The following is a 113,034-nucleotide window of genomic DNA, read 5'->3' on the forward strand; positions in this document are numbered from 1 at the left end:
CGGTGCGGCTGCCAATCTCTCCCCCTGAGGGGGAGATGGCCGGCAGGCCAGAGGGGGGTGTTCACGCGCCACCCTTCGCACGGTCGGCCGCCTGCGCCGCCAGTATCTTCCTTACCTCGCCAACCAGATCGCTTTCCGCCACGGTCACCTGAGCCGGCCGCGCGGAGCGCCATTCGGCGTTGTCCACAATCTCCGCCGACATCCGGGCGCCCTCGATCAGGTCCTTGATCTGCACCTCGCCTTTCGCCCGCTCGTCGCCGCCCTGGATGATGGCGACCGGGCTGCCGCGGCGGTCGGCATATTTGAGCTGCGCCTTCATGCCGGCGCCGCCGAGATACATTTCGGAACGGATGCCGGCGGCGCGCAGCTCGGCCACCATTTTCTGGTAGCGGCCGAGACTTTCCGTGTCCTTGTCCATGGTGAGCACGACGACCGGCGCGATCACGTCTGATGTATCGAGCTTGCCGAGGTTCTTCAGCGCCGTCATCAGCCTGGAGACGCCGATGGAAAAACCGGTCGCCGGCACCGGCTCGCCACGAAAGCGCGAGACCAGCCCGTCATAACGGCCGCCACCGCCGACCGAGCCGAAGCGCACGATTTTTCCCTCTTCGTTGGGAATTTCGGCCAGCAGTTCGGCTTCGTAGACCGGGCCGGTGTAATATTCGAGGCCGCGGACGACGGAAGGGTCGATGCGGATGCGGTCCGGACCATAGCCGGCAGCTAGGACAAGCGCTTCAATCTCTTTGAGTTCAGAAAATCCTGCTTCGGCGGTGGGGTTGGCCTCAAGTGCCCTGTTCCATTTTCCTACATCGTTTTTGAGCCCAGCCTCGACGTGTTGGTTGTGAAGAACGACGGCGACAACGAACGCTGCTTGAACTTCGTCTAGCCCAGCCCCCTTTGTGAAATCCCCCTCGCCCTCTTTACCGCCGTCCCAGCGACCTTTGCCCAGCAAAAGCTTGACGCCTTCCGGTCCAAACTTGTCCAGCTTATCGATTGCCCGCAGCACGGACAGCCGGCGTCCGATATTCTCGTCGCCGCCAAGGCCGATCGCCTCCAACACGCCGTCGAGCACCTTGCGATTGTTGACCCTAATGACGTAGTCGCCGCGCTTGATGCCGAGCGCTTCCATCACGTCGGCCATCATCATCGCCATTTCGGCGTCCGCCGCGACGCCCGGCGTCCCGATCGTGTCGGCGTCGAACTGCATGAACTGGCGGAAGCGGCCAGGGCCGGGCTTCTCGTTGCGGAACACCCAGCCGGAGCGGTAGCTGCGATAGGGTTTCGGCAGGCGCTCAAAGTTCTCGGCTACGAAGCGCGCCATCGGCGCGGTCAGGTCGTAGCGCAGCGACAGCCACTGGTCGTCATCGTCCTGGAAGGAGAACACGCCTTCGTTCGGCCGGTCCTGGTCGGGCAGGAATTTGCCCAGCGCATCGGTGTATTCGATCAGCGGCTGGTCGACCGGCTCGAAGCCGTAAAGCTCATAGACCGAGCGGATCGTCGCCATCATCTTCTCGACGGCACGGATATCCTCGGCGCCGCGGTCGACAAGCCCGCGCGGCAGCCGCGCTTTCATCTTTTCCGATTTGTCGGCCATGGCATGGGTCTTTTTGCTAGGTAAAAGCTGACTTGTTTCGAGTGGGCGTGTCCTAACCGATGGGACTTGGCGCGGCAAGGGTTTGCTCCTTGCCTTCTCCCCGTGTGGGAGAAGGCAAGGAGCTGAAACAATTCCGCCATAAGCGCGGCATCGTGCCGACACAATCGCAGCCGATAAAGCGCGCCGAAACAAGGGGTTCGGGCCATGACCTTGGCGCGGGAATTCGACATCATCGACAGCCGCACCAGCGAGCTGCCCGCCCAGTTGCGGCCGGCCGATCATCATGCACCGGGACCTGCAGCCCAAATGGCGGGACCGTTCGAGGTTACCTCGGACAAGCGTACAGGGCCGACCATGCGCGATGCGCTGCTGACCAGCCTGCTCGTGATCTATCCGGCATTTGCCACGATAGCGGCTATCGTGGCCGGGCTCTTACTGGCGGGCGCCGGCGGCGCTTGAGTTTTTGAGCGTCCCCTTGCCTTCTCCCCGTGCGGGAGTAAGGCAAGGGGGAGCTACTTCGGCCTTTTGAAAGCCTTCCGCTCCGCCTCGACCTGCTCGCGGCAGACGCAGCCCTCGAGGTGGTCGTTGACCAGCCCCATGGCCTGCATGAAGGCGTAGACGGTGGTCGGGCCGACAAAGCTCCAGCCGCGCTTCTTCAGCTCCTTCGAAATCCGCACCGAGACTACCGTGGTCGGATTGGCGCGCAGATGGGCGAGATCGACGATTTCGGGCCGTTCGTCCGGGCCAGGTTCGAACTTCCAGAACCAGGCCGCCAGCGAGCCGGCCTCGTCGGCCAATTCACGCGCGCGCCTGGCGTTGTTGATGGTCGAGACGACCTTGCCGCGGTGGCGAATGATGCCGGCATTGCCGAGCAGGCGCTCGACATCCTGTTCGGTGAAGGCGGCGATCTTGTCGATATCGAAGCCGGCGAACGCCTCGCGAAAATTCTCGCGCTTGCGCAAAATCGTCAGCCAGGACAGGCCCGACTGAAAGCCTTCGAGGCAGATCTTTTCGAACAGCCTGCGGTCGTCGGCGACCGGCCGGCCCCATTCGTGATCGTGGTAGTGCAAATAGTCCGGCAGATTGCCGTGCCAGAAGCAGCGCGCGATACCATCGGGTCCGGCGAGCAGGCCTGTCTTCTCATCCATGGCGGAATTCCATTGGTTAATGCGCCTCAGCGCTGCCTTTACCGCGGCTTTACCAGATTCCTGAACCGGCCGGTAACCACACCGAAAGCTTTACTGACAATGCAGCATTTTACGCATTCCGATTCATGTTTCGGTTGCTGCTCCGCGCCCAATGTTCGCGACATCGGGGACGCTTGTGCGCCCCGGCGTGTTCGACGATCAAGGTGCGTTCCGATGAAGATATTTTTGTTCCCGCTGCTCGGCGCCGCAGCCGTACTGGCCGCCACTACTCCCTCCAGCGCCAACGACCGTTATGCCGACAGGCCGCCGGTGATGGTGAGCCCCGACCTTTCGGCGCCCTGGGTGCTGCAGCTTGGCCGCGCGCCGGGCATCGTCCGTCAGAACCGGCAAGAGATGCAAAAGCCGCAGCGCCGTTCTCAGCGGCAGGCGCAACCGGCTCAGCTGCACACGGCGGCGGTGCGGGCGCCGTCCAAGAAGCGCATTATCGCGCGCCCGCAGATCAACCCGATCTACCTGCCGCAGGAAGTCGCCTATGACGGCCCGGAGAAGCCGGGCACGATCGTCATCGATACGCGGGAGAATTTCCTCTATCTGGTCGAGAACAACGGCAAGGCGCGGCGCTATGGCGTCGGCACCGGCAAGCCGGGCTTCGAATGGGCCGGCAAGCACAAGATCTCGCAGAAGAAGGTCTGGCCCGAATGGCGACCGCCGGCGCAGATGATCTCGCGCGAGGCCGCCAACGGCCGTTATCTGCCGACCTATGTCGCCGGCGGCGTCGAGAACCCGCTCGGGGCGCGCGCGCTTTATCTCGGCTCGACGCTCTACCGCATCCACGGCACCAACCAGCCATGGACGATCGGCGGCGCCGTGTCGTCGGGCTGCATTCGCATGCGCAACGAGGACGTCGTCGACCTCTATGAGCGGGTCGATGTTGGCACGACGGTTGCGGTGATGTAATCTGCGGTTGATTTTGTTGCCGAGTCTGTCCAGAAGTCTCGGGATCATCGGAATACGGGGGACGGGCCGTGTGGGGATACGGTCAGTCACGAAAGGGCAGCACGGCAAACCGCGCTGCCCTTTCTGTTTCCGGGACGCGATAAGATAGTTTGGCAGGGTCGGGTGGTACGTCGCGCCCGCGGCATGGCGGTTCGCATTCCCGCTGCCATTCTCCTCGGTATTTTGCTATGTCGGCTGCAACGCTTCCAGACAAAGGCCTATCTCAATGTCCCTGTCCGATGACAGCCGCTATCTCCGGGGCGGTCCGGTCGCCCAACGCATCATCGCCTCGGTGCGCGAGGATGCGGCGATCGCCACCGCCGAAGGTTTTCCGGCCAAACTGATATCGATCACCGTCGGCGACACAGCTGCAGTCGATGTCTATGTGCGCAACCAGCGCGCCAAGGCGGCACTGGCCGGTATCGGTTTCGAGGAAAGACGATTTCCCGCCGACATCACCGCCGGCGAACTCGAAGCGGCGATCCACGGCCTCAACGCCGATCCGCGCGTCACCGGCATCATTATCCAGCGGCCGGTGCCGGTGCATATCCCGATCAAGACGCTTCAGGCGGCGGTGCATCCGCTCAAGGACGTCGAGGGCATGCATCCGGCCTCGATCGGCAACATCGTCTACAACCAGCTCGACCTCGCACCCTGCACGGCGGCCGCTTCGGTCGAACTGCTCAAGGAAACCGGTCTCGATCTCAAGGGGCTCGAGGTCGTCATCGTCGGCCACTCCGAGATCGTCGGCAAGCCGATCGCCTTCCTGCTGATGAGCGAAGGCGCGACGGTGACGGTGTGCCACCACATGACGCGCTCGGTGGCAGCGCATGCGCGGCGTGCCGATGCTCTGTTCGTCGCCGTCGGCAAGCCGCGGCTGATCAAGGCCGACATGGTCAAGCCCGGTGCGGCCGTCATCGACATCGGCATCAATGCCGAGATCGGACCGGACGGGGAGAGCCGCATCGTCGGCGACGTCGACGCCGAGAGCGTCAAGGACGTGGCGTCCTGGATCACGCCGGTGCCGGGCGGCGTCGGCCCGATCACCGTGGCGATCCTTTTGCGCAACACGATGGTGGCGCTCAGCCGCCAGCGCGCGCGTTACCAGGCGACCTACGGGGCTCCGGACAAGTTGGCGGCGGAATAAGCCGGCAGCGCTTCACTCCGCTGCAACGGCTGCCCTGCTGTCCGGAACGCCCTCCGGCTGCGGCCCGCCATAGGCCCAGTCGAGCAATTTTATCGTATGCACCACCGGCAGCTTCGCCGCCGAGGCGATCTGGGTGATGCAGCCGATGTTGCCGGTGGCGACGATCTTAGCACCGGTCGCCTCGATATTTCTCACCTTGCGGTCACGCAGTTGAGCCGAAATCTCCGATTGCAAAATGTTGTAGGTGCCGGCCGAACCGCAGCACAAATGCCCCTCGCGCGGCTCGCGCACGACGAAACCGGCCCTTGCCAGAAGCTCCTTCGGCTGGCGGGTGATCTTCTGGCCGTGCTGCATCGAGCAGGCCGAGTGATAGGCGACGATGGTGCCGGGCTGGCGCACCGGCTCGGGCAGCTCGAGTTCCATCAGATATTCGGTGACGTCCTTGGCGAGCGCCGACACGCGCGCCGCCTTTTCGGCATAGGCGGGATCGAGGCGCAGCATGAAACCATAATCCTTGATCGTGGTGCCGCAGCCCGACGCGGTGATGACGATGGCGTCCAGCCCACCCTGGTCGATGGCGCGCGTCCAGGCGTCGACATTGCGCCTGGCCGAGGCAAGGGCTGCCGCCTCGCGGCCCATGTGATGCACCAGCGCGCCGCAGCAGCCCTCGCCCTCGGGAACCACGACCTCGACGCCGAGCCGCGTCAGCAGCGCGATCGTCGTGTCGTTGATGGCGGGATCGAGCACGGACTGCGCGCAGCCTGTGAGAATGGCGACGCGGCCATTTTTGCTCGTGCCCTGCCCGGCATGGATGCCCGGCGAAGCCATTGGCGAGGCCGCGGGAACCGACGCCGGGGCGAGCTTGAGCATCGCACCCAGCGGCTTCAGCGCCGGGAGCTTTTCGAACAGACCGGCGAATGGCTGGCCGAGCCTCGCCAGCTTGAGCGCGGCGCGAAACCGCGAGGGATAAGGCAGGACCAAGGCCAGCACGGCGCGCGTCAGCCGATCGGGCAGCGGGCGCCTGTAGGTTTCCTCGATATGGGCACGTGCGTGGTCGACCAGATGCATGTAATTGACGCCTGACGGGCAGGTTGTCATGCAGGCGAGGCAGGACAGGCAACGGTCGATATGGGTGACGATCTCCTTGTCAGCCGGACGGCCGTTCTCCAGCATGTCCTTGATCAGGTAGATCCGCCCGCGCGGCGAATCCAGCTCGTTGCCAAGCGTCACATAGGTCGGACAGGTGGCCGTGCAGAAGCCGCAATGCACGCATTTGCGCAGGATCTTTTCCGATTCCGCGACATGCGGATCGGCAAGCTGGGCAGCTGAGAAATTGGTCTGCATCTCGTACCTCCTAAGCCATGCGGCCGGGGTTGAGGATCGCCTTCGGATCGAATTCGGCTTTGAGCCTAGCCGACAACGCTGCCAGTTGCGGCGCCTGCGGCTCGAACACCGGCACAGCGGCGCGATGCGAAGGGGCGGCGCGCACCAGCGTCGCATGGCCGCTGCCATACTGCCTCACCAGTGCGCGCAGAAGATCGGCTTCGGGATCGCCATGCTCCATGCGCAGCCAGATCAGTCCACCCTGCCAGTCATAGAAGGCATCGACGGCCGCCTGCATGCGCAGCGCCAGCACCATCTGGTGGCCTTGCGCCGGCGCCATCGACACGCGCCACACTGGTTTTTCCAGGCCGTCGGCAAACGGCGCACAATCGCGGATATCGCGCCAGACCGAATGCGAAGTCTCGCCCGAGATTTCCTCGAGCGGGCCGGCATTTCCGAGCAGATCTTTCAGCGCCGCAATGCGGTAGGCGACCGACGGCCCAAAACCCTCGACGCGCAGCAATGTCGCGGCAGTGCTGCCGAGACTACCGCCGGCGACCCGTGCGGCAACGCGTTCGGGAAGATGGGCAGCACTCGACACTTCCGCGCTGGAGCCGAGCGCCAGCGCCATGGCGGCGGCGGCATGATCGTCGAGCAGGCCGCGCACAGCGAGCGTGACTTCGGTCTCGGCAGCGGGCAGCACCTTGAAAGTGACGTCGGTGAGGACGGCAAGCGTGCCCCAGCTGTTGGCCATGAGCTTGGACAGGTCGTAGCCGGTGACGTTCTTGACCACGCGACCGCCCGACTTGAACGCCTCGCCCCGACCCGAAACCGCTGCTATGCCAAGAATATGGTCGCGCGCCGACCCCGCCTTCAGCCGGCGCGGGCCGCAAAGGTTCGCGGCCAGCACGCCGCCGATCGTGCCTTTTCCCTTTTCACCGCCGAGCAGCGCGCCATAGTCCAGCGGCTCGAAGGCAAGCTGCTGGCAGTTTTCGGCAAGCAGTGTTTCGATGTCTGCGAGCGGCGTTCCGGCTTTCGCCGACAGTACCAGTTCGGCCGGTTCGTAGAGCGTCACGCCCGACAGTTTCGACAGGTCGAGCGTGTGTTCGGTCTGCAGCGGCCGGCCGATGCCGCGCTTGGAACCGTGGCCAAGAATTTCGAGCGGCGTTTCTTCCGCCGCCGCCCAGGCGACGGTGGCGAGGGTTTCGGCTGCGGTGGCGGGGGTGAAGGTGGTCATGGCGACATAACCACCTCGAAGGACGATAAGTCGAGTTCTGTCGCGCCCCCCTCTGTCCTGCCGGACATCTCCCCCACAAGTGGGGAGATTGGCAGCTTCGTGGACGGCACTCTTTCTGCAACGTTGGCGATTGGCGAAACCGAAAATGACAGCCAATCTCCCTCCTTGTGGGGGAGATGTCCGGCAGGACAGAGGGGGGCGCGAAGGAACGCCGACTTAGAGAGACGAGCCCCCATCACTTCAAAACCTCGGAATATCCGGAAACGCCATCTGGCCGCGATGCACGTGCATGCGTCCGAGTTCGGCGCAGCGGCGAAGCTGCGGAAACACCTTGCCTGGGTTGAGCAGATGGTTGGGGTCGAAAGCGCATTTGACCCGCATCTGCTGGTCGAGATCGGTCTGGTTGAACATTTCCGGCATCAGGTCGCGCTTCTCGACGCCGACGCCGTGCTCGCCGGTCAGCACGCCGCCGACCTTGACGCAAAGCCGCAGGATGTCGGCGCCGAAACTTTCCGCCTTGTCGAGCTCGCCCGGCACGTTGGCGTCATAGAGGATCAGCGGATGCAGATTGCCGTCGCCGGCATGGAAGACGTTGGCGACGCCGAGCCGGTATTTTTCGGAAAGTTCACGCATGCCGTGCAGGACGCGCGGCAGTTCCTTGCGCGGGATGGTGCCGTCCATGCAGTAATAGTCTGGCGAAATGCGGCCGACCGCGGGAAAGGCAGCCTTGCGGCCGGCCCAGAAACTCAGCCGCTCCTGCTCCGATTGCGATATGCGGCATGTGGTCGAGCCGTTCCTATAGGCGATTGGCTCAACCAGGCCGATCAAATGATCGACCTCGACGCCCGGCCCGTCGAGCTCGACGATCAGCAGCGCCTCGACATCCAAGGGATAGCCGGCATGGACGAAATCCTCGGCAGCATGGATCGCCGGACGATCCATCATCTCCATGCCGCCCGGGATGATGCCGGCGCCGATGATGTCGGCGACGCATTGGCCGCCCTGCTCGCTGGTCGGGAAGCCGATGAGCAGCGCGCGCGCCGTCTCCGGCTTCTTCAGAATGCGCACGGTGACCTCGGTGACGACGCCGAGCAGGCCTTCGGAACCAGTCATGACCCCGAGCAGGTCGTAGCCTTCCGCGTCGAGATGCTTGCCGCCGAGCCGCACCACCTCGCCGTTCATCAGCACCATCTCGATACCGAGCACATTGTTGGCGGTGAGGCCGTATTTCAGGCAATGCACGCCACCGGAATTCTCCGCGACATTGCCGCCGATCGAGCAGGCGATCTGGGAGGATGGATCGGGGGCGTAATAAAAGCCCTCCTGCTCGACGGCGGTGGTGATGCCGAGATTGGTGACGCCCGGCTGGGCGACGACGATGCGGTTGGGGAAATCGATCTCGATGATGCGGTTGAAGCGGCTCATGACCAAAAGCACGGCGTCTTCGAGCGGCAGCGCGCCGCCTGACAGCGAGGTGCCGGAACCGCGCGGCACGACGCGGATGTTACGGTCGTCGCAATACTTCAGCACACGCGAGACCTGCGCCACCGTTTCGGGCAGCACCACGACCATCGGCAACTGCCGATAGGCGGTAAGGCCGTCGCTCTCGAAGGCGCGCATTGAGTTGGCAGCGTCGACGACGCCCTCGCCCGGCACGATGATGCGCATATCGGCGACGATCTCGTCGCGCCGGCGCATCGTGGCATCGTCTGGCTTCGGCATCAGCAGGCCGGACATCGACAGTCTCCTTCGATCGACTGGTAAAAATCTTTTACCAGCGGCAGGCGCTTGTTGCAAATCCTGCTTTGGCCGAAATCGGCAGCCGACACCGGCACGGTCTTGCGCCGGTCGGCGAGAGGAAGCGCTGACTTTCTCCCCCCTCGAGGGCCCTCGAGGGGGAGATGATCGCGAAGCGGCCAGAGGGGGTCGTCTCACGTAAATCGCCAACGTCGGGTCTCGCCGCGAAACGAGGGGGGCGCTCCATGCCATACGACCCCCTCTGTCGCCTTCGGCGACATCTCCCCCTCAAAGGGGGAGATTGCCTGCCTGCTCGCCTGCCGGCTTAGCGGGTTCGGAGTGCAGGCGGCGCACTCGGCGCACGCCCCACCAAACCAGCAGGATGGCGAGCGGCACCGAGGCGGCGGTGACGACCTCGGGCGCGACGGCATGGCCGAAGATCGAGGCGCCCTTGGCGAGGTAGCCGATGAGCCCGACGACATAATAGGAGACGGCGGCGACCGAGAGACCCTCCACTGTCTGCTGCAGCCGCAATTGCAGGCGGGCGCGGTTGTTCATCGACGCCAGCAGGTCGCGGTTCTGCTTCTCGACCTCGACGTCGACCCAGGTGCGCAACAGCGTGGTGGCGCGGGTGAGCTTGGTCGACAGATTGGCCTGACGCTCCTCGACCGAACGGCAGGTGCGCATGGCTGGGGCGACGCGGCGCTGCAGGAAGCCGCCCCAGGTGTCGTAGCCGGGCACCGCCTCTTCCTCCAGCGCCTCCAGCCGTTCGCGGACGATGCCGTCATAGGCGCGGCTGGCGCCGAAGCGATAGAGGCTGGAGGCTGCATCGGCCTCCAGTTCGGCGGCTAGCTCGGTCAGGTCGGCAAGCAGCGTCTGGTTGTCGCGGGTTTCGGCGACCTTCATTTCCAGCGTGGTCTGCGCCAGCCTGTCTTCGATGCGGCGCGCGCGACCGGACAGCATCAGCGCCAGCGGCAGGCCAAGCATGGCCAGCGTGCGGTAGGTCTCGATATCGATCAGCCGCTGCGCCAGCGCGCCGGTGCGTGCCGGCGTCAGGCCGCGGTCGAGCACCAGCATGCGGGTCATGCCGTCACCGTCCTGGCGAAAATCGGTGACGATGGCGGCGTTGCCGCGCTCGACCAGCGAATAGCACAGGCTGGTCGGGTCGAAGCCGGCGATCAGCCTTTCGCTCGCCTGCGTCCATTTGCGGATTTCGAGCCTGATGCCGGAGATCACCGTTCCCGGCGGCGAAAAGCCGTTGCCGAAAGGCGAACCTTCCTGGCGCTGGCCGCTCTCGGAGAGCGGCCCTTCCCACAGATAGGTGGAGAATTCCGTATGCCGTTCCCAGCGCAGCGAGCCCTTGCCCCACTTCATCGCGTGGTGGCGGGCATGAGGGTCGGGCGCGGCGATGCCGAGGCGCCGCGACAGTTCGGAAAGCACCGCCTGGTCGACGCCGGACCCGGCTTCGGTCATGAACGAAAGCTGCACCAGAACGCGCGGCTTCTCGACCAGCGGATGCGGACGGGCGTGAACCTCGCCGAGCGCGCCAGGCCGTCCCTCATGCGCGGGAAAGCCCATGACGCTGCCCTCGACGCGCGGCTGGAATTTAGGATTGGACGGGTCATCTGCCACGGCTGGTCCCCCGGGCCTGGTGCACTCGCGTCCCTCTAGAGCCAATTGCCGGGGCACGCAAACGACAAATTAGCCGAAAGCGATATGCCGGGACGACGTCGGCCCCGGCCAAGCCGACGAACTGGATAAATAATTTGACCAGTTGCCGACACTGGCTTTATCCTGCGCGACACCGGTTCAATCCCCAGGCCATCCCCGTTGAGCGACATTTTCTCCAGGATCGAGCATTCCCGCACCGCCGACGAGGTGGTGCAGCAGATCGAGAGCCTGATCCTCGAAGGCGTTCTGCGGACCGGCGACAGGCTGCCGGGCGAGCGCGAGCTGGCGCGCCGGTTCGAGGTGTCGCGGCCGATCCTGCGCGACGCGCTGAAGACGCTGGAGGGGCGCGGGCTTTTGACGACCCGGCCCGGCGGCGGCACCCATGTCGCCGACGTCATCGGCCAGCTGTTCACCAAGCCGGTGACGGACCTGATCTCCATGCACCGCAAGGCGGCAACCGACTATCTGGAATACCGCCGCGAGATCGAGGCGGTGGCGGCCGAGTATGCGGCGCGGCGCGCCACATCAGACGATCTGGCGCTGCTCGACCGCATCATGGCGCGCATGGACGAGGCGCACCGGACCGGAAATTTCGACGACGAGGCGGAAATCGACGTGGAGTTCCACCACGCGATCTGCGAATGCGCGCACAACATCATCCTGTTGCACACGCTGCGCTCGTGCTATCGGCTGCTGTCGGACGGCGTGTTCCAGAACCGGCTCCTTGTGTTCAACGTGCCGGGCGCGCGCGAGGCGCTGCTTTCGCAGCACCGGGCGATCTACGCTGCGATCAAGGCCGGCGATCCGGCGGCCGCACGGCAGGCGGCGATGGACCACATCACCCATGTCGAACGCACCATGGCCGAGGCCGAGCGCAGCGGCGACTGGCAACGCGTGTCGCGGCTGAGGCTGATGCAGCGCTCCGAAGCCGGCGACAGCGAGCCGGCACGGAAACGCTCGTGAGGTCCGGCCAAGAATTACGACGAATTAGCGAACCATCAGCGGGAAGCCCATGAGCATGATCCTCACCATCGCCGATCTCAAGGACCTGGCGCGCCGCCGCGTGCCGAAGATGTTCTTCGACTATGCCGATTCCGGTGGATGGACCGAAAGCACCTACCGGGCCAATGAGGAGGATTTCCAAAAGATCAAGTTCCGCCAGCGCGTACTGGTCGACATGAGCAACCGCTCGCTGGAATCGACCATGATAGGCGAGAAGGTGGCGATGCCGGTGGCGCTGGCGCCGACCGGCATGACCGGCATGCAGCACCCCGACGGCGAGATGCTGGCGGCGCAGGCGGCGGAGGAATTCGGCGTGCCGTTCACGCTGTCGACGATGAGCATCTGCTCGATCGAGGATGTCGCATCGGTGACCAGGAAGCCGTTCTGGTTCCAGCTCTATGTGCTGCGCGACAAGGATTTCGTCCTCAGTCTCATCGACAGGGCGAAGGCGGCGAAATGCTCGGCGCTGGTGCTGACGCTCGACCTGCAGATCCTCGGGCAGCGCCACAAGGACATCCGCAACGGGCTGTCGGCGCCGCCGCGCTTCACGCCGAAGCATGTCTGGCAGGTGGCGAGCAGGCCGGGCTGGTGCCTTGGCATGGCGGGCACCAAGCGCCGGACTTTTCGCAACATCGTCGGCCACGCCAAGGGGGTCGGCGACCTCACCTCGCTGTCGTCGTGGACGACGGAGCAATTCGATCCGCATCTGTCGTGGAAGGACGTCGCCTGGATCAAGGAGCGCTGGGGCGGCAAGCTGATCCTGAAGGGCATCCTCGACAAGGAAGACGCGCTGATGGCGGCCAGGACCGGCGCCGACGCGATCATCGTCTCCAATCATGGCGGCCGCCAGCTCGACGGCGCGCCGTCGTCGATCTCGGTGCTGGAAGAAATCGCCGACGCGGTCGGCGACACGATCGAGGTGCATATGGATGGCGGCATCCGCTCTGGCCAGGACGTGCTGAAGGCGCTGTGCCTCGGCGCCAAGGGCACCTATATCGGCCGGCCTTTCCTCTACGGCCTCGGCGCGCTCGGCAAGGATGGGGTCACCAAAGCCTTGGAAATCATCCGCAAGGAGATGGACATAACGCTGGCACTGTGCGGAAAGCGTCTGGTGACCGACATGGGCAAGGATCAGCTTCGGCGTTAGACTCCCGTGACGGCATGATCACGGAGATGGAAGCATTGACTGCCCCCGGCATCCACTTTCTCGACGCGCGCGGACCGGAAGGCATGCGCATCTATGCGATCGGCGACGTGCATGGCCGGCTCGACCTGCTCGCAGCCATGTACCGCCGGATTGCGGCCGAGATCAGCCAGGCGCGGCCGGCCGACTGGCGTGTCGTCCATCTCGGCGACTATGTCGACCGCGGCCCGGACTCCAAGGGCGTCATCGATTTCCTGATCGAAGTACGAAAACGCGACCCGCGCCACCTGATGCTCGCCGGCAACCACGACATCGGCTTCCTCGACTTCCTCGACACTCCCGATGCGGACGGGCTTTTCATGCGCTATGGCGGCATCCAGACCGCGCAATCCTATGGCGTGGCGCTCAATGAAGGCGGCGGCGCGTGGTTTGGCAGGTCCGAGGCGGCACTGCGGCAAGGCCATGCAGCACTTGTCGAGGCCGTGCCGAAGAGCCATGTCGAGTTCCTGCAGTCGCTGCCGTTTTCACTGACCTTCGGCGACTTCTTCTTCTGCCACGCCGGCATCCGGCCAGGCATTGCGCTGGAAAGTCAGAGTGTGCAGGACCTGATCTGGATCCGCGATGTCTTCCACAATCATTCCGGCCTGCATCCAAAAATCGTGGTGCATGGCCACACGCCGGTGCCGGAGGCGCAGGTGATGGTCAACCGCGTCAATATCGACACGCTCGCCTACCAGACGGGAAACCTCAGCGCGCTTGTCGTCGAGGGTGCCGACAAGCGTATCCTGGTGGTGTCAGGCGAGAGGGGTTAAGCGCTTAGCGAAGCGCGGCGGTGACGCCGTAGCCGTCCACGGCGTTGTGGTTGTTGGCTGCGTCGCCGGCATAAGTGCCGAGGCCGCACAAGACGATGGCCGACAACATGACAAAGGACAGAAGCGCTGCTTTCACGGACGTCATCTCTTGTTGAGCTTCCTGCATCTGTGCACGGGGTGGGTTACGAATGGGTTGAAACGGAAAATCCGTCTCAAAGTTTCGACGATTTCGCTGCTTTTAGGCTTGTTCTGTATCGGCGATGTGTCGCGCGAGTGACCCAAAAGGTTCATCGCGTTGCACGGACGATGCAGAGCGGCTGCCTTCTAGGGTGGTGGGCGGGCATAAGCCAAGGACGAAACATGCTGTCCACAGCGGATTTTTGCCGGCGTGCCAAATATGCAACGTCGGTACTGACTGATCAGATCGTCGCCACCCAGGCGCGGGCGATGGCCAGCCCGGCGGCATCGGCATCCGATCCGTGGCGGGCCATTTCGTCGTCGAGCCGATCGATCCAGTCCGGGTGCCGTTCGGCAATGAGCGATGCGAAGGATGCGCTCCAGTCACGGACCATCGGCCGGTCCGCCTCGAAATGGAACTGGAAGCCATAGACGGCGCGGCCGATGCGAAACGCCTGGTTCTCGGCGACTTCGTTGCCGGCGAGCCGCACGGCATTTTCGGGCAAGACAAAAGTGTCGTCATGCCATTCGAAGATGGGGAAATTTTCGGGCAGCGCGGCGAGCACTGGATCGGCCTTCGCCGCCGGAGTGAGCGAGACCTTGTGCCAGCCGAATTCCGAGGCGCCGCCGATCCGGTTCTCGCCGCCGAAGGCGCGCGCGACCAGTTGGCTGCCAAGGCAGATACCGAGCACGGCGCGATCCTTGCCGGCGAAATCGCGCGTCAGGTCGAGCAGTTCAGGAAAATACGGACAAATCTCGTCGTCCAGCGCATTCTGGGCGCCGCCGAGCACGACCATGGCGTCGTGCGCATCGCTGACCTGCGGCAGCATCTCGCCACAATAGGGCCGGCGCAGATCGATATCGGCGCCCGCCTCGACAAGAGCTGCGCCGATCTGGCCAAGGCCCTCGCTGTCGAAATTCTGGACCACCAGCACCCGCATCGAAAAACCTGCTGACATGAAAACGATGCGACGAGCGATATCATGCCGTGATCATTCCAGCCAAGATGCGTATTCGGAGAGATAGCCAATGCCACTGCAGAATCGGGTCGACCCGTTCGGCGTCATCCACGCGGTGCCGGAACGCGGCCTGTTCATGGGCAATCGCGGCATCATCCATGACCCCGAAACGAAGACGTTGCTGAAAAAGCGCTGGGCACTGCAGGCCTGGATTGTCTGCGTCTGCAAATTCCGCGCTGTGCGGCGCGAGCCGATGGGCCGCAACAGGCAAAGCGACGACCAATCGGGGGGCAAAGCCGGCTGGACCGAATTGTTTTTCCTGGACGAGGTGACCGCGCTCTCGGCCGGGCATCGGCCCTGCTTCTTCTGCCGGCGCGAGCGGGCCAAGGATTTCGTCCGGCGCTTCGGCATAGCCTTCGGCATTGCCGAGCCGCGCGCACCGCAGGTCGACAAGCGGCTGCACAAGGAGCGGCTGGCGTCGGGTGGGCGGACACCGATCGTATCCGCGGAAGAGCTTGCCGGGTTGCCTGACGGCGCCATGGTTGCGGACGGCGGCAACGCTTATGCGATGCGTGGCGGCAAGGCGCTGCGCTGGTCGTTCGCAGGCTATGGTGATCCCGTGGGGCGCGATCAGGTCGGGCTCGGCGGTTTTGCCGACCGTCCAATCCGCCTGCTCACGCCGGCAACCACCGTATCCGTGCTGAGGCAAGGCTACGAACCGGTCTGGCATCCCTCGGCCGAGACTTGACGCCAAGAGCCGGCTCGCCCATTGCTCGGCGATGCGCGCCAATTACAAGATGCAGCGGCTGTTCGTGCCGGACGACCTCGGACCGGATATCGAATTCGAGGCGAGCCCGCAGCAGAGCCACTACCTGATGCATGTGCTGAGGCTCGGCGAAGGCGCCGAACTCCTGTTGTTCAACGGTCGCGACGGCGAATGGTCGGCGGCAGTCGCCGCCAAATCCAAAAAGGCGGTGCGGCTGAAGGTGCTGACCATGCAGCGGCCGCAGCCGCCGCTGCCCGATCTCGTCTACTGCTTTGCGCCGCTAAAGCAGGGTCGGCTCGACTATCTGGTGCAGAAGGCGGTCGAGATGGGCGCCGGCGTCCTGCAGCCGGTCATCACCCAGCACACGCAAGTGGCAAAGCCCGGCATCGAACGGCTGCGCGCCAATGTCGTCGAGGCCGCCGAACAATGCGGCATCCTGGCGGTGCCGGAGGTGCGCGAAACGGAAAAATTCGAGCGCCTGCTGGCCGGCTGGGACAAGCAGCGGCGGTTGATCTTCTGCGACGAGGATGCCTCCACCAACAATCCGCTGCCGGCGCTGCAAGCGGTGCGGGAGAAGAAGTTCGGGCTGCTGGTCGGCCCCGAGGGCGGGTTTTCCGACGAGGAACGAAGGATGCTGCGGGCGCTGCCTTTCGTCACGGCCATTCCGCTCGGGCCGCGCATCCTGCGCGCCGATACGGCTGCGGTGGCGGCACTGGCGGTGATACAGGCAACAATCGGGGACTGGTGATCAATCCGGTTGACCTGCGGCTCAGGATTTTTCGCTTGATCGCCTACTGACATTTCGTCCATCTAGCGCCGGCGGTCGTCCGGCCGCCTGCAGCGCCGCGCGTCCTTTCGGGACGCGCATAGGACGTTGTAGCACTTGGTTTGGCGCATGATCCCCAGCGAAAATCGTTGCCGATTTTCGAATCATGCGTCGGAGGGCTGTTCATGGCGCGCGACACAACCGATTTCCGGCCGATCGAAGGCGTCGACGAGCTTGTCGAGCATCTGGCTGAAGGCAACAAGCCGCGCGACAAATGGCGCATCGGCACCGAACACGAGAAATTCCCGTTCTATGTCGACGGCAATGCGCCGGTGCCCTATGGCGGCGAGCACGGCATCCGCGCCATTCTCGAAGGCATGCAGGAAAAACTCGGCTGGGATCCGATCATGGATGCCGGCCGCATCATCGGCCTGGTCGAGCCGACCGGCCGGGGCGCGATCTCGCTGGAGCCCGGCGGCCAATTCGAACTGTCCGGCGCGCCGCTGGAGACGATCCACCAGACCTGCCGCGAGGGCAATGCGCACCTGGCGCAGGTGCGCGAGATCGCCGAACCGATGGGCATCCGCTTCCTCGGCCTCGGCGGCAGCCCGAAATGGTCGCTGGCCGAGACGCCAAAAATGCCAAAATCGCGCTATGAGATCATGACGCGCTACATGCCCAAGGTCGGCAGCAAAGGCCTCGACATGATGTACCGCACCTGCACCATCCAGGTGAATCTCGACTTCGAGAGCGAGGTCGACATGCGCCGCAAGATGCAGGTGTCGCTGAAGCTGCAGCCGCTGTCGACGGCGCTGTTCGCAAACTCGCCGTTCACCGAGGGCCGGCCCAACGGATTTCAGAGCTGGCGCGGCGACATCTGGCGCGACACCGACAACCAGCGCTCGGGCCTGCTCGACTTCTGCTTCTCGCCCGGTTTCGGCTTCGCCGACTATGTCGAATGGGCGCTCGACGTGCCGATGTACTTCGTCATCCGCGACGGCCACTACCACGACATGACGCACGTCACCTTCCGCCAGTTCATGGCGGGTGCGGCCCGCAACGAGATTTCTGACGGGCTGCCGACGATGGGCGATTGGGCGAACCATTTGTCGACGCTGTTCCCCGACGTGCGACTGAAGCGTTTCCTTGAAATGCGCGGCGCCGATGGCGGGCCATGGCGGCGTATCTGCGCGCTGCCGGCCTTCTGGGTCGGGCTGCTCTATGACGCGGCGGCGCTCGACGCGGCCGAGGCGCTGACCTCGAGCTGGAGCTATGAAGAAGTGCTGGCGATGCGCAACGCCGTGCCGGAACAGGGCATTTCGGCGCCGTTCCGCAACACGACACTGCGCGAGATCGCCCGCGACGTGCTCGTCATCTCGCGCATGGGGCTGAAGAACCGCGGCCGCAAGAACCGCGACGGCTATGACGAAACCTCGTTCCTCAGTACGCTGGACGAAGTCGTCGCGCGCGGCACCACCAGCGCCGAGGAGCTGCTCTCCGCCTATCATACGCGCTGGGGCGGCTCGATCGAGCCGGTGTTCATGGAGTATGCGTATTAGCCTTTTGCACTCGGCTTGGCCGACAGCTCAGGAAAAACGCGCTTTCCGAAAATCGATTCCGATTTTTGGGCCGATGCGATAGGCTCTCTCCTACGAGGATTTCCCGGAGGAGAAAACCAATGCCTTCCTTGTTCGACATTCTGGCGCAGGCGCAAAACGGCAGCGGCATGCAGGCCCTGGCCCAACAATTCGGCCTTTCGCAGCAGCAAGCGCAATCGGCGGTCGAGGCGCTGCTGCCGGCCTTTTCACAGGGGCTGAAGCGCAGCACCTCCGACCCCTACGGGCTCGGCGCGTTCATGACGGCAATGGCCAGCGGCCAGCACGCCAAATATTTCGAGGACGCAGGCCGGGCCTTTTCGCCGCAGGGCGTCGATGAAGGCAACGGCATTCTTGGCCATCTGTTCGGCTCAAAAGACCTGTCCCGCGCCGTTGCCAGCCAGGCAGCGCAGGCTAGCGGCGTCAGCCAGCAGATCTTGCAGCAGATGTTGCCGGTCGTGGCTTCGATGATGATGGGCGGCCTGTTCAAGCAGACCACAAATCAGATGCAGGCAGCAGGCGGATTCGGCGGCGGCAGCAATCCGCTCGGCGAGATCATCGAGCAGATGATGCGGCAGGCCGGCGGCGGCGCGCCGGCACCGCAACAGCGCCAGGCACCACAGCCCGGCCCGATGGACAATCCGTTCGGCAAGATGCTGCAGGACATGTTCGGCGGCGCGCAGCAACCGCAGGGTCAGCCGCAGCAGGCGCCCAATCCCTACGGCGACAATCCGCTCGGCAAAGTGCTGCAGGACATGTTCGGCGGCGGCGCGCAGCAGCCGCAGCGCGAAGCGCCGCAGCCACAGACCAATCCGAGCGGCAGGCCACGCAATCCGTTCGACGATTTGTTCGGCAAGATGTTCGAGGCAGGCGCGCAGCAGCGCGACGATTACCAGAAGGGCGTGGAATCCATCTTCGATCAGTTCAAGCGAGGCATGGACCGGCGCTAAACCGACCAGGCGGTCGCAACCTGATCTTGAGCGCCGCCCAAAGAAAATGCCCGGTCCTTGTGAGAACCGGGCAGTGTGCAGGCGGGCCGGCGGGGAAACCGGCAGGGAGTGGGTGCCTGCGAAATCCTGTAGCGCCGTGCGCCCCAGGGCGCGCCACCAGCGCGATCAGGTCACCTTGCGGGCAATACCCTCGATCGTGTCTGTGCGATCGGCCGCGATGGCGCGAAGCCTCTCGGTTGGATCGCGACCGAACGGCACGTCGATGGCGACGTGGAGATCCGCGCGCGTCAAGCCAATGTCGGCAAGTTCGGCGTCCGACATCTCGCCAAGGCGATAGAAGGCGCGGCGGTTTTTCCAGGCGCGATAGACGTTGGAGATGGTGTTGACCACGCGCGTCGCAATAGCCGGACGCGACGTGATGCGCGAAGTCTCGGTGGCGAAATCAAACGTAGCCATGTCAGTCTCCTTCATATTCGAACGGACAGGGACGGGCGATCGGCGCTGGCAACAGCGGCCGTCCCGGTCCCGATTCACATGCCGTCATGTGGACAGTCGTAAATTTGCCATCGTTCGATTGATTAATCCAACGAATGTTTCTAATCTTTAGCATCAACACTAATGATGGATTAGACCGATGAAAGCGCCACTCGATCTCGATCAGTTGCAGACCTTCGTCTCGATCGTCGACACCGGCAGCTTCACCCGCGCGGCGGAAGCGGTGCATCGGACCCAGTCGGCGGTGTCCATGCAGATGCGCCGGCTCGAGGAACGGATCGGCAAGCCGCTGTTCGAAAAGGACGGCCGCACCAACAGGCTGACCGAGGAGGGCGACAGGCTGCTCTCCTACGCAAGACGGCTGCTGTTCCTCAATCGGGAAACGCTGGCCGCCTTCGACGACCGGCGGCTCGAAGGCACGATCCGCATCGGCACGCCGGACGACTATGCCGATCGCTTCCTGCCCGAGATCATGGCCCGCTTCGCCCGTTCCAACCCACGTGTCGAACTGACAGTCATCTGCGAGCCGACGCCGGGGCTGGTCGAGCATATCAAGCGCGGCAATCTCGATCTGGCGCTGGTGACGCACAATGACGCGCACGGCCAGTCGGAAGTGGTGCGGCGCGAACCGCTGCTGTGGGTGACTTCGGCCAACCACGCGACGCATGAGCAGGAAGTTCTGCCGATGGCCTTCGGCCGGCCGAACTGCATCTGGCGGCGGGCCGCGGTCGACGTGCTCGACCGGCAGAACCGCGACTACCGCATCCTGTTCACCAGCTTCTCGGCAACCGTCATCACCGCCGCGGTGCTTTCAGGCCTGGCGATCTCGGTGCTGCCGGAATGCGCGCTGCGCCCCGGCATGCGGGTTCTGGGCGACGCCGACGGGTTCGGCGCCCTGCCCGATTGCCGCATCGGCATCATGCGCGGCCAGACGTCGCGTCCGGAGATCGTCGACGCGCTGGCCCGTCACATTTCGGAAAGCCTCGACAATATTTCCGTGCCGCTCGGCGAAGACACGGGAAGCTTCGACTTCGCAGCCTTTTCGAAGATGAAGCGGGGCAAGCCGAACCAGATCGTGCCGGGCTGGTAAGGATCAGGCGGAAACTGCTGCCGGCGTGCTGTCCTTGCCAGGCAAAAGGCCGGCCAGGCGCAGCAATTGCGCCGGCTCCAGCGGCAGCGACAGCAGGTGGCCTTGAAACTCTCGGCAGCCCATGGCGACGAGCAGCGCTTTTTGCTCTTCGGTCTCCACGCCTTCCGCGGTGACGCCGACGTCAAGAGCGTCGGCTAGATCGACCAGCGCCCTGACGATCGCCGCCGAACTCTCGTCGCGGCCGAGGAGGTTCACGAAGGAGCGGTCGATCTTGAGCTTGTCGATGGCGTGGCGGCGCAGATAGTTCAACGACGAATAGCCGGTGCCGAAATCGTCGAGCACTATGGCGATCCCCGACTGGCGCAAGGCGGCCAGAGCCGCCCTGGTCGTATCGTTGTTGTCCAACAGCACGCCCTCGGTGATCTCGAGCTGCAGGCGCCCTGGCGCCAATCCGGTCTCGGCGAGAACCGCCGCAAGCTGCTCGGCGAAACCGGCGTCGCGCAGTTGCAGCGGCGACACGTTGACAGCCACCCAAGGCAATTCGGTGCCGACAGCGAAGCGGCAAGCCTCTTGCAGCACCCATTTGCCGAGCTGGCCGATCATGCCACGTTCTTCGGCGATGGCGATGAATTGTGCTGGCGGCAAGCCACCATGGACCTCATGTCCCCACCGGATCAGCGCCTCGGCACCGAGGATCGTGCTGCCGTCCGCGGCAAAGATCGGCTGATACGCCAGCTTGATCCCGGTTCCGCCATTCAGGGCATGGCGAAGCTCGCTCTCAACCTGACGCTTGCGCAACAGGAGGTCGTCCATGTCGCCGGCGAAGACCTGGTAGCGGCCGCGGCCGTTCTTCTTGGCTTCGTAAAGCGCGATATCGGCCTTGCGCAGCAAGTCGTCCGCATCGGCATCCGGACCGGTCGACAATGCTATGCCAATGCTGGCGCTGACAAAAACCTGGTCGTCGGCCAGCTTGAACGGCTCCTGCAGCTTTTGAAGCAGACCCTCCGAAACATCTTCGGCGCCTCGGATGTCGTTAACATCAATCAGGATCATGGCGAACTCATCGCCGCCGAGCCGTGCCACCGTGTCGACCTCCCGGATTGCCTGCTGGAGCCTCGCGGCGGTCTGGCGGACAAGCTCGTCGCCGGCAGGATGGCCAAGCGTGTCGTTGACGTGCTTGAAACGGTCGAGGTCGAGATAGAGCAGTGCCACTTTGGCTGTTTCGTGACTGGCCGTGAGCAAAGCGCGCCGGAGCCGGTCCTCGAACAGCGCCCGGTTGGGAAGGCCGGTGAGCGTATCGTGGAAGGCGAGATACTGCGCCTCGGCCTGACTGGTCTGCAGCGCCGACGATGCACGGCGGAGGCGGCGCAGCAGGAACGCCAGGACACCTGCCGCGAGCAGCGCGCCACCGGTCAGGGCCGGGCCTGCCTCGCGCACCAGTGCGCTGCCGGGCCGCTCCTGATCCCAGCCGGCATAAGCCAGGATGACGCCGCGTGAGTCGACCAGCGGAATGGCAGCCTCGCCGACCGGCTGCGACAACGGCAGCAGGCGGGCGCCCGCCAACAGATATTGCCCGGCGATCTTGGCCAGCAGAGCGTCGGTGATGAAGTCCACCGAGATATGAAGGTATTCGCTGCCGGGCGCCTGGATGACGCGGTCGGAACTCGGCACCAGCGGCATGATGCTGAGGATGGCAGGTTTTCCGTCAAGCTCCACCAGATCCCCTGCGGCCAATTTGACCGGACCGCCGGCCAGGTTTTCTTGCGACGGCTCACGGATCAACCGGCGCACCCTTTCGACGGTGGGCAACAGAACCGGTTCATCCTCGCGGTAACGCGCCGGCGCCAGCACGTTTCCTTCATGCATCGCATGGATCGGACGATCGGCGGCATCCAGTACATAGACCCGGTCATGCCCATAGTAGGAATACATCCAGACGCTGATGTTATCGATCATCCAGTCCACGTTGCCGGCCTTGGCATTGATGACGGAATCGTCCCAGACGGCGATGCTTTCCTGCTCGCGATCCACCGCCGCGATCCGGTCCCGCATGCCGTTGGCGAAAAGGATTTTCTGCCGCTCGAGGGAGGCGCTATCCGCCTGCACAGTGGCGTAAAAGCCGAAGCCGACGACCATGGCCAGCGCGAAAATGGCAAGCGCCATCACCGTCAGCGTGACCTGGAACGTTAGTGGGCTGCGTTGAAGGCGACGGCTCATGCGTCCTGGCCACTCTCTTTTCCGCACAGTCATCAGATCGGGTTAAGATCGGGTTATGACGTCAGCTATGAGCGACGGCCTTGACGCCGGCCAACAACCGCCCCCCAATCGGCCAATGAGCGACGCAGCATCCGAATCACGTACCAACGCCACCGAATACACGGTCAGCGAGATTTCCGGCGCGCTGAAGCGCACGGTCGAGGACGTCTTCGGCAATGTGCGGGTGCGCGGCGAAATATCAGGCTATCGCGGGCCGCACTCCTCCGGCCATGCCTATTTCTGCCTCAAGGACGACCGCGCGCGGCTCGACGCCGTGGTCTGGAAGACCACGATGGGCCGGCTGAAATTCCGCCCCGAGGAAGGCATGGAGGTGATCGCCACCGGCCGGCTCACCACCTATCCCGGAAAGTCCACCTACCAGATCGTCATCGACAATCTGGAGCCGGCCGGCGCCGGGGCGCTGATGGCACTGCTGGAAGAGCGCAAGCGCCGGCTGCAGTCCGAAGGCCTGTTCGATGCCGGCCGCAAACGCTTGCTGCCGTTCATGCCGCGTGTCATCGGCGTCGTCACCTCGCCGACAGGCTCTGTCATCCGCGACATCATCCACCGGATCAAGGACCGGTTTCCGCTGCATGTGCTGGTCTGGCCGGTGCGGGTGCAGGGCGAAACGGCAGGCGCCGAAGTGACCGCCGCCGTCAACGGCTTCAACGCACTGGCGCAGGATGGCGCCATACCGCAGCCCGACCTGCTGATCGTGGCGCGCGGCGGCGGCAGCCTGGAGGACCTTTGGGGGTTCAATGACGAGGCGCTGGCCCGCGCCGTCGCCGCCTCCCGCATTCCGGTGATCTCCGCCGTCGGCCATGAAACGGACTGGACGCTGATCGACCTGGCGGCGGATGTGCGGGCGCCGACACCGACGGGTGCCGCCGAAATCGCCGTGCCCGTGCGCGCCGACCTCGAAGTGACGCTTGCCGGCCTTGGCGCACGGCTCAAGGCCGCGGTGTCGCGCAATTTCGAGCGCAAGCGCCAGGCGGTGCGTGCAGCCGCCCGGGCGCTGCCCTCGCCCGACCAGTTGCTGGCATTGCCGCGCCGGCGTTTCGACGAGGCGACGAGCCGGCTTGGCCGGGCACTGTCCGTCAGCGTCCAGCGCAAGCGAGCCAGGCTTCAGGCGCAGCGGCTGACGCCGGCCACCCTGTCGCGACGCATGAACGAGGCCCGCACGCTGGCCGGCCGCGACCTTGGCCGTGCGCAAGCGGCGTTCTTCGCCATCGTGCGCGAGCGGCGAACGCGATTTTCGCGCACCGCGGCGCGGCTGTCGCCGGCGCCGCTCGCAAGGCGGCAGAAATTGCAGGCAGATGCCCTGGCGGCGCTGTGGCGGCGGCAGGACCGGGTGATTTCGGTGCGGCTCGAGCGCTTGCGCGGGAAACTGACCCAGGCCGACCGGCTGCTGGCGACGCTGTCGCACAAGGCGGTGCTGGCGCGCGGCTTCGCCCTGGTGAAAGACGCCGACGGCGCGGTGATCAAGCAAGCGGCGGAAGTGGTGCCGGGGCTGGCACTTTCGCTGGAGTTCGCCGACGGGACCGCCGATGCGATTGCGACCAGCGGCGCGGCGCGGCCGAAAACAACTGCAAAGCCGGCCGCCAAAGCCAAGGAGCCCGGCAATCAGGGCTCGCTGTTTTGAGTGCCCATGATTTCCGGCAATCCACATCACCAGACGACGCCTTCCGGCAAGCCGCGCGCGCGAGCCTTCGGCCTTCGTTTTGACGGCACGCCCGGACCGTTCAACGCCATCACCGATGTGGCTGGCGTTGCGGTCGGTTATTCGACGCTGATTTCGGGCGAAGGTGCGCTGGTGGTCGGCGAGGGGCCGGTGCGCACCGGCGTGACCGCCATCCTGCCCAGACCGCGCGCCGAGCTGGCCACGCCGGTGTTTGCCGGCATTTTCAGCCAGAACGGCAATGGCGAATTGACCGGCTCGCACATCATCGAGGAAACCGGTGCCTTCAATTTTCCGATCACCATCACCAACACGCATTCCTGCGGCGTTTCACGCGACGGAACGCTGCGCTGGATGCAGCGCGTGCTGCCGGCCGCGCTCGACAGCGGCTGGGGCCTGCCGGTGGCGGCGGAAACCTATGACGGCTTCCTGAACGACATCAATGGCCACCATCTCAGGTTTGAGCATGTCGCCGCGGCCCTCGATGGCGCGACCAGCGGATCGATCGAGGAAGGCAGCGTCGGCGGAGGCACCGGCATGATCGCCTTCGGTTTCAAGGCAGGCTCCGGCACGGCATCGCGCCTCGTCGAATGGCACGGCCGGCACTACACGGTCGGCGCGTTCGTGCAGGCGAATTTCGGCAAGCGGAGCAATTTTACCATTCGCGGCCTGCGCGCCGGGCCCGATCTGGTTGAAACGCCGATCGGTGAAAGCACGCCGCGCGCCGAAAAGAGCTCGATTATCGGGATCGTCGCCACCGATGCGCCGCTGCTGCCGCATCAGATGAAGCGCCTGGCTCGCCGGGCGCCGCTCGGCGTCGCTATGACCGGCGGCTTCGGCTATCATAGCTCGGGCGATATTTTCCTGGCCTTTTCGACCGCCAACCGCGAGGCGGCGCTGGCGCGGCCAAGCCGCATCGCCAGCGCCGATTTTATCCCGGATACCGACATCGACCCGTTCTTCGACGCCGTGATCGGGAGTGTGGAGGAAGCGATCCTCAATGCGCTGGTCGCCAATGACGACATGACCGGGCGCGACGCCAATTTCGTGCCGGCGCTGCCAAAGGCATGGCTCAAGAGCAAATTCGGGGCCAGGCAGGGAAAGTAGAACTGTGTGGCGTGTCACGCGTCGCACAGGTGAATAGATGCCTTTCGCCAGGTCGGCATGTCACTCGCTAAAGCGCGTCGCGTTTGAAGGGATTCATGCGACGCGCTTTAGTTCTTTGTTTTATGCATGTCATTATCCCAAAACCGCTGCGCACTTTTGGGCGACATGCATTAGTCCGAATTCATTTCGTCCTGGTCGGCCTCAGCCGCCTCTTCCAGCCTCGACGCGATAAGTTCCTGAATGTCGCCGACCTCTTCCTGGATATCCTCCAGCGGTATGCCGGCCTCAGCCGCCTTCGCCGCGCATTCCTTGGCGAGGGACTCGGCCTGCTCCTCGATCCTGTCCAGAGAGGACTGGCAGTGGACCTTTTCGCCGATCCACTCCTGCAAGAACTCGATCGCGTGTTCGCTCATGCTGCTGTTCCCTGGCGGCTGCGCCGGTTGGTAATCATAAACGCCGGCATCCCCGAAAAGATGCACGCTCCTATTCCAACCGAGTCGTCGTCACCCGGCAAGCCGATCTTGCCCAAGCTCCACAGGGCTGACGGGCATCGAAGGTTCAAGGAGCACATTCTAAAATTCTGAAGGAGATTCTATTTTCCTGAGGAGACTGGCACCGTTGGTTGGGATCATATCCCGGATCGCGCCATTGTTTCTACTTGCTGTTTTCCGGTATTCCAGTCAATTTGTATGACAAAAGGTGTCACAGTACGTGGCACGTTTGCGGCGCCATTCGCTGCGCGACCCTAGGCTTACGCGGCCAAAGCCGCCGCTATATAGTGACATCCTCAGGCAATGTCGACTCTGCTCACCGTCCTGCTTCTTTCCGCCGCGCCGAGCGTATCTGGATGGCATTTTGTCATCGTCGGGGGCGAGCATTTTCGCCGGAATCGGGCGGGCGCATTGAGATGCTGAGCGGCTAGGCGCGGGATGACTTTTAAGCTGAGTCGAGTAGGGATTCCCAAATCAGAGGAATTTGATTCAACCTGCTGGCTCGGCAGAGGAGGAGATCTGCAGGTGAGTTGGTCGACCTGGAAAGCCGCACGCGGATGCTTCTCATCCGTGATCGTAAGGGCCCTCGACAGAAGGAGGGGAAACAACAAGCGGATTCTGCTGTCCGCTGCATCTGGCTACGACGGATGGGCAATTGTCGAAGGGCAACTATCATTCCGGAGTAACGGCGACGATCGGATTTTTCCTTCAACGGCAAGTAAGTTGGCACAGCTTTTCGCCGGGGGTGCGCCGACCTAAGCATCCAAGACCTTCATTTCCATGACTTGCGTACTGACTGGCTCCAGCAGCGCTTGAACGAGTAGTGAAACGACGGGTGTGACCCAGGGAGCCGCGAGCGTGAGCGAGACGGTTCTCGACCTCGCTTTTCCGCGGCAAAGATTCCAGTCACCGGCGTGAACGCCCGGTTCCGGCAACGGCTCGGGAAAGAATCAGGGGGATCAACCCCCCTGCTTCCATCATCATCAACTCGAGCTCGGTTTCGATCGCGATCAAACCGCGGAAAGAAAGCTCGCTTCCGTCGTTGCGTTCGATTCGGATATGAATTTCAGATCGCGGACGCACAGCGGTCGCGTCGATGAAAATCCGATTGCCAGGCTCGTAGGTAAATCGCCCTGCTGTCGCTTCCTTCGGCAGAATAATGGGCAGGATGCCCATGCCGACGAGATTTGTTCTGTGAATGCGCTCAAAACTAAGCGCAAGGACAGCGTGAACGCCCATCAGCGCGACACCTTTAGCAGCCCAATCGCGCGATGACCCGGTCCCGTAGCGTTCCCCAGCGATGATTATCGTGCTCACCTGTGCGTCCCGATAACGGCACGCGACGTCCCAAAGTGGCGCTATCTCTCCACTCGGGATGTGGATTGTATAGCCCGGAGGCGCCTGCGGCGCGAGATAGTTGAGCGCGTCACGGTTGTCGAACAGGCCGCGCACCATCACTTCCCAATTCCCCCGCCTCGCGGCGAGCACATTAAGATCGTCTGCAGAAACGCTCCGCGCGGTCAGATGTTTACCTGCGATGCTGTCTTGCGCGATTTGTCCAGCCGGCGATACGTGGTCCGTGGTCATGTCGTCGCCCAGAACCAGGAGCGGGTAAGCCTCATACGCTCCCAGGCGATTCGGTTGATTAGCCGATGCAAAAGGCGGGCGGCGGATGTAGGTCGACGAGACGTCCCATGGGAATTGCGGCGAATCAGGTGCGACGAGGTTTGCCCACGCCGCGTTTTGGCTGGCATCGTGAAACGCTTTCCCATAGTCGGTGCTGTCCGCGTTTGCAGCGAGGACAGCGTCGACCTCAGAACGATCCGGCCAGAGGTCACTCAGATAGATCTGGCGGCCGCCATCGCCCTGTCCCACAGGATCGCACGTAATATCGCGCATCACATCGCCTGCGAGCGCATAGGCAACGACCATCGGCGGAGAGGCAAGAAATCCATTCTGCAGGTGTGGGTGAATGCGGCCTGGAAAGTTGCGGTTGCCCGAGAGCACGGCGACGGCGTTAAGGCCGCTCGTTATTGCTGCCTCCATCTCGGGAGGAAGAGGGCCGGAATTGCCAATGCAAGTCGTGCATCCAAAGCCGACGATGCCGAAGCCGACAGCCTCGAAATCCTCAAGTAGTCCGGATCGGGCAAGGTAGCGTTGGGCGGCCGGCGAACCTGGCGCAAGAGATGTTTTCACCCAACACGGTGGCTTCATCCCGAGCTTGCGCGCCTTACGAGCAACCAGTCCAGCGGCGACTAAGAGCGATGGATCGGAGGTATTGGTGCAACTGGTAACGGCGGCGATGGCCACCGCACCCTCGGGAATGCCGGGCGCTGCCAAATAGGGCGGCGCCTTCCCGGCCAACTGCTTGAGGACACGCGGGACATCGCCCGGCCGAACGAGATCTTGCGGCCGGCGCGGCCCAGCGAGAGTGGTATGTATTTGCGATAATTCCAATTGGAGGATGTCGGTGTAGCGAGGGCGAGCCGCGGGGTCGAACCAAAGCATCATCGCCTTGGCAATCGCTTCGACGCGATCGGTCAACTCCTTAGGGCGGCCGGTCGCCGCAAGGTAGCGAACCGTGTTTTCGTCAATGGGGAAATACCCCGTAGAGGCGCCATACTCCGGAGCCATGTTTGCGACAACGGCGCGATCCCCTGCGGTGAGCGTGGAAACGCCCGGGCCGAAAAACTCAACGAACTGCCCAGACACGCCGTAACTGCGAAGCCTGCTTGTGACCGCGAGCGCAAGATCGGTTGACAAAGTGCCGGCCGGTAACCGTCCGCTGAGATATACGCCCAAAACGTCGGGGAGCCTCAAAGTAACCGGCATGCCAAAAATCGCGCTCTCGGCTTCCAGTCCACCTACGCCCCAGGCGAGCACGCCGATGCCGTTTATCATAGGAGTGTGACTGTCGGTGCCCAGCAGAGTGTCAGGCACTGCCCACTCTTCGCCATCGCGCCGCACGACAGCGACGACGCTGGCAAGCTGCTCCAGATTGATCGTGTGCATAATGCCGGTTCCCGGCGGATGAACGCGAAATCCCGATAACGCCTTTGTCGCCCATTTCATCAGCCGGTAGCGTTCTGCGTTTCGCTGGACCTCTTTGGCCATGTTGAAGGGGAACGCATCGGCCGCCGCAAATCGGTCAACGGCTATGCTGTGGTCGACCGAGACATCAACGGGGATGACAGGTGAGAAGGAGGTGGGATCGCCGCCAGACTCCGCAATGGCATCACGCATTGCGGCGATGTCCACCAAAGCGGGCACGCAGGTGGTGTCATGCATGAGCACACGGCTTGGTGCGAAGGGTATTTCATCCTCGCTGCGGCCGGTGCGGAGCCAATCGCGAAAGAGGCCGGCCATTGCGTCCCCTTCCCCAGCATTTCGGAGATTGTTCTCCAAGAGGATCCGTAGAACATAGGGAAGCCTTTCCAGGTCGGGACCAAAAGCCTTGCCGAGATCGAGGATTCTAAATTTTCGCCCCGCAGCCCGAACGATTTGGGTATGCATCTATGCTCCTTGAAATTTTGGCTTTATCATCCTAAAAAGCCAATCAAATGAAATGTCAAGGACAGGGCAATGTCATCATCATGGTCGCCTGCGCACTACCTCACACTCGCCGATCACCGCACGAGGCCCGCGATCGACCTTCTGGCCATGGTCCCCAACCAGGATCCGGCAAAAGTCACTGACCTCGGCTGCGGCCCGGGCAACTTAACGGAACTTCTTGTCGCCCGCTTCCCGGCCGCCACTGTCAGCGGGATGGACCCATCACCCCAGATGATCGAAGCCGCGCGGAAGCGACTCCCCTCGATTGATTTCAGCGTTTCTCGAATTGAGCGTTGGGTGCCTGCTAAGAGACAAGACGTCATCTTCGCCAAATGCCGTTCTGCAGTGGCTCCCGGACCATGGCAGCTTGCTACTCCGTCTCCTCAACGCATTGGAAATGAAAGGAACGCTGGCGACTCAAATGCCGGACAGTTTGAATGAGCCGACCCATCTGTGCATGCGAGAGGTGGCGCGGGACGCCAGATGGTCTCAGCGTCTCGCGAGCGCTGACTCGGAGCGCGCCTCGATTGAGACGGCCCCCGCTTACTTTAGGATGTTGAAAGCGCATTGCCGCCAAGTGGAGGTGTGGCGCACGACCTACCACCATCCTCTTAAACGCGTGGATGGAATTATCGAGTGGTTTAGTAGCACGGGACTCCTGCCCTATCTCTCGCGGCTGGAGCGTGACCAGAAAGAACAGTATCTCGAGGCCTACCGAACCTTGCTGGCGAAGCACTATTCGGTCTTTGATGACGGGACGGTGCTGTTGCCATTCCCGCGCGTCTTCATGATGGCGACGCGATAAGGATTGGCTTTTTTAGAAAGTGTCGTGCAAACTTCTCCGCGAAGCAGCGGGAATCATCTTGGCCGCTGAGCGGATTTCCACGCCGACTACGGCCAATAGCAGTTCGGAGCCCCTTATGCCAGCAAGCGCCTTGGCACGAAACATCGCCAGTCAGATAACGCTGCTAGTCACCACGGGCGAGCTCGCCGCGGGCGCTCATGTGCGAACCCAGCATTTGGCGGACAGGTTCGGCGTGTCACGTTCACCGGTGCGCGAGGCTATGCAGGTTCTCTCAGAGCAGGGATTCCTGGAGCAGAGGGAAAATCGAGGCTTCTTCGTGAAGGATCTTCCCGAGTCGCAAACTGTCGAGCCGGTAAGCGACGAAGCGAAGCCGTTTGAAGTCGAGAACGACTATCAGCGCCTAGCAGAAGATTGGTTGATGGACCGAATCCCTGCCGAAATGACCGAGGGCGCGCTACGCGATCGCTATCAGGTCACCAAGGCGCAGTTGAGCGACATGCTAATGCGCGCTTTGCGTGAGGGCTGGGCGGAGCGCAAGCAGGGCTATGGCTGGCGGTTTTTGCCGGTGGCGAAGACACCGGAGGCATTCGAACAGATATATCGCTTTCGAATGCTCATCGAGCCAGCGGCGATGCTGGAACCAGGATTCATGCTTGATCGCCGCATCATCGACGAGCAACGACGGATCCAAACAAGGATGCTGGAGACCGATATTGCCCGTCTGCCAGCTGAACGGCTCCTTCACAATGGCTCTTTATACCACGAGGAGTTGATCAAGATGTCGAACAACCCGTTCTTTCATCTGTCACTCGTTCGCGTCAATCAGATGCGACGTCTCCTGGAATATCGTTCTCGCGTCGACCGTGATCGCCTCGTGGTTCAATGCCAGGATCATCTTGCAATTCTTGATCTTTTGGAGCGCGGCGAAGTCGCTGAGGCCTCCTACGCGATGCGAAGGCATTTGGGTGGCGCGATGTCGCGCAAGTCACCGATCGCCTGGTCTTGGTCCCATCAGGCACAAGAAAAATCGTAGCGGCTGCATTTTTTGATTGCATTTTCCTGCGTAAAAAGCCAATAAGTTTCCCGAGAGACATTTTGGCGGGACCGTCCCGTCGCGCCTAGGGAGACGCTCCATGAGAATTATGGTCACGCCATGCGACGGCATCGGCCCGGAAATCACAGCTGCGACGATGGAGGTAATGGAGTCCGTCAACCAGGCGTTTGGTCTCGGGCTCGAGTACGACTATGAGGACACCGGCTTCACCAGTCTGGAGAAGTACGGGACGACCCTTCGCGATGAGACACTCGAGCGGGCTCGCGGATACGACGGCATCATCCTGGGTACGCAGTCCCATATGGACTATCCAGCCCGCGACAAGGGCGGTGTGAACGTCTCGGCCGGCTTCCGCGTCAAGCTCGATCTTTATGCAAACGTCCGCCCGGCCCGCGTACGTCCGTTCTTGGATAGCACCGCCAAACAGATGGACCTCGTTATCATGCGAGAGGCAACGGAAGGCTTCTATTCGGATCGAAACATGTTCGCCGGGACAGGGGAGTTCATGCCGACGCCTGATGTAGCGCTGTCGGTCCGCAAGATCACTGCACATGCCTGCGAGCGTATCGCTCGCGCTGGCTTCGAACTGGCGATGAAGCGGGATAAGCACGTAACGGCCGTGCACAAGGCCAATTGTTTCCACCTTACCGATGGCCTGTTCATGACGCAGGTGCGCAAGGTCGCGGCCGAGTTTCCAGAGGTGCGCCTCGACGATTTCATCATCGACGCCATGACAGCGCATCTGGTGCGCAGCCCCTCCCGTTTCGACGTGATCGTTACGACCAACTTCTACGCCGACATCCTTTCCGATCTTGCCAGCGAGCTATCCGGAAGTCTTGGGCTGGCCGGTTCGATCAACGCAAATGCTGAACTCGGTCTTGTCTGCGCGCAGGCGCAGCACGGGTCGGCGCCCGACATCCAGAACCAGAATATCGCCAATCCGACGTCACTCATCCTCTCTGCCGCCATGATGCTCTCCTGGATTGGCGAGAGGCGCGATCTCGCCAATTTCGAAGCGGCGGGGGCTGAGATAGAGCGTGCCGTAGACGAGGTTCTCGCCAATCCGCAAACGCGCACCCGAGATCTCGGTGGCACCACCAATACCGATGCGTTCGGATCAGCTGTTGCGAAAGCGATCAGAGCGACGACAGCGCGCGAAGCGGCGCGCGCCTGACAATGTGCTGAGTGCATTTCTAACACCGTAAAACCAATTCCGCAGTTGTCAGAGGCGCACGAGCGGCTCGGACCAGCGCCCGGAGGAGCATCGTGCACGGGCGAAATCTAGGGAGAAGCAAAATGATGAACTCGAACATCCGATATGCGCGGCAGCTTGCAAGTTTCACCGCTCTTGTCGCAGTGACGCTGCCGCTTTCACCGGTGCTGGCCCAAGACGCGGCTTTGATCGACGCTGCAAAGAAAGAAGGTACAGTGTCGGTGTACACCTCCACCGATGCTGAGCAGTCGCAGAAGCTCCAGGACGCATTTACAAAGAAGTATGGCATTGCAATTGCCTACAATGATGTGGGCACCAATGGCGCCTACAACCAAGTGATCTCGGAAGCCGCGGCTGGCCAGGTAACGGCGGATGTTGTCTGGAGCTCAGCGATGGACTTGCAGATGACGCTGGTCAAGGACGGCTATGCTCAGGAATACGCATCCCCCGAGGCTGCAAACATCCCGGCATGGGCAAACTACAAGAACATTCTCTTTGGCACCACGGTCGAGCCAATCGGCGTAATCTACAATACCAAGGCACTGACTGAAGATCGCCTTCCCAAGACCTATGCCGACATGATCACCTTTTTGAAAAACAATAAGACCGAGTTGCAGGGCAAGGTCGCGACCTTCGATCCGGAGAAGAGCGGTTCGGGATTTTTGCATCATTCAAACGACGCCCGCCAGCGCAAGGATTTCTGGGATTTGGCGAAGGCCATGGGCGATGACGGTGCCAAAATCTACTCGAGCTCCGGCGGTATGAAGGAAACGGTGGTGTCCGGCGAGAACGTGATCGCCATCAATATCATCGGCTCTTATGCCCTTGATTGGGTGAAGGAGAGCCCGAACCTGGGCGTCCATTTCGCAAGCGACTACACACCAGCTTTTTCCCGCTTGGCACTGGTCGCCAACAATGCGCCGCATCCGAATGCTGCCAAGCTATTTGTCGATTTTCTGCTCTCGCAGGAAGGTCAGTCGGCGTTGGCGGAAGGCGGCTTGCCGGCAGTCCGCAAGGACGCCACTGGCGGCCTGAATATTGATACGCTCAGTAAGCGCGTCGGCGGAGGCCTAAAGCCTATTGCCGTCGACGAAGGTCTGCTCGAGTACATGGAGCCGACAAAGCGCGTCCAGTTCCTGAACGACTGGAAGGCCGCGCTCGGACGTTAATGGGACTACGCATTGCAGCGCGACAATGTGCGCGCCGCAATGCTCCCTCGCCCTTAGCCGATAGCGAAAGCCACCGATATGAACGTTCAGACTCAAAATCCCGCCCTCGCCGCGGTCGGAGTGGCGCATGCGCACCACTACCCTGCGAAGATGCCGGTCGTAGGCAACGCACGCCTTTATCGCATTGTCGTCATTGGTCTGTTGGCCTTGGCGGTGCTAACGCCTGTTGGGCTGATCATCTATCAGAGCTTTCTAACCGGCCCGTTTTTCAGCCCGCGGGCTGCTTTGGGGCTGGATGCATATGCCTATGTTTTCACGGACCGGAACTTCTACAAAGCCCTCGGCACAACGGCAGTGTTCGCGTTTGGTATGGTTGCAATCGCTGTTCCGCTAGGCGGTTTGCTGGCGTTCCTGATCACACGGACGGACATTCGATATAAGCGGCTGCTTGAGATCCTCGTCCTGGTGCCGATGTTCATCTCATCGATCGTGCTGGCCTTTGGCTATACTGTTTCGGTCGGGCCAACCGGCTTCCTATCGCTTGCAATGCGCGACCTCATCGGGATCGTTCCGTGGAATATCTACAGCCTTACCGGCATGATCGTGATCGCTGGGCTGAGCCATGTCCCACACGTCCATCTGTATGTGTCTTCAGCGATGAGAAGTCTCCCCTCAGACTTGGAGGAGGCAGCTCGCACCAGCGGAGCAAACATTTGGCAAGTGTCACGTGACGTCACGCTTCCGATGGTTCTGCCATCGATCGTGTTTGCAGCCTCGCTGAATGTTCTGCTCGGCTTTGAAACCTTTGGTATCCCGCTCGTGCTCGGCGATCCAAATGGTATCATGGTACTCACGACCTATATCTACAAACTCACCACGCTGTTTGGGACACCTACCTATCAATTGATGGCTGTGGTGGCCGTAGTGCTCCTGCTCATCACGCTGCCACTTGTCTGGATGCAGCGCCGTCTGCTGCGCAATGCAAGGCGCTATGCCGCACTCGGTGGCAAAGGCTCGCGCGTTGCCACGCTAAAACTGGGTCGCAATGGCCAACTCGTCGCGTTGGGCGTTATCGGCCTGTGGCTGTTCGTCTCCGTGGTTCTGCCGATTGGCGGGATTACCGTCAGAGCGTTCGTCGATGCGTGGGGAGAAGGCGTCAACCTGCTGGATCAGCTCACCCTGGCAAACTTCGCCCGTTTGACTGAAGTGCCAAGCCTCGTCCGCGGCATGATCAACACCGTTATCCTGTCCGTCGTCGGAGGCGCGGTAGCCGTTGGTATCTATCTGCTTGTCGGGCTTGCCGGCCACCGCAATCACGGCTTGTCCAACACGGTGCTCGACTACATTGTCCTCCTGCCCCGCGCCTTGCCTGGTCTGGTGATCGGCCTGGCCTTCTTCTGGGTCTTTCTGTTCGTGCCGTTCCTGACGCCGTTGCGGCCGACGTTGTTCAGCTTGTTCATCGCTTACGTGGTGGTCGGTCTGTCCTATGGACTGCGCTTGCTGCAGGGCACGCTGATCCAGGTCGCGCCGGAGCTGGAGGAGTCGGCGCGCACGACCGGTGCAACGATTGGGCGCACCTGGCGCGACATCGTCATTCCGATCGTCCGACCGGGTCTCGCAGGCGCCTGGGCGTTGATCATGATCATCTTTCTGCGCGAATATGCGACCGGTGTGTATCTGATGGGCGCCGGCACCGAAGTGATCGGCTCGCTGATGGTATCGCTGCTGACCACCGGCGCGATGAACACCATCGCCGCCCTCGCCCTCATCAGCATTGTCTTGACCGGCGCCGGCCTCGCGCTCGCGCTTCGACTGGGAGCACGCATCCATGACTGAACTTGTCGTCAACAACGTCCAAAAATGGTTGGGTGGGCTGCAGATCTTGAAGGGCGCTTCCTTCACCGCCGAGCGCGGCTCGATCGTCGCGCTGCTGGGCGCGTCCGGCAGCGGCAAGACAACGCTGTTGCGTTGCGTTGCCGGGCTGGAACAGCCCGAAATCGGGCGCATCGTCATCGGCGACAAGACTGTGCTCGACGGGGAGCGCAAGATCGCGCTGCCTCCGGAGCAGCGAAACATTGGTCTGGTTTTCCAATCCTACGCCCTGTGGCCGCACCGGACCGTGCGAGAAAATGTGGGCTACGGCCTGAAACTGCGCGGCGTCGCGCCGGCCGAGATCGGCAGGCGCGTGCAGGCGATCCTCGAGCGGCTCGGCCTCGGTCACCTCGCCGACCGATACCCATCGCAATTGTCGGGAGGTCAGCAGCAGCGCGTCGCCATCTGCCGGGCCCTGGTCTATGAGCCTCGCGTGCTGCTTCTCGACGAGCCGCTTTCGAATCTCGACGCGAAACTGCGCGAGGAGGCACGCTACTGGATCCGGAAGCTCATTCTCGACCTCGAGATTTGTGCGATCCTGGTCACCCACGATCAAAGCGAGGCACTTGCCGCGGCCGACAACATCCTGCTGCTGCAGGATGGACGCATCGTGCAGCAGGGGACGCCCCAGGAGATCTATTCAAATCCCAACAGCTTCTATTCCGCGGACTTCCTGGGTGCCAACAACATCATCAAGGGCCGCGTGCAGACCCTCGATGGCGCCAAGGCGACGATCGGCGGCGAAGGTTGGTCACTGCCAGGCGTCGTCCGTGATGCGGCAGGCGTCAGCGGAAATAGTGATGCGACAGCCGTCATCAGGGTCGAGCAGATTTCAGTTTCGGACAAGGCCATGGAAGGGGGCTTCGAGATGGATCTCGATGATTCCATCTATCTCGGCGATCGTTGGGAATACAGGCTGCACCGCGGCGGGTTGATTGCCAAGGCAAATGGCGCACTGCAGATCGCCCCGGGCAAGGTTTGGGCCCGGATTCCTTCCGACGCTGTTTGGGTGTTTCCGGCGCAGAAGTGAGCGCCGTCCGGCGGCTGCCCTCCTCCTGGCGGCCGCCGGTCCTCCCGACATCCTGGAGTTACGCAGTGACCGCACGCCCCCGCATCACCCTCGTTCATGCTACGCCGATCGCGATGGACCCAATTCGCGACGCCATGGCGGCGAATTGGCCTGAAGCCGAGCCGGTCAACATTCTCGAGGACAGTTTGTCACCCGACCGGGCGAAGGTCGACAGCATCAATGACGCACTGACAGATCGGATCGTTTCGCTTACCCGTTATGCGGAATCGATTGGCAGCGCGGCGGTGCTGTTTACCTGTTCGGCGTTTTCTTCGGCGATCGAACTGGCCGCGTCGCTTGCTTCCGTTCCGGTGCTCAAGCCGAACGAAGCCATGTTCGAGGCCGCGATCCGGCAAGGTGGCAGAACCGCGATGCTATACACCTTTCCGCCGGCGCGCGCGGGGATGGAACATGAGTTTCGCGAGGAGGCGGATCGTATCAATCCATCGGCAACATTGACCAGTTTCCTGGTCGAAGGTGCGATCGATGCTGTAAGAGCCGGTGACGTCGCCACTCACAATCGTCTTGTCGCAGAGGCCGCCACAAGGATCGAGGGCTTCGATGCTATCACGCTCGCGCATTTCTCGACGGCGCGTGCAAAATCTGCGGTTGAGGCCAAGACAACAACACCGGTTTTGACAAGTCCTGATGCGGCCGTTGCCAAACTGCGCTCCCTGCTTGGTGTCGGGGCCACCACTTCCCAGCAGGCCGGGAGGTAGTTCGGATGCTGCTTGGTGTCATTGCAGACGACTTCACCGGTGCGAGCGATATCGCCAACACGATCGCCAAAGGCCTACCCGGGCAGGGCGGTTTGCGGACTGCGCAATTTTTGGGCGTTCCGCGGAAGGAAACAACGAGCGACATTGAAGCCGGCGTGATCGCGCTCAAGAGCCGCTCGATCGCGGCTGCGGATGCCGTTGCCCAGTCACTTGAGGCGCTGCATTGGCTGCTCGCCCACGGATGTAGACAGGTTGTCTTCAAATATTGCTCGACCTTTGATTCGACGCCCACCGGCAATATTGGACCAGTGGCCGAGGCACTGGCTGAGGCGCTCGATGCCCATGGCGTCATCGCTTGCCCGGCTTTTCCTGCTGCTGGTCGCACCGTCTACCAGGGCCATCTCTTCGTTCACGACCGGCTCCTCAACGAGTCCGGCTTGCAAAACCATCCCCTCAACCCGATGACCGACCCCGACATTCGGCGCTGGCTGACACGTCAGTCGCGCTATCCCGTCGGATTGGTGACTTGGTCGTCTGTCCGGGCTGGTCCGGCTGAGATTACTGCAAAACTTCGAAAAGCCCATGGGTCTGGCCAGCGCCTGGTGATCGTAGATGCTCTTGGCGATGACGACCTTGTCGCGATCGGAACTGCCGCGGCGAGCGCGAAACTTATTACGGGGGGCTCCGGCGTGGCGATGGGTCTCCCGGCCAACTTCATCGCCGCCGGATTGGCTCGCGGCTCAACTTCGCTCGGCATCGGCGTCGACGGTCCTGAAGCGATCCTGGCTGGCAGCTGCTCAGGCGCGACGCGTGGTCAGGTAGAACGGCACCAGCAAAAGCACCCCACCCTCGCGATCGATGTGGATTCCGTGATGCGGGGGGACACGACCGCCTCCGATCTCGTCAGTTTCGTTCTCGGCAACCACGGCAAGGCGCCACTGGTCTTTTCGTCCGGTTCGCCCGATGAGGTGAGCCGACTGCAAGGCCGGTATGGACGCGACGCGATTGCAGAAACGCTTGATGCGCTTTTCGCCGATACGGCGCGGAAGCTTGTGTCCGCTGGCGTCCGGAGGCTCGTGGTGGCCGGCGGCGAAACCTCCGGAGCCGTCGTTACCGCGCTCGACCTCGGTGCGCTGACCATCGGTCCTGAAATTGATCCGGGCGTGCCCGTTGTCATCTCAACCGGCCAAGCACCGGTTGCAATGGCGCTCAAGTCAGGCAATTTTGGTGCGCCCGACTTCTTCGTAAAAGCTTTGGATAGGATGGCGGGTAGATGACCACTGAAGCGAACATTCGCGAGAACATTGCTCGCCTTTCAAAATCCCTGTTCGACCGAGGCTTCTCGGCGGGTTCGGCCGGGAACATCAGCGCCGCCGTTGAAGATGGATTGCTGATAACACCGACAAATTCGTGCCTGGGTTTTCTGGACCCTGGCCGTATCTCCAAGCTGGACAAAGAGGGCCGCCACATCGCCGGTGACAAGCCATCCAAGGAAGTGTTTTTGCATCGCGCCTTTTACGAAACGCGGCCTGGCACGGGCGCAGTCGTACACCTGCACTCCACATTCGCCACTGCCCTTTCCTGTCTGAGCGACCTTGATCCAAACGACTGTGTGCCGCCGCTGACGCCTTACGTTGTCATGCGCGTCGGCAAGGTCGGCCTCATTCGATACCTGCGCCCTGGCGACGAAGGCCTCGGGCAATTGATCCGAGACTTGGGTGGTGCGTATTCGGCTGTTCTGCTCGCCAACCATGGCCCGGTCGTCGCAGGAAAGGATCTCACGTCTGCCGTTTACGCGGCGGAGGAACTTGAAGAGACAGCCAAATTGCTCGTCCTGACACGCGGCCTGCCGACGACTTTGCTCACGCCCGATCAAGTCACCGAACTCCTCACTGTTTTTGCAAATTATTGAGTTGGACATGAAAACTGCCGATCTCGTCGACGCCCACGGAGAAGCCGTCAAATTTTGCAATCTGCCATTCATGAAGCTAGGCCGCCGCAAGGCGTTCTTCGGGCCAGTCGCTACCGTGAAATGCTTCGAAGACAATGCGTTGCTAAAGGCTGAGCTGGAAAAGCCGGGAAATGGCCGCGTAATGGTGGTTGATGGCGGCGGCTCGACTCGCGTCGCCCTAATTGGCGACCAGATTGGATTGCTTCTGGAAAAGAACAGCTGGGCCGGCATCGTCATCAACGGTGCGGTGCGCGACAGCGCTGAGCTCGATGACATGGACGTCGCCGTTTTTTGCCTCGCGGTCACGCCGAAGAAATCCTCCAAGGATGCCGCCGGCAAGACAGGTGTGACGATCCATTTCGGCGGTATCGAATTCAAACCGAACATGTTCGCCTATGCTGATCGCGATGGGCTTCTCGTATCGGAGACAAGCTTTGCTTGAAGGCGCACACCAAGCGTCTGGCAGGCGACGCGACCATATGTCGGCGGAGCAACGCAAATGATTACCTCTATCAATCCGGCCACAGGCGCCGAGGTTGTGCACTTTGAGCCTCACAACGACGCTGTGATCGAATCCGCTCTTCAAGCTGCGGCTGCGGCGCAAAGATCATGGCGGCAGGAATCCGTTTCAGAACGCGTGAAACTCCTCACCGCTATGGCGAGAGTGCTGCGGTCCGGCAAGGCCCGCTACGCTGCCTTGGTCACCGAAGAAATGGGCAAGCCAATCGTTGAATCTGAAGGTGAGATCGAAAAATGTGCATGGAATTGCGATTTCTATGCCGACCATGCACCGAACTACCTTGCCGATGAACCGATCGCCTCAAATGCGAGTGAGAGTTCAGTCGTCTTCGATCCCTTGGGTGTCGTGCTCGCCATCATGCCCTGGAACTATCCATTTTGGCAGTTCTTTCGGTTCGCCGCGCCTGCGTTTGCGGCCGGCAACGGGGCAATCTTGAAACACGCCAACAACGTGCCCCGATGCGCCATGGCCATTGCCGAGATCATGGAACAGGCCGGTTGCCCACGCGGCCTGTTCGCCACTCTACTCATCGAACCTTCAAAGGTCGCTTCGATCATCGCAGACGAAAGGATTGCCGCTGTCACGCTGACCGGCTCGACAGAGGTCGGAGCCATCGTTGCCGCGCAAGCCGGCAAGGCTTTGAAAAAACAGGTCCTTGAACTTGGGGGATCCGATCCCTTTATCGTCCTTGCGGACGCTGATCTGAAGGAGGCCGCGGCAATCGCTGTCAAGGCGCGGTACATCAATGTCGGACAGTCATGCGTCAACGCCAAACGTTTCATAATCGAGGAAAGCATCGCGGACGAGTTCGTCGGTCTTTTCTGCGCCGAGGTCGCCAACTTAAAGATTGGCGATCCGAACGATCGCGACACAAATATCGGCCCAATGGCTCGCGCGAATTTGCGCGATGGGCTTCACCGACAGGTTGAAATTACCGTTGCTGCGGGAGCAACGCTGAGGCTCGGGGGCAAGCCATTCGAGGGCCAAGGATATTACTATCCGCCAACAGTTCTCGACCATGTCACACGGTCGATGACGGCATTTCGCGAAGAGACATTCGGGCCTGTAGCAGCGATAATACGTGCGAAAGACGCGGACGAAGCCATCGAGCTTGCCAATGACACTGAATTCGGACTCGGCGCCGCGCTTTGGACGCGCGACCTTGAATCAGCCCGAAAACTGGCGCGCCGTATCGATGCCGGTGCAGTTTTCATCAATGGCATGGTCGCGTCAGACCCGCGATATCCATTCGGGGGCATCAAACGTTCGGGCTATGGTCGCGAACTTGGGGTCTACGGAATACGTGAGTTCGTCAACATCAAGACGGTCTGGGTCGGTCCTGCAAAAGTTCCGCCGACCACGTCGCCTCGGAAATAGGGGATTACCGTCATGGCTGGTGCAACCGCCAGAATACTGCGCCCGAAAGAGATAAAGGCCAACGAGCGAGGAGGTGGCGCTCGGACGACCCCTTTAGTAACCCGCAAGATTGGCTCGACGAGCATGATCAATGGCATCACCGCATTCGATCCTGGCGCGGCTATCGGACTGCATAAGCACAACTGCGAGGAAACAGTGATGGTCCTCGACGGCAATGCCGTCGCCGAGATCGACGGGGTGCGCCACCATCTAGGGCCAAACGACACCACTTGGATTCCCGCCGATATTCCGCATCGCTTCATCAACGCGTCCGATACCGAGCCGATGCGGATTTTTTGGATTTATGCCTCGATCGAAGCAACGCGAACAATGATTGCTACGGGCGACACCCGAACGATCGATGCCGAGCACATGCAATCTTGAAGTAGGGCCGACAGGAAATGGCGTCGCCGGTTCGCCGGTCCATCAACGGGCAAGGACTTCAGCGGCCCGCGCCACGTTTGTTGCAGCCCTTACCCTTTATGGCCGGACATAGCTCGTCTTCACATTTGTGAAGAACTCCCGCGCATAGGAGCCCTGTTCGCGCTGCCCGAGGCTCGACCTCTTCGTGCCTCCGAAAGGAACGTGGTAGTCGACACCGGCGGTGGGCGTATTGACCATGACCATCCCGGCCTGCGCGTGACGCCTGAAATGGCTGGCATGCTTCAAGCTGGTGGTGCAAATGCCCGACGCAAGGCCAAACGGCGTGTCGTTGGCGACGTGAAGTGCTCCCCTCATAGTCGCGCACGCGGATGACAGATGCGACCGGGCCGAACACCTCCTCGCGGTTGGCGGGCGCCATATTTGTAGTTCGCCGGAAACCGACCGGGCGCATTTGGATGCTGAGCCGCTGATGCATTAGCCGCCAACCATGAGCTTGACGACTTCGTCATGGTTGGTTTCCGAGATCCTGCGCTCGCCGGCCTGGATACCGCGGCGCAGCACGACGATGCGGTCGGAAACGGCGAAAATATCCTGCAGATTGTGCGAGATGAAGATCACCCCCCGGCCTTGCGCCTTGAGCTGGTGGATGAGCGAGATGACCTTGCGCTGCTCCGGCACGCCGAGGGCCGCGGTCGGTTCGTCCATGATCAGGATCTGCGCGTCCCAATAGACGGCTCGGCCGATGGCAACGGCCTGCCGTTGACCGCCGGAGAAATTGCTGACCGGGGCGTCGAGCCGGCTGACATGGAAATCCAGCCGCCCCATGGTCTGCTTGGCGGCGACGGCCATGGCCTTGCGATCGAGCACCGGCAAGAAACCGAAGGCCTTGCGCATGGGTTCACGGCCGAGGAAGATATTGGCGCCGATGGACAGATTGTCGGCGAGAGCGAGATCCTGGTAAATGGTCTCGATGCCTTTTTCGCGCGCCTCCTGCGGCGTCGCGAAGGTGACCGGCTGCCCCCTCAGCAGAATTTCACCGCCGGTCGGCTGAAAGACGCCCGATATCGCCTTGATCAGCGTCGTCTTGCCGGCGCCGTTGTCGCCGGCCAGCGCCACCACTTCGCCCGGCCGCACGGCCATGGAGAAATCGTTCAGTGCCTGCACCGCACCGAAATGCTTGGAAAGGTGTCGGACCTCGAGAAGCGGGGTGGTTTGTTCGGAACTATTCATCCTGGCGAGCTCCACTGAACCGGCGCTGCGCCTGGTCGATAAGGACGGAGATAATGATGACGAGGCCGACGGCGATGAACTGCCAGAACGGCTCGACATTGACGAAAACCAGCCCGTATTGAATGACGGCGATGACCAAGGCGCCGGCGACCGTCCCGAAGATGGTGCCGGAGCCACCGAACAGGCTGGCGCCGCCGATCACCACGGCTGCAACGCTGTCGAGCAGCAAGGGTTCGCCGGCCTGGGCGGCGCCCGCGGTGAAGCGCGCTGCATAGAGCGCGCCCCCGAGGCCGGCGCACATCGCCGAAAGCACGTAGAGGCGCAGGATGTGGCCTCTGATGTCGATGCCGGCGCGGCGCGCCGCCTGCACATTGGCGCCGATGGCGTAGTTGTGCTGGCCGAACCGGGTCTGGCTCAGGATGTAGTGCATCACCACGACAAAGACGGCGGCAATGATGACGAGATAAGGCACCCCGTAGAACCTGCCGTTGCCAAGCAGCGCGAACCAGGAATTCTGGACCGGCACCGTCGTGCCGCCGGCCAGCAGGAATGCAGCGCCGCGCGCCACGCCAAACATGCCAAGCGTGCCGATGAAGGGTGGAATTCTGAGGCGCGAGATCAGCAAGCCATTGATGACGCCAGGCACGCCGGCGACGATCACGGCCGCCAGAATGCCCAACATCATGGCCAGAGGCACCGGCATGGCGACGCCAGCCATATTCGTGGCGTGGGCGGCGACGACGGCCGCGAGACCCATGATGAAGCCCAGCGAGAGGTCGATGCCTCCCGAAATAATAACGAAGGTCTGCCCGGTCGCCAGCAGCAACGGCGCCACGGCAAATATCGCAATGGACTGCACGTTGAACGGGTTGAGCACGAAGGTCGCGCCGAAGGAGAGCCTCGACCAGACCTCGAAACAGATGATCAGGCCCGCAAGGAACAGCCAGGCGCGTCCTTCGGCGATGCGTGCGAGCCAACTCCTGGCCGGGTCACCGTGATCCGCCTGAGGAGCGACATGCGTTTCGATTGGCGATGTTGAAGTCATGAATGGTTCCGATCCGGTCAAACAGGGTCAAAGAGACCCGGCGCAGGTCTCCTTCCGGCAGGCCGGAAGGAGACTGGCTGGACTTATTCGGAATAGAGATATTTCGAGATGTTCGGGTCGGCGATGTTGGCCTTGTCCATGATCGTAAAGCCGGTACCGATCGCAACCGGGATCGACTGGCCGGTCAGATGGGCATAGGCCGACACGACACCGAAATAGCCAATTTCCGCGGGATGCTGGGCAATCGCTACGTCGACAAGGCCAGTGTTGATGTTGTCGACAATGCTGGTCGGCGCATCGAACGCCACGACCTTGACGGTGCCGGTCTGCCCGGCCTGCTGGACGCCATTCGCCGCGCCAAGCGCCGAGAACAGGTTGGCGCCGAACACCCCGACGAGATCGGGATTGCGCGCGAACACAGCCTGCAGTTGCGAGGCGGCCTTGTTGGCGTCGTTGTCGTTGAACTGGGTTTCGAGAACGGTGACGCCGGGATGGTTGGCCGCCATCTCCTTTTTAAAACCCTCTTCACGCTGGTCGGTGGTCGAAATGCCTGGCTTGACGTTCGAAACGTAGACCTTGCCCTTGTCGCCTATGGCCTTGGCCAATGCCCGCGCGGCGATCTCGCCGCCCAGAATGTTGTCGGAGGCAATATAGGACAGTGGAAAATCCGCCTCGCCGGCGCCGGTCTGGTAGACGCCGCTGCCGATGAAGGTGTCGACGGTGATCACCGGAATGCCGGCGTCATGGGCCTTGCGCAGGGGTTCGACCAATTGAACCTTGTCGGTCGGCGCGATCAGGATGGCATCCGGCTTCTTGGCGATGACCGCGTCAAGCACGGGGACCTGCGTTACCGGATTGAAATCCGGGGCGCCCTGGAAAACCAGGGTCACGCCAAGGGCATCGGCTGCCGCCTGGGCTCCCTTGCGCATGGTGATGTAAAAGCCGTCGGTGGTAAGACCCGGAATGAGCGCAATGGTGAATTTTTTGTCCTGCGCCAATGCGGGCTTGACCAGCGCCACTGCGCAGATGGCGAGAGCCGCCAGGGCGGCAACAATCTTCTTCATAACATCCTCCTCCTAATGTTGGCAGATTTTGCCGTTGCGAGTCGTCCCGGTTAGTGAAGTGCTGGCGGCGAGAAGCGGGTTTCGCCTGCTTGCTGTTATGGGCAGCCTCCTCCCGAGCGCCCCCAAGTCGTTAGATCGGCCATCGAAACCGACCAGCCAGATGCGCAGTCCCGTTACTAGCCTCCGCAAGGTGCAGGAACAGCGCCGCTCGGCGCATGCTTGCCCTAGCCGCAAGGTTGTAACACTTTGCTGAAAGAAATTGCAACCGCGTATTTCCGGGATCGAAACGCTTTCAAACCGGACACCATCTGCCTCCTCCGCAGAGCCCCTCATGCAGACTATTGCCCCAACGCTTTGACGACACAACTGATGATTTCGCGGCGATGATTTCGCGGCGGCCGGCTCTCGAAACCGCGTTTGGTGTCAATCAGTTTGGGATCGATTAGCTGTCCCGATGTCACGCATCGGCGTGCCCACCATTATCGGGGCAAGAGAGCCTCGAGGATGGCCTGGGCCGTCTTCGTGTCCGTCACCAGAGCATTGATAAGCCTGGCGCGGACGGCACCAATGATTGCCATCGCCTTCTCCGGCGAGGCGGCGACCCCGATCACCAGGGGGACGGCTCGAAGCTGGGCCGGCGACATTGCGATCATCCGGCCCTCCCCCTCCCACGGGATGAGCGTGCCTTCGGCATCGAAGTAGTGGCGGATGACGTCACCCGCCGCATGAAACAGGGCCTGTTCGCTCAGCGTGGCCGCGCTCGCTTCGGGCGGATTGGTGGCATGGGGCAGGCCGATGCCGACGATCGCAACGTCGGTCCGGTCCCAAAGCGCGACGCTGTCGCGGATGGCCGCATCGCCGAGGAAGACCTCACGCAATTCCGAGGACGGCAGATAGGGCGCATGGATGAAATGCGGCGTCCCGCCCAACTCTTCGGCGGCCAGCCGCACAAACTCGTTGATTTGAAAATGCGCCGCCTGCTGCTGCATGCCGCCGGTGGCAGCGACGGTAAGAACGCCGGGAATGCGCGGCAGGCCTGCCTGGATCACCTCGCGAATGGCTCGCCCCCAGCCGATGGCGACGACCGAGCCGGCCGTCAGTCCGACTTGCTTGAGCAAGGCGCCGAGCGGCGCAGCGAGCGCCGTCAGCGCACCGGCTGCCGGCGTTTCGATGACCGCCGCGTCACGCAGCCCGAGTGCCTCGACCAGTTGCGTGGTGATGCCTTCGGGGGTTGCAAGATCGAGAACCTCGATCCGCACGATGCCCTCCGCCCTCGCCCGCTGCAGGAGGCGCGATATGGTCGCGGTGGAAACGCCAAGCCGCCGCGCGATATCGACCTGCGACATGTCCGCCTCATAGTGCAGTTTGGCGACCGTATGCAGCATCGTCCGCGATGCGGTTGCATCTTGTGCGGGAGGGGCAGGCAGCTTGCAATTCCTTTCAGCAATGTGTTACAGACCATCGACCGATGGGAGTTATCGCGCAAATCCGGCTGACTCGCAACGTGGGCTGGTTTCCACGGCAGATTGCGCGCCAAGCCCAAATTTGTCGGTCCGATAGCGCAGCAAAGCGGCAAAACCTCCTGCCGAAAGGCAGATAAAAACTGAACTTTCTTGTTTCCACTGATCTGCGCCCTGGTGGATGGGCGCCAACATCGGACAGAAGACCCATGACAAAGATGACGACCGCAGAGTTGCGCGGCTACCAGCAGATATGCGGCAAGGACGGGGCCATGATGGCCATCGCCTGTGACCAGCGCGGCGGCATGCGAAGCTTGCTTGCGTCGGACCCCGCCGAACAGGCCAAGATCACCAACGACATGCTGGGCGACACCAAGTCGGACATCACGCGATACCTCGCCAGCCAGGCATCCTGCGTACTGCTCGACCCGCTCTGCGCGGTGCCGCGGGTTGTCGATGAAGGGGTGCTGAGCCGCGATACGGCTCTGCTCATCGGCCTCGACGCTTCGGGCTTCGACGTCTCGCCCGCCGGCTACCGCCTGTCGCGCCTCGCTCCCGGCATCGGCGCGCGCCGCGTCCGCGAGCTCGGCGGCACCGGCGGCAAGATCATGGTCTATCTCAGGGCCGACAGGCCTGAGGCGAACGAGCATAATGTCGCCATTCTGCGCCAATGCATCGCCGATTTCGCGCAAGAGGACCTCCTGCTCGTCGTCGAGTTCCTGACCTATCAGCTCGAAGCGGAAAGCCTTGAAGAGTATGCGGCCAAGATCCCCTGGCTCGTCGAAGAGGGCACCCGGATTTCGCTGGAATGCGGGGCCAAGGTGCTCAAGCTTCCTTATCCCGGAACGCCGGAAGCCTGCGCCAGGATCAGCAGCATGGCTGGCGAGGTGCCATGGGCGGTCCTCTCCGCCGGCGTCAACCACGCAACCTTCCTGGGCCAGGTCGAGATCGCGATGCGGAACGGCGCGTCAGGCGTCATCGCCGGCCGGTCGCTGTGGAAGGACTGCATCTCGCTCGACCGTGACATTCAGCGGGAAAGGCTCAGGACTATCGCAGTATCGAGATTGCGCGAGCTTCAGGCGGTGATCGGAAACTACCGGCAGAAAGCCGCTTAGCACAATGACGCCGAACCGAAGGTCCGCGATGCAAATCGTCGTCGATCTTCGAAAAGCATCATGCGCAAATCAAAAGTACTATAGCGTCCTGTGCGCACCAGGATGCGCGACGCTGTAGTTATCCGACGTTCACACCAGGCACGCATAGGACGTCATGCCTCTTAGTTCGATGGCCATAGGAATCGATATCGGCGGCACCAATCTGCGCGCCGCCCGTGTTTCCGGCACGGGCGAAATCCTCGACCGCATTTCCGAGAAAAGCGCGCCGGACCCCGAGCTCGTGCTCTCCCGGATCGCCGAAATGGTGCGCCGGCTCGATTCCCCCGAAGTTGCGGCCATTGGCATCGGCGTCCCCGGCCGCGTCGATGCGCGGCTTGGCGCGGTCTTGTCCGGGGGCTATGTCAACCTCGCCTCGGTCTCCCTGGCGCAACGACTGGAAAGCCTGGCGGGCAAGCCCGTGGTGATCGACAATGACTGCAACATGGCACTGGTCGCCGAAATGGCTCTCGGTGCCGCCAGAGGCCATGAAAGCATCGTCATGTTCACGATCGGGACCGGCATTGGCGGTGCCGTGGTCCAGGACCGGCGAATCGTCCGCGGCAAGGGGACGGCGGGGCAGCTCGGCCACATCACCGTCGACATATCAGGCGAAGCGTGCGTCTGCGGCCGGCGCGGCTGCGTTGAAACCACCAGCTCAGGCACGGCGCTTGGCCGTCACATCGCGCGGGCAGGCCTCGGTCCGGACGTTTCGGTCGATCAGCTTTTTGCCCGGGATGCGGGCGGCGATCGCTTGGCGCGCGGTATACTGGAAGCCTGGGCCGGGCCGCTGCGTGCGGCAATCGATACGACCGTGGCCATGTTCGACCCCGACCTGGTGCTGCTCGGCGGCGGACTTGGCCTGGCGGCCCATCGGGCGCTTGCCAGGGCTCCTGCCCTGGCTCCCTGGTACCAATGCCCGGTGGAAGCGGCGCAACTGGGCGACGACGCCGGGGTCATCGGCGCCGGTCTGCAAGCGCTCGCCGCACAAGCAGAAGTTGCGCAAGCAGAAGTTGCACAAGTCTCGCCAGTGTCCTTGCCGACCGCCCGGCTCGATCGCACCAGGCGCGCCGTGCCCAGCCGGCGCGCCGTGCTCGTCAACGGCATCCCCGCCAGCGGCAAAAGCACGGTCTCGCGCGGCATCGCCGAGCGCATGGGTTGGCCATTGCTGGCACTCGATACGATCAAGAACCCGTTCCTCGAAGTGCTTGGCGGCGGCGATCGCGAATTCAACCGCATACTCGGCCGCGCCAGTTACCAGGCCATCTGGTCAGTCGTCGGCGAGGCCCCGGCGGGCACCATATTTGTCGTAGACGCCTGGTTCGGCTTCCAGCCGCGCCAGGTGCTCGAGGATCACCTGCGCAGCGCCGGCGTCGAGCAGACCGCCGAGATCTGGTGCCATGCGCCCGGCGAGGTTCTGGCCGAGCGCTATCGCGCACGGCTCGACCAGCGTCCGGCCGGCCATCCCGGCGCGACCTACATCCCCGAACTGATCGAACTGGCCAAGCGCGCCGAGCCGCTGCGGCGCGGACCGCTGTTTGACGTCGACACGACCAGACCGATCGCCTTCGACGCCATCGCGCGATGGCTGCAGGCGACGATTGCGGCTGACAGATAGGCAGCGCGGCACTAAAGCGCGTCGAGGGGGGATCGCGCCTCAAGACCCTCAAGCGCGCCATGTACGGGCGAGCCGGCGCCGAACTCCCGAGCGCCAGGATGCTGCCGATCCATGTTCTCAATCATCACACAAATGAGGAGGATTCTTACAAAGGCCTGGCGGAGGGCTGATACAAGCTGAGTAGTTAACCCGTCCTTCAGTGGGCTTGCATAAGCTTACGTTGCGAAGCGGCATGGAAGCGAACTGACTGGTCTATGGCCCCCAAGAAACAACACGCGCTGGAGGCCAGAATCCTTCAAGATCAGCTTGCTGATCTGAAGGCCGGTCTCTCCGTGTCGATGCCGATAAGCACTATGCTGTCAGCCCTGATTTTGACGGTGCAGGCCCTTTCTGGCGGAGGCTTCGCCGCCGCAATCTGGTTCCTGGTTGTCAATGCGATAAATGCCGCCCGCCTCGGACTCGCCCGTTATCCGCTAAAGGAGACGGGGCATCAGGACGATCTAACAGGGATTTCGCAGCGGCTTCGCTGGTTTGGCATCCTTGCTCTTCTGGCAGGGTTTGCCTGGTCCTTTCTTGCCGTCCTTACTGCTGGCTACACAACACCCCAAGCGCCGCTGCATTTGATTATTCTGGCCGGCATTTCAGCTGGTGCGGTTACATACGGCAGTTCATATGCCGCGGCAGCGATAAACTTCATCACGCCCCCGCTCCTCATCACAGCGGCGTGCTTGCTGGCGAAAGGCAACTTTGAAGCCTATGTTCTTACTTTCGCCGTTCTGCTCTTCTTGGGCGGTCTGGTTCGAGCCTTGTTTGTTGGACAAGCCCGCTTCCGCGAAGCGAGCCGATTGACACATGAGGCGGAGCGGCTTGCGGCGGAAATGGAGCGCAATTCCAGGGAGGACCACCTGACGGCCCTTCTCAACAGACGGGGCCTCCAACACGCGATCAATCAACTCGAGAATACAGACGGCCCCTTCGTTGCAATGCTGATTGATCTAGACGGCTTCAAATCTGTCAACGATACCTACGGTCACAGGACCGGTGATGAACTGCTCGTCATGATCGCCCGCCGGATAGAGCAGGAAGCGCCGGCAGGCTCAACGCTCGCCCGTATCGGCGGCGATGAGTTCGTGCTGTTTTTTCCCTCACTCAGGAGTTCGCTTTCTCCCAGCAGCCTCGCATCCAATATCATAGCCAAAGTCGCCAGCCCCTATCCTAAGGTCGCGTCCGTCCGGATCGGTGCATCGATCGGAATATACTTGGCTGAACGGCCGGGGCTGACGGAAATGTTGCTGCGGGCGGATGTCGCCCTTTACACGGCCAAGCGTCGTGGCAGGAACGAATTTTGCCTGTTCGATGCCGAACTCGACACGGAATTGCAACGTCGCCAGTCCATCGAACGCGACCTTCATTCGGCGATAGAGGCGAGAACGCTGGCACCTTGGTTCCAGTCCATCGTCAGGCTCGACACCGAGGCCGTGATCGGTTTCGAAGCCTTGCTAAGGTGGTCCCATCCGATCCATGGCTCCATCTCTCCACCCGAAATCATGACAGCCGCACGCGAAACCGGAATGCTTCAACTGCTAACGCAAACGGTATTCTCCGACTGTTGTGCTCTTATCGACGGCTTGGTGAAAGCTGACCGTCGAGATGTTCGTGTGGCAATGAATGTTTCACCGCGCGAATTGGAAGCCGGCGATATCGACGACATGGTTCTGGATGGTCTGGCGGCAAAAGACCTCCCGACAACGATGTTCGAAATCGAGATTACCGAAGAATCTCCAGTGGACCCGGACAGAGTGGACGAAAAGCTCGGACGGCTGTCACATGCCGGCATTTCCATCGCGCTCGATGACTTCGGCACCGGCTTTTCCACGTTGGCATCGCTCAAGGACAGTCGGATACGCAAGGTGAAAATAGACCAAGGCTTCATTCGCGGCTTAGCCAAGTCTCGGGAGGACCGGCTGCTTGTCAAAACGGTGATCGATCTTGGTCGGGCGCTCGGGATCGATGTCATGGCCGAGGGCGTCGAAACAGAGGCGGATCGGCAAATTCTTTACAAGCTTGGCTGCAGAACTGCTCAGGGCTTCCTATTCTCCGAGGCGGTCCCTCTAAGCCAAGCACTTGAGGTGGCACTAAAAGAGCACGCTACGGAGTTGTGAGGGCCGGTGGCGGCTCATAACAAAGACGGCGCATAACGCCGCGGCCGCACCGCTTTTGCCCCGGTTACATGAACCAATGGTACCGTTGGCTGGGATCGAACCAGCGACCTCCGGATCCACAATCCGGCGCTCTAACCATCTGAGCTACAACGGCACGTTCGCCTGAGCGGGGTGGGAACGTTCATTCTCCGCGACCCGCTCTGTCGTTCGGCGATGCGTCCATACGGGCTATCGGAGTTTAATTCAAGGCTTTTGGCCGCGCATGACCGCGAAAATCAGAATCGATTTCGCTGGGAATCATGCGCAAAAATCCCAGGCTCCACCGCGTCCTTTGCGCGCCAAAGAAGGCGCGCGGCGCTGTAGGGCAAAGAGCGCTCCGGCATCGACATTATATTTCGCCGGGCAAAGAAAAAGGCCGGCGGGAGGAGGTGCCGGCCTTTTCCTGTTCCGAGCCAGCGGGAGGAGGTGCTGGCTGGTCATCCCGGAGAGCAGAGGGAGGAGGTTCCACTCGCCGGGTATTCGCTTGGACCACTATATCTCACATAATCCTGTTCGAAGAAATGCGACCTTTTGTTGCATCTTCAAATTATGCGCAAATATTAGGCGGCCTTAACTTCCTTCATGGCCTTCTCGAAGGCGGTCTTGATCGGCTTGGAGACGTCCTCGGCCGCCTTGGAGGCGACGGTCTGGAAATCCTTTGCCTGCTCGACAGTCATCTCGACCTGCTTGCGCAGGAATGCGGTCTGCAGTTCGACGACTTCCGACAGCGACTTGGCGCCGATCAGAGCTTCGAAATGCGACAAGCCGGCTTCGGTGTTGGCGCGCAGAGCGGCAATGGTCTTGAGCGACAGGTCGCTGGAAACGGTCTTGGCGGTCTCAAAGGTCGACTCAAGAGCCTTCTGGGTCTCTTCGGCGCCGGTCTTCAGCTTGGCATAGGCCTCTTTCGACTGCTCGACGCCCTTTTCGGCGAAAGCACGGATCTGGTCGGTGGCCTTGGAAGCGTCGAAGCTCGGGAATTCAATGGTATCAGCGGTCTTGGTCCTGGACAATTTTCCATCCTTTGCAGTGGCAGCGGCTTCGAGGAAAGCCGTCTCGTTCATGTATGGTGTCAATATAAAGGCAAATCTTGTGCATTGCAATATCTTTGTTGCAGCGCACCATAAATTTCCCAGCGTTAACCACGAGCCCAGAGATTCCGGCGGTTGCACGCTATGGCTTGTGGACCTTCGCGCCGTCGGCTTTTATTAACAAAGTGTTAACTGCAAACTGCCCGCTTCGTAAGGGTTCCCAAAGCGCATGCCGTCTGAAAACTACTCCTTCCTCGACGTCGCCGTGCTCGACGCGGTCCGCCAGCGCTTTGCCGCCGGCGACGCGATGGCCCTTCTGTCGGCCGACCTCGAACAGGTGATCTGGGCCAACGGACCAGGGGCAGCGGTGTTCGGCTACCCCGACATCGAGGCGATCATCGGCGCCTCGGCGGGCTTGCCGCCGATCGCCAGGCGCCAGATCATGGCGACAAGCGGTTTTCCACAGATCGGCCGCGACCGCGCCATCACGGTCCGGCTGGCAACCGGCCTGACCAGCCGCGCGGTTGGCTTTCTGGCCAGCGCGGTGACAATGCCTGACGGCGAAAACGCGATCATGCTGGCGGTGCCGGCGACGCAGACCGGCTCGCGCAGCGCCGCCGAGATCGCCGCTCGGGCCATCAGCGGCTTTACCGAAGACGGTCATTTCATCGCCTTCGTCGATGCCAACGGCAACATCGAGGCCGCTTCCGATGGTTTTTCGGCACTCGGCATCTTGCCCGAAACGCTGGCGGCGCTTGTCGCCGATGTTGCGAACGAGAGCGGTCGCATCGTCAAACGCCTTGTTCCAGGCGGCACCGCTTCCTACCCAGCCGGCCTCGCCCGGCTGACGGACGAGCGACATCTGCTGGTGGTGATCGACGAGAACCAGCTGGACTCCGAAGCAGCCCCTGCTGGCGAGCCTAGCGCGGGGGCGGCAGCCGATGCCGCAGTCCAGCCAAAAGCAGAACAGGACAACGCGCCGGCAACAGCAACGGAGACCGCCCAGGCGAACGTCAAAGACACGTCGGCATCGGCGCAGCATGACAATCCCGATTCGACCGGGCCCGATTCGACCGGGCCCGATTCGACCGGGACCGATGCGACCGAGCAGGGTCCGGAAGCGGCGGACAGCGACCGCCCGGCTGGCGGCGAGACGCCTGTGCAGCATGACCATTGGTATTTCAGCGCCAGCGAGGACGAGGCGCAAATGCCGGGACCGGATGCGGCCGGTCCTGTCGAGGCGGATGCTTCGGCGGAAAGTTCCGCACAAGATGCCGTCAGGGCCGCCTCCCCCGTCGAAAATGCCATCCCCTCGATCGACCGCGCGGCGGCGCCCCTGCGTTTCGTCTGGCGCACCGACGCAGAGGGCAGGTTCAGTGCGCTGTCGCCGGAATTCGCGGAACTCGTCGGCAAGCCTGCGGCCGATGTGATCGGCCGGCGCTTCAGGGACGTCGCGGCCACCTTCGACCTCGATGCGACCGGCGAGATCGCCGGCCTGCTCGACCGACGCGATACCTGGTCCGGCCGCTCGGTGCTGTGGCCGGTCGCCGGCACCGATTTCAAGATACCCGTCGACCTGGCGGCGCTGCCCGTCTACGGCCGCAGCCGTGCCTTCGAAGGCTTTCGCGGTTTCGGCGTTGCCCGCACCGGCGATGCGGTGGTCGATCCGGAAGCGATCGGTACGGCGCTTGTCGCCAATGCCGACCTCCCCGCGGCCGTCGACCCGGAAGTCGCCAAAACGGCTGACCAAACCGACCCGTTCCAGGGCGAGGTGCCGGCGCTGACCATCGTGCCGAAGCCGGAGCGGCGCTTTGCCGACAAGGTGATCCGGTTGGCCGAGCACAGGCAGCCGGCCAACGATAAAGGCCTGTCGACGCTGGAACGCAGTGCGTTCCGTGAGATCGGCGAGCGGCTCAAGAAGGACAATCCCCCGACCGAACAGCCCGATGCCGCAATTGCGGCAGAGCCGGCTGCGGCGGAACCGACCGCAACCGATGTCGAAGACGAGAGGGATGTCGCAAGGCTCGACGGTGAGCAGCCGCAAGCAACCGTGTCCGACCTCCCAGGCTCGCTGCTCGACTACGCCGACCGGGACTATGTCGCCGACAATAGCGACGGCACGCCGGTTTCCGAGCCGGACAAACCGGCGCGGGAGATCGCCGAGCCCACCGACGCCGCCAGTCGATCGCGCGCCGAAGACGCCGACAGCATGACGGCTGCCGATTTCCGCGATGCAGAAGACAGCGAGGACTGGGCGCGGCCCGAAGACGGCGAAACCCGTTCGTCAACCGATGACAACGGCGATGCCGGCGACGTCGAGCCGGCGCCGGTCGAGCGGCCGCGCCTGCCGGTGGCGCCGTTCATGCTCGAAGGGTTCGTGCCATCGGCTTTTTCGACCGCAGACGACAGCAAGGCTCCGGACATTTCGATCCTCGGCAAGCTGCCGGTGCCGATGCTCATCCATTCCGGCGACGATCTTCACTATGCGAATGAGGAATTCCTCAGCCTGACCGGCTATGATACGCTCGACCAGCTGGAGGATGCCGGTGGCCTCGACGCGCTGTTTGCCGATCCTTACGACGGCAGCGCCTCCGATGGAACCGATCACGCGCTGCGGTTGAAGGCGCGTGACGGTCAGGAGTTCCCGATCGAGGCCATTCTGCGCTCGGTTCCCTGGCGTGGCGGCAAGGCGCTGATGCTGGTCGTGCGCCGTTCCGGCGACGACGAGGCAGCAGGTGCCGCCGACGACCAGACGCAGCCGGACACTTCCGAGCTCAAGGCGCGCATCGCCGAGATGCGCACCATCATCGACACCGCGACCGACGGCGTCGTGCTGATCGGCCGAGACGGAACGATCCGCTCGATCAGCCGACCGGCGGAAGCGCTGTTCGGTTTCGACAGCGACGAGGTGACCGGAAAACCCTTCGTCTCGCTATTCGCGATCGAAAGCCAGCGCGCCGCGCGAGACTATCTCGACGGATTGTCCGAGCCCGGCGTGGCGAGCGTGCTCAACGACGGCCGCGAGGTGATCGGACGCGAGGCGCAGGGGCGCTTCATTCCGCTGTTCATGACCATCGGCAGGCTGCCCAACGACAGCGGCTTCTGTGCGGTGGTGCGCGACATCACCCAGTGGAAGCGGGCCGAAGAGGATCTGACCCAGGCGCGCGCCGTCGCCGAGCGCGCCTCCTCGCAGAAGACCGACTTCCTCGCCCGCATCAGCCACGAAATCCGCACGCCGCTCAACGCCATCATCGGGTTCTCCGAGCTGATGGTCGACGAAAAATTCGGACCGGTCGCCAATGACCGCTACCGCGACTATCTGCGCGACATCAACCGGTCGGGCAACCATGTGCTCGACCTGGTCAACGATCTGCTCGATATTTCGAAAATCGAGGCCGGCCAGCAGGAGATGGCCTATGAGGCAGTGTCGCTCAACGACACGCTGGCCGAGACCGTGGCGATGATGCAGCCGCAAGCCAACCGCGAACGTGTCATCATCCGCTCCAGCTTTGCCTCGAGGCTGCCGGAAGTGGTGGCCGATCTGCGCAGCGTGCGCCAGATCGCGCTGAACATCCTGTCGAATGCCATCCGCTACACGCAGGCCGGTGGCCAGGTGATCGTATCGACAGCCTACGAGAACTCCGGCGACGTCGTGATGCGCGTGCGCGACACCGGCATCGGCATGAGCCAGTCCGAGATCGAGCAGGCGCTCAAGCCGTTCAAGCAGATCAACGCGCTGAAGCGCGGGCGCGGCGACGGCACCGGTCTCGGGCTGCCGCTGACCAAGGCGATGGTCGAGGCGAACCGGGCCCGGTTCACCATCAACTCGACGTCCGGCGAGGGCACTCTGGTCGAAGTCGCTTTCCCGTCGACCCGCGTGCTGGCGGATTAGTCCAAAAAGAAAGGCGTCCAACAGGACGCCTTGAATGATTGATTGCTGTACATCGGGGGCTTGAGCGAATTCAGATCCTCTGGGGATTTAGAGGAACGGGATTTCTCCCTCAAGTTACGCACGACTATCGATGTCGGCCCTTAACAAAACCTTACCGGCACCGCGAAAAATTTACCAAAGTGTACCACTCATGAAATCTAGGTAAATTCGAGCGAGATATTTCGTTAACCATGCTCGGCTCCGTTTGAACGCGTGACGGTTCTCATGTCTTGGACCTCGAGAAACTAATCGGCCAGCTGCGGCAGGTCGCGGAACAGCTCGAGCGCTTCGGGATTGGCCAGCGCCTCCTTGTTCTTGACGGCACGGCCATGCACCACGTCGCGCACCGCAAGCTCGGTGATCTTGCCCGATTTGGTGCGTGGAATGTCGGCGACAGCGACGATTTTAGCCGGCACGTGGCGCGGGCTCGCGCCGCTGCGAATTTTCGCCCGGATGCGTTTTTCCAGCTCGGCGTCGAGTTCAACGCCGGCAGCCAGCCGCACGAACAGCACGACCCGCACATCATTGTCGAAATCCTGGCCGATGCACAGCGCTTCCAGGATTTCCGGCATCTGCTCGACCTGATTGTAGATCTCCGCGGTGCCGATCCGCACACCGCCCGGGTTGAGCGTCGCGTCGGAACGGCCATGGATGATCAGGCCGCCATGGGCGGTCCATTCGGCGAAGTCGCCGTGGCACCAGACATTGTCGAAGCGCTCGAAATAGGCTGCGTGGTATTTCTTGCCTTCGGGATCGTTCCAGAAGCCGATCGGCATCGCCGGGAACGCCTTGGTGCAGACGAGCTCACCCTTTTCCTGCCTGAGCGGCTGGCCGTCGTCGTCCCAGACATCGACGGCGAGGCCGAGGCCAGGTCCCTGGATCTCTCCGATCCATACCGGTTCGATCGGCACGCCGAGCACGAAGCAGGAGACGATGTCGGTGCCGCCCGAGATGGAGGCGAGATGCACGTCTTTCTTGATGCCGTCATAGACGAAGCGGAAATCTTCCGGCGACAGTGGCGAGCCGGTGGAGGAGATCGTGCGCACAGTGGAAAGATCGTGCGTGTTGATCGGCCTGAGACCGGCCTTGCGCACGGAATCGATGAATTTGGCCGACGTGCCGAAATAGGTCATCTTCTCGGCGTCGGCGAAGTCGAACAGCACGTTGCCGTCGGGGTAGAAGGGCGACCCGTCATAAAGCAGAAGGGTTGCGCCCGACGCCAGGCCGGAGACCAGCCAGTTCCACATCATCCAGCCGCAGGTGGTGAAATAAAAGAAGCGGTCGCCGTCGAGCAGGCCGGCGTGGAGCCGTTCTTCCTTGACATGCTGGATCAGCGTTCCGCCGGCCGAATGGACAATGCATTTGGGAATGCCGGTCGTTCCGGAAGAAAACAGGATGTAGAGCGGATGCGCGAACGGCAACCGTTCGAAGGTGACGGGCCTGGCGGCATGGGATGAGAGCGCCTCGTCCAGCGCAGTCGCCTTCTCGATGGTCGCCGCCACATCGGTCGACGTGCCGAGATAGTCGACGATCAGGATCTTGCGGACGGTGACGAGCTTTGCCGCAACGGCCGCGATCTTGTCGGCAACCTCGATCGCCTTGCCGTTGTACCAGTAACCGTCGGGCGCGATGAAGACGACAGGCTCGATCTGCCCGAACCGGTCCAGAACGCCCTGCTCGCCGAAATCGGGAGAGCAGGACGACCACACGGCCCCGATCGAGGCTGTCGCCAGCATTGCCGCGACCGTCTCCGGCATGTTGGGCATCATGGCGGCGATGCGGTCGCCCTTTTTCACCCCGAGCGACAGGAAAAGCTGCTGCAGCCGCGAGGTCAGCGCATGCAACTCGTTCCAGGAGAGCCGGCGCTCGACCTTGTCCTCGCCGCGAAAGACGATGGCGTCAGCGAGCCCGGTTTTTTTCAACAGGTTCTCGGCGAAGTTAAGCCTGGCGTCGGGAAAGAAGGCGGCGCCGGGCATCTTCTCACCATCGACAAGCACGCGCTCGCCGCCACTGACCCCGCCACCGGCGCCCCCATTGGCGCCCTTGTCGCCGACGATGCCGCAAAAGTCCCAGACCAGGCTCCAGAACGCCTCGCGATCGTCGATCGACCAACGATGAAGATCGGCGTAGGAGGAAAAAAACTTGCCGGTTGCGGCCGCCGCGGCCTGCATGAAGGCGGTCATCGGCGCCGCGTCGACCTGGTCTTTGGTCAGTACCCACAGCGGTGCGTCGCCAGCCATGATCGTTCCTCCTTAAAGCACGTTACGCTTGAAGAGATTCACGCGACGCGCTTTAGACTTTTGTTATTATCATGTCGTTATCCTAAAACGTTGCGCATTTTGGCGACATGCATTGGCATCGCTTATGCATATCGCAGCGCAGCAGAGCAAGATTTTGTTCGGCCGAGCGACGCGTATGTGCGCAAATGCCATCGCTGGGCCATAAAGACTTGAAATGCGTCAGCCGTGGGTTACACCCGTCGGGCGATTTTTTGTCGGAACGGAAGCATACGGGGCGACATGCCATCACCTTTGATCCGGCGCGGAATATGGGCGATCGGCGTTGCCGTGCTCGTCATCGCGCTAGCCGTTGCCGCCCTGCCGCTCGTCGCCTCAACCCGTATCGTGCGCGACCGCATCGCCTGGGAAATGAGTGCGTGGAGCGGATTCAGGGTCACCATCGATGGCGCGCCACGGATCGAGGTCTGGCCGAATTTCCGTGCCATCCTGGCCGACGTGACGCTTTCGCAATGGACAGAGACCGACGCGCTGCCGGTGATCGAGGCTGAACGGGTCGAGGTCAATCTCTCCGCCATGGCGGCGTTGCGTGGCAATGTGGTGTTCTCGACGGCGCGGCTGATCCGGCCAACGATCAGGGTTCAACGCGCAGCACATGGACTCTTCCTGCCCGCCCTGCCTTCAGGCGGGCGCATCACCCGTTCCATTGACATCGCTCGCGCCGTGGTCAGCGCCAATCCAGCCAAGCCGGACCTGAGCAAGCTGCCGACTGATCCGTTCGGCACCGTAGAGTTCAGGAACGGCCGCGTGGTGACCTCCGTCGATGGCAAGGACGCTGAGATACTGAGCAGCCTGAGCGGCCAGGCGAACTGGGCCGCAATGAACAGCAATGCGACGCTGTCGGCGACGGGGATCTGGCGCGGCGAAAGCGTCGCGGTGGATGCCGCATCGTCAAACCCGCTGGTGCTGTTTGGCGGAGGTGCGGCGCCGATGACGCTTTCCTTCAAGGCGGCCCCTGCCAGTTTTTCGTTCGACGGCGTGGCCAGCATGTCCGAGAACGCCTATTTCGACGGCCAGGCGAAATTTGCCGCACCCTCGCTCAGGCGTGTGCTCGAATGGTCGCGGGCCGGCATCGCGCCAGGCGCGGCAATCGGCTCGGTTTCCGTTTCCAGCAAGGTCACGGCGACCTCCGGCCGCATTAAATTCGAAAACACCGAGATCGCTCTGGACGACAATCCGGGAATGGGTGCGCTGGACTTCTCCTTTGGCGAGGCGCGGCCGGTGATCGCCGGTACGCTCGCCTTCGAGACGCTCGACCTGCGGTCGTTTCTCTCCGCCTTCGCACCCCTGGCGCCTACGAGCGGCGCTGGCCCCGGCGAAATCGACATAAGCGTCGCCGACCGGATCGATCTCGATCTCAGACTGTCGGCAGCGCAGGCCACCGCAGGCGCCATCCAGCTTGCCGACGTCGCCGCCGCCGCCCAGGTCAAGAACGGTCTTGCCGTCTTCGATATTTCCGATGCATCGGCCTTTGGCGGCAACATCCAGAGCAGTCTTCGTTTCGACCGCAAGCCGGAAGGCACGCAGGTCGAGATCAGGCTGCTCGCCTCCGACATCGATGGCGGGGCTTTTGGCACCGCAGCCGGAATGACGCGACTGGTGCCGATCGGCACGGGAACCGTTTCGGTCATCCTCAAAGGGCCGGGCAGAACCTGGGATTCCATTTTCGAAAACGCCGACGGCTCGGTTTCGGCGAAATTCGGCCAGGGCGCGTTGAGCCGGTTCAACCTGCCGGCGTTTCTCAAACACAATGAACAGGGCGGGTTCTTCGCGCTCGACGATGTCTCCGACGGAACGCTGCCGATCGACGGGGCCGAACTCAAGGCGAGCATTTCGAACGGTGTGGCGAAGATCGACAAGGCCGAAGCGAATTCGGCGAAGTACAAGATCTGGCTTTCCGGTATCGCCTCCTATGCCGGGCGCGGGCTGGCGCTGTCCGGCGGCATCATTCAGGCGGACCAGCCAGCCACGCAGACAAATAGCCAGGGTCCCAACCAGTCTTCGTTCTTCATCGGCGGAACGTGGAGCACGCCGTTCATCTCGCCGATAAGCCGCGGGGTATCCGGCGAGTAGGCAACGAAGCTGCTGCGGTCGTCGTCAGAAGTGCGCTTCCTGCCGGCCTTTGCTGCTGCCGCCCCTTTCGTCACCCACGCTGAGCGGCCTGCTCGTCGCGCTGGCGCTGGACCTCGCGACGCTTGTTGGCGAGCGACGCGATGATGACGCCGACCGCCACAACCGCGATCAGGATGGTGCAGGCGGCGTTGATCTCCGGCGTCACACCGAGACGAACCTGGCTGTAGATCTTCATCGGCAGCGTGGTGGCGCCAGGCCCTGAGGTGAAGCTGGCAATGACCAGATCGTCGAGCGACAGTGTGAACGCCAGCATCCAGCCGGACACGATCGCCGGCATGATGACCGGCAGCGTGATCTGGAAGAAGGTCTTCACCGGCGGCGCGCCAAGATCCATCGCGGCTTCTTCGAGCGAGCGGTCGAACGTGATCAGGCGCGACTGCACGACGACGGCGACGAAGCACATGGTCAGGGTGATGTGGGCAAGCGTGACGGTGAGAAAGCCGCGGTCGAGACCGACGGCGACGAAGAGCAGCAGCAGCGACAGGCCGGTAATGACTTCCGGCATGACCAGCGGCGCAAAGACCATGCCGGAAAACAGCGTCCGGCCCTTGAAGCGCGTGTAGCGCGTCAAGGTGAGAGCCGCCAGCGTGCCGAGCACGGTCGCCACGGTGGCCGAGATGACGGCGACGCGGGCCGTTACCCAGGTGGCGTCCATCAGGCCCTGGTTGTGGAACAGCGAGACGTACCATTTGGTCGAGAAGCCGCCCCAGACGGTGACCAGTTTCGATTCGTTGAAAGAGAAGACGACGAGCAGGACGATCGGCAGGTAAAGAAAGGCAAAGCCGAGCACGATCGAAGTGATGTTGAAGCGGCTCCAGGTGGCGTTCATGGGTCTACCGATCCTGTTCCTGGGCGCGGGCCTGGGCCCGCTGGAAGAGCATGATCGGCACGATCAGCAGCAACAGCAGGATGACGGCGACGGCCGAAGACACCGGCCAGTCACGATTGGCGAAGAACTCGTTCCACAGCGTCTTGCCGATCATCAGCGTCTGTGAGCCGCCGAGCAGGTCGGGAATGACGAACTCGCCGACCGCCGGGATGAACACCAGCAGGCAGCCGGCGATGACGCCGGGCAGCGACAGCGGAAAGGTGATCTTCCAGAAGGCGCTGGTCGGTGGGCAGCCGAGATCCTTGGCTGCCTCGATCAGCGAATAATCCATCTTTTCCAGCGACGAATAGAGCGGCAGCACCATGAACGGCAGGTAGGAATAGACGATGCCGATGAAGATCGCCGTATAGGTGTTGAGGATGATCAGCGGCTGGCTGATGACGCCGGTGGCGAGCAGCAGCTGGTTGAGCAGCCCCTCAGGCTTGAGGATGCCGATCCAGGCGTAGACCCGGATCAGGAACGAGGTCCAGAACGGCAGGATCACCAGCATCAGCAAAGTCGGGCGCAGCATCGCCGGGGCGCGGGCCATGCCGTAGGCGATCGGGTAGCCGACAAGCAATGTCAGCACCGTCGAGATGGCCGCGACGATGACGCTGGTCACATAGGCGTTGACGTAGAGCGCGTCCTGCGTCAGCCATGTGTAGTTGTCGATGCTGAGCTCGTTCAGCTGGGCGAAGAAACCGGCAAGGCCGTCGCCGAAGCCGAGCACCGGCGTGTAGGGCGGTATGGCGATCGCCGTCTGCGACAGCGAAATCTTGAAGACGATAACAAACGGAATGAGGAAGAAGAAGACCAGCCAGAGATACGGGATGAGGATGACAAGGCGGCCAACGAAGGCCTCTCCCAGTCTGGCCAGGGCGGATTTGCCCGCAGCGGTGGCCCGAGAGCTTGCAGCAGCGGTGACAGCGGCATTCGACATGGCCGCCCCCTATCGCGTCAGCACGACGCCGGCATCCGGCCGGAACGATACCCAGGCGCGGTCGTTCCAACTCAGCGGATCCTCGGTGATGCGGGCCGCGTTCATCGTGCTCGCCCGCACCACCTGGCCGTCGTCCAGCCTGACGTGATAGACGGTCATGTCGCCGAGATAGGCGATATCGTAGACCTCGCCCTCGATGGCGTTGACAGCGCCGGCCGGTCTCGTCGACGATATCTTGATCTTCTCCGGCCTGATGGCGAAGGCGACGGCCGCGCCAGTTGCGGCATCGCCGGTATTTTCGGTCCGGATGGTGATGCCGTTGCCGGCATCGATGCTTGCAGCACCCGCCTCGCCATGCGCAATCTTGCCTTCGAACATGTTGACGTTGCCGACAAAGCCGGCGACGAAACGGGAACCCGGCGCCTCGTAGACTTCGGCCGGCGTCGCCACCTGCATCACCTCGCCCTTGTCGATGATGGCGATGCGGTCGGCCATGGTCATCGCCTCTTCCTGGTCGTGGGTGACGACGACGAAGGTGAGGCCGAGTGACTGCTGCAGATCCATCAGCTCGAACTGCGTTTCCTCACGCAGCTTCTTGTCCAGCGCGCCCAACGGCTCGTCGAGCAGCAGCACCTTCGGCCGCTTGGCGACTGAGCGGGCAAGCGCGACGCGCTGGCGCTGGCCGCCGGACAATTGGTGCGGCTTGCGCTTGGCGAACTGCTCGAGCTTGACCAGCTTCAGCATCTCTCCAACGCGCGCCGCGATCTCGGGCTTCGGCATGCCATCCTGCTTGAGGCCGAAGGCGATGTTGTTTTCGACCGTCATATGCGGGAACAGCGCATAGGACTGGAACATCATGTTGACCGGCCGCCGGTATGGCGGGATGCCGCGCAGATCCTGGCCATCGAGCAGGATGCGGCCGGCGGTCGGCTCCTCGAACCCGGCGAGCATCCGCAGAAGCGTCGACTTTCCGCAGCCGGATGCGCCGAGCAGGGCAAAGAACTCGCGCTCGAATATCGTCAGCGACAAATTGTTGACAGCGGTGAAGTCACCGAACTTCTTGGTGACCTTGTCGAACTGGATGTACGGCTTGGCGTTCGGATCGTTCCATGGCGCGAAATCCCTGCGGATGCTGCCAAGCGATTTCATGTCCCACTCCGTGCTGTTCCATCCCCAGAAGACTTGACCCCGGCAGCGCCTGCCGGGGTCGTTGATTGTCGCTTACTGCCCGGTGACGATTTTGGTCCAGGTGCGGGTGACGACGCGCTGGGTCTTGGAATCGTAAGGGGCGATGGTGAACAGTTTCGCCAGCGTCGCCTCGTCCGGGTAGATCGCCGGATCCTCGAGTATCTCCTTGTCGATGAACTGCTGCGACGCCTTGTTGCCATTGGCGTAGAAGACGAAGTTGCTCGCCTTGGCGATGACTTCCGGCTTCATCATGTAGTTCAGGAATTCATGCGCCTCGGCGACATGCGGCGCGTCGGCCGGGATCGCCATCTGGTCGAACCACATTTCGGCGCCTTCCTTTGGCACGGAATAGGCGATCTCAACGCCCTGGTTTGCTTCCGTCGCCCGGTCGCGCGCCTGGAACACGTCGCCCGACCAGCCGACGGCCAGGCAGATGTCGCCATTGGCCAGCGCGTTGATATATTCCGACGAGTGGAACTTGCGGATGGAAGGCCTGATCTTCAGCATCACTTCTTCGGCCTTGGCGAAATCGTCCAGCGACGTGGTCTCAGGATCGATGCCCAGATATTTGAAGGCGTTCGGGAGGATGTCGCTCGGAGAATCGAGGACATAGACGCCGCAATCCTTCAGCTTGGCCAGCTTTTCCGGGTTGAAGAACACGTCCCAGCTGTCGATCTTGTCGGTGCCGAGCGCTTCCTGCACTTTCTTGACGTTATAGCCGAGGCCGACCGTGCCCCACATGTAGTTGATCGAATATTCGTTGCCGGGATCGTACTTGGTCGTGCGCTCCGAAACGACGTCCCACATGTTGGAAATGTTGGGCAGCTTCGACTTGTCGAGCTTCTGGAACACCCCTGCCTGGATCTGGCGTGCGAGGAAGTTGGCGGTTGGCACGACAACGTCGTAGCCGCTGCCGCCGGCAAGCAGTTTCGTCTCAAGGAGTTCGTTGGAATCGAAGGTGTCGTAGGTGACCTTGATGCCCGTTTCCTTGGTGAAGTCCTCGATGATCGAGCTGTCGATGTAATCCGACCAGTTATAGACATTGACGACGCGGTCCTGGGCATCAGCGCCGAGGGTGAAAAGCGTCAGAAATGCCGAGGTCGCCGAAAGCCAGAATGCTTTGCGGGTCATGCGTCTCTCCTTTTGATGAGTGTTCCATCGCCAGCTCGTCGCGGGGCTGCGCGGCTGGGCGTTTGCTTCAGATTATTGGGCTTTCCGACAAGCGACAAGCGCGAACCGCCAACACGACAGCGGTTCGATGTGCAGCGGCCGAGCCCCCCGTTCCCATGTCGTGATCCAGGTGGCATTCCGGCTCCGTCAAAGGCTCTCGCCACGGCGCGGGCAGGGATACGACGATGTTGTCCGGTCTCGGTCGGGCCGGAGGGGAGACTTGGCAAGATGAGCCTGTCTTGTTGTTGCCGTACTGACAGCCTGCCCGCGCGGCTGCGCCATTGTCAATGGCTCATCTCGCTTTGGCGCGTGCGCTGCATCAATTAGGCGACGGCATACCGGTGACACCCGGCCGCACGGGCCGCGCCTGACGCTTGAATTCGAGCCCGATATGGACGAGCAGCGCCGTGACCACGACCGTGCCGCCAAGGATGGTGCGTCCCGACGGCACCTCGGAATGGATGAGCCAGACCCAGATCGGGCCGAGGATCGGCTCGAAAGTGCCGAGCAGTGCTGCGACCGCCGCCGGAACGAGCCGGGCGCCGGTGGCGAAGAAGGCAAGGCCGAGACCGAGATTGACCACGCCGAATGCAAACAGGAAACCCATGTCGCTGCTGGAAACGCCGAATTGCGATGCCTGGGACGCCGCGAATGCGGCGGCAATCATCGTGCCGAGGCAGGTCGCCGGCGTCATGCGCACATGGGCAAAGCGTCGCGTGATGACGGTGGCGATCGAAAACATCACGGCGATGAGCAGCGCCAGGCCGTCGCCGATGGGCGACACCGCGCCATCGAGCGATTCCGATACCATGATGGCAACGCCGGCAATGACGGCGGCAATTGCCACCCAGGTTGCCAACGCCACCCGTTCGCGAAACAGCACCCAGGCAAACAGCGCCGCCAGGAGCGGCACGCCGGCCTGCATCAAAAGGATGTTGGCGACGGTGGTGTAGGCAAGCGCCACGACGAATGAGGTCGATGCGGTGGCGAAGCAGAACGCCACGGCAAGGCCGGGCAGGCCCATGCCACGGAACAACCTTATCGTGCCGTGCCAGCCGTCGCGCCAGACCATGAAGCAGATCAGGAAGGCGGCGGCCCAGACCGAGCGCCAGAACACCACGGTCCAGCTGTCGCCGGCGTCTATGAAACGGGCGATGGCGCCGCCGAAACTCCACATCAGCGCAGACAGGAATATCAACAGGAAGCCGACACGCTCGTCACGCGGCGAGACGACAGGCGAAACGGCTAACGGTGATGATGTATCGGTCATGATTGCGACTGTCGGCGATTTCGAGGCAACACGATGCACAGCGGACGACAGAAACGTGCCACATTCGCCTAGCGCAAAGGCAGCGGCGGAGCGTGGTCCACCGGGCAGCGACGGTTGTGGCAAAGACGGCAGTCGCCTGCCGGGACCTCACTGGAAATCGAAGGCGCTTAGTCCGGTCACCATTTCGTCGAGGCCGAGCGGACGCGTCACCGGCGGCTCGGCGCGGGCGAGGCAGCCGATGCGTTCGCACAGCCGGCAGGCGGGGCCAATCAGCGTGGCCGGATTGGTGCCCTGTCCGGCTTTTCCGGCAGCAGCGGCAGCCGGCCCCGGCAGTGCCGCGCCATAGACGATCTCGTCACGAAAGCCGATGTCGCAGCCGAGCAGAAGCGCGGTACGGCGCGGGCGCTCCGCAAACGAGCCTTGCGGCCCCTCAAGCGTGCGGGCGACGCAGAGGAATTCGGCGCCGTCGGGCATTTCCACCGCTTCGACGAAGATCTGGCCGGGCTGGGTAAAGGCGGCATGCACGGGAAGTTTTGGACAGCCGCCGCCGAAGCGGCTCTGCGGAAAACCCTGGCTGCCCGCCTTGCGGAAGCGGTTGCCGGCGTTGTCGACCTCGAGCATGAAGAACGGCACGCCCGGCGTGCCCGGCCGCTGCAGCGTGGTCAACCGGTTCGCCGCCTGCTCGAAGGAGACGCCGAAGCGCGAGCGCAGTACGTCGATGTCGTAACGCGCGCGTGTGGCGGCTGCGTGAAAGGATTGATAGGGCATCATCAGCGCGTGGGCGGCGTAGCGGCCAAGCTCGAAGCGGGCGAGCCGGCGGGCCTCATCCGTGGTCAGCTTCAGCGCCTGGATCTCGCTTGCCACGGCGACCGTCATGCGGATCAGGCAGGCCTCCATCGCCACCTCTCGCAACTGATCGAACGGCGACAGGCGCTCGGACAGGAACAGACGCTGCGAGTGGCGGTCGTAGCGGCGGCGCCAGTTCGGCATGGTGGCGACCGGCAGCACCTTGACGACGATGCCGTATTCGCGCCTCAGCCAGGCCTTCAGCGCACCGAGCAGATCGTCGCCTGAATCGAGCACCGACGTGAATGCCTCGGCCTCCTCTTCCAGCGCGGCAAAATGGTTCGGACGGCGCTCGAAAATCTCGTGCACCTCGTCGATCGGCAAGCGGGCGCCGGACAGTGCCGTCGCTTTGCCCTCACGCGCCAGGAGCTCGTTGAGGTCGGAAAGGCGCTCGGCCTGTTCGCGATAGGCGCGAAACAGTTTTATCACCGCGGCGGACGCGTTGGGCGCCGCCTCGGCAAGCTCGATCAGCTCCTGGTCGCCAGGCAATTCGCCGACCAGCAGCGGATCTGAAAACACTTCCTTCAGGGCGGTGACCGATCCCCTCGCCTCGCCCTGCAATTCATGCGGGTCGACCTTGTAGACAGATGCCAGCTTGAGGATCAGCTGAACCGTCAGCGGCCGCTGGTTGCGCTCGATGAGATTGAGGTAGGACGGCGAGATGCCGAGCCCTTCGGCCATCGCCGTCTGGGTCAGGCCCTTGGCGCTGCGGATGCGGCGGATGCGCGGCCCGGCGAAGATTTTTTGATCCGCCACTCGAATGTCCTTGACAGAATTTACATGACTTCCGCGCGGCGCTGCCATGCCGGCCTTTTACAATCATGACAGATTTACAGCGCCTGACTGTCAAACGCAACACAGGTTTTCCCTTATTTTCCAGCCAAACCTCTGGTTTTCCTCGCCTGGCTCGCGCCAAAATGTAAATGCTGTCATACCAAAACGGCGCAGAAATTTTCGTGAGGCGGCGTTTCCATCCCAGCAACTATCTGTCGGAGCGACCAATGACTGATTTTTACAACCTCGTCCCCTCGGCGCCGGAAGGCCGCTTCGACGGCATCGAGCGGCCCTACTCGCCGGACGATGTGAAGCGGCTGCGCGGTTCGGTCCAGATCCGGCAGAGTCTCGCCGAAATGGGCGCCAACCGGCTCTGGAAGCTCATCCACGAAGAGGATTTCGTCAACGCGCTCGGCGCCATGTCGGGCAACCAGGCGATGCAGCAGGTCCGGGCCGGGCTGAAGGCGATCTACCTGTCCGGATGGCAGGTTGCTGCCGACGCCAACACCGCATCCGCCATGTATCCGGACCAGTCGCTGTATCCCGCCAATGCGGCGCCCGAACTGGTCAAGCGCATCAACCGCACCCTGCAACGCGCCGACCAGATCGAGACATCCGAAGGCAAGGGGCTTTCGGTCGACACCTGGTTCGCGCCTGTTGTCGCCGATGCGGAAGCCGGCTTCGGCGGACCGCTCAACGCCTTCGAGATCATGAAGGCCTTCATCGAGGCGGGTGCCGCCGGCGTCCACTACGAGGACCAGCTGGCGTCGGAGAAGAAATGCGGCCATCTCGGCGGCAAGGTGCTGATCCCGACCGCCGCACACATCCGCAACCTCAACGCCGCGCGGCTTGCCGCCGATGTCATGGGCACGCCGACGCTGGTCGTCGCCCGCACCGACGCGGAAGCGGCAAAGCTGCTCACCTCCGACATCGACGAGCGCGACCAGCCCTTCGTCGACTATGGCGCCGGCCGTACGGTGGAGGGCTTCTATCAAGTCAGGAACGGCATCGAGCCCTGCATCGCACGGGCCGTCGCCTACGCGCCCCACGCCGACCTGATCTGGTGCGAAACCTCCAAGCCCGATCTGGCGCAGGCCAAGAAGTTCGCTGAGGGCGTGCACAGGCACCATCCCGGCAAGCTTCTCGCCTATAATTGCTCGCCGTCGTTCAACTGGAAGAAGAACCTCGACGATGCCACCATCGCCAGGTTCCAGAAGGAACTCGGCGCCATGGGCTACAAGTTCCAGTTCATCACGCTGGCCGGTTTTCACCAGCTCAATTTCGGCATGTTCGAACTCGCCCGCGGCTACAAGGCGCGTCAGATGGCGGCTTATTCCGAACTGCAGGAGGCTGAATTCGCGGCGGAAGCCCACGGCTATACCGCGACCAAGCACCAGCGCGAAGTCGGTACCGGCTATTTCGACGCCGTGTCGATGGCGATCACCGGTGGCCGGTCTTCGACCACGGCGATGCATGAATCGACCGAGCACGCCCAGTTCAAACCGGCGGCGGAATAGCACGAACGCAACAAAATAGAGGCAACGCCCCAAAAGGGGTAAAAAATACGCAAGGAGAAGACCAATGGCATCGATAAGCCGCGTCAAGGAACGGGCCGAAGAACAGGCCACCACCATGACCGTCGACCAGCAGGCGACCATCCGCATGCTGGCCAACGACCTGCACAGGCTCAACCAGTCGGTGATGAAGGCGGTCGAGGCCGGTGTGTCGGTAGAACTCGTGCGCTCGGCACGACACCATGGCGGCGACGGCAACTGGGGCGACCTGCTGATCCCGGTCATCGTCACGCAGCGGAGCCTCGGCTGACCGAAATCCGACCAAACCCTGCTGGTAGATCCGGCATCACCTGCGCAGTTCTCTGCGCAGGTGATTTGCACTTGCAAAACCAGTTTGCATGCACGGCCAGAAAAGAACTTGCTTTAAATTTTAACCTTTCTTGCGATGTTCTCGATGCCAGCCATTTCAGCTTGACACAGGCAGCGATCTCACGGCAATTGTTTCTAAAGTACAACCCTGCATTGAAACCAACGAGTGCCCGCCCCGCTGATGCGCCCCTTGAATCGCACTGTGAACCAGCTGAGTTTGATGAGCCGGAACGTGGACCCCGAAATGCTCACCGACTTCACCCGCGTGCTCGTCGTCGGAAAATCGCCGGTCAACCGGGTGGTGGTTTCGAAAATCGTCGAACGGTCCGGGCTCAAACCGATCTCGGAATCGCCCGAAACGGCAGCAACGACGCTGCGCTCGCTCATTCCCGGAGCTGTCGTCCTCGATGGCGGAGCCGACAACAAGGACTGCGACGCGCTGATGTCGGGAATCGATGCGCTGCGGCGCATCTCGGGCAAGTCGCGTCCCTCGGTGATCCTGCTCTCGACCAAAAGCGGCACACCGGAGAGCCTCGGCCTGTCGAGCGTCGTCGATGCGGTGGTCGTCAAACCGATCACGACCGAACGGCTGCAGCCGGTGATCGACCATTTGATCGGGCTCGGACGCAGCTAGCCGGCGTCCCACCCGGCTCACGCGCCCTCCCTCGCTTCTTGCGATCGGATCTGGATATCTTATGTCAGTATGCGACCGCCTGACAGCGAACCCAGTCCGATGTCCTTTTGCAATTGCGACGCATCTGGGATAGCACCTTCGAACAAATCCGCAGGCATGTTCCGACTTCGCGACATGGCTGTCGATATTGGCGGATCATGACATGTCCTCAGAACAGACCATCGCCGCGCTTTGCAGGGAACTCGGACTGCGCATCACCGGTCCGCGCCGCGTCATCATGCGCGTTCTGTCCGAATCCAGCGACCATCCGGATGTGGTGGAACTCCATCGCCGTGTTGTCGCCATCGAGCCGACGATCGCGCTCGCCACTGTCTATCGCACCGTCAGCCTTCTGCGCGAAAAGGGCATTCTGGAGCGGCACACCTTTGGCGATCGGCGCGCCAGATACGAAACCGTCCCCCGCGAGCATCACGATCATCTCATCAACATCGAGACCGGAGATGTCATCGAGTTCCAGTCGGCGGAGATCGAGCGGCTCCAGGAGGAAATCGCTCGACAGCACGGATTCACGATCATCAGCCACAGACTGGAGATCTACGTGAAGCCGATCCAGAAACCGCGACGCTCTCGTCAAATCAGAGAATGACCGCCAGTTGTTAAAAGCGCGTCGCGTCTGAAGGGATTCATGCGACGCGCTTTAAGTTCTTGTTCTATGCATGTCGTTATCCCAAAACCGCTGCGCACTTTTGGGCGACATGCACTAGCCCTCCTCGCCGAGCTCCATTCGGCCCGCTTTGAGTGTGGTGACGGCGAAGGCAGCGATGAAGGCGGCAGTCAGCATGAGCACGATAGTCGGAGCCGGTGCGCTGTCGATGAAGAAGGACAGATAGACGCCTAGAAACGACGCGGCGACCGCGATCGCCACCGACAGGATCAGCATGGCGCTGAACTTCCTTGTCAGCAGGAAGGCGATGGCGCCGGGCGCGATCAGCATGGCGATGGCCATGATGATGCCGACCGCCTTCAGCGCGCCGACGATGGTGAGCGAGATCAGGCAAAGCAGGCCGTAATGGAGCAGGTTGACCCGAAGACCCACCGCGCGAGCCTGAGCCGGGTCGAAGGCGTGCAGCAGGAAGTCGCGCCACTTGATGCCGATGATGCCGGCCGTGATCGCAGCAATGAGCCCCGTTTCGACGATGTCGCGCAGGCCGATGCCCAGAACGTCGCCGAACAATATGTGGTCGAGATGCACGTCGGACTGAATTTTTACGTAGAGCACCAGGCCGAGGCCGAACATGCCGGAGAAGACGATGCCCATTACCGTGTCCTGCTTGATGCGGCTATTGTCCTTGAGGAAGCCGGTCGCGAGAGCGCAGACCATCCCGGCGGCGAAGGCGCCGATCGAATAGGGGAATCCGAGGATGTAAGCAATGACCACGCCGGGAAAAACGGCGTGGCTGATGGCGTCGCCCATTAGCGACCAGCCCTTGAGAACGAGAAAGCAGGAGAGCAGCGCCGTCGGCACAGCGACCAGAACCGAAGCAATCAGCGCATTGACCATGAAGCCGAACTGGAAGGGGGTAAGCAGCGTATCGAGGATGCTCATAGGCTGGCCTCCAAAGCCCTCGCCGAGCGGCGGCGGGCTGCCAGCATTCCATGCTTGGGAGCGAAGAAGAAGGCGGCGAGAAAGATCAGCGTCTGCAGCACGACGATGATGCCGCCGGTGGCGCCGTCGAGGAAATAGCTGACATAGGCGCCGGTGAAACTCGTCGCCGCGCCGATGACGACCGCGATGACGAGCAGGCGCGGAAAGCGGTCCGTCAGAAGATAGGCGGTCGCGCCGGGGGTCACCACCATGCAGATGACCAGGAAGGCGCCGACGGTCTGAAGCGCGGCGACGGTGGAGGCCGATAGCAGCATGAAGAACATGATCTTGAGCGCGCTCGGGTTGAGGCCGATCGAGCGGGCATGGCTCTCGTCGAAGAAGACCACCATCAGATCCTTCCATTTCACCAGCAGGACGGCGAGCGAGACGAAGCCTATGATGGCGAGTTGAAGCGTGTCTTCCGGAGTGATGGCCAGGATGTTGCCGAGCACGATCGTCTGGATATTCACCGAGGTCGGCGACAGCGACACCATGAACAAGCCGAGGCCGAAGAAGGAGGAGAAGATCAGGCCGATGATGGCGTCTTCCTTCAGCTTGGTGCGCTGGTTGAGGAAGAGCATCGCCGCAGCGGCTAGCCCGCCGGAGAAGAAGGCGCCGATCGAAAAGGGAAGGCCCAGCATATAGGCGCCGGCGACGCCCGGCACGATCGAATGCGAGAGCGCGTCACCGATCAGCGACCAGCCTTTCAGCATCAGATAGCACGACAGGAAGGCGCAGACACCGCCGACCAAAGCGGACACCCACATGGCATTGAGCATATATTCGTAGCCGAACGGCTCGAGCAGGACACTCATTCGTCCGGTTCCCGCATCTTCTGCTGCATGGCTCCGTTCTCTCCGTAGAAGACCAGTGGCCGTTCGTCGTCGGTGATAACGGCAAGGCGGCGCTTGTCGTCGTCCTCATGCAGCCCGGCGCCGCCCAGCACGAAATGACGCAAGACGCCGCCGAAAGCCTTTTCCAGGTTCGCCTGCGTGAAGGTCTGGCCTGTCGGCCCGTAGGCAAGGACCGTGTTCCGGAGCAGCACAGCACGGTCGCAGAACTCCGGCACACTACCGAGATTATGCGTCGAGACCAGCATCACCCGGCCTTCGTCCCGGAGCGCGCGCAGCAGTTCGACGATAGCGTCCTCGGTCCTGACGTCGACGCCGGTGAAGGGCTCGTCGAGCAGGATGACGCGCCCGTCCTGCGCCAGCGCCCGAGCGAGAAAGACCCGCTTCTTCTGCCCGCCCGATAGCTCGCCGATCTGGCGCTTGCGGAAATCGCTCATGCCGACACGCGCAAGCGCTGATGTAACCGCCTCGCGATCAGCCGCCTTCGGAAGGCGCATCATGCCCATATGGCCGTAACGCCCCATCATGACGACGTCCTCGACCAGTACTGGAAAGTTCCAGTCGACCTCCTCGGCCTGCGGCACATAGGCGACGACGTTCTTCCTCAGCGCGGCCGCGGCCGGCTGTCCGAGAACAAGAATCTCTCCCTTTGCCAGCCGCACGAAGCCCATGATGGCTTTGAACAGCGTCGACTTGCCCGAGCCGTTGACACCGACAAGTGCGGTGATCGTGCCTGTCGGAATTTCAAAGTTCGCATCGCGCAGCGCCGTGTGGCCGTTGCGGTAGGTGACGGTCGCGCCGCGGACGGCGAGTCCGCCTCCCGCATCCTCCGACGCGGCGGCAAGAGGCGGAACGGCTTCGTTCATTGCGACAGCCCTGCGGCGAGGCCTTTCTGAACCGTATCCGATGTCACACGCAGCAGGTCGATATAGGTCGGCACCGGGCCGTCCGCCTCGCTGAGGGAATCGACGTAGAGCACGCCACCGTAATGGACCCCCGTCTCGCGCGCGACCTGCCGGGCTGGCTTGTCCGACACGGTGCTTTCGCTGAAGACGGCGACGATCTTGTTTTCCCTGACGGCGTCGATCACCTTGCGAACCTGCTGCGGGGTGCCTTGCTGGTCAGCGTTGATCGGCCACAAGTAAAGCTCCTTCAGCGCGAAATCGCGTGCGAGGTAGGAGAAAGCGCCTTCGCTCGACACCAGCCAGCGCCTGTCCTGCGGGATCGAGGCAAGCTTATCGCGGATCGGCGCGACGGCCGCCTCTATCTTTGCCTTGTAGGCTTCTGCATTGGCCTTGTAGGTCTCGGCATGCGCCGGATCGTGCTCGACGAAGGCGTCGCGGATGTTGTCGACGTAGATCAGCGCGTTTGTCGGCGACATCCAGGCATGCGGATTCGGTTTGCCGTTATAGGGTCCCTCGGCGATGCTCATCGGTTGGACGCCCTCGGAGATGATGGCGCCGGGCACGTCGCTGAGGTTCTGGAAGAATTTTTCGAACCAGAGTTCGAGGTTGAGCCCGTTCCACAGAATGAGCTGTGCGCCCTGCGCCCGCTGAATGTCGCCCGGCGTCGGCGCGTAATTGTGGATCTCCGCCCCCGGCTTGGTGATCGATTCCACGATCGCTGCGTCGCCCGCCACGTTCTTCGCCATGTCGGCGATGACGGTGAAGGTCGTCACGGCCTTGAATTTTTCCTGCGCTTTCGCTGGGCTTGAAGCCACTGCCACAGCGAACACCGCAGCCATCAACCCGACGACAACCAATCGCCCGTATCTCTCGATCATCAAAATCTCCTGTCGCGATTTACTCGCATGTCCCGCGGGCGCTGTGACGCCGCGCTTGTCGCATATTCTGCAATTGCGACTGATTTGCAAGTAGAAAACGATTTTACAGCATTCGATTGTACAAGAGCCGCGCGATGGAGGGTCAGCGACAGCGCGGCTCTTTGGCGGAGCGAACAACAAGGGATTGCGACGCGCAATGTCCGGCATCGATACGCCTGCCGCGCACGTCCGGTTCGGCGCCGAGACACGCGATCAGCCGGCTTTCCCGATGCTTTCGACCAGCCGGGGCAGTTCCGAGAGATCGGCTATCTGGCGGAAGCGAGGCGCGGTGACCGGCGGCTCGACATGCTCCAGCACCCAGGTCAGCTCATGCGGCACGTGGATGCCCCAACTGCCGGCCTCGATGGCCGGCACCACGTCCGACTTGAGCGAATTGCCGACCATCATGCTTTTTTCGGCGCCATCACCGTGGCGGCTGAAGATGCTGATATAAGTGGCAGGGCTCTTGTCGCTGACGATCTCGACGGCATCGAACAGGTCACCGAGGCCCGATTGCGCCAGCTTGCGTTCCTGATCGAAAAGGTCGCCCTTGGTGATCAGCACCAGGCGATACGCATCCGCCAGTTTTTCAACGGTTTCGCGCGCATGAGGCAGCGCCTCGATCGGATGGCCAAGCATCTCGCGGCCCGCGGCGAGAATTTCGGCGATGACCGAAGCCGGCGCGCGGCCCTCGGTAATCTCGATCGCCGTTTCGATCATCGACAGGGTAAACCCCTTGATGCCGAAGCCGTAAACGGCGAGGTTGCGCTTCTCGGCCTCCAGCAATCTTGCCGAGATGTGCTCCTCCTCGGCATGATCGGCGAGCAGCGCGGCAAAGCGCTTTTCGGTGATGCGGAAGAACTGCTCGTTCTGCCAGAGCGTATCGTCGGCATCGAAGCCGATCGTGGTCAATTCATGGTTCCGCATGCGACGTCTTCAGCCGAGGTCGTTGAACTTGCGTCGAACCTAAGCTGCTTGGGGCGATTTTCAACTGGCGGGCGAAGGCAGGGCCGGCTCCCCTTCCCTTCCATCACCGGCCCCGGCTATACTCTCAAATCCGCAACCCAATCTGGTGAATGATGCCGCCTGCAAAAAAGGAAGTCCGTCCGTCGAGCCGCGGAGGACGTATCCGCACGCCTGCCTTCGTGAAAAATCAACGTGGTGTGAAAAACTGGAAGGAAGTCGGCGCCTGGCTGGCGTGGCGCGGCATCGAGGATATCGAATGCATCACGCCCGACCAGGCCGGTGTTGCGCGCGGCAAGATGATGCCGTCGAAGAAATTCACCTCCAACACCTCGCTGGCGCTGCCCTCGGCGGTGTTCATGACGACGATCTCGGGCGGCTATCCCGAGGACGGCAACGGCTTCCACTATCCGGAGGACGACGGCGACCTCAAGCTGATGCCGGACCTTTCGACGCTGACCGTGGTGCCGTGGGAAGAGGACCCGACGGCGGCGGTCATCTGCGACCTCGTCCACCAGGACGGCCGCTCGGTCGAGTTCACGCCGCGCAACGTGCTGAAGCGTGTGCTTGCCGCTTACGACAAGCGCGGACTGAAGCCGGTGGTGGCGCCCGAGATCGAGTTCTACCTGGTGCGCAAGAATCCCGATCCGGACTACCCGCTGACCCCACCGGTCGGGCGTTCGGGACGGGCGATCGGCGGTGGCGCCGGCTATTCGATCGCCGGCGTCAACGAGTTCGACGAACTGATCGACGACATCTACCATTTCTCCGAAAGCCAGGGCCTGGAGATCGACACGCTGATCCACGAGGAAGGCGCCGGCCAGCTCGAGATCAATCTGCGCCACGGCGACCCGATCGAACTGGCCGACCAGGTGTTCATGTTCAAGCGCACCATCCGCGAGGCGGCGCTGAAGCATGAGATCTATGCCACCTTCATGGCCAAGCCGATCCAGGGGCAGCCCGGGTCGGCCATGCATATCCACCAATCGATCATCGACAAGAAGACCGGCAGGAACGTCTTTTCTGCCGAGGACGGCTCGGAAACCGAAGCCTTCTTCCATTTCCTCGGCGGCATGCAGAAACATGTGCCGAACGCGCTGGTGATGTTTGCGCCCTACGTCAATTCCTATCGCCGGCTGACGCAGTCGGCTTCGGCGCCGGTGAACAACAAATGGGGCTACGACAACCGCACTACCGCCTTCCGCGTCCCGCGCTCCGACCCGGCAGCCAGGCGCGTCGAGAACCGCATCCCCTCCTCCGACGCCAATCCCTATCTGGCACTGGCCGCATCGCTCGCCTGCGGGCTGATCGGCATGACCAACAAGATCAAGGCCGAACCGCCGGTTCTCACCACCGCCAACGAGGCCGAGATCGACCTGCCGCGCAGCCTGCTCGAGGCGGTCGACCTGTTCGAAGCCGACGAGGAACTCTGCGCGCTGCTCGGCAAGTCGTTTGCCGCCACCTATGCGGCGATCAAGCGGGCGGAATTCGAGACCTTCATGGAAGTGATCAGCCCGTGGGAGCGGGAGTATCTGTTGTTGAATGTGTAGGGGAGTAGGGGAGTAGGGGAGTAGGGGAGTAGGGGAGTAGGGCGAATGACTGAGAAAACGGGTTCGTACAAGGATTTAATAGTTTGGCAGCAGGCAATGGACCTTGCGGTGGCGGTTTACGGCGCGACGAAATCGTGGCCGAAGGAGGAGATTTTACGGACTGACCAGCCAAGTGCGGCGCGCCGCAAGCTCGGTGCCGGCGAACATAGCGGAAGGCTATGGCAGAGAGGTCTGGGGTTCCTATCAGCAATTTCTTCGAATCGCACAAGGGTCACTGAAGGAGCTGGAAACGCAGCTTCTGATCGCTGAGCGTACCGGCATCGCGTCGAACGGGACAGCGGCTTCATTATTGGCGAGCACCGAAAGTGTGGGAAAGCTTCTTCGACTCCTAATCCGCAAACTTTCAGCCGACCAGCATCTCCTTACTGCCTTACTGCCTTACTGCCTTACTGCCTTACTGCCTTACTGCCTTACTGCCTTACTGCCTTACTGCCTTACTCCCTTACTCCCTTACTCCCTTACTCCCTTACTCCCTTACTCCGAGCATCATGCCCTACCAATCCCCAATCTCCCCCGGCCGCTCCTGGTATGAGGACACGGCCGGCTCACGGCCCGAATACAAGGCGCTCGACGGTGACCTGAGGTGCGACGTCGTCGTCGTTGGCGGCGGCTTCACCGGCCTGTCGGCGGCGGTGCACCTCGCCAGGGCCGGCAGCAATGTCGTGCTGATCGAAGCGCATCGCTTCGGCGACGGCGCTTCGGGCCGCAATGGCGGCCAGCTCGGCACCGGCCAGCGCGCCTGGGCCGAGGAGCTCGAAGCGGAATACGGCTTTTCCCGGGCCAAGGCGCTGTTCGACCTCGCCGAAGAGGCCAAGGCGCATCTCCTCGAATTCGCCGCTGTCAACAAGATCGAGATCGACTACATGCCCGGCCAGATGTCGGTGGCGCACAAGCAGCGCTATGTCGACGACTACAGGGCGCATGCCGAGATCATGGCGAACCGCTTCGGCTATCCACACATCAGCTTCATGGACGCCAGGGAGACGGCGGAGCGGTTGGGCTCGGCGCGCTATTTCGGCGGCACCCGCGACACCGGCACCGGGCACATCCATCCGCTGAAGCTGGTGATCGGCACGGCAAAAGTGGCGGCGCAGGCGGGCGCGCAGCTGTTCGAGCAGACACCGGCGACCGCCATCGCGTCCGTTGGCGGCAAGGTCAGGGTCGCGACGCCGAAAGGCATGATATCGGCCGAGAAATGTCTGATCGGCGTCAACGCCCATGGCGGCACGCTCGAGCCGATCAGTGCCGCGCATATCATGCCGATCGGCTCCTTCATCGGCGCGACGGTGCCGCTTGGAGAGTCAAACGTGTTGCCAGGCGGAGAGGCGGTCGACGATTCCCGCTTCGTCGTGCGCTACTTCCGCAAATCGACGGATGGGCGACTGCTGTTCGGCGGGCGCGAGATCTACGCGGTCAACGATCCGAAAGACATCCATGTCCACATCCGCCGGCAGATCGCCGAGCTTTATCCTGACCTCAGGGACGTCGAGATCACCCATGGCTGGGGCGGCTATGTCGGCATCACGATGCCGAGAAAACCGTTCGTGCGCGAGGTGATGCCCAATGTGATCTCGGTCGGCGGCTATTCCGGCCACGGCGTCATGCTGTCGAACTTTTTCGGCAAGCTCTATGCCGAAACCGTCGCCGGCAACCGGGACCGGCTGAGGCTGATCGAGGACCTGAACATTCCGGCCTTTCCCGGTGGCCGGCGCTTACGCGCGCCTCTGCTGTTTCTTGCGCTCAACTGGTATGCCTTGAGGGACCGCATATAACCACAGGTTGCAAAATCCCTTGCAAGTTGTAGAATCGATCGTAAACGTGCAGAATCCGCCCGGCAAGGGCGCAGTGATGCCACAATCGCCGGCAAAGGATGCCGGTTCTGGGCAGTCGAAGGGGGATTTTGCGGGCCTGCCCGCGTTGGATTGGGACCGATGCCGACCAGATGCCGGTTTCCGGCACAGGTCGTAAGAACGTTGGCCCGCAAATGGAGGTTGTAAGAGTGAGAGAGCCCTTCAGTTTCGGCGCGCCGGAACGACGGCGCTTTGCGATGCAGTTTGGCTTCGACATGCAGCCCAGATTCTGGCGGCAAATCCGGTCGAACCTGCATCTGGTCATCGCCGCGTTTGGCACAGCAGCGCTGCTTGGCGTGGCAGCGGTGGCGCTATGGCTGGCATTGCCGGCCACCGAGAGACAAGCGGTCGCCAGTCCCGAGCAGATCGTTTCCAGCATTCCGGTGAAAACGACAAGGATCCTGCCGGCCGCGGCCGCGAGCGTAGCCGCGGCGCAGCAGGCTGCGAGCAAGACCGATGTGATTTCGTCGGCGGTGGTTGCAGCGAAGGCCGAGCTAGCGGCGCTGGCGCCCAATGATCCTCGCTGGACAGGATCGGGACCGAAGACCACATCCGGCCAGAAGGTGGGCGGCCAGAAGGTGGGCGGCCAGACGGCGGGCCAGGCTGAAAAAGCAGACAAGCCGTCCACTGCAGCGGCGTTCGCCGATCCGGCAGCGAAAACCAAAGTGGCAGCATTGATTGCCAAAGTCGCTGCTCCCGCCAAGGCGGCGACGGACGGTGCGCCAACCGCCGCCATCCCCACCCCGAAGCCGCTGCCGGCCGCGACATATACGGATGGCGCCCAGGCCAAAGTCGAGGCCAAGCAAGCAAGCGCGGCAGGACGCATCCTCAGGGGTGTTACCATGCGCACTGGCCCGAAGAACAGTGCGGCCGCCATCGTCACCATTCCCGCCAAGACCTCGGTTCAGGTGATGGGCTGCAAGAAATGGTGCCAGATCGTCCACAACGGCAAACGCGGCTGGATCTACAAGAGCTTCGTCAAGACCGGCGCGTAGGATTGTTCAGGCCATTCTTTGGCGTGACGTTGCCCACGGCTCATTTGGCTGCCGCAATCAGCCGCCCGGGTGCGAGGGACGGTCAGGTCGAACTTGAAACCGACAGGGCCGGACGGCTCAGATGCACCGTCCGCCGTCGACCTCCAGCGCCACGCCAGTGACGAAGGCCGCCTCGTCCGAAGCCAGCCAGAGCGCCGCGTTGGCTATGTCGAGCGGCGTCGAAAGCCGGCCAAGCGGGATCGACGCGCGGAATTTCTCGCGGATTTCGGGTGTGTCGGCGCCCATAAATTTTTCCAGCATGCCGGTCTCGCCGGCGACCGGGCACAGGCAGTTGACGCGGATGTTCTTCGGCGCGAGTTCCACCGCCATGGATTTGGTCGCGGTGATCGCCCAGCCCTTCGATGCATTGTACCAGGTGAGGCCGGGCCGCGGCCTGATGCCGGCGGTCGAGGCCGTGGTCAGGATGACGCCGCCGCCTTGCCTATCCATCACCGGCACGACCGCCAGAGCGGCGTGGTAGATCGCCTTCATGTTGACGGCCGTGATCAGATCGAAGGTGGTCTCGTCGACCTCCAGCATATCGCCGTTGCGATGGGTATAGCCGGCATTGTTGACCATGATGTCGATGCGGCCAAAGGCACTGTTTGCGGCGTAGACCATCTCGTCGAACTCCGAACGGGTCGAGACGTCCGTCTGGGTCCAGATCGCCGCCCGGCCGATCTCGTTGGCGACGCGTTCGGCGCCCTTGGCGTTGAGGTCGGCGACAACGACCTTGGCGCCCTCCTCGGCAAAACGCTTGGCCATGCCCTCGCCGAAGCCTGACGCGGCACCGGTGATGATGGCAACTTTGTTTTCCAGGCGCATGGCTTTCTCACTCATGATTGAAGACTCCCCGCTCCGGCAGCCTCGGGCAATGGCCGCCGAAAGATCAACATACTCTCGATTTCTCCTTTGGCTTTCGCCTCGATCCCGCACTATGCTGCGTCTGCGAAGGCCTCCCGGAACCACCTCGCCGACAAGCGTCCGGGTTGCGGCAGTGTCAAGGGCACACCTCAGAACAATCGGCAAACATCCGATTGGCCCTGGGATGTGACGCCGTGTCACTGGAAAATCTAAATCGATTAGATTATATCCAACGCTACACAGCGAGCGGCGTCAGAGCGGACAGACCATGACCAGCCAGATCATTCCCGTCGACCCTTTCGACTTCATCATTTTCGGCGGCACCGGCGATCTGTCGGAACGCAAGCTTTTGCCGTCACTCTATCATCGCCAGCGCGGCCATCAGTTTTCCGAACCGACGCGCATCATCGGCACGTCGCGCTCGAACATGACCGACGAGGAATTCCGGGATTTCGCCAGGCAGGCGATTTCCGACCATGTGAAACCGGCCGATATCGACGCCGCCGAGCTGGAGACGTTCCTCGCCCGGCTTTCCTACGTCTCGGCTGACGCGACGACCGGCGCGGGCTTCGACAAATTGAAGACGGCGATCGGCGACAGCGAATGCATCCGCGCCTTCTACCTGGCGGTGGCGCCGGCGCTGTTCGGCGACATCTCACATAAGCTGAAAGAGAACGGGCTGATCACGCCGAACTCGCGCATCGTGCTGGAGAAGCCGATCGGGCGCGATCTCGCCTCGGCGCGCGAGCTCAACGATTTGGTCGGCGACGATTTCCATGAAAGCCAGATTTTCCGCATCGATCACTATCTCGGCAAGGAAACGGTGCAGAACCTGATGGCGCTGCGCTTTGCCAATGCGCTCTACGAGCCGCTGTGGAATTCCGCCAATGTCGATCATGTGCAAATCACCGTGGCCGAGACCGTCGGCCTCGAAGACCGCGTCACCTATTACGACAAGGCCGGCGCGTTGCGCGACATGGTGCAGAACCACATGCTGCAGCTTCTCTGCCTCGTCGCCATGGAGGCGCCGTCCTCGATGGACGCCGACGCCGTGCGCGACGAAAAGCTGAAGGTGTTGCGCGCGCTGAAACGCATCAACGGCAATGAAGCGCCCAAGCATACGGTACGCGGCCAGTACCGTGCCGGGGCCTCGGCCGGCGGGCCGGTGAAAGGCTATGTCGAGGAGCTCGGCAAGAACAGCAACACCGAGACCTTCGTCGCGCTCAAGGCCGAAATCGGCAACTGGCGCTGGGCGGGCGTGCCGTTCTATCTCAGGACGGGCAAGCGGCTGGCGACGCGCGTCTCGGAGATCGTCATCGAATTCAAGCCGATCCCGCATTCGATCTTCGGCGACAGCGCCGGGCCGATCTCGGCCAACCAGCTGGTCATCCGGCTGCAGCCCGACGAAGGCGTCAAGCAGTTCATCATGATCAAGGATCCGGGGCCTGGCGGCATGCGGCTGCGCCAGATCCCGCTCGATATGAGCTTCGCGCAATCCTTCGACGGCCGCGCCCCCGACGCCTATGAAAGACTGATCATGGACGTCATCCGTGGCAACCAGACACTGTTCATGCGCCGCGACGAGGTCGAGGCGGCGTGGAAGTGGATCGACCCGATCCAGGACGCATGGGAAGGTGCCAGGCAGGAGGCGCAGGGCTATACGGCCGGCACTTGGGGCCCCTCCGCCTCGATTGCGCTGATCGAACGCGACGGGCGGACATGGCACGAGAGCAATTGAACGGCGCCGCTTACAGCTGGCACGCATTTGCCGAACGCCAGGACCTGGCGGCTGCACTTGCCGGCCACGTCGCGGGCCGCCTGACCAATGCGATTGCTGAGCGCGGCACGGCATTGCTCGCCGTTTCCGGCGGCACCACGCCGGCGAAATTTTTCGCATCGCTTTCGAGCATCCCGATCGCCTGGAACAAGGTCACGGTGACGCTGGTCGACGAGCGTTGCGTGCCGGCGTCCTCGCCGCGCTCCAATGCCGGGCTGGTCGCCGCCAATCTTTTGCAAAACGCCGCCGCAGCCGCACGTTTCGTGCCGCTCTACCAGGAGGCAGCAAGTATCGAGGATACGTCGGAGGCCGATAGCAGGATGTTGCGGTCGCTGCCCTGGCCGCTCGATGTGATCGTGCTCGGCATGGGAACCGATGGCCATACCGCGTCGTTTTTTCCCGACGCCGACAATCTGGAAACACTGCTCGACCCGTCGTCGGAAAGCGTCGTGCTCCCGGTTCACGCGACAAGCGCCGGCGAGCCGCGCCTGACGTTGTCGCTGGCGCGGATCGTCAGGGCCGGCTTCGTCGCGCTGCACATCGAGGGTGAGGACAAGCGCAAGGCATTCGAAAGCGCAATGGCATCGGTATTGCGAAAACCCATTCGCGCCGTGCTCGACGCAGCCGAGAGACCCGTACAGGTTTTCTGGGCACCCTGATTTCAACCTGCCAAGGGGTCCCGGCGGACAGCCGGACCGTGTTTGCGGGACCTCGCCTGAAAGGATCGACGCCATGACCGCGAGACGCGACATCGAAGCCATCACCGAGCGCATCCGCCAACGCTCCAGACCGGGGCGCGAGGCCTATCTCGACCGCATCGCCGAGGCATCGAGCCGCACCGCCAACCGGGCCGTGCTGTCCTGCGGCAATCTCGCCCACGGCTTTGCCGTTTGCAGCCCTTCGGAAAAGCTGGCACTTGGCGGCGACCGCGTGCCGAACCTCGGCATCATCACCTCCTATAACGACATGCTGTCGGCGCATCAGCCTTTCGAGACATTTCCGGCGCTGATCAAGGACGCGGCGCGCGAGGCCGGCGGCATTGCCCAGGTCGCCGGCGGTGTGCCGGCAATGTGCGACGGCGTCACCCAGGGCCAGCCCGGCATGGAGCTGTCGCTGTTCTCGCGCGACGTGATCGCCATGGCGGCGGCGATCGGCCTGTCACACAACATGTTCGACGCCGCCGTCTATCTCGGCGTCTGCGACAAGATCGTGCCGGGGCTGGTGATCGCGGCGCTGACCTTCGGCCATCTGCCGGCGGTGTTCATCCCGGCCGGGCCGATGACGACGGGCCTGCCCAATGACGAGAAAGCCAAAGTCCGCCAGCTCTATGCCGAAGGCAAGGCAGGACGGGCCGAACTGCTCGAGGCCGAGTCCAAATCCTATCACGGACCGGGAACCTGCACCTTCTACGGCACCGCGAACTCCAACCAGATGCTGATGGAGATCATGGGCCTGCACACGCCGGGCGCCTCCTTCGTCAACCCCGGCACGCCGTTGCGCGACGCGCTGACCCGGGAGGCGACGAAGCGGGCACTGGCGATCACCGCGCTCGGCAACGCCTACACGCCGGCCGGCCGGATGATCGACGAGCGCTCGATCGTCAACGGCATCGTCGGCCTGCACGCCACCGGCGGATCGACCAATCACACCATCCACCTGATCGCCATGGCGGCCGCGGCCGGTATCGCCATTACCTGGCAGGATATTTCGGATCTTTCGGAAGCCGTGCCGCTGCTGGCGCGGGTTTATCCGAACGGCCTTGCCGACGTGAACCATTTCCACGCAGCCGGCGGGCTCGGCTTCCTGATCCGCGAACTGCTCGACGAGGGAATCCTGCACGAGGACGTCCAGACGGTTTGGGGCGAAGGGCTGCGGCCTTATGCGGTCGAGGCCAAGCTCGGCGCCGATGGCGGCGTGGTGCGCGAGGCCTCGCCCCACGAAAGCGGCGACGAGAAGGTGCTGGCGCCGTTCAAGAAGGCGTTCCAGCCGACGGGCGGGCTGAAAATGCTTTCCGGCAATCTCGGCCACGCCGTCATCAAGACCTCGGCGGTGAAACCGGAGCGGCGCATCATCGAGGCGCCAGCCAAGGTTTTCGACAGCCAGCAAGGGCTCAACGAGGCGTTCAAGGCCGGCACGTTGACCGGCGATTTCATCGCCGTCATCCGTTTCCAGGGCCCGAAAGCCAACGGCATGCCGGAGCTGCACAAGCTGACCACCGTGCTCGGCGTCCTGCAGGATCGCGGCCAGCATGTGGCGCTGGTCACCGACGGGCGCATGTCGGGCGCCAGCGGCAAGGTGCCGGCAGCGATCCATGTGACGCCGGAGGCGGTCGAGGACGGGCCGATCGCCAGGATCCATGACGGCGACATCATCAGGCTCGACGCCGACGCCGGAACGCTGGAAGTCTTGGTGCCGGCAGGCGATTTCGCGCTGCGGCGGGCGGCGGACAGCGATCTTGCCGGCAATGAATTCGGCTTCGGCCGCGAGCTTTTCGCCGGGTTGCGGCAAATGGTCGGCCGTGCCGACCACGGCGCCAGCGCATTCGGAAACAACGTGGCGGAGTTCGCACTGCAGTGAAAAAGGGCGGCTTGCGACCACAGCCCCTAACCTAAATGTGAAGTACTTTCTGTCGCAAATATCTGTCGCAAAATTCGGACTTTTGCGAGCGACTTTTGCGACAGAAATTTCCCCTATAATCAGCGCCGCCGATTTTGATGCGAAACTTAGGATTTGCGCGACACAGGAACGGCAGCTTTCAACCTCAAAGCGGGCCTGGTCGGCGTGGTCTGTAATCAGGCAGGAACGTAGGTCAACCTGATGACTTCCCCGCCGATTCGCTCGCTGGCCACAAGGCGGAGCGGTGGCCGAGAGCCAGCGAAGAAGGGCTTGCCGCGACCAAGCACCACGGGGTGAAGGTAGAGGCGGTATTCGTCGATCAGACCCATTTCGGTCAGGCTTTGCGCCAACTCTGGTCCGGAAGCGGAAATCTCTCCTGTTAGCTTGGCCTTTAGCCCGCGTATCACTACCTCGACGTCATCCGCGATAAGCGTGGCATTGGGACCGACCGACTTCAACGAGCGCGATACAACCCATTTCGGCTGGCGCCGCCACGCCGCCGCGAACTCGTGTTGCTCCGTACTCCACTCAGGACGGTCTTCGTCCCAATAGCGCATGGCCTCGTACATGCGGCGACCGTACACACTGCCGGTCAGGTCGCGCACGTGCTCTATCCAGTGACGAAAGAGCGCGGGACTTGGCGTAGGTAATTCCTGGTGGTCGACATAGCCGTCGAGGGACTGGTTCATTCCGAATACGATCTTCGCCATGCTGCAAAATCTCCCCGTCGTGTCAGGTATACAAGACGAACGACAGCCAAGCGCCCCGACACATGCCCGAAATTTTTTTCTTGTGGGGGTCGTTACCCGGTTCTTGTCGCAAAATTCCCGAGTTTTGAATCGGTTTCGCGACTGATATTTGCGACGTCGCAAAACCGGATGTTCTGCGACGATCCGGCGAACAGAATGCTTTGCGAAATTTTTACAGCAAGCTAAACCGCGCGAAACGTCTGCGCCGCACGCGAATATTGCGCTGTAAGATACTTGGGTTCCACATTTGGGTTAGGGGCTGGCTTCGGAACCACCTTTTTCAAACGTCGAATGTCCCTACTGCACCGTCAGCTCGGCTCGCTCGCCGGCTGTGATGGTCACCGTGCTTTCCTTTGAGGTGTTGTCCGACTTCTCCGAGACGACGGCGTAGTCGCCGGCCGGCAGTGCCGCCTGATATTTCTCGTCATAGGCGTAGCCGAGCGATTTGCGGTTGCCGTTGATGTCCTTCTTCGGATCGAAAATCTCGATCTTCGAAGCTCCTGGCGCGGTGATCGCCAGCACGCCGGCATTGATGGCGATCTTCAGATCCTTATGCTCACCGGCCTTGACGCTGAACGGCTGCTCGACGCCGGCAAGGTCGACCGTCGCCGTCAGCACATAGTCATCGGGCGGCAGATCGAACTTGCTGTCGGGGCCATAGGCATAAGCCACCTCTTGCCTCGTTCCGTCGACCTTCTTTTTTGCCTTGAACACCTTGAAGCCGATGCCCGAGCCGTCGGCCTTGTCGCCGCCGGCAATGTAGTAGGCGTTGGCAACGACATGGCCGACGCCGACGACGATATCCTTGTCGACGACCTTGCCGGCAGCGAGCGGGATGGTTTCGGTAACCTCTGCCTGCCCAATCCTGACCGTGACTTTCTGATCGCCGGCCGGCAACACGACCTTGGTGTCGCCATAATAGGTCGCGGGCATTTCAACGCCCGGATAGGCGATCACCACAGCCGCGCCATCGGCCACATCCGCTCCCTCACTTGGCCGCGGATGAATGATGAGCGTGCCGGCATCGAGCACGAAGAGGGGTTTGTAGAGCTGGCCCGCCTCGACCGTGAGCTTCTGTTCGGTGCTGGCCTCGCCATGGCGCGCTACGACTGCGTAGTCGCCCGGCTCCAAGTTGCCTTTAAAAACTCCGTATTCGGTGGCGACGTAATCGCCGCGCGTGCCGTCGGACTTTGCCTTGTAGATCTCCCAGGAATTTCCGTCGGTCACGGGATCGCCGCCCTCGGCGAGTACCACGGCGGGCATGAAGTTGAATTCCGGCTTTTCCGGCGCGGCGGCCGGCTGCGGCGCCGGCGCTGGTTCGGGCGCCGGTGCAGGTGCGGCGGCGATGGTCTCGACCAGCGCGTCCTGCAGCGCCTTCTCATCGGAGGCCTGGATGTATTTGCCGCCGGTGTCGTCGGCGAGGCAAGCAACCTGCTTGCCCTCGTCCGCGGTCAGGCCGAAGCCGACGACGTTTACGGTGAAGTCGACACCGGCAGCCCTCAGTTCCTTGCCGAGCGCGCAGGGGTCGCCTTTGCAGGTCTCGAGCCCGTCGGTGATCAGGATGACGGTGGCCTTGTCCTCGGTGTATCTCAGCGCGTCGGCCGCCTGCCTGACGGCTGATGTCAGCGGCGTCTTGCCGAGGAATTTCAGGCTGTCGGCGGCAGTGGAAACAGCACCTGCCGAGCCGGCCTGCGGCGGCACGATGAGCTCGATGTCCTCGCAACTGCCCTTCTCGCGATGGCCATAGGCCATGAAGCCGATTTCCTTGTCGGTGGGGACCGATTGCAGCACCGTTCGCAGCGATTGGCGGGCGATTTCGAGCTTGGGCTTGCCGTCGATCTGCGCCCACATCGAACCGGAGGCGTCGAGAATGAGGATGACTCGGTCGGCGGCAAGGCCGAGCGTCGTCATCCACAAAAGGAGCGCCGTCGCAACGATGCTCCGCACAAGTCCCGCCATGAAAATTTCCCCCAGTCAGTGGCCGCCAGTCAGGGGGGCGAAGCTATTTGACGCCGCGACAGGATACAAGCCCGGGCGCCGGGGCACGTGGCGGCGCTGGCTGCGCCAAACCACTCAATATGTCGTGCGCCGCTCTTCGGAAGGCGGCCGGCCGAACTGCAGGCGATAGCTCTGGGCAAAATAGGAGTGCGAGGTGAAGCCGGTGGCGATCGCCACATCGAGGATCGGCATGTTGGTCTGGCGCAGCAATTCGCGCGCCCGCTCAAGCCTGAGCCGCATGTAATAGCGGCCGGGCGTCACACTGAGGTGACGCAGGAACAGCCGCTCGACCTGACGCACCGACAGGCCGGCCGACTTGGCGAGTTGCACCGCCGACAGCGGCTCGTCGAGATGGTCGGCCATCAGTTCGACGATGCGGCGCAGCTTTTCCGATTTGCCGGTCAGGTCGCGCTCAGGACCGACGCGCTGGCGGTCTCCCGCGGAGCGGATGCGCTCGTGCTGGAACTGGTTGGCGACGCCGTTGGCGAGGCTCGAGCCGAAATCGCCGCGCACGATCTCCAGCATCAGGTCGATGGAGGTGGTGCCGCCGGCGCAGGTGTAACGCTTGCGATCGATCTCGAAGACGTTGCCGGTGCAGTTGATGTCGGGAAACCGTTCGACGAAGCCGGCGCGGTTTTCCCAGTGGATGGTGCAGCGATAGCCTTCGAGCTGGCCTGCCTCGGCGAGCAGATAGGAGCCGACCGACAGTGCGCCGAGCGCGTTGCCGCGCCGGCCCCAGCTGCGCAGCGCCGCCAGCACCTTGCTCTTGCCGGGAAACTCGGTCGTCAGCCCGACCGAGACGAAAAGAATATCGACCGGCGGCAGATCGGCGACAGCGTAGTCGATCTTGAGCGGCAGGCCGTTGGAGGCCATGACGGCATCACCGTCGGCCGATACCGTCGTCCAGCCATAGAAGTCGTGGCCGAGCAGCCGGTTGGCCGACCGGAACGTGTCGATTGCGGCGGCCAGCGAGAACATGGAAAACTTGTCGACCAGCAGGAACCCGAACTGCCGGCCGCCGTGAATGGGATCATTCGTGACCGGCCGCTCTGGGGGAACAGTGAGGTTCGGCAAAGCTTTGGGCTTTCCAGGTTCAGAAAGACGGCCGTTTCAATCCGGCCGCGAGATAGGCGGAAGCTAGCGTGTTGGCCATCAGCATGGCAATGGTCATCGGTCCGACGCCGCCGGGCACCGGCGTGATGGCGCCGGCGGTCTTGGCCGCTTCCGCAAAGGCGACGTCACCGACGAGACGGGTCTTGCCTTCGCCCTTTTCTGGCGCCGCGATGCGGTTGATGCCGACGTCGATGACGGTGGCGCCCGGTTTGACCCAGTCACCCCTGACCATTTCAGGTCTGCCGACAGCGGCAACGAGAATGTCGGCGGTGCGCGCCAGTGCAGCCAGGTCCTTCGTGCGGCTGTGCGCGACAGTGACGGTGCAGTTTGCGGCAAGCAGAAGATTGGCCATCGGTTTGCCGACGATATTGGAGCGGCCGACGACCACCGCATTGAGCCCGGAAAGATCCTTGCCGCGCACACGCTCGATGAGCAGCATCGAGCCGGCCGGCGTGCAAGGCACGAACGCCGTCTCCAGTTCACCGGTGCCGAGCTTGCCGACATTGATGAAGTGGAAGCCGTCGACATCCTTTTGCGGCGCTATTGCTTGGATGACCTTGCCCGCATCGATATGGTCAGGCAGCGGAAGCTGCACCAGGATGCCGTTGATGCCGGGATCGGCGTTGAGTTCGCCGATGATAGCAAGCAGTTCCTGTTCGGACATTTCGGCCGGCAGCGTGTGCTGGACCGAATGAAAGCCGCATTCCTTGGCGGTGCGGGATTTGGAGGCGACGTAAACCTGGCTCGCCGGATCCTCACCGACGATGACCACGGCGAGACCGGGCTTCTGCGCGCCCTTTTCCATCAGTTCGATCGTCAGGGCCTTGACGCGCTGCACCACGCCTTCGGCAACGCTTTTTCCGTCAATCAACTCGGCCATCAACCATCCTCAACATCGTTCTGCTTCGGGCGGCATTCTCACGAAAATCCGACCGGGCAATCCCGTCAAAGCGCCGTCTTATGCCGCTAACTCGAAACCGATGGCTTTTATTCTATTCGGCGCTCAGAAATGGCGCCGCGATCGGCTTTCGGTGAGTTCGCGAACCGCTTCGCGGAATTCGCGCAAGCTGGCTCGGATTTCCTCGATGGAGGCTTGCTGTTCAGCGGCTTTCGAAGCCTGACTTGCCTCGTCCGACGAGGCCCGGGGATACTGCTGCTGCGGATAAGGCACTGGTTCGGCATGGGGCGGAACGGGTGGCGCCTTGGATGCCTTGTCTTCAATGGGTGTCCGGCGCCCTTCTGCCCTGCGGCGCGGCCGCGAATCGGCGGTTTCGCGCAGGCTCGCATAGGCGCCGCGCATGGCGCCGAGGCCGACACCGGAAGCAAGCCCCGCCAGCAGGCCGGCAAGCACCGTCATGGCGCGCGACGGTCCGTTCGGCTCGAGCGGGGCGAACGCCTTGGAGATCACGTTGATGTTGGCGGTGTTGATGTCCTTCTGCTCGCCGGTCTCCTTGGCGCGGAGGAGATATTGTTCATAGACGGAGCGTTTGGCGGCGGCCTCGCGCTCCAGTTCGCGCAACGTGACCAGGTCGCTGTTGACGTCGCCGCTGCGGACCTTCAACTGCGCCAGCCGGGAGGCCAGATCCTGTTCGAGCTGCACGGCGCGCCTGAGGTCGACCTGCAGCGACGAGGCGATGCGGCGCAGTTCCCCGGCGATACGCTCGCGCGATCCGGCAAGCTGAGCATTGAGCGCCTGGAGCTCGGGATGGCGCGGCCCGAGCCGGATCGCGGCGCGGTCAGCCTCCTGCTTGAGCGTCGCATAGTGCGAGCGCAACTCGCTCATGGTGTTGGAGTTGATCTCCTCCGGCAAGGTGCCGCTCAGAACCGAACTCACGTCGATCGAGCGCGCCGACGCCGCGCGGGCGTTAAGTTCCAGCGTGCGCGCGCGGGCGATGGCCAGCTGCTGGTTGAGCTTAAGCATCTCGTCGTCGCTGATCAGGTGGCCTTGCGCGTCGACGAGGTCGTGCGCGGCCCTGAAATCCTCGACCTTGCGCTCGGCCGCTTCCACGCCCTTGCGCAGCTCGTCGAGCCTGCCCGTCAGCTCGTTGGTCGCGCGGCCAGCGGTGTCGGACTGGATCTGACCGAAGGTCTGCAGAAAGACGTCCGTCATCGTGTTGGCGATGAGCGCCGACTTCTCGCCATTTTGCGTGGTGGCGCTTACGGAGATGACAAAGGTCTTGCCGCCGCGCTCGACCGAAAGGCTCTCGGCCAGATTGGCGACGGCCAGCGCACGGCGGCGACCCTCACCGGCAGCCGGCCCGTCATTGCGCGACAGCATCGACCGGATGAACGTCATCATCCCCAGGCCATCGGAACCTTGCCCGTTGAACTCCGGATCATTGATGAGATTGAGCTTGTCGACGACCTTGTTGAGAACGGTACCGGAGGTGAGCACGCGAACCTGGTTTTCGACGATGGCCAGCGTAGCGTCGGACGCAACCACCGATTGGGTGAGGACGCGGTCGGTGAGCTTCAGGTCGCGCGGGTCGACGATCAGCTCTGCGGTGGCTTCGTATTTCTTCGGCGTCGACAGCGCGATGGCGACGCCAAGCGTGGCGCCCAGTATCGTCATGGCGACGATCAGCAGCTTCGAGCGGGCAATGCCGCGGACGACCTGCATCGGATCGATCAACGGCCTCCATTCTTGTCTGTCGTCCTGACGGGAAGACCGCGGCTCGTCATCTGCATATCGAGGTTCGGGTGCGGCGTATCGAGGCTCGGGTCCGGCGTGTCGAGGCTCGAACGCGGCGTGTCGGGGATCGAACGCGGCGTATCGAGGATCGGCATCGGAACGCCGGTCCTCGGAAACACCGGCTGCAACCGGCTCCGGCCGCTGCCTGGCGTATCGAGGATCGAACGCGGCTTCCGCATGGTCCGCTTCAACGGGCTCGTCAGTCTCAGGCGGCATCCGGGCGGCCGAAGCCGATGCATCCTCGGCTTGAAACCGGCTTGTTTCATCGCTTGCCGATAACTCCGGAGCCACCCAGCGTTCCGGGGTCGCCGAGGACTCCGGGGTTGCCGAGAGTTCCGGATGCGCTCGCTCCTCGCGGCGTAAGCGCGCGACACGATGGCGCGTTGCGGCATCCTCGCGCCATGACGGGTCTGCCCGGTCCCCGATTGCAACCAGCGATGGTTCTTCTTCGCCGCGCAACGCCTGGCCGAGCGCCAGCAAGGACCGCTCGCGCTTCCAATCTTCACGGTTTTGCCTGTCGACCATTGTCGTGGAGCTTGCCCTTTGCGGCTTGGACGCGCGGTCAGCCATTCGTTAAGCCACGCTAGACAAGCATAGGAAACAAAAGGTTAATTTCCCTGCCTTGAAGACAAGGTTTCCCTCTAGGGTTGTACCCTTCTTCTCGCTCATAGCTTTTGCCGACCCGCGCGTGGTGCGTTCGCTGTTCAGCCCGTCCTGGCTGCTGATGCTGGCTTTCCTGATGTTTTCGGTGGTGATGGCAACCGATCGGCCGTCGGCCATGCGCGCCGCTTTCTTCACGCTGATCGGCATTTTGACGATGGCGACGATCCTGGCGCTTCCGCGCGACGCCGAAGCCTTCTCGAAAGTCATCATCTTCACCATCGTCGTCGTCATCGGCCTGTCCTATATCGGGGCTCATCGTCTTTCCAAACGAGGCGCTGCACACCACCGATTCGCTGGAGCCGGAACATGCCGGCCTGTGGCGCGGCGTGTTCACCCACAAGAACATCGCCGGGCCTATCATGGCCTGCTTCAGCTTCGCCGGCCTCTACCTCTACCGGCGCGGACAGCGGCTCTGGGGCGCATCGATCTTTTGCGCGGCGATGATCTTCATGCTGCACAGCGGTTCCAAGACGACGGCCGGACTGGTGCCGTTTTCGATCCTGATCGTCGTGCTGCCAAGCCTGATCGGCATGCGGCTTGGGACGCCGATCCTGTTCGCGCTGGCCATCATCGCCGCGGCGATCGGCACGCTGGGCATCGTCTTCCTGCCGCCGGTGAAGCATCTGGCTGCACTCTATTTTCCCGACCTATACCGGGCGCACGACGCTGTGGGAGTTCGCCGGCGAGATGCTGGCGGAGCGGCCGTGGACCGGCTACGGCTTCGAGAGCTTCTGGGGCACGCCGCTGCTGTTGAACCAGGACCAGCCCTTCGATCGGGCCTGGGACATCAGAACCATCGTGCACGGCCATAACGGCTACCTCGACATCGCAGTGCTGATGGGCATCCCGGCGCTTTGCGTGGCGGTCTACACGTTCCTGGTCGCGCCGCTGCGCGATTACATGCGCATTCCCTTGCGCAAGGAGAACATTCATCTCGGCGACTTCTTCATGATGGTGGTGCTGTTCGCAGCGCTGAACGCCTTCTTCGAAAGCTTCTTCTTCCATCGCGCCGACCCGGTCTGGCTGTTCTTCGTGTTCGGCATGTTCGGCCTGAGGCAAGTGTCGCTGCGGCCGATGGCGGTTCGCGGTCGGTCCTGATCCTCCGTCCCAACAGGACTTCCCCGCCCCGCCACGAACGTCTATGGGAAGCCATCTTTTTGTTTGAGCATCGGATTTTGCCAAAACCGGTACCCCCTTTTGGGTCCGATGCTCTAGCGGAGGTTTTCCATGACGATCAGGCTTGTTCTCGCCGGCTGCGGCAATATGGGCTACGCCATGCTCTCGGGCTGGCTGAAATCGGGCAAGCTCCCCGCGGCGGCGGTCTTCGTGGTCGAGCCCAATGCCGATTTGCGCAAGCGCGCCGAAGCGCTGGGCTGCAGTGCTGCCGCGGATGCCGGCGGCATTCCGGCGGACGCGGTGCCGGCCCTCGTTGTCATTGCGGTGAAGCCGCAAGTGATCCGCGACGTGACCGCCGCCTACAAGCGCTTCAATGATGGCCGCACCACCTTCCTCAGCATCGCCGCCGGAACGCCGGCCGCCACTTTCGAGGCCATTCTGGGCGATCGCGCGCCGATCGTGCGCTGCATGCCCAACACGCCGGCGGCGATCGGCAAGGGCATGATGGTGGTGTTTTCCAACCGGCTGGTCTCCATCGACACGAAACGTTTCGTTACCGATCTCCTTTCGGCGAGCGGCGAAGTGACAGATATCGACGACGAGGGCCTGATGGACGCGGTGACGGCGGTGTCAGGGTCTGGCCCGGCCTATATCTTCCATTTCATCGAAGCACTGGCCGTGGCTGCCGAGAAGGCCGGATTGCCAGCCAAAACCGCCAGGCTGCTGGCCGTGCAGACGGTCTATGGCGCCGCCTCGCTCGCCGCCGAAAGCGGCGAAGATCCGGGCGTGCTGCGCCAGCAGGTGACCAGCCCCAACGGCACAACGGCCGCCGCACTTGCCGTGCTGATGGGCGAGGACCGGCTGATCCACCTGCTCACCGAAGCGGTGGAAGCAGCGCGGTTGCGGTCGATCGAACTGGGGAAGTAGTGGCGGCTTTGCGGATTACGCGAGATCGGTATGCGAAAAGTCGTTACCCTTGTAGGGCAGTGCGGAACCATGACTCTTTGCACAGGCATAAGAAAGGCAGTCGGCTAAGTTGAACTGGGCGGGATGCCCGCGCCCTTTTCCATAGTCTGAAAACGCCTGGATCGCGAGCACGGCATCACGGGCGTCGATCGGCACGATTTCGATTTCAGCCTCGCGAAGAAACGCGTCTATCGCGTCTCCGGCGATAACCGGCTGGACGGCAAGCATCGTCGAAAGCCGCATCGCCGCTTCAAGCACCACCAGCGCCGAAGTTATCCTTACGGGCGCTGCCTCGATGCGATTGCTCCACTCGCCGGCATCCTCTTCTCCTGAAAGAATCGCGACAACCACGGAGGTGTCGACGAACATCAGGGATGCCCCCACATGTCATCGATTTCATCCTTCGTCACAGCCCGACCGCCCTGGCCTGCCTTGGCTTTGATGTCATTGGCAATGGCAGCGAGCCGCTCCGCCAGGGGAATGCGTCCGCCTTCCCGTTTCAATTCGGATTCAAGCGCTTCGATGACCGCCTCGGTCATGGAAATGTTGCGTTTGGCGGCAAGCTGTCGTGCCAGTTCGCGTGCGCGCGGATCCCTGATCTGAAGATTCATGCAATCGGCCTCCGCCTCGTTGTCAATACAATATAGAGAGTTTGTCATGACAACACCAGCGCGCCCGGCCGAAAGCGTCCGACAGGTGCCGCTCTCGACGGCGTCAAGCCCCGTACAGCATCTCGTCCTGCAGCCGGCGCAAGGCGAACAGCCTAGTGGTCGGGTCTGGCGCGGCATTGGCTGATGTCAGCAGCTCGCCCTTGCTGACCGGTCTCAGCACCTTGCCGCCTTCGAGCAGGCCGACCGGCACGGCGCGGTTGGCGCGGGCCTCCTCGACAGTCATGGTCCAGGAGCGGTAGCAGGTCTCGCCGATCGCGTCGAAGGTCTCTCCCGCCGCCAGATCGCGCTTGGCCGCGGCGCAGACCTCGGCTACCGGCCTCGGCAGCGGCACCATGTCCGGCGTGCCATAGAGCGCAATGCGCGCGGCGGTGAGCGGCACTTCCAGCGAGGTCAGATGATACGGCCGGAAGAAGCTGTAATAGGGCCCGTGGCCGATATGCAGGTCGTCCATGCGTTCGATGATACGCGGATGGGTCGCCTCGACGATGACGAAGACGCCGGGCGCCACGCCTTTGCCGATGGTGTAGTCGACGACGCCTTTTCTCGACAGGATGCCGCCATCGGCGCGCGGGATGAGCACCTTGGCCAATTCATCGCGGTCGGCCTTGGGCCCGTGCATGCCGGCGATGTCGGGCACCAACCCGGTGGCGTTGGCGATGGCGCACATCTCGACCATGGTCTTCGAGCCGTCGACGAACTCGACCAGCATGCGCGGGTTCATGTTGCGGCGCAGCGCTTCCGCGCGATAGTCATCGGGCACGGCGTCGTGGTTGAGCGGGTTGTTCTTGCCCTTGCCGGCCGAGACGATGGTGTAGCCGAGCGCGGAGGCGAACTCGATCAGTTCCATGCAGCTCGACGGCTCGTCGCCGGCGCCGACCGAATAGACGACGCCGAGCCGGTCGGCCTGCTGCTTCAGATAGCAGCCGATGGTGACGTCGGCCTCGACATTCATCATCACCAGATGCTTGCCCTGCTGCATCGCCATCAGGTCGAAATCGGCGGCGACGCCGGGCTTGCCGGTGGCGTCGATGACCACGTCGATCAGCGGATTGGTGACCAGCATCTCGTTCGAGGTGATGGCGATTTTTCCGCCCTCGATCGCCTCGCTGACCTTCGACGGCGTATCGGCCTCCCGTGCCATCGCCTCATCGCCATAGGCGATGCGGATGGCATCACGCGCGGTGTGCGGGCGGCGGGTCGAGACGGCGCACACCGAAATGCCCGGCATCAGCATGCCTTGCGTCACCAGGTCGGTGCCCATCTCGCCGGAGCCGATGACGCCGATGCGCACCGGTCGGCCTTCCGCGGCACGCTTGGCGAGATCGCGGGCAAGCCCGGTCAAGGCGACATTGGTCATGCGCAAGTCCACTGCTTTTGATTTGGAGGGGAATAGCAGGGAACGGTAACCTTTTGCCAACGAAACCGGCCGCCGTCGGCAATTTCTTGTGACTGGCGTTCATATCTCGAGCGGGTAGTGTATCCGCCCCGGTAATGTTCAGGGCTGAGGAGACCGTCCCTGTCGGGCGGCGCGCCTCGCGCAGGGTTTTCAGGGGAGGTTGAGATGACGAACGAGTTCACGCCGAAATTCGATCTGGCTGACAAGGTCGTGCTGGTCACTGGCGCCTCGCGCGGCATCGGACGCGCTTGCGCGCTCGCCTGCGCCGGCTCCGGCGCCGACGTGATCGTCGGTGTGCGCAGTGCTGCCGACGGCGCGGATCTCACCGCCGAGATCGAGCGCATGGGCATGCGCGCGCTGGCGGTACAGATGGACCTCACCGATCTGGCGACGGTGCGAAAAGCTGTCGCCGACGCCCACGCCGCCTTCGGCCGCATCGACGTACTCGTCAACAATGTCGGGCTTGGACCTGAAAACCTGGCGGAGAACGTGACCGAAGCGGATTTCGACCTCACCGTTAACGTCAACCTCAAGGGCACGTTCTTCACCACCCAGGCGGTCGGACGGCTGATGATCGAGCAGAAATCCGGGCGCGTCATCAACATCAGTTCGCAGGCCGGCACGGTGACGCTGAAGGGCGAAGCGATCTACTGCATGACCAAGGCGGCGATAAACCACCTCACCCGCTGCCTCGCGGCCGAATGGGCGCAGCACAAGATCACCGTCAACAGCGTCGCACCGACCTTCATCTGGACCGACGGAACGCGGCCCTCGCTCGCCGATCCGGAGTTTCATAGGCATGTGCTCGGCCACATCCCGCTCGGCCGCATCGGTGATCCGATCGATGTCGCGGGCACCGTGGTGTTCCTCGCCTCGCCGGCCGCGTCGCTGATCACCGGCGCGAACATACTGGTCGATGGCGGCTGGTCGGTGGCGTGAGGGGCGCTTTGGCTGGTGCTGCAACACCGCCTCGCGAGTGCTGAGGTTTCGCTGAGCGTTCAAGGTTAGTCCAAGAGGTCTTTTATGAGCGAAAAATTTCAATCGAACGGTAAATTCGACGAGCCGCGGGATGAGCCACTCTTCCTGGCTATCTCGAAAACAGACCCCGCCACCCTAGCTGCTTACGACCGAGCGCTTGCGAGTGTGCCGATATTTATCGAACACATAGAGAGGAATGCAGACGCCCTGTGTTCAGCGAAGCTTCGGTTTCGCGACCCTGACGAGTCGGAACGTCTTGGCGAGGACAGCTTTCTTTTCCTTTGGCTTACCACCGTGCATTATCATGCTGAGGAGCGGCTATTTTCGGGTACGTTTTTCGAGGTGCCACCCGAGCTTCAGAAATGGCATCAGGCCGCCCAGAGACTCGCATTTGAAGGCGACGATATTTTCGATTGGATGGTTCTCGCCAAGGGGCACGTGCATGGGGATTCACATTGCGCGTAACCCGAGACAAGCTTCCTGAGAAAGATCGTGGCTCATACGATCGATACGTCGGGGTTTCAGTTTATGAGCCACTGCCGTCCTGACTCAACACACGCTTAACGAAGATCTTTTTAGGGCCAACGTCCGCGTTCTATCCAGCGCCAACAGAACTTGTGACGCCGCTGCGCGCGCCTGGTTTGGAAGAAGCTGGTTCAGCGTCGGCGGATAGCGAGGAGCCCAACTAACAAATCGAGTGAAATTCTTAGTCATTCCTTTATGCATCCTTGCTTGAATAGGTAATGGGCTGGTGTGGCGGTACCTTCAGGCGTTTTTTCAGTTGTCCGCGACGAATCGGGGAGAGCGGCAACGTTGCTATTATTTTTGCCCTGTCTTTGCCGATTGTTGTCGGCGGAGCGGGGCTCGGTGTCGAGACTTCCTATTGGTATTATAGCAGCCTGAAATTACAGGCGGTGGCGGATGCGGCAGCCTATGCTGGCGCTTTGGAAAAAGTTTCGGGATCCGACAAGCCAACGATCGTCTCGGCCGCGACACTGTCAGCGATCACGAACGGCTGGGGACCATCGACAGGCACGATCGAGGTCTTCACGCCTCCCTCGTCCGGACCGAATGTCGCAAAAAAGGCCGTTGAAGTAGTCGTCCATCAGACGCTCGATCGATTTTTCACATCGATATTCAGTCAAAGCGCGGTCGGCGCACAGGCAAGGGCCGTGGCTCTTATCACGGACGCGTCAAAAGCCTGCGTTCTGGCGCTCAATCCTTCCGCTTCGAGAGCGGCGCTCTTTTCCGGCAGTTCAAACCTCAAGCTGACCGGCTGCTCCGTCATGTCGGATTCAATCGCCGCGGACGCCCTCAAGCTTCAAGGGTCGGCATCTCTGGAGGCCGATTGCCTGATATCGGCAGGCGGTGTTTCATTGAGCAACGTTGTAAAAACCGTTTGCGCGAACCCGCTTACCCAGGCGCTGCCCGCTGCGGATCCTTTTGCCGACTTGCCGGCACCGCCAGCCACGAACCCCTGTCAAAACGACAATCGGTCCACCTTGGGACCTGGAACATACTGCAAGGGGCTCAGCTTGAGCGGCAGTGTAACGCTCTCGCCTGGGGTATATGTCGTTGAGGGGGGCGATTTCAAAGCAAACGCGAACGCAAACATTTCCGGCGACGGAGTCATCATCTATCTGGCGGGCAGCTCCGGCGTCAGCATGAACGGCACGGCCTCCGTCAAGCTAAGCGCACCGACGTCAGGCACCTATTCGGGTGTGCTGTTTTACGGCGACAGAGCAAACCTGGCGGAATCGAACACGTTTAATGGCACGGCGGATTCGCTTTTGACCGGTGCTCTGTATTTTCCAACGCAGGAGGTTAAATATCTCGGCAATTTCTCGGGCCAAGGTGGTTGCACACAGGTCGTCGCCGATACGATAGAGTGGTCCGGCGCTACAAGCATCAAGCAGGATTGTACGAGCCTCGGAATGCGAGAGATTCCGGCCGCGCAATCCGTTCAGCTTGTCGAGTAACCGTCATGGAACGGCGGTCAGGTCGGATTTTCCGGAACGATTCGGGTGTTGCTGCGGTGGAGTTTGCCCTGATTGTGCCAATCCTTTGCCTGGTGGTTTTCGGCATCATTGGCGGCTGGTCTTTCGTATCAAGCTCGCTGTCGATGCGCGCAAGCGTCAAGACGGCGGCAAATCTTGTGATGGAGGGAGCAACCGACGACGCGGCCACCCAAGCCGTCGCCCTTTCGAGTTGGGAAAACCATCCCGAAGGCGCACAGGTTACACTGGGCCGGAAATACATGTGCGGAAGCACCGTGGTCGATGCATCGAGCCTGTGCAACGGGGGGACGAAAGCTCCCTCGGTCTTCGTGGAAATAAAAGCGACGGCGACCTGGTCCCCGCTTTTCATTTTTGGCGCGTTTTCTCTTTCTCGCGAGATCGGCCATCAAGAGGTGATCCGTGTCCGCTAAACGGATCGCGAGAGCGTTCAGCCGTGATGCATCAGGCGGGACTGGGCTGGAATTCGCGCTGATCGCACCTTTTCTGATAATGCTTTTGTTCGGTATCTTCGCATTCGGCTGGGCTCTGAATGCCATGTCCAGCGTTCGCTATACGCTGGAAACGTCCTCACGTGCGCTGCAGTTGAAGAACTCGCTGACCGAGGCCGAAATAGAGGCCATAGCCACAGAAAAATTGCTGGGTTTGGGATTGAAAGATGTCGATGTGACGATAGCAATCGACCCGCCCAGCGGCGGCTTCCGCATGGCGCATCTCACGGCCAGATATGCTTTCGTGATCGAGTTCCCGTACTTCGACCAATATCCGATCAATTATGCGACAACTGTCACAGTTCCGTTGGTTGCATCATAAGCGCGTCCAATAGCGCCTTTACGCAACAGGCGGTTGGGTGCCGATTGATCAACTCCGACGCGGGATTGATGGCGGCGATCGATGGCGTGAGCGAACGGGTGGTCGTCGCTACAAAGACACGTTTCTGGACAGGACAGCCATCACCGCGCTAGGCCGGACCAGGCTCGCCACGCTTGCGCACTTATGCCCTCAGCGCGCCGGCAAGCGGCCGGGCATAGGGCAGGCATAGGGCGCGGCAACTTGACAACGGGCCAGTCTTTCAAATTGAGTGAAATCACGATCAACAGAGAGTCGGCACAAGACAGATGGGCGAGACAGATATGGCGTGGAGCGAAAGAAAGACCGGTTACGGCAAAGGCCACTATTTCAATCAAATGGGCCTTGCGCTGCTGGTGCTCGTCTTTCTTATCGCCCTGCCGCTCGCCTTTCTTCCCGAAGACATCCGGAAGTTCTACCTCAGCGAGGGCGGCCCCATCGAAGTCTTCTCGGCCGCCGGCTACCTGATCGTCGTGGCGACGCTTGTGCGGGAAATGTCCTATCGGGAGTTGCTCAAGCGCTGGTATCTCGTCGCCATCGCGATCGCGATGTGCCTGCGCGAGCTGGACTTCCATGCGCATTTCACCACCCACAACATCACCAAGACCACCCTCTACATTTCGCCTGACGTTCCGCTGTTGGAAAAGCTGATCGGCGCGACGGTCGTTATCGCCCTCGGCGTGGCCTTCTATTTTCTCATCAAAGACGGCCTCCGTAGCTTTGTGCACGGGCTTCGCCATGGCGAGGCGACTGCCATTGCCATTGCCGCCGCTATCGGTTGCGCCGTCCTTTCGAAGGTCATCGACGGGGCGCCGTCAAATCTCACATTTCTCGGCATCCATCTCGCCCGGATCGATACCTCGACAGTGTTCGAGGAAATCCTCGAATTGGGGATTCCGATCTATCTGGCCATCGCGGCATTCGCGGCCTTCCCGACGCAGGATGGTCTCACAAGAAGGGCCGCCGGACAGGTCGCGCCAAAGCCAAGACCCGTCACCTGATTCCTCTGCACAGAGGATTTGGCTCTTAGACTGAGCCTGAAAGGGACTGAGGACGTTCGCTGCCGACCGGCCTCCGCCGCCAATCCTAGCCCGGGCTAGAGGTTTGCGACCTGCCACGCTCTGGACCGCCGCGATACTGCCTCTATTTGCTTGAGAAGCAGGCGAGGCAAACATGTGGCATGTGGCGAAAGAGGGCTGGACACTCCTTAAGGAGAGCATCGTCGGCTTCATCAATGACAATGCCTTGAGCCACGGGGCAGCGATGGCGTTCTATGCCACGACCTCGCTTCCGCCGATCCTGCTCATCGTCGTCGCCATCGCAGGCATGGCCTTCGGAAACGATGCGGCACAGCTGGCGCTTTCGGCCCAGATGGCGGGCCTGATGGGTCCGCAGAGCGCCGAGCTCCTGCAAGCGACAATCGAGAACGCAGCACACAAGGAGGCGGGAACTCTTGCGAGCATTTTGGGGCTCGTCACGCTGCTGGTTACCGCATCCGGCGTGTTCGGCGAAATGCAGGTTGCCCTGAACGATATCTGGAAGGTCAAACCGGGCGGCACATCGATTTCACGTCTGGTGCGGGCACGAGCTGCGAGCCTGGGTCTCGTCGCGGCGCTTGGCTTTCTGCTGCTGGTATCCCTGGTCGTAAGCGCGGCAATATCGGCGCTTGCCGATATCATCAACGCATATTTGCCCTTTGGCACCCTCATCCTCAGCGCGATCAGCGGCATCGTTTCGTTTGCGCTTATCGCGCTGTTGTTTGCGGCAATCTACAAGGTCTTGCCCGACCGCGCGCTGCAATGGCGCGACGTCGGCGTCGGCGCCGTAGCAACGGCGTTTCTCTTCACGATCGGCAAGTCGCTGATCGGCTGGTATATCGGGACCAGCGCAGTCGCATCGTCATACGGGGCAGCCGGCGCACTACTCGTCGTGCTGCTGTGGGTCTTTTATTCGTCCGAGATCTTTCTGTTGGGCGCCGAATTTACACGAGCTTACTCGGTTCGATACGGCAGCCGGTCCGATCTGGAGGCGACCATTGAAGCAAGCAAACCGCGGGCAGAAGCCGGCCACGGCGGCCATGATCGAAAAGTCTGAAAACGAAGTCTGGAATTTTTTTGCAGGCTCTCACTGCCTCCCCAAGCCATTTCCGGCATCGACACCGGCGCTAAAACGCCCGGCGCGGCGCCCTGAGGCGAGCATGGCTTTGGGGTTATCCGGTCGCAGCGACGTGCGAAGTTCCTTCGCCGCAGCCACCAGCTTGGCGCGGTCGCTTCCATATCTCCTGATCAACTGATGGACTTGCGCCGGGGTAATGCCGTTTTGCCGGGCAAAATGCCTTACCACATAATCCTCGCTGCCAGAAATCCGATCCCGGTGGCGAGGATAGAGCTTCGCCGCGTCGGCTGCCATGTTTTACTCCCCTTTGTCGCGTTTGTTCACGATGTATGATTGGCCAACGCGAAAGGGGCGATTTCGTTGCCGCATGCGACACCAAAGCGCCTTTTCGCCGCAGCCCGGACGCACGGCCAAAGCAATCAGACCGAAGCACGCCTTTGGTTTAATCCCGACGTCGATTTTTCGAGACTCAGTCCTCTGGCACGCGCATGATATGGGCAGGGAGGAAAAGCCATGCGCGAATTGCCAAAGAGCATTGACGCAGACGTTGTCATCGAAATCAGCAGGTTGCTCGACGATCGTGCGAAGTCGGCACCTGTGCCAGTCCACAAGCTTGCCTCGATGATCTCGAATAGTGTCGAGACCGACTTGCCGACAGCTTCCATTGAGGAGTTGATTGTTGAAATGGCCATGACCCGCCAACTCCCGATGCTGTTCGATCTACCGGGCGCGGATACGGACAACGTCATATCGATCGCCTTGGCGCGCGCCACCTGATCCGGCTGAGGAAGCTTGCCGTCGAGTGTGATTTCAAGACGCGGATCGTCTGCTCGAATTCGCCCGCTGGCTTCGGCCGGTGGCTTTTGCTGCATCGCCAATAAAAATCGTCCCAATAAATAATCGTCATGGCGGTCCGCCGTCGGGAACGTGTGGCGTCCGTTTGCATTTCCCTTTGAGCAGCAAAGGAGGAATTCATGAACTGGGATCAAATCAAGGGAAAATGGATGCAGTTCAAGGGTAGGGCCAAGGAGCAATGGGGTGACCTCACCGACGATGACCTTGATCGCATCGAGGGCAATCGTGACCAACTCGCAGGCCGTATTCAGGAGCGCTATGGAATCGCCAAGGAAGAGGCGGAGCGCCAGGTGGAGGACTGGTCCAGAAGCCTCACCTGAGTCTTCAACATCCAGGCTGCGCCGTCGATCGGCGCAGCCTCGACATCATCCAAGTTCACGCTCGAAATGAGGTGCGTGCGAGTGGCGAGTTGATCTGCGCCAGCCATCGCTCTCGGATTCGGAGCTAGCGCGCCGATTGTCTCTTGGCTTGCACGGCGACGGCGGTGAGGAAAGCCGTTGCGGCAGTATCGCACGCCGCGCGGGACGGGCTATAGGCGAAAAGGATCAGTTCGGCAGCTCTTGTCGTAAGGCCGTGCTTTTTAGCGAAAGCAGTTATTTCGTAAGGCTTGTCGTGGTCTATGGCCAGCTCGTAGTCTTCATTCATTGCTTCCTCCCGTTTGCGACGTTCCTCGCCTTGGCCCCTCCGCGGCGCAAGGATTAACTTCCCCGGCCTTGAGAGAGTCTACCAATTAGAGATTGCAAAAGGCCTGCGGCGCACGTCCGCTGCTTTTTTCGCGGCCATGCTGCCCAACGGAACCAAGAGCAGCGGGCCAGCATGCATGATCAATTCGGCGCTAGCCGTGCCGATCTGTTCATCAATCCGCCTGATACGGCCGTCTTGAGGGGCAGCCCCATTTTGTCCGCTGCACATCAAAAAAGCTTATATGATGGCGCTGATATCGCAGGTGGTCGACGCAAGCCAATGCCGATCTTTTCAGTCAAGCACACGACCGTCTATCACTATACGCAGCCGGTGAGGTTCGGCGAGCACCGGCTGATGTTCAGGCCGCGCGACAGTTTCGACCAGCGACTTCTGGATCACGCCCTGTTTGTCGACCCCGAGCCGAAAGAGATTGGCTGGATCCACGACGTTTTCGGAAACTGCGTTGCGGTAATCGATTTCAACGGCTCGGGCGACGAACTGCGTTTCGTGACAGACATCCGGCTCGATCACACGCCGCAGCATGCGCCTGATTTCCGTATCGATGACGCTGCACTCAGCTATCCATTTTCCTATCATCCCGACGAGGCAACCGACCTCACCCAAACCATCGAGCGCCATCACCTCGATGACGGCGACGAGATCGGCAAATGGGCACGACAGTTCGTGAGCGCCAAAGGGCGCACCGAGACCGGCAAATTGCTGATGACGCTTTGCTACGCCATCCACGAGAGCTTTGTTTATTCGCGTCGAACTGAATCAGGGACGCAACCGCCTCTCATGACCTTGCACCTGCGTCGAGGCACATGCCGGGACTTTGCGCTGTTCATGATGGAAGCGGTTCGTTCGCTCGGTTTTGCCGCCCGGTTTGTGACCGGTTATGTCTATGTGCCGAGCCGCGACAGCGGTTCTGTCGTCGGCGGTGGGTCGACGCATGCCTGGTGCCAGGTCTATTTGCCTGGCGCGGGTTGGGTCGAGTTCGACCCCACCAACGGCATTGTCGGCAACCGGGATCTGATCAGGGTGGCCGTGGCCAGGCATCCTGGGCAAGCCATCCCACTTTCGGGAAGCTACTGCGGCAGCGCGTCGAGCTTTCTCGGCATGACGGTGGAGGTCAAGGTGGTGAGGGAAGCAGGCATCAACAAAAATTAGCATCTTCTGATGTTTTCGGTTCGCGGCAATCCGGAGTTTGCTCGCCGGCGTGTGTCGTGATTTTGCACATCTGGCAATCACGCTGCCGTTACATGCACATTCCGGCGCGATATTGCACCGGCTATCTCGGCGACATCGGGATGGCGCCGATGCCGTATCCCATGGATTTCAACGCATGGTTCCAAGCCTATCTCAGCGGCCATTGGTTCACCTTTGATGCACGGCATAACCAGCCTCGCATAGGCAGAATCTTGATGGCGACGGGATGTGATGCGAATGACGTCGCCATCTCGACGAGCTTCGGTCTTTCCCGGCTCACCCGCTTCGAAGTCATCACGGAAGAAATCCAAGCCGAGCCTGCTGGCAAGCGGTGCTAGAGCTTCGTCGGTCCCTATGGTTCTGCATGCTGCCTCAACGCCAGAAGTGCCTCGTGTTGACAAAGGCGTCGTGCGCTTCCGCGGCGTCCTCAAGAAGCTTGGACTTCTCTTCAGCGTTGAAGAGATCCTTCGCACCAGCCACGTCCGAAAGCTCCAGCGCTGCCAGCATATCGGGGGCGGTGGCGAGATCGTTGAGGCTGCCGAGCTGATCCTGCAGGCCCTTCATCACCGTGATGAACCGTCGATGGCGTTTGGCTTCCGCCTTGCTGTTGTAAAGCGGTTCGAAGAACTCCGCCGCATAGCGCAGTTTCTTTGCGGCGATGCGCACTTTATGGCGGGTCTCGTCATCGGCATCGACGAGATTGTTGCCGCCCTTCGCCACCTTTTTCCAAAATTTATCAAATACACCGGAGGCGAAATCCTTTGACGACTGCTCGTACAACGTTTCGTCCGATTGATCGGTTCGCCAGTCCCCGATGGAAATCCACTCGGTGGCATCGATCATCAAGGAGCGGGCGCGCACCGAGGAGAGCGATGCTTCGACCGCCGCATAGGCGTCGTCGCGCGCGTCTTGAAGACGGCCTGAAAGAGCCTCGCTCGAAGCGCGGTCGATCATCACGTCGATATTGCGCGCATCGCCAAGTTCCGAGGCGAGCCATTTCAATTCTCCTCGCAGGTGGTCGAAACGGCTGTCGTCGAACAGCGACTTGCAGATCGAGCATAGGGAGCGCAGCCGTCGCAGCGACACGCGAGCCTGGTGCAGGGCCTCGGCATCGCGGGACCAGCCCAGCGCCGTTTCATTGAGACGAAACTGTCTGAGACAGGCCGCGGCGATGCGCGCGAAAGCCGTTGCCGTGCTCATCTCGGAAGTGAGCGGGGTCGAAGCCGCTTTCACAGCACCGGGCGCCGAGCCAAGCAGACGATAGCCCCGTTCCGCTTTGCTCAGCACCCCGAGATGCGCCGGCGTGATCAGGTCGACTTTCCGGGCGAGCGCAAACAGCGCTGTCGGTGAGCCCGCCTTCTTTTCCAACTCGATCTCGCATAGCGGCGCCTCGCGATCGGCTGCAACGACCTTGCCAAGATCCAAAGCGACTTCGATCGTGGCGTCGCCATCCATCACATTCCAAGAATGCCGTTTGACATGAACCTCGAACAAGGGCGCGAGCTTTGGGCCGGCCCCTGCGAGCAGGTCTCGGATCTGCGGATCGTCGAGTATCGGTGCATCGCCGGCGACCGGTCGCTCCCATTCCTCGCGTGTGAACGATCCGGCCGCGGCGCCATCGCCGGCCTTGACGGTTTGTATCCGTTCATTTCCCGATTGCCGAATACGAAGCGACACGCCGCGCTTGGACAGATCCCATCCGGGGGTGTCGAAATAGATGGATCTCAGCTGAAGATTGATGGGCGGGGATCCGAACGGATTTTTCTTCAGGAGTGACCCCGCACCGGACTGCGAAAGCTCGAGCTTCAGTTCCGTTTCCTGCATGACGTCCTCGGCGCAGCGTCGCTTCACGGTAATCAGAGGGACCCCACCGCATGATGGGTCATAAAACTGTCACAAACAACCGCCCGCCTCGACCAACTGCGCCCGAACCTCAAGCCGGCGAATGACAATGCGCGAGTCGGAACCACACTTCTCGGTCCTCGTTCATCCGATGATGCAGGAGAAGGACACAGAGATGGCTACCAAAGAAAAGAAAGAAAAGAAGGAGGCGAGCCGCGTGGTGCAGGGGCAAGAGCTGGAGGTAGAGCACCTGACGGAAATTACCGACGTCTCGCCGAAACAGGCGCGCGCCTTGTTGCGTAAACATGGTGCCGACTGGACCAAGCTCAAAGACGAAGCCGAAGATTTGAAGGAAGACTGAAACTCTCGGCGCGGCTTCTTCTCTCTGTCTCTCCGCCCATTGCGGAGCGGCACTGCCCGGCCTGGCTGGTTAACGCCCTTCTGGCGAAGGGCTGCTTTCGCCCGTATGAGACAGCCGGCCAGCCGGAACGCGCCGGCGAGGCTTCCATGTAACGTGAATTTAGTTTCAGCTAATAAAGGCGCTCTGCTAGACTTGCTAGTGGGGAGCCAAGGACGGAGCGTTGTCCCAATGGATGCAGCCGAATTGCAGGCGATCAGCGATACTCTGATGCGGATCGTGACGCCGGATATGACGCCGAAACAACTGCTGAAGGCGGCAAGGAAAGAACATCCGAACGCGTCAAAGAAAGACATCGCCCGCGCGGCGTTCTTTTCGATTATCGCCAACGCCGACCAGGACCATGGAAAGGTCAAAAACTTACAGGCATTCGCCATAGCCGAGCGTGTAGACGGCTCTTGATCAGGAGCATGGCGCTTGCGTCCAACCAATGCCGATAGCAATCCGCGACCAACAGATTGAGGTTTGCCGCGACATGATCGCCTGGGAAGCGTCACACGATTGGGGCGATGCCGTTCAACTCGCGCGTTTCTCTGTCGATATCATTGAGCAATACAAGAGCCTGATCGCCACGCTGTATGATCTGCTTGGGGTCGAGCGTGAGGCCGGAAAGCCCCATCACAGAAGAAATCCAAGCCGCGCTTGAGAAGGCGCCAGCCCGCCGCGCCTTTCGGCATGGCGGGCTTCAGAGCGAGGGGTCACGTCAGTCGTAGACCTTCACAATCTTGCGGGTACCTGGATCGACCAGGACGGTTCGGCCCTCGATGACGACGTAGCGGTACTGAACGTCCGGCACCTCGTAAAGCTCGACCGTTTCGGGCAAGGCTGTGCCGATGTTGAGTTCCACGCCGGGAAGGCTGAGTGATGCCACCGGTTTCTTTTTCACATATTCCCGGATCACGGTGTCATGCTCGGGTTGAATAATGACGTCCTGAGCGGCGGCGGCGCTGACACCGACGAGCAGAAGCATGCCTGCCGCAGCCAATGTAAGTTGCTTTCCCATAATAGCCTCCAAGCAACCTTCAGCTGCGGTGCTTGATTGCTGCCGCGACGGGTTGCCTCGTTATCTCAACGATGCGGAGCAATTCTTGTTCCACTGGCTGTGCGCGAACCCGTTGCCACGGCCTATCAACGCCGATGTTTGGCGGCGCCCGCGAACGCCCGCTCAAGGTTTGGTTTCTTGCTGAGGCGGCGCGTTTGGGTCTGGACAATCAGGCTGTGGCCATTTTTCACACGCAGAGGGCTTGTCGCCAGCGTCGCCATAACGTTCCACGAGTTTTGCGAAGCCGTAGGCGAAGGCGGAAAGCAGCGCCAGGATAACCACTATGCGAGCGGCCATACGGGATTATAGCATGCTCCCGCTCAGGTTTGATCCAGGATCAGCTGCGCTCAGCAGGCCGGCGACGCACAAGTCCGCTCGGGAAACCTGCGGCCCATCGTCCCGGAACGATGTGCGCTACCAGCCTGGTTCCGCCGCGAGAGATCGAGGCGACTGCGGAACGCCACTATGCTGCTACCCAGAGGCGTCTAGCCAGGGGCCGCATCGAAATCGATCGCAAATCCCGCGTCGATGGCGCTTCGCGCAATGAGATCGCCAATTTGCCAATCCGTGAGTTCGCAAAGTGGAAACATCTTCCTCACGGCGATGGTCACTTCGACTATCGAGACGCTCGGATTGTCGACATGATCGATCAGGTAGCGGACAATCGCTTGCCGAACATCCAATGAATTTGGCTTCTGCAGCGGCGCGGACATTTCCGGCCTACGAATGGAGCCGTGGTTCCAGGCCATCCGCTGTTTTGGCGTCGAAGGCGACAGGCACGCCGTGCACCACGCATGCTGCCGCCAGCATCTCCTCCAACTCGTGGTTGGTGGCCTTGCAAGCCGGCATGAGTGTTCGAATGGCGCGGATCGCCTGCGCGATCGAGAGATACCGAGCCTTGCCTCTGGAAAGGACATAGGCCTCCGCCGCGCCTTCAACCGTGACTGTGTGAAAAGTGTGGCTCATCAACAGTTCCTCCCTGCCAACCATACGACTTTCGTCTAACATGCGGCGGCCTTCAAGCTTTTGTCTGATATCGGACAATCAGGCGGAGCGCGTCGCGTTGACCGGCCTCATGCGACGCGCTTCAGATTGTTGTTTTCATGCATGTCGTAATCGCAAAACCGCTGCAAACCTCGGGCTGGTTCAGGCCCGAGGGCATGCTTTTGCGCGACATGCATCAGCCGAAGTGACGTTGCTCCTCGTCGCCATAGGCGCCATGTGTGAGCTTTATCATTCCGGCACGGTGGACGATCGTGATCTCGCCGCGCTTGGCGTGGACCAGCCCCCGATATTCCAGCATTTGCAGGGCGGTGGTAACGCCGGGGCGCCGAGCGCCGAGCATGGTCGCCAGAAATTCATGCGTCAGCCGGATCTTGTTGCCCTCGGTCCGGTCGTGGACCATCAGCAACCAGCGGGCCAGCCGTTCCTCGATCTTGGAATGGCCATTGACCAGTGCCGTCCGGGACGACTGGACAAGGAAGGCGTGGGCATAGCGAAGCAGTGACGCGCGAAGCGACTGGCTCTTTGCCACCTCAGCACGAAGATTCTCAACCGGCAGGCACCAGCCATTGCCTGCGACCTGGATGTAGGTCTCATTGGGAGAGCTGTCCTGGCCAAGAATGACGGCAACGCCTGTCATGCCATCATAGCCAATGATCCCGACCTCACTCTGCCGTCCTCCAGTCATGGTGGCGACCACCGAAGCGATACCCGCTTCTGGAAAATACACATGCTCGATCGGCTGATACGGAACCTCCAGCTGGGCTTTGAGGTCCAGTTGGACATGATGCATTGACGGCCGTAGCAGCGCGAAATCCTCTGGGGAGAGGGCTTTCAGCAGATGATTGCGAGGAAGGGACACGGCTCTCTCCCGGACGGGCAAGAGCACGAACCCTCTCACTGTCGGCTGCATCCGCAGCACTGGCAGCCGATATCAAAGCATAGGCTGCGAACGCGCGCTTGGCAAAACCTTCGCCACCCGCCGCCGAACTTCAAACTGAGACACGGCCCTGGCGGCAGTCGATCCCCTTTGCGCATCCTTGCGCGCTGGCTTCGTCAGCGAACGTACTGTGCCGGAGTTGTGCCACAACCGGGCGCGCAGCCCCTGCGCCCCCGAGCACCACGAACCGAAAATAGGTTTACGACGATCCATACGCGCCGTGATGATAAATCAGCGCCGGGCCGGGCTCTCCACTGACCACATGCCGGACGCTGCCGAGGACCAGCGCGTGGCTGTGGCGAACAATCGTGTCCTCGACCGTGCAGTCGACCGCGGCAAGCGCGCCGTCGAGTGCCAGTGCACCGCTTGGCAGGCTGGACCAGCGAGCTCCCTCGTAACGCGCCGAACCCTTCAGACCGCCGCGCCCGGCGAAACGGTCAGCGATCGCAATCTGGTCGGCGCGCAGCACGTTCACGCAAAAGTGCCGATGCCGGCTGATGGCTGCCCATGTCGACGAGTTCAAGTTGATGCTGACGACCATCACCTCCGGTTCGACCGACAGGGAGTGGGCCGTGGTAACAGTTGCGCCCGTCCGTTCGTCGCCGAGACCAGCGGTGACGACAGAGACGGCCCCGGCGAGGTGTCGCATCGCAAATTTCAGGGGGATCCGGGTTTCAATCAGGGGAACGCGTTCGGTCAGTGTCATCTGGACAGCCTCATCGTGTCTGCAGCTTCACGACGCCTTCCGACGCAACGCCGTTTGGTGTCCAAGCCATTGGTGGATTTCAGCGGCGATGCGTTCGGCATGGGCGGTGACTTCGGGAATTCCCATCAATTCGCCAACGCTGCCACGCGCCAGCGGCCCGCTGACGAAAATGCTGCCGGTCGGTCGGCCGGATGTCCCGACCGCACGGCCTTGGCTGTCGGTCGCCAAGCCAAGACCAATCGGGTCCAGCCGGACCAGTCCCATTCGCCCGAGAGCGGCGATTGCGGTGTTGGTCCGGAAAATATCGGCATGCGCCGGCCCGGTTGTGACGATCACTCTGTCAAACGTCTCGATCGTCTGGGTGTGTTGGCGCCTTGGCCGCAGCGTGACACCAATGCGCCCGTCGACCCGCTCGGCGCCAGTAATCGATGCGGCGCGATAGGCGAGCGTGCCTTCGGCAACCCGGCGATCGAGCACGGCCGCGATCTGTGGCGCTATGCGGAAGCGATGCACATCCCACAGCGCGCGCAAATGGCGCACGACGCGGCGTTGCTCAGCGAGCGGCAGGGCCTGCCATATGATTTGCCCTTGTCGCCGGACTGCGTCGAGCACGGGGTGCCAGCCTTCGCCCTGCTGCGCGGCGGTTGCGATGGTCGACCGGATACGCCTGAGAAGCACGGTGGCGCTGCGTGAAGGCAGGCCGGTGAAGTCGCCGATCGGATCGGCAAGCATAGCCGCATGGCCTCGCGATCGGTAGCCATGGCGCGACAGTGCTGTGATGCGACCGCAATGGCTATTGCGGTCGAGCGTTGCGATGACATCCGCCGACGTCAGTCCAGTGCCGACGACGAGCACATGGTCGCAGCGTCCGATCGCTTCCAGCCTTTCGAGATCATAGGGATTGGCTACCAGCCCGGCTGCACCAGCCACGGACTGCAGGGACAATGGCAAAGTCGGTGGCGGATGCGTCGTCGCAAGCACCAGAGCGTCCGCTGCGAGCGTTCCTCCCTCAGCGAGGATCAGGTGGTAGCCCTCGCCACTGAGCTTGGCTGACGCGACCGCGGATCTGACATGGCGGATTGTTTTGCCGAACAGAAAGGGCTGAAGATGGGATTCCACGTAGCGCCCGAAAACGCGACGCTGCGGGTAGAGCGCTCCATTGGCGGCAATGGCCTCGGGATCGTCCGCAATGGCGCCGGTCTGCTCCAGCCAGTCGGCAAAGTGGCTGTCCTGGCCGGAGATCAGCGTCATCCTCGACGCCGGCACATTGATGCGGTGTGAAGGATCGGGCGTCGAATAGGCCAGACCATAGCCGAGCCCCTCTCGGGGCTCGACGACCACGATATCGGCAGCTCCGGCGGGCAGAAGCCGCGCAAGATGAAACGCA

102 protein-coding genes, 1 tRNA gene and 5 pseudogenes (1 of these 108 only partly in view) are annotated in these 113,034 nt (G+C 62.1%); 58 read left to right on the forward strand and 50 right to left on the reverse strand.

What is annotated here, in order from left to right; translation table 11 throughout:
* Window positions 1-61 precede the first annotated feature (61 nt).
* On the reverse strand, window positions 62-1,594 hold the full coding sequence (gene hisS / locus BQ8794_RS16985; protein WP_077379559.1) for a histidine--tRNA ligase: 1,533 nt from the start codon (window positions 1,592-1,594) through the stop codon (window positions 62-64).
* A 204-nt stretch (window positions 1,595-1,798) separates the two neighbouring features.
* Here hisS and BQ8794_RS16990 point away from each other — a divergent pair, with 204 nt between their 5' ends.
* A complete protein-coding gene (locus BQ8794_RS16990; RefSeq protein WP_077379561.1) occupies window positions 1,799-2,053 on the forward strand; it encodes a hypothetical protein in 255 nt (84 codons plus the stop codon).
* Window positions 2,054-2,106: 53 nt separating this feature from the next.
* Here BQ8794_RS16990 and BQ8794_RS16995 read toward each other — a convergent pair whose 3' ends face one another.
* A complete protein-coding gene (locus BQ8794_RS16995; RefSeq protein WP_077379563.1) occupies window positions 2,107-2,742 on the reverse strand; it encodes a DNA-3-methyladenine glycosylase I in 636 nt (211 codons plus the stop codon).
* Between the two features lie 213 nt (window positions 2,743-2,955).
* Here BQ8794_RS16995 and BQ8794_RS17000 point away from each other — a divergent pair, with 213 nt between their 5' ends.
* Window positions 2,956-3,699: a L,D-transpeptidase gene (locus BQ8794_RS17000; protein ID WP_077379565.1), complete on the forward strand. Its 744-nt coding sequence runs from the start codon at window positions 2,956-2,958 to the stop codon at window positions 3,697-3,699.
* A 265-nt stretch (window positions 3,700-3,964) separates the two neighbouring features.
* Window positions 3,965-4,885 carry a bifunctional 5,10-methylenetetrahydrofolate dehydrogenase/5,10-methenyltetrahydrofolate cyclohydrolase gene (locus BQ8794_RS17005; protein WP_077379567.1) on the forward strand — a complete coding sequence of 307 codons (921 nt, stop codon included), beginning with the start codon at window positions 3,965-3,967 and terminating at the stop codon, window positions 4,883-4,885.
* Window positions 4,886-4,897: 12 nt separating this feature from the next.
* Here the strand turns inward: BQ8794_RS17005 and glcF are convergent, their stop codons facing one another.
* The 4 genes from glcF to BQ8794_RS17030 form a co-directional block, all read right to left on the reverse strand.
* Window positions 4,898-6,229 carry a glycolate oxidase subunit GlcF gene (glcF, locus tag BQ8794_RS17010; protein ID WP_077379569.1) on the reverse strand — a complete coding sequence of 444 codons (1,332 nt, stop codon included), beginning with the start codon at window positions 6,227-6,229 and terminating at the stop codon, window positions 4,898-4,900.
* Window positions 6,230-6,239: 10 nt separating this feature from the next.
* Window positions 6,240-7,445: an FAD-binding protein gene (locus BQ8794_RS17015; RefSeq protein WP_077379572.1), complete on the reverse strand. Its 1,206-nt coding sequence runs from the start codon at window positions 7,443-7,445 to the stop codon at window positions 6,240-6,242.
* Between the two features lie 240 nt (window positions 7,446-7,685).
* Window positions 7,686-9,182, reverse strand: coding sequence for an FAD-linked oxidase C-terminal domain-containing protein (locus tag BQ8794_RS17025; protein ID WP_077379574.1), 1,497 nt, complete (start codon window positions 9,180-9,182; stop codon window positions 7,686-7,688).
* A 288-nt stretch (window positions 9,183-9,470) separates the two neighbouring features.
* A complete protein-coding gene (locus BQ8794_RS17030) occupies window positions 9,471-10,814 on the reverse strand; it encodes a DUF3422 family protein (RefSeq protein ID WP_077379576.1) in 1,344 nt (447 codons plus the stop codon).
* Between the two features lie 198 nt (window positions 10,815-11,012).
* On the opposite strand from BQ8794_RS17030, the gene BQ8794_RS17035 reads away from it, so the two are divergent.
* From BQ8794_RS17035 to BQ8794_RS17045, 3 genes are read left to right on the forward strand one after another with little or no spacing between them, the layout of a single operon-like run.
* Window positions 11,013-11,816, forward strand: coding sequence for a FadR/GntR family transcriptional regulator (locus tag BQ8794_RS17035; protein ID WP_077379578.1), 804 nt, complete (start codon window positions 11,013-11,015; stop codon window positions 11,814-11,816).
* 49 nt (window positions 11,817-11,865) lie between these two features.
* Entirely contained in the window at window positions 11,866-13,002 is a 1,137-nt protein-coding gene (locus tag BQ8794_RS17040; protein ID WP_077379580.1) for an alpha-hydroxy acid oxidase, read from the forward strand.
* 35 nt (window positions 13,003-13,037) lie between these two features.
* A complete protein-coding gene (locus tag BQ8794_RS17045) occupies window positions 13,038-13,811 on the forward strand; it encodes a metallophosphoesterase (protein WP_143744602.1) in 774 nt (257 codons plus the stop codon).
* Window positions 13,812-13,815: 4 nt separating this feature from the next.
* Here BQ8794_RS17045 and BQ8794_RS17050 read toward each other — a convergent pair whose 3' ends face one another.
* Together BQ8794_RS17050 and BQ8794_RS17055 are read right to left on the reverse strand one after the other, a co-directional pair.
* Window positions 13,816-13,956: a hypothetical protein gene (locus tag BQ8794_RS17050; protein ID WP_167378775.1), complete on the reverse strand. Its 141-nt coding sequence runs from the start codon at window positions 13,954-13,956 to the stop codon at window positions 13,816-13,818.
* A gap of 274 nt (window positions 13,957-14,230) precedes the next feature.
* Window positions 14,231-14,929: a type 1 glutamine amidotransferase gene (locus BQ8794_RS17055; protein WP_077379584.1), complete on the reverse strand. Its 699-nt coding sequence runs from the start codon at window positions 14,927-14,929 to the stop codon at window positions 14,231-14,233.
* An 88-nt stretch (window positions 14,930-15,017) separates the two neighbouring features.
* On the opposite strand from BQ8794_RS17055, the gene BQ8794_RS17060 reads away from it, so the two are divergent.
* The 4 genes from BQ8794_RS17060 (at window position 15,018) to BQ8794_RS17075 (ending at window position 19,024) form a co-directional block, all read left to right on the forward strand.
* Window positions 15,018-15,695 (forward strand): hypothetical protein, encoded by a 678-nt coding sequence (locus BQ8794_RS17060; RefSeq protein ID WP_077379586.1) that lies wholly within the window; start codon window positions 15,018-15,020, stop codon window positions 15,693-15,695.
* 31 nt (window positions 15,696-15,726) lie between these two features.
* Window positions 15,727-16,461, forward strand: coding sequence for a 16S rRNA (uracil(1498)-N(3))-methyltransferase (locus BQ8794_RS17065; RefSeq protein ID WP_077379588.1), 735 nt, complete (start codon window positions 15,727-15,729; stop codon window positions 16,459-16,461).
* Window positions 16,462-16,664: 203 nt separating this feature from the next.
* Window positions 16,665-18,038 carry a glutamate--cysteine ligase gene (locus tag BQ8794_RS17070; RefSeq protein WP_077379754.1) on the forward strand — a complete coding sequence of 458 codons (1,374 nt, stop codon included), beginning with the start codon at window positions 16,665-16,667 and terminating at the stop codon, window positions 18,036-18,038.
* Window positions 18,039-18,157: 119 nt separating this feature from the next.
* Window positions 18,158-19,024, forward strand: a complete 867-nt coding sequence (locus BQ8794_RS17075; protein WP_077379590.1) for a DUF937 domain-containing protein — start codon at window positions 18,158-18,160, stop codon at window positions 19,022-19,024.
* A gap of 165 nt (window positions 19,025-19,189) precedes the next feature.
* Here the strand turns inward: BQ8794_RS17075 and BQ8794_RS17080 are convergent, their stop codons facing one another.
* Entirely contained in the window at window positions 19,190-19,480 is a 291-nt protein-coding gene (locus tag BQ8794_RS17080) for a DUF1127 domain-containing protein (RefSeq protein WP_077379756.1), read from the reverse strand.
* 178 nt (window positions 19,481-19,658) lie between these two features.
* Here BQ8794_RS17080 and BQ8794_RS17085 point away from each other — a divergent pair, with 178 nt between their 5' ends.
* The gene (locus BQ8794_RS17085) at window positions 19,659-20,609 is read left to right on the forward strand and encodes a LysR substrate-binding domain-containing protein (protein ID WP_077379592.1); all 951 of its coding nucleotides are present in this window, start codon (window positions 19,659-19,661) and stop codon (window positions 20,607-20,609) included.
* A 3-nt stretch (window positions 20,610-20,612) separates the two neighbouring features.
* Here BQ8794_RS17085 and BQ8794_RS17090 read toward each other — a convergent pair whose 3' ends face one another.
* Window positions 20,613-22,826: a putative bifunctional diguanylate cyclase/phosphodiesterase gene (locus BQ8794_RS17090; protein WP_077379594.1), complete on the reverse strand. Its 2,214-nt coding sequence runs from the start codon at window positions 22,824-22,826 to the stop codon at window positions 20,613-20,615.
* 115 nt (window positions 22,827-22,941) lie between these two features.
* On the opposite strand from BQ8794_RS17090, the gene xseA reads away from it, so the two are divergent.
* Window positions 22,942-24,507, forward strand: coding sequence for an exodeoxyribonuclease VII large subunit (gene xseA / locus BQ8794_RS17095; RefSeq protein WP_077379596.1), 1,566 nt, complete (start codon window positions 22,942-22,944; stop codon window positions 24,505-24,507).
* A 9-nt stretch (window positions 24,508-24,516) separates the two neighbouring features.
* On the forward strand, window positions 24,517-25,650 hold the full coding sequence (locus BQ8794_RS17100) for a DmpA family aminopeptidase (protein WP_077379758.1): 1,134 nt from the start codon (window positions 24,517-24,519) through the stop codon (window positions 25,648-25,650).
* 170 nt (window positions 25,651-25,820) lie between these two features.
* Here the strand turns inward: BQ8794_RS17100 and BQ8794_RS17105 are convergent, their stop codons facing one another.
* Window positions 25,821-26,063 (reverse strand): DUF768 domain-containing protein, encoded by a 243-nt coding sequence (locus BQ8794_RS17105; protein ID WP_077379760.1) that lies wholly within the window; start codon window positions 26,061-26,063, stop codon window positions 25,821-25,823.
* Window positions 26,064-27,047: 984 nt separating this feature from the next.
* The gene (acnA, locus tag BQ8794_RS17115; RefSeq protein WP_077379598.1) at window positions 27,048-29,654 is read right to left on the reverse strand and encodes an aconitate hydratase AcnA; all 2,607 of its coding nucleotides are present in this window, start codon (window positions 29,652-29,654) and stop codon (window positions 27,048-27,050) included.
* Window positions 29,655-29,801: 147 nt separating this feature from the next.
* Between acnA and BQ8794_RS36570 the strand changes: the two genes are divergently transcribed.
* The 13 genes from BQ8794_RS36570 to BQ8794_RS17175 all read left to right on the forward strand — a co-directional run bounded on the left by BQ8794_RS36570 (window position 29,802) and on the right by BQ8794_RS17175 (window position 41,865).
* On the forward strand, window positions 29,802-30,134 hold the full coding sequence (locus BQ8794_RS36570; RefSeq protein ID WP_244555013.1) for a methyltransferase domain-containing protein: 333 nt from the start codon (window positions 29,802-29,804) through the stop codon (window positions 30,132-30,134).
* Complete coding sequence (locus BQ8794_RS36575) at window positions 30,061-30,498, forward strand: hypothetical protein (RefSeq protein WP_244555015.1); 438 nt, start codon at window positions 30,061-30,063, stop codon at window positions 30,496-30,498. The genes BQ8794_RS36570 and BQ8794_RS36575 overlap by 74 nt, the downstream gene beginning before the upstream one ends.
* 115 nt (window positions 30,499-30,613) lie before the next feature.
* Window positions 30,614-31,531 carry a GntR family transcriptional regulator gene (locus BQ8794_RS17125; protein WP_077379599.1) on the forward strand — a complete coding sequence of 306 codons (918 nt, stop codon included), beginning with the start codon at window positions 30,614-30,616 and terminating at the stop codon, window positions 31,529-31,531.
* 100 nt (window positions 31,532-31,631) lie between these two features.
* On the forward strand, window positions 31,632-32,726 hold the full coding sequence (locus BQ8794_RS17130) for an isocitrate/isopropylmalate dehydrogenase family protein (protein WP_077379601.1): 1,095 nt from the start codon (window positions 31,632-31,634) through the stop codon (window positions 32,724-32,726).
* Window positions 32,727-32,848: 122 nt separating this feature from the next.
* Complete coding sequence (locus BQ8794_RS17135; RefSeq protein WP_077379603.1) at window positions 32,849-33,934, forward strand: ABC transporter substrate-binding protein; 1,086 nt, start codon at window positions 32,849-32,851, stop codon at window positions 33,932-33,934.
* 150 nt (window positions 33,935-34,084) lie between these two features.
* Complete coding sequence (locus BQ8794_RS17140) at window positions 34,085-35,770, forward strand: ABC transporter permease (RefSeq protein WP_174654462.1); 1,686 nt, start codon at window positions 34,085-34,087, stop codon at window positions 35,768-35,770.
* Window positions 35,763-36,836 (forward strand): ABC transporter ATP-binding protein, encoded by a 1,074-nt coding sequence (locus BQ8794_RS17145; RefSeq protein ID WP_077379606.1) that lies wholly within the window; start codon window positions 35,763-35,765, stop codon window positions 36,834-36,836. Before BQ8794_RS17140 ends, BQ8794_RS17145 begins: the two co-directional genes overlap by 8 nt.
* Before the next feature lie 65 nt (window positions 36,837-36,901).
* On the forward strand, window positions 36,902-37,594 hold the full coding sequence (locus BQ8794_RS17150; RefSeq protein ID WP_077379762.1) for an aspartate/glutamate racemase family protein: 693 nt from the start codon (window positions 36,902-36,904) through the stop codon (window positions 37,592-37,594).
* Window positions 37,595-37,599: 5 nt separating this feature from the next.
* Window positions 37,600-38,871, forward strand: a complete 1,272-nt coding sequence (gene otnK, locus BQ8794_RS17155) for a 3-oxo-tetronate kinase (protein WP_077379607.1) — start codon at window positions 37,600-37,602, stop codon at window positions 38,869-38,871.
* On the forward strand, window positions 38,868-39,506 hold the full coding sequence (gene otnC / locus BQ8794_RS17160) for a 3-oxo-tetronate 4-phosphate decarboxylase (RefSeq protein ID WP_077379609.1): 639 nt from the start codon (window positions 38,868-38,870) through the stop codon (window positions 39,504-39,506). Before otnK ends, otnC begins: the two co-directional genes overlap by 4 nt.
* 7 nt (window positions 39,507-39,513) lie before the next feature.
* Complete coding sequence (gene rraA, locus BQ8794_RS17165) at window positions 39,514-39,987, forward strand: ribonuclease E activity regulator RraA (RefSeq protein ID WP_077379611.1); 474 nt, start codon at window positions 39,514-39,516, stop codon at window positions 39,985-39,987.
* Between the two features lie 57 nt (window positions 39,988-40,044).
* Window positions 40,045-41,442, forward strand: coding sequence for an NAD-dependent succinate-semialdehyde dehydrogenase (locus BQ8794_RS17170; protein ID WP_077379613.1), 1,398 nt, complete (start codon window positions 40,045-40,047; stop codon window positions 41,440-41,442).
* A gap of 12 nt (window positions 41,443-41,454) precedes the next feature.
* A complete protein-coding gene (locus BQ8794_RS17175) occupies window positions 41,455-41,865 on the forward strand; it encodes a cupin domain-containing protein (RefSeq protein ID WP_077379615.1) in 411 nt (136 codons plus the stop codon).
* A gap of 96 nt (window positions 41,866-41,961) precedes the next feature.
* On the opposite strand, the pseudogene BQ8794_RS17180 reads toward BQ8794_RS17175, so the two are convergent.
* From BQ8794_RS17180 to BQ8794_RS17200, 5 genes and pseudogenes are all read right to left on the reverse strand, one after another.
* Window positions 41,962-42,271, reverse strand: a pseudogene (locus BQ8794_RS17180) (aldehyde dehydrogenase family protein); the annotation flags it as partial.
* Window positions 42,272-42,339: 68 nt separating this feature from the next.
* Window positions 42,340-43,095 carry an ATP-binding cassette domain-containing protein gene (locus BQ8794_RS17185; RefSeq protein ID WP_077379764.1) on the reverse strand — a complete coding sequence of 252 codons (756 nt, stop codon included), beginning with the start codon at window positions 43,093-43,095 and terminating at the stop codon, window positions 42,340-42,342.
* Window positions 43,088-44,140 carry an ABC transporter permease subunit gene (locus BQ8794_RS17190; RefSeq protein ID WP_077379617.1) on the reverse strand — a complete coding sequence of 351 codons (1,053 nt, stop codon included), beginning with the start codon at window positions 44,138-44,140 and terminating at the stop codon, window positions 43,088-43,090. The genes BQ8794_RS17185 and BQ8794_RS17190 overlap by 8 nt, the downstream gene beginning before the upstream one ends.
* An 83-nt stretch (window positions 44,141-44,223) precedes the next feature.
* Window positions 44,224-45,204, reverse strand: coding sequence for an ABC transporter substrate-binding protein (locus BQ8794_RS17195; protein WP_077379619.1), 981 nt, complete (start codon window positions 45,202-45,204; stop codon window positions 44,224-44,226).
* Between the two features lie 479 nt (window positions 45,205-45,683).
* A complete protein-coding gene (locus BQ8794_RS17200) occupies window positions 45,684-46,589 on the reverse strand; it encodes a sugar-binding transcriptional regulator (RefSeq protein WP_077379621.1) in 906 nt (301 codons plus the stop codon).
* 284 nt (window positions 46,590-46,873) lie between these two features.
* On the opposite strand from BQ8794_RS17200, the gene BQ8794_RS17205 reads away from it, so the two are divergent.
* The 3 genes from BQ8794_RS17205 (at window position 46,874) to BQ8794_RS17215 (ending at window position 51,595) form a co-directional block, all read left to right on the forward strand.
* Complete coding sequence (locus tag BQ8794_RS17205) at window positions 46,874-47,779, forward strand: tagatose-bisphosphate aldolase (RefSeq protein ID WP_077379623.1); 906 nt, start codon at window positions 46,874-46,876, stop codon at window positions 47,777-47,779.
* Window positions 47,780-47,933: 154 nt separating this feature from the next.
* Window positions 47,934-49,433 carry an ROK family protein gene (locus BQ8794_RS17210; RefSeq protein ID WP_077379625.1) on the forward strand — a complete coding sequence of 500 codons (1,500 nt, stop codon included), beginning with the start codon at window positions 47,934-47,936 and terminating at the stop codon, window positions 49,431-49,433.
* A 254-nt stretch (window positions 49,434-49,687) separates the two neighbouring features.
* Window positions 49,688-51,595 (forward strand): putative bifunctional diguanylate cyclase/phosphodiesterase, encoded by a 1,908-nt coding sequence (locus tag BQ8794_RS17215; protein WP_077379627.1) that lies wholly within the window; start codon window positions 49,688-49,690, stop codon window positions 51,593-51,595.
* A 77-nt stretch (window positions 51,596-51,672) separates the two neighbouring features.
* Here the strand turns inward: BQ8794_RS17215 and BQ8794_RS17220 are convergent.
* Together BQ8794_RS17220 and BQ8794_RS17225 are read right to left on the reverse strand one after the other, a co-directional pair.
* Window positions 51,673-51,749, reverse strand: a tRNA-His gene (locus BQ8794_RS17220).
* Window positions 51,750-52,194: 445 nt separating this feature from the next.
* Window positions 52,195-52,644 carry a phasin gene (locus tag BQ8794_RS17225; RefSeq protein ID WP_077379766.1) on the reverse strand — a complete coding sequence of 150 codons (450 nt, stop codon included), beginning with the start codon at window positions 52,642-52,644 and terminating at the stop codon, window positions 52,195-52,197.
* 247 nt (window positions 52,645-52,891) lie between these two features.
* On the opposite strand from BQ8794_RS17225, the gene BQ8794_RS17230 reads away from it, so the two are divergent.
* Complete coding sequence (locus BQ8794_RS17230) at window positions 52,892-56,554, forward strand: PAS domain S-box protein (RefSeq protein WP_077379629.1); 3,663 nt, start codon at window positions 52,892-52,894, stop codon at window positions 56,552-56,554.
* A gap of 284 nt (window positions 56,555-56,838) precedes the next feature.
* Here the strand turns inward: BQ8794_RS17230 and BQ8794_RS17235 are convergent, their stop codons facing one another.
* The gene (locus tag BQ8794_RS17235; RefSeq protein ID WP_077379631.1) at window positions 56,839-58,833 is read right to left on the reverse strand and encodes an acetoacetate--CoA ligase; all 1,995 of its coding nucleotides are present in this window, start codon (window positions 58,831-58,833) and stop codon (window positions 56,839-56,841) included.
* Between the two features lie 279 nt (window positions 58,834-59,112).
* On the opposite strand from BQ8794_RS17235, the gene BQ8794_RS17240 reads away from it, so the two are divergent.
* Window positions 59,113-60,963 carry an AsmA family protein gene (locus BQ8794_RS17240; protein WP_077379633.1) on the forward strand — a complete coding sequence of 617 codons (1,851 nt, stop codon included), beginning with the start codon at window positions 59,113-59,115 and terminating at the stop codon, window positions 60,961-60,963.
* Window positions 60,964-61,033: 70 nt separating this feature from the next.
* On the opposite strand, the gene BQ8794_RS17245 is transcribed toward BQ8794_RS17240, so the two are convergent.
* The 6 genes from BQ8794_RS17245 to BQ8794_RS17270 all read right to left on the reverse strand — a co-directional run bounded on the left by BQ8794_RS17245 (window position 61,034) and on the right by BQ8794_RS17270 (window position 68,061).
* Window positions 61,034-61,852, reverse strand: a complete 819-nt coding sequence (locus BQ8794_RS17245; protein ID WP_077379635.1) for an ABC transporter permease — start codon at window positions 61,850-61,852, stop codon at window positions 61,034-61,036.
* 4 nt (window positions 61,853-61,856) lie between these two features.
* The gene (locus tag BQ8794_RS17250; RefSeq protein WP_077379637.1) at window positions 61,857-62,831 is read right to left on the reverse strand and encodes an ABC transporter permease subunit; all 975 of its coding nucleotides are present in this window, start codon (window positions 62,829-62,831) and stop codon (window positions 61,857-61,859) included.
* A 9-nt stretch (window positions 62,832-62,840) separates the two neighbouring features.
* Window positions 62,841-63,980: an ABC transporter ATP-binding protein gene (locus BQ8794_RS17255; RefSeq protein ID WP_077379639.1), complete on the reverse strand. Its 1,140-nt coding sequence runs from the start codon at window positions 63,978-63,980 to the stop codon at window positions 62,841-62,843.
* 72 nt (window positions 63,981-64,052) lie between these two features.
* Window positions 64,053-65,150 (reverse strand): polyamine ABC transporter substrate-binding protein, encoded by a 1,098-nt coding sequence (locus tag BQ8794_RS17260; RefSeq protein ID WP_077379641.1) that lies wholly within the window; start codon window positions 65,148-65,150, stop codon window positions 64,053-64,055.
* A 358-nt stretch (window positions 65,151-65,508) separates the two neighbouring features.
* The gene (locus BQ8794_RS17265; protein WP_077379768.1) at window positions 65,509-66,459 is read right to left on the reverse strand and encodes a DMT family transporter; all 951 of its coding nucleotides are present in this window, start codon (window positions 66,457-66,459) and stop codon (window positions 65,509-65,511) included.
* Between the two features lie 147 nt (window positions 66,460-66,606).
* Entirely contained in the window at window positions 66,607-68,061 is a 1,455-nt protein-coding gene (locus BQ8794_RS17270) for a helix-turn-helix domain-containing protein (protein ID WP_077379643.1), read from the reverse strand.
* A gap of 245 nt (window positions 68,062-68,306) precedes the next feature.
* Here BQ8794_RS17270 and aceA point away from each other — a divergent pair, with 245 nt between their 5' ends.
* The 4 genes from aceA (at window position 68,307) to BQ8794_RS17290 (ending at window position 71,242) form a co-directional block, all read left to right on the forward strand.
* Window positions 68,307-69,596: an isocitrate lyase gene (aceA, locus tag BQ8794_RS17275; RefSeq protein WP_077379770.1), complete on the forward strand. Its 1,290-nt coding sequence runs from the start codon at window positions 68,307-68,309 to the stop codon at window positions 69,594-69,596.
* Window positions 69,597-69,660: 64 nt separating this feature from the next.
* Entirely contained in the window at window positions 69,661-69,903 is a 243-nt protein-coding gene (locus BQ8794_RS17280; protein WP_077379645.1) for an SMc00767 family acetate metabolism repressor, read from the forward strand.
* Window positions 69,904-70,182: 279 nt separating this feature from the next.
* On the forward strand, window positions 70,183-70,596 hold the full coding sequence (locus tag BQ8794_RS17285; protein WP_077379647.1) for a response regulator: 414 nt from the start codon (window positions 70,183-70,185) through the stop codon (window positions 70,594-70,596).
* A gap of 202 nt (window positions 70,597-70,798) precedes the next feature.
* Window positions 70,799-71,242 (forward strand): Fur family transcriptional regulator, encoded by a 444-nt coding sequence (locus BQ8794_RS17290; RefSeq protein ID WP_077379649.1) that lies wholly within the window; start codon window positions 70,799-70,801, stop codon window positions 71,240-71,242.
* A gap of 114 nt (window positions 71,243-71,356) precedes the next feature.
* On the opposite strand, the gene BQ8794_RS17295 is transcribed toward BQ8794_RS17290, so the two are convergent.
* From BQ8794_RS17295 to BQ8794_RS17315, 5 genes are all read right to left on the reverse strand, one after another.
* On the reverse strand, window positions 71,357-72,202 hold the full coding sequence (locus BQ8794_RS17295) for a metal ABC transporter permease (protein WP_077379651.1): 846 nt from the start codon (window positions 72,200-72,202) through the stop codon (window positions 71,357-71,359).
* The gene (sitC, locus tag BQ8794_RS17300) at window positions 72,199-73,056 is read right to left on the reverse strand and encodes an iron/manganese ABC transporter permease subunit SitC (RefSeq protein WP_077379653.1); all 858 of its coding nucleotides are present in this window, start codon (window positions 73,054-73,056) and stop codon (window positions 72,199-72,201) included. Before sitC ends, BQ8794_RS17295 begins: the two co-directional genes overlap by 4 nt.
* A complete protein-coding gene (locus BQ8794_RS17305) occupies window positions 73,053-73,958 on the reverse strand; it encodes a manganese/iron ABC transporter ATP-binding protein (protein ID WP_077379655.1) in 906 nt (301 codons plus the stop codon). The genes sitC and BQ8794_RS17305 overlap by 4 nt, the downstream gene beginning before the upstream one ends.
* Window positions 73,955-74,836, reverse strand: coding sequence for a metal ABC transporter substrate-binding protein (locus BQ8794_RS17310; protein WP_425293547.1), 882 nt, complete (start codon window positions 74,834-74,836; stop codon window positions 73,955-73,957). Before BQ8794_RS17310 ends, BQ8794_RS17305 begins: the two co-directional genes overlap by 4 nt.
* Before the next feature lie 291 nt (window positions 74,837-75,127).
* Window positions 75,128-75,841, reverse strand: a complete 714-nt coding sequence (locus BQ8794_RS17315; RefSeq protein WP_077379659.1) for an HAD family hydrolase — start codon at window positions 75,839-75,841, stop codon at window positions 75,128-75,130.
* A 149-nt stretch (window positions 75,842-75,990) separates the two neighbouring features.
* Between BQ8794_RS17315 and BQ8794_RS17320 the strand changes: the two genes are divergently transcribed.
* From BQ8794_RS17320 to BQ8794_RS17335, 4 genes and pseudogenes are all read left to right on the forward strand, one after another.
* The gene (locus BQ8794_RS17320; RefSeq protein WP_167378776.1) at window positions 75,991-77,427 is read left to right on the forward strand and encodes a glutamine synthetase family protein; all 1,437 of its coding nucleotides are present in this window, start codon (window positions 75,991-75,993) and stop codon (window positions 77,425-77,427) included.
* A gap of 45 nt (window positions 77,428-77,472) precedes the next feature.
* Window positions 77,473-77,833 (forward strand): annotated as a pseudogene (locus BQ8794_RS17325) (four helix bundle protein); the annotation flags it as partial.
* A gap of 142 nt (window positions 77,834-77,975) precedes the next feature.
* Window positions 77,976-79,259 carry an NAD(P)/FAD-dependent oxidoreductase gene (locus BQ8794_RS17330; protein ID WP_077379661.1) on the forward strand — a complete coding sequence of 428 codons (1,284 nt, stop codon included), beginning with the start codon at window positions 77,976-77,978 and terminating at the stop codon, window positions 79,257-79,259.
* 227 nt (window positions 79,260-79,486) lie between these two features.
* Window positions 79,487-80,332, forward strand: a complete 846-nt coding sequence (locus BQ8794_RS17335) for an SH3 domain-containing protein (RefSeq protein WP_167378777.1) — start codon at window positions 79,487-79,489, stop codon at window positions 80,330-80,332.
* Between the two features lie 117 nt (window positions 80,333-80,449).
* On the opposite strand, the gene BQ8794_RS17340 is transcribed toward BQ8794_RS17335, so the two are convergent.
* On the reverse strand, window positions 80,450-81,196 hold the full coding sequence (locus tag BQ8794_RS17340; RefSeq protein ID WP_077379773.1) for an SDR family oxidoreductase: 747 nt from the start codon (window positions 81,194-81,196) through the stop codon (window positions 80,450-80,452).
* Between the two features lie 307 nt (window positions 81,197-81,503).
* Here BQ8794_RS17340 and zwf point away from each other — a divergent pair, with 307 nt between their 5' ends.
* The 3 genes from zwf (at window position 81,504) to edd (ending at window position 85,589) form a co-directional block, all read left to right on the forward strand.
* Window positions 81,504-82,973: a glucose-6-phosphate dehydrogenase gene (gene zwf / locus BQ8794_RS17345; RefSeq protein ID WP_077379665.1), complete on the forward strand. Its 1,470-nt coding sequence runs from the start codon at window positions 81,504-81,506 to the stop codon at window positions 82,971-82,973.
* On the forward strand, window positions 82,955-83,671 hold the full coding sequence (pgl, locus tag BQ8794_RS17350; protein WP_077379667.1) for a 6-phosphogluconolactonase: 717 nt from the start codon (window positions 82,955-82,957) through the stop codon (window positions 83,669-83,671). The genes zwf and pgl overlap by 19 nt, the downstream gene beginning before the upstream one ends.
* Window positions 83,672-83,744: 73 nt before the next feature.
* Window positions 83,745-85,589: a phosphogluconate dehydratase gene (gene edd / locus BQ8794_RS17355; RefSeq protein WP_077379669.1), complete on the forward strand. Its 1,845-nt coding sequence runs from the start codon at window positions 83,745-83,747 to the stop codon at window positions 85,587-85,589.
* A gap of 215 nt (window positions 85,590-85,804) precedes the next feature.
* Here edd and BQ8794_RS17360 read toward each other — a convergent pair whose 3' ends face one another.
* The 5 genes from BQ8794_RS17360 to BQ8794_RS17380 all read right to left on the reverse strand — a co-directional run bounded on the left by BQ8794_RS17360 (window position 85,805) and on the right by BQ8794_RS17380 (window position 92,705).
* Window positions 85,805-86,338: a dihydrofolate reductase family protein gene (locus BQ8794_RS17360; protein ID WP_077379670.1), complete on the reverse strand. Its 534-nt coding sequence runs from the start codon at window positions 86,336-86,338 to the stop codon at window positions 85,805-85,807.
* Between the two features lie 336 nt (window positions 86,339-86,674).
* Window positions 86,675-88,336: a vWA domain-containing protein gene (locus BQ8794_RS17365; RefSeq protein WP_077379672.1), complete on the reverse strand. Its 1,662-nt coding sequence runs from the start codon at window positions 88,334-88,336 to the stop codon at window positions 86,675-86,677.
* 114 nt (window positions 88,337-88,450) lie between these two features.
* Entirely contained in the window at window positions 88,451-89,449 is a 999-nt protein-coding gene (locus tag BQ8794_RS17370) for a GlxA family transcriptional regulator (protein WP_023800286.1), read from the reverse strand.
* A 19-nt stretch (window positions 89,450-89,468) separates the two neighbouring features.
* Entirely contained in the window at window positions 89,469-90,368 is a 900-nt protein-coding gene (gene folD, locus BQ8794_RS17375) for a bifunctional methylenetetrahydrofolate dehydrogenase/methenyltetrahydrofolate cyclohydrolase FolD (RefSeq protein WP_077379674.1), read from the reverse strand.
* Between the two features lie 123 nt (window positions 90,369-90,491).
* On the reverse strand, window positions 90,492-92,705 hold the full coding sequence (locus BQ8794_RS17380) for a GumC family protein (protein ID WP_077379775.1): 2,214 nt from the start codon (window positions 92,703-92,705) through the stop codon (window positions 90,492-90,494).
* 124 nt (window positions 92,706-92,829) lie between these two features.
* Here BQ8794_RS17380 and BQ8794_RS17385 point away from each other — a divergent pair.
* Both BQ8794_RS17385 and proC read left to right on the forward strand, forming a co-directional pair.
* Window positions 92,830-93,941: pseudogene (locus tag BQ8794_RS17385) on the forward strand (O-antigen ligase family protein); the annotation flags it as partial.
* 129 nt (window positions 93,942-94,070) lie between these two features.
* On the forward strand, window positions 94,071-94,886 hold the full coding sequence (gene proC, locus BQ8794_RS17390) for a pyrroline-5-carboxylate reductase (RefSeq protein WP_077379676.1): 816 nt from the start codon (window positions 94,071-94,073) through the stop codon (window positions 94,884-94,886).
* A 15-nt stretch (window positions 94,887-94,901) separates the two neighbouring features.
* Here the strand turns inward: proC and BQ8794_RS17395 are convergent, their stop codons facing one another.
* From BQ8794_RS17395 to BQ8794_RS17405, 3 genes are all read right to left on the reverse strand, one after another.
* Window positions 94,902-95,294, reverse strand: a complete 393-nt coding sequence (locus BQ8794_RS17395) for a type II toxin-antitoxin system VapC family toxin (protein ID WP_077379678.1) — start codon at window positions 95,292-95,294, stop codon at window positions 94,902-94,904.
* A complete protein-coding gene (locus BQ8794_RS17400) occupies window positions 95,294-95,536 on the reverse strand; it encodes a type II toxin-antitoxin system VapB family antitoxin (protein ID WP_077379680.1) in 243 nt (80 codons plus the stop codon). Before BQ8794_RS17400 ends, BQ8794_RS17395 begins: the two co-directional genes overlap by 1 nt.
* Before the next feature lie 103 nt (window positions 95,537-95,639).
* Complete coding sequence (locus tag BQ8794_RS17405) at window positions 95,640-96,953, reverse strand: NAD(P)H-dependent oxidoreductase (RefSeq protein ID WP_077379682.1); 1,314 nt, start codon at window positions 96,951-96,953, stop codon at window positions 95,640-95,642.
* Window positions 96,954-97,157: 204 nt separating this feature from the next.
* Between BQ8794_RS17405 and BQ8794_RS17410 the strand changes: the two genes are divergently transcribed.
* The 7 genes from BQ8794_RS17410 (at window position 97,158) to BQ8794_RS17440 (ending at window position 102,928) form a co-directional block, all read left to right on the forward strand.
* Window positions 97,158-97,931 carry an SDR family NAD(P)-dependent oxidoreductase gene (locus tag BQ8794_RS17410; protein ID WP_077379684.1) on the forward strand — a complete coding sequence of 258 codons (774 nt, stop codon included), beginning with the start codon at window positions 97,158-97,160 and terminating at the stop codon, window positions 97,929-97,931.
* Between the two features lie 84 nt (window positions 97,932-98,015).
* Entirely contained in the window at window positions 98,016-98,435 is a 420-nt protein-coding gene (locus tag BQ8794_RS17415) for a DUF2314 domain-containing protein (RefSeq protein WP_077379687.1), read from the forward strand.
* Window positions 98,436-98,713: 278 nt separating this feature from the next.
* A complete protein-coding gene (locus BQ8794_RS17420) occupies window positions 98,714-99,949 on the forward strand; it encodes a TadE/TadG family type IV pilus assembly protein (protein WP_077379689.1) in 1,236 nt (411 codons plus the stop codon).
* 5 nt (window positions 99,950-99,954) lie between these two features.
* Window positions 99,955-100,398 (forward strand): TadE/TadG family type IV pilus assembly protein, encoded by a 444-nt coding sequence (locus tag BQ8794_RS17425; RefSeq protein WP_077379691.1) that lies wholly within the window; start codon window positions 99,955-99,957, stop codon window positions 100,396-100,398.
* Complete coding sequence (locus BQ8794_RS17430) at window positions 100,388-100,798, forward strand: TadE/TadG family type IV pilus assembly protein (RefSeq protein ID WP_077379693.1); 411 nt, start codon at window positions 100,388-100,390, stop codon at window positions 100,796-100,798. The genes BQ8794_RS17425 and BQ8794_RS17430 overlap by 11 nt, the downstream gene beginning before the upstream one ends.
* A gap of 320 nt (window positions 100,799-101,118) precedes the next feature.
* On the forward strand, window positions 101,119-101,835 hold the full coding sequence (locus BQ8794_RS17435; RefSeq protein WP_077379695.1) for a hypothetical protein: 717 nt from the start codon (window positions 101,119-101,121) through the stop codon (window positions 101,833-101,835).
* A 172-nt stretch (window positions 101,836-102,007) separates the two neighbouring features.
* Entirely contained in the window at window positions 102,008-102,928 is a 921-nt protein-coding gene (locus tag BQ8794_RS17440; RefSeq protein ID WP_077379696.1) for a YihY/virulence factor BrkB family protein, read from the forward strand.
* 30 nt (window positions 102,929-102,958) lie between these two features.
* On the opposite strand, the gene BQ8794_RS17445 is transcribed toward BQ8794_RS17440, so the two are convergent.
* Window positions 102,959-103,243, reverse strand: coding sequence for a DUF3606 domain-containing protein (locus tag BQ8794_RS17445; RefSeq protein WP_077379698.1), 285 nt, complete (start codon window positions 103,241-103,243; stop codon window positions 102,959-102,961).
* Window positions 103,244-103,462: 219 nt separating this feature from the next.
* Here BQ8794_RS17445 and BQ8794_RS17450 point away from each other — a divergent pair, with 219 nt between their 5' ends.
* Both BQ8794_RS17450 and BQ8794_RS17455 read left to right on the forward strand, forming a co-directional pair.
* Window positions 103,463-103,726, forward strand: a complete 264-nt coding sequence (locus BQ8794_RS17450) for a hypothetical protein (protein ID WP_077379700.1) — start codon at window positions 103,463-103,465, stop codon at window positions 103,724-103,726.
* Between the two features lie 197 nt (window positions 103,727-103,923).
* On the forward strand, window positions 103,924-104,124 hold the full coding sequence (locus tag BQ8794_RS17455) for a CsbD family protein (RefSeq protein ID WP_077379701.1): 201 nt from the start codon (window positions 103,924-103,926) through the stop codon (window positions 104,122-104,124).
* 124 nt (window positions 104,125-104,248) lie between these two features.
* On the opposite strand, the gene BQ8794_RS17460 is transcribed toward BQ8794_RS17455, so the two are convergent.
* Window positions 104,249-104,449, reverse strand: coding sequence for a hypothetical protein (locus BQ8794_RS17460; RefSeq protein ID WP_036263866.1), 201 nt, complete (start codon window positions 104,447-104,449; stop codon window positions 104,249-104,251).
* A 318-nt stretch (window positions 104,450-104,767) separates the two neighbouring features.
* Here BQ8794_RS17460 and BQ8794_RS17465 point away from each other — a divergent pair, with 318 nt between their 5' ends.
* Window positions 104,768-105,658: a transglutaminase family protein gene (locus BQ8794_RS17465; protein ID WP_077379703.1), complete on the forward strand. Its 891-nt coding sequence runs from the start codon at window positions 104,768-104,770 to the stop codon at window positions 105,656-105,658.
* Window positions 105,659-105,701: 43 nt separating this feature from the next.
* Window positions 105,702-106,035, forward strand: a pseudogene (locus BQ8794_RS17470) (transglutaminase-like domain-containing protein); the annotation flags it as partial.
* 34 nt (window positions 106,036-106,069) lie between these two features.
* On the opposite strand, the gene BQ8794_RS36580 reads toward BQ8794_RS17470, so the two are convergent.
* Together BQ8794_RS36580 and BQ8794_RS36585 are read right to left on the reverse strand one after the other, a co-directional pair.
* Window positions 106,070-106,984 carry a CHAD domain-containing protein gene (locus tag BQ8794_RS36580; protein WP_244555014.1) on the reverse strand — a complete coding sequence of 305 codons (915 nt, stop codon included), beginning with the start codon at window positions 106,982-106,984 and terminating at the stop codon, window positions 106,070-106,072.
* 33 nt (window positions 106,985-107,017) lie between these two features.
* Window positions 107,018-107,521, reverse strand: a pseudogene (locus tag BQ8794_RS36585) (CYTH domain-containing protein); the annotation flags it as partial.
* A 127-nt stretch (window positions 107,522-107,648) separates the two neighbouring features.
* On the opposite strand from BQ8794_RS36585, the gene BQ8794_RS17480 reads away from it, so the two are divergent.
* The 3 genes from BQ8794_RS17480 (at window position 107,649) to BQ8794_RS34840 (ending at window position 108,603) form a co-directional block, all read left to right on the forward strand.
* Window positions 107,649-107,900 (forward strand): hypothetical protein, encoded by a 252-nt coding sequence (locus tag BQ8794_RS17480; RefSeq protein WP_244555008.1) that lies wholly within the window; start codon window positions 107,649-107,651, stop codon window positions 107,898-107,900.
* Window positions 107,901-108,128: 228 nt separating this feature from the next.
* Window positions 108,129-108,359, forward strand: a complete 231-nt coding sequence (locus BQ8794_RS17485; RefSeq protein WP_077379705.1) for a hypothetical protein — start codon at window positions 108,129-108,131, stop codon at window positions 108,357-108,359.
* 28 nt (window positions 108,360-108,387) lie between these two features.
* Window positions 108,388-108,603: a hypothetical protein gene (locus BQ8794_RS34840; protein ID WP_143744597.1), complete on the forward strand. Its 216-nt coding sequence runs from the start codon at window positions 108,388-108,390 to the stop codon at window positions 108,601-108,603.
* 57 nt (window positions 108,604-108,660) lie between these two features.
* On the opposite strand, the gene BQ8794_RS17490 is transcribed toward BQ8794_RS34840, so the two are convergent.
* From BQ8794_RS17490 to BQ8794_RS17515, 6 genes are all read right to left on the reverse strand, one after another.
* On the reverse strand, window positions 108,661-108,960 hold the full coding sequence (locus tag BQ8794_RS17490; RefSeq protein WP_077379707.1) for a DUF1236 domain-containing protein: 300 nt from the start codon (window positions 108,958-108,960) through the stop codon (window positions 108,661-108,663).
* 524 nt (window positions 108,961-109,484) lie between these two features.
* Complete coding sequence (locus tag BQ8794_RS17495) at window positions 109,485-109,682, reverse strand: hypothetical protein (protein WP_244555009.1); 198 nt, start codon at window positions 109,680-109,682, stop codon at window positions 109,485-109,487.
* Between the two features lie 37 nt (window positions 109,683-109,719).
* A complete protein-coding gene (locus BQ8794_RS17500; protein ID WP_027155570.1) occupies window positions 109,720-109,965 on the reverse strand; it encodes a hypothetical protein in 246 nt (81 codons plus the stop codon).
* A 214-nt stretch (window positions 109,966-110,179) separates the two neighbouring features.
* Window positions 110,180-110,863, reverse strand: coding sequence for a Crp/Fnr family transcriptional regulator (locus tag BQ8794_RS17505; protein WP_244555010.1), 684 nt, complete (start codon window positions 110,861-110,863; stop codon window positions 110,180-110,182).
* Window positions 110,864-111,140: 277 nt separating this feature from the next.
* Entirely contained in the window at window positions 111,141-111,647 is a 507-nt protein-coding gene (locus tag BQ8794_RS17510) for a flavin reductase family protein (protein WP_077379713.1), read from the reverse strand.
* A 27-nt stretch (window positions 111,648-111,674) separates the two neighbouring features.
* Window positions 111,675-113,034: the 3' portion of an FAD/NAD(P)-binding protein gene (locus BQ8794_RS17515; RefSeq protein ID WP_077379715.1), read on the reverse strand. 71 nt of this gene lie beyond the right edge of the window; only the last 1,360 of its 1,431 coding nucleotides appear in the window; the start codon falls outside the window, past its right edge — the gene reads right to left on this strand; it ends in the stop codon at window positions 111,675-111,677.

This window comes from Mesorhizobium prunaredense (genome assembly GCF_900156895.1).
Classification (GTDB): Bacteria; Pseudomonadota; Alphaproteobacteria; order Rhizobiales; family Rhizobiaceae; genus Mesorhizobium; species Mesorhizobium prunaredense.

Excerpts from the sequence above, each read along its gene's own strand:
- hisS (WP_077379559.1), bottom strand. The coding sequence starts at position 1,594 with ATGGCCGACAAATCGGAAAAGATGAAAGCGCGGCTGCCGCGCGGGCTT.
- BQ8794_RS16990 (WP_077379561.1), top strand. The coding sequence starts at position 1,799 with ATGACCTTGGCGCGGGAATTCGACATCATCGACAGCCGCACCAGCGAG.
- BQ8794_RS16995 (WP_077379563.1), bottom strand. The coding sequence starts at position 2,742 with ATGGATGAGAAGACAGGCCTGCTCGCCGGACCCGATGGTATCGCGCGC.
- BQ8794_RS17000 (WP_077379565.1), top strand. The coding sequence starts at position 2,956 with ATGAAGATATTTTTGTTCCCGCTGCTCGGCGCCGCAGCCGTACTGGCC.
- BQ8794_RS17005 (WP_077379567.1), top strand. The coding sequence starts at position 3,965 with ATGTCCCTGTCCGATGACAGCCGCTATCTCCGGGGCGGTCCGGTCGCC.
- glcF (WP_077379569.1), bottom strand. The coding sequence starts at position 6,229 with ATGCAGACCAATTTCTCAGCTGCCCAGCTTGCCGATCCGCATGTCGCG.
- BQ8794_RS17015 (WP_077379572.1), bottom strand. The coding sequence starts at position 7,445 with ATGACCACCTTCACCCCCGCCACCGCAGCCGAAACCCTCGCCACCGTC.
- BQ8794_RS17025 (WP_077379574.1), bottom strand. The coding sequence starts at position 9,182 with ATGTCCGGCCTGCTGATGCCGAAGCCAGACGATGCCACGATGCGCCGG.
- BQ8794_RS17040 (WP_077379580.1), top strand. The coding sequence starts at position 11,866 with ATGAGCATGATCCTCACCATCGCCGATCTCAAGGACCTGGCGCGCCGC.
- BQ8794_RS17050 (WP_167378775.1), bottom strand. The coding sequence starts at position 13,956 with ATGACGTCCGTGAAAGCAGCGCTTCTGTCCTTTGTCATGTTGTCGGCC.
- BQ8794_RS17055 (WP_077379584.1), bottom strand. The coding sequence starts at position 14,929 with ATGCGGGTGCTGGTGGTCCAGAATTTCGACAGCGAGGGCCTTGGCCAG.
- BQ8794_RS17060 (WP_077379586.1), top strand. The coding sequence starts at position 15,018 with ATGCCACTGCAGAATCGGGTCGACCCGTTCGGCGTCATCCACGCGGTG.
- BQ8794_RS17065 (WP_077379588.1), top strand. The coding sequence starts at position 15,727 with ATGCGCGCCAATTACAAGATGCAGCGGCTGTTCGTGCCGGACGACCTC.
- BQ8794_RS17070 (WP_077379754.1), top strand. The coding sequence starts at position 16,665 with ATGGCGCGCGACACAACCGATTTCCGGCCGATCGAAGGCGTCGACGAG.
- BQ8794_RS17075 (WP_077379590.1), top strand. The coding sequence starts at position 18,158 with ATGCCTTCCTTGTTCGACATTCTGGCGCAGGCGCAAAACGGCAGCGGC.
- BQ8794_RS17080 (WP_077379756.1), bottom strand. The coding sequence starts at position 19,480 with ATGGCTACGTTTGATTTCGCCACCGAGACTTCGCGCATCACGTCGCGT.
- BQ8794_RS17085 (WP_077379592.1), top strand. The coding sequence starts at position 19,659 with ATGAAAGCGCCACTCGATCTCGATCAGTTGCAGACCTTCGTCTCGATC.
- BQ8794_RS17090 (WP_077379594.1), bottom strand. The coding sequence starts at position 22,826 with ATGAGCCGTCGCCTTCAACGCAGCCCACTAACGTTCCAGGTCACGCTG.
- xseA (WP_077379596.1), top strand. The coding sequence starts at position 22,942 with ATGAGCGACGCAGCATCCGAATCACGTACCAACGCCACCGAATACACG.
- BQ8794_RS17105 (WP_077379760.1), bottom strand. The coding sequence starts at position 26,063 with ATGAGCGAACACGCGATCGAGTTCTTGCAGGAGTGGATCGGCGAAAAG.
- acnA (WP_077379598.1), bottom strand. The coding sequence starts at position 29,654 with ATGCATACCCAAATCGTTCGGGCTGCGGGGCGAAAATTTAGAATCCTC.
- BQ8794_RS36570 (WP_244555013.1), top strand. The coding sequence starts at position 29,802 with ATGGTCCCCAACCAGGATCCGGCAAAAGTCACTGACCTCGGCTGCGGC.
- BQ8794_RS17125 (WP_077379599.1), top strand. The coding sequence starts at position 30,614 with ATGCCAGCAAGCGCCTTGGCACGAAACATCGCCAGTCAGATAACGCTG.
- BQ8794_RS17130 (WP_077379601.1), top strand. The coding sequence starts at position 31,632 with ATGAGAATTATGGTCACGCCATGCGACGGCATCGGCCCGGAAATCACA.
- BQ8794_RS17135 (WP_077379603.1), top strand. The coding sequence starts at position 32,849 with ATGATGAACTCGAACATCCGATATGCGCGGCAGCTTGCAAGTTTCACC.
- BQ8794_RS17140 (WP_174654462.1), top strand. The coding sequence starts at position 34,085 with ATGCCGGTCGTAGGCAACGCACGCCTTTATCGCATTGTCGTCATTGGT.
- BQ8794_RS17145 (WP_077379606.1), top strand. The coding sequence starts at position 35,763 with ATGACTGAACTTGTCGTCAACAACGTCCAAAAATGGTTGGGTGGGCTG.
- otnK (WP_077379607.1), top strand. The coding sequence starts at position 37,600 with ATGCTGCTTGGTGTCATTGCAGACGACTTCACCGGTGCGAGCGATATC.
- otnC (WP_077379609.1), top strand. The coding sequence starts at position 38,868 with ATGACCACTGAAGCGAACATTCGCGAGAACATTGCTCGCCTTTCAAAA.
- rraA (WP_077379611.1), top strand. The coding sequence starts at position 39,514 with ATGAAAACTGCCGATCTCGTCGACGCCCACGGAGAAGCCGTCAAATTT.
- BQ8794_RS17170 (WP_077379613.1), top strand. The coding sequence starts at position 40,045 with ATGATTACCTCTATCAATCCGGCCACAGGCGCCGAGGTTGTGCACTTT.
- BQ8794_RS17175 (WP_077379615.1), top strand. The coding sequence starts at position 41,455 with ATGGCTGGTGCAACCGCCAGAATACTGCGCCCGAAAGAGATAAAGGCC.
- BQ8794_RS17185 (WP_077379764.1), bottom strand. The coding sequence starts at position 43,095 with ATGAATAGTTCCGAACAAACCACCCCGCTTCTCGAGGTCCGACACCTT.
- BQ8794_RS17190 (WP_077379617.1), bottom strand. The coding sequence starts at position 44,140 with ATGACTTCAACATCGCCAATCGAAACGCATGTCGCTCCTCAGGCGGAT.
- BQ8794_RS17195 (WP_077379619.1), bottom strand. The coding sequence starts at position 45,204 with ATGAAGAAGATTGTTGCCGCCCTGGCGGCTCTCGCCATCTGCGCAGTG.
- BQ8794_RS17200 (WP_077379621.1), bottom strand. The coding sequence starts at position 46,589 with ATGCTGCATACGGTCGCCAAACTGCACTATGAGGCGGACATGTCGCAG.
- BQ8794_RS17205 (WP_077379623.1), top strand. The coding sequence starts at position 46,874 with ATGACAAAGATGACGACCGCAGAGTTGCGCGGCTACCAGCAGATATGC.
- BQ8794_RS17210 (WP_077379625.1), top strand. The coding sequence starts at position 47,934 with ATGCCTCTTAGTTCGATGGCCATAGGAATCGATATCGGCGGCACCAAT.
- BQ8794_RS17215 (WP_077379627.1), top strand. The coding sequence starts at position 49,688 with ATGGCCCCCAAGAAACAACACGCGCTGGAGGCCAGAATCCTTCAAGAT.
- BQ8794_RS17230 (WP_077379629.1), top strand. The coding sequence starts at position 52,892 with ATGCCGTCTGAAAACTACTCCTTCCTCGACGTCGCCGTGCTCGACGCG.
- BQ8794_RS17235 (WP_077379631.1), bottom strand. The coding sequence starts at position 58,833 with ATGGCTGGCGACGCACCGCTGTGGGTACTGACCAAAGACCAGGTCGAC.
- BQ8794_RS17240 (WP_077379633.1), top strand. The coding sequence starts at position 59,113 with ATGCCATCACCTTTGATCCGGCGCGGAATATGGGCGATCGGCGTTGCC.
- BQ8794_RS17245 (WP_077379635.1), bottom strand. The coding sequence starts at position 61,852 with ATGAACGCCACCTGGAGCCGCTTCAACATCACTTCGATCGTGCTCGGC.
- BQ8794_RS17250 (WP_077379637.1), bottom strand. The coding sequence starts at position 62,831 with ATGTCGAATGCCGCTGTCACCGCTGCTGCAAGCTCTCGGGCCACCGCT.
- BQ8794_RS17255 (WP_077379639.1), bottom strand. The coding sequence starts at position 63,980 with ATGAAATCGCTTGGCAGCATCCGCAGGGATTTCGCGCCATGGAACGAT.
- BQ8794_RS17260 (WP_077379641.1), bottom strand. The coding sequence starts at position 65,150 with ATGACCCGCAAAGCATTCTGGCTTTCGGCGACCTCGGCATTTCTGACG.
- BQ8794_RS17265 (WP_077379768.1), bottom strand. The coding sequence starts at position 66,459 with ATGACCGATACATCATCACCGTTAGCCGTTTCGCCTGTCGTCTCGCCG.
- aceA (WP_077379770.1), top strand. The coding sequence starts at position 68,307 with ATGACTGATTTTTACAACCTCGTCCCCTCGGCGCCGGAAGGCCGCTTC.
- BQ8794_RS17280 (WP_077379645.1), top strand. The coding sequence starts at position 69,661 with ATGGCATCGATAAGCCGCGTCAAGGAACGGGCCGAAGAACAGGCCACC.
- BQ8794_RS17285 (WP_077379647.1), top strand. The coding sequence starts at position 70,183 with ATGAGCCGGAACGTGGACCCCGAAATGCTCACCGACTTCACCCGCGTG.
- BQ8794_RS17290 (WP_077379649.1), top strand. The coding sequence starts at position 70,799 with ATGTCCTCAGAACAGACCATCGCCGCGCTTTGCAGGGAACTCGGACTG.
- BQ8794_RS17295 (WP_077379651.1), bottom strand. The coding sequence starts at position 72,202 with ATGAGCATCCTCGATACGCTGCTTACCCCCTTCCAGTTCGGCTTCATG.
- sitC (WP_077379653.1), bottom strand. The coding sequence starts at position 73,056 with ATGAGTGTCCTGCTCGAGCCGTTCGGCTACGAATATATGCTCAATGCC.
- BQ8794_RS17305 (WP_077379655.1), bottom strand. The coding sequence starts at position 73,958 with ATGAACGAAGCCGTTCCGCCTCTTGCCGCCGCGTCGGAGGATGCGGGA.
- BQ8794_RS17310 (WP_425293547.1), bottom strand. The coding sequence starts at position 74,836 with ATGGCTGCGGTGTTCGCTGTGGCAGTGGCTTCAAGCCCAGCGAAAGCG.
- BQ8794_RS17315 (WP_077379659.1), bottom strand. The coding sequence starts at position 75,841 with ATGCGGAACCATGAATTGACCACGATCGGCTTCGATGCCGACGATACG.
- BQ8794_RS17320 (WP_167378776.1), top strand. The coding sequence starts at position 75,991 with ATGATGCCGCCTGCAAAAAAGGAAGTCCGTCCGTCGAGCCGCGGAGGA.
- BQ8794_RS17330 (WP_077379661.1), top strand. The coding sequence starts at position 77,976 with ATGCCCTACCAATCCCCAATCTCCCCCGGCCGCTCCTGGTATGAGGAC.
- BQ8794_RS17340 (WP_077379773.1), bottom strand. The coding sequence starts at position 81,196 with ATGCGCCTGGAAAACAAAGTTGCCATCATCACCGGTGCCGCGTCAGGC.
- zwf (WP_077379665.1), top strand. The coding sequence starts at position 81,504 with ATGACCAGCCAGATCATTCCCGTCGACCCTTTCGACTTCATCATTTTC.
- pgl (WP_077379667.1), top strand. The coding sequence starts at position 82,955 with ATGGCACGAGAGCAATTGAACGGCGCCGCTTACAGCTGGCACGCATTT.
- edd (WP_077379669.1), top strand. The coding sequence starts at position 83,745 with ATGACCGCGAGACGCGACATCGAAGCCATCACCGAGCGCATCCGCCAA.
- BQ8794_RS17360 (WP_077379670.1), bottom strand. The coding sequence starts at position 86,338 with ATGGCGAAGATCGTATTCGGAATGAACCAGTCCCTCGACGGCTATGTC.
- BQ8794_RS17365 (WP_077379672.1), bottom strand. The coding sequence starts at position 88,336 with ATGGCGGGACTTGTGCGGAGCATCGTTGCGACGGCGCTCCTTTTGTGG.
- folD (WP_077379674.1), bottom strand. The coding sequence starts at position 90,368 with ATGGCCGAGTTGATTGACGGAAAAAGCGTTGCCGAAGGCGTGGTGCAG.
- BQ8794_RS17380 (WP_077379775.1), bottom strand. The coding sequence starts at position 92,705 with ATGGTCGACAGGCAAAACCGTGAAGATTGGAAGCGCGAGCGGTCCTTG.
- proC (WP_077379676.1), top strand. The coding sequence starts at position 94,071 with ATGACGATCAGGCTTGTTCTCGCCGGCTGCGGCAATATGGGCTACGCC.
- BQ8794_RS17395 (WP_077379678.1), bottom strand. The coding sequence starts at position 95,294 with ATGTTCGTCGACACCTCCGTGGTTGTCGCGATTCTTTCAGGAGAAGAG.
- BQ8794_RS17400 (WP_077379680.1), bottom strand. The coding sequence starts at position 95,536 with ATGAATCTTCAGATCAGGGATCCGCGCGCACGCGAACTGGCACGACAG.
- BQ8794_RS17405 (WP_077379682.1), bottom strand. The coding sequence starts at position 96,953 with ATGACCAATGTCGCCTTGACCGGGCTTGCCCGCGATCTCGCCAAGCGT.
- BQ8794_RS17410 (WP_077379684.1), top strand. The coding sequence starts at position 97,158 with ATGACGAACGAGTTCACGCCGAAATTCGATCTGGCTGACAAGGTCGTG.
- BQ8794_RS17415 (WP_077379687.1), top strand. The coding sequence starts at position 98,016 with ATGAGCGAAAAATTTCAATCGAACGGTAAATTCGACGAGCCGCGGGAT.
- BQ8794_RS17420 (WP_077379689.1), top strand. The coding sequence starts at position 98,714 with ATGGGCTGGTGTGGCGGTACCTTCAGGCGTTTTTTCAGTTGTCCGCGA.
- BQ8794_RS17425 (WP_077379691.1), top strand. The coding sequence starts at position 99,955 with ATGGAACGGCGGTCAGGTCGGATTTTCCGGAACGATTCGGGTGTTGCT.
- BQ8794_RS17435 (WP_077379695.1), top strand. The coding sequence starts at position 101,119 with ATGGCGTGGAGCGAAAGAAAGACCGGTTACGGCAAAGGCCACTATTTC.
- BQ8794_RS17440 (WP_077379696.1), top strand. The coding sequence starts at position 102,008 with ATGTGGCATGTGGCGAAAGAGGGCTGGACACTCCTTAAGGAGAGCATC.
- BQ8794_RS17445 (WP_077379698.1), bottom strand. The coding sequence starts at position 103,243 with ATGGCAGCCGACGCGGCGAAGCTCTATCCTCGCCACCGGGATCGGATT.
- BQ8794_RS17450 (WP_077379700.1), top strand. The coding sequence starts at position 103,463 with ATGCGCGAATTGCCAAAGAGCATTGACGCAGACGTTGTCATCGAAATC.
- BQ8794_RS17455 (WP_077379701.1), top strand. The coding sequence starts at position 103,924 with ATGAACTGGGATCAAATCAAGGGAAAATGGATGCAGTTCAAGGGTAGG.
- BQ8794_RS17460 (WP_036263866.1), bottom strand. The coding sequence starts at position 104,449 with ATGAATGAAGACTACGAGCTGGCCATAGACCACGACAAGCCTTACGAA.
- BQ8794_RS17465 (WP_077379703.1), top strand. The coding sequence starts at position 104,768 with ATGCCGATCTTTTCAGTCAAGCACACGACCGTCTATCACTATACGCAG.
- BQ8794_RS17480 (WP_244555008.1), top strand. The coding sequence starts at position 107,649 with ATGCGCGAGTCGGAACCACACTTCTCGGTCCTCGTTCATCCGATGATG.
- BQ8794_RS17485 (WP_077379705.1), top strand. The coding sequence starts at position 108,129 with ATGGATGCAGCCGAATTGCAGGCGATCAGCGATACTCTGATGCGGATC.
- BQ8794_RS34840 (WP_143744597.1), top strand. The coding sequence starts at position 108,388 with ATGCCGATAGCAATCCGCGACCAACAGATTGAGGTTTGCCGCGACATG.
- BQ8794_RS17490 (WP_077379707.1), bottom strand. The coding sequence starts at position 108,960 with ATGGGAAAGCAACTTACATTGGCTGCGGCAGGCATGCTTCTGCTCGTC.
- BQ8794_RS17500 (WP_027155570.1), bottom strand. The coding sequence starts at position 109,965 with ATGAGCCACACTTTTCACACAGTCACGGTTGAAGGCGCGGCGGAGGCC.
- BQ8794_RS17510 (WP_077379713.1), bottom strand. The coding sequence starts at position 111,647 with ATGACACTGACCGAACGCGTTCCCCTGATTGAAACCCGGATCCCCCTG.